The 115,343-nt window shown below is 44.9% G+C and carries 101 protein-coding genes, 1 tRNA gene and 1 pseudogene (1 of these 103 running past the window's edge); 53 read left to right on the top strand and 50 right to left on the bottom strand.

The window, feature by feature from the left end:
• From L9Q40_RS17905 to L9Q40_RS17870, 8 genes are all read left to right on the top strand, one after another.
• Positions 1-181, top strand: partial view of a heme ABC transporter permease gene (locus L9Q40_RS17905; protein WP_014232641.1) — the final stretch only. It extends 563 nt beyond the left edge of the window; only the last 181 of its 744 coding nucleotides appear in the window; its start codon lies off the left edge, out of view; its stop codon occupies positions 179-181.
• Between the two features lie 11 nt (positions 182-192).
• Complete coding sequence (gene ccmD, locus L9Q40_RS17900; protein WP_014232640.1) at positions 193-399, top strand: heme exporter protein CcmD; 207 nt, start codon at positions 193-195, stop codon at positions 397-399.
• Complete coding sequence (gene ccmE / locus L9Q40_RS17895; RefSeq protein WP_014232639.1) at positions 396-881, top strand: cytochrome c maturation protein CcmE; 486 nt, start codon at positions 396-398, stop codon at positions 879-881. Before ccmD ends, ccmE begins: the two co-directional genes overlap by 4 nt.
• Positions 878-2,863: a heme lyase CcmF/NrfE family subunit gene (locus tag L9Q40_RS17890; protein ID WP_014232638.1), complete on the top strand. Its 1,986-nt coding sequence runs from the start codon at positions 878-880 to the stop codon at positions 2,861-2,863. The genes ccmE and L9Q40_RS17890 overlap by 4 nt, the downstream gene beginning before the upstream one ends.
• Positions 2,856-3,410, top strand: coding sequence for a DsbE family thiol:disulfide interchange protein (locus L9Q40_RS17885; protein WP_020334587.1), 555 nt, complete (start codon positions 2,856-2,858; stop codon positions 3,408-3,410). Before L9Q40_RS17890 ends, L9Q40_RS17885 begins: the two co-directional genes overlap by 8 nt.
• Positions 3,407-3,892 carry a cytochrome c-type biogenesis protein gene (locus L9Q40_RS17880; RefSeq protein ID WP_014232636.1) on the top strand — a complete coding sequence of 162 codons (486 nt, stop codon included), beginning with the start codon at positions 3,407-3,409 and terminating at the stop codon, positions 3,890-3,892. Before L9Q40_RS17885 ends, L9Q40_RS17880 begins: the two co-directional genes overlap by 4 nt.
• A complete protein-coding gene (gene ccmI, locus L9Q40_RS17875) occupies positions 3,892-5,106 on the top strand; it encodes a c-type cytochrome biogenesis protein CcmI (protein ID WP_065302725.1) in 1,215 nt (404 codons plus the stop codon). The genes L9Q40_RS17880 and ccmI overlap by 1 nt, the downstream gene beginning before the upstream one ends.
• A gap of 173 nt (positions 5,107-5,279) precedes the next feature.
• Positions 5,280-6,050 (top strand): MlaA family lipoprotein, encoded by a 771-nt coding sequence (locus L9Q40_RS17870; RefSeq protein ID WP_014232634.1) that lies wholly within the window; start codon positions 5,280-5,282, stop codon positions 6,048-6,050.
• A 76-nt stretch (positions 6,051-6,126) separates the two neighbouring features.
• On the opposite strand, the gene L9Q40_RS17865 is transcribed toward L9Q40_RS17870, so the two are convergent.
• From L9Q40_RS17865 to L9Q40_RS17850, 4 genes are all read right to left on the bottom strand, one after another.
• Positions 6,127-7,422, bottom strand: coding sequence for an outer membrane protein transport protein (locus tag L9Q40_RS17865; protein WP_498794116.1), 1,296 nt, complete (start codon positions 7,420-7,422; stop codon positions 6,127-6,129).
• 308 nt (positions 7,423-7,730) lie between these two features.
• Entirely contained in the window at positions 7,731-8,993 is a 1,263-nt protein-coding gene (locus tag L9Q40_RS17860; protein WP_014232632.1) for an outer membrane protein transport protein, read from the bottom strand.
• Between the two features lie 305 nt (positions 8,994-9,298).
• A complete protein-coding gene (locus tag L9Q40_RS17855) occupies positions 9,299-10,027 on the bottom strand; it encodes a DUF3379 domain-containing protein (protein WP_065297199.1) in 729 nt (242 codons plus the stop codon).
• Positions 10,020-10,568, bottom strand: a complete 549-nt coding sequence (locus L9Q40_RS17850) for a sigma-70 family RNA polymerase sigma factor (protein WP_373423024.1) — start codon at positions 10,566-10,568, stop codon at positions 10,020-10,022. Before L9Q40_RS17850 ends, L9Q40_RS17855 begins: the two co-directional genes overlap by 8 nt.
• 771 nt (positions 10,569-11,339) lie before the next feature.
• On the opposite strand from L9Q40_RS17850, the gene fadI reads away from it, so the two are divergent.
• Positions 11,340-12,647, top strand: a complete 1,308-nt coding sequence (fadI, locus tag L9Q40_RS17845; RefSeq protein ID WP_498794115.1) for an acetyl-CoA C-acyltransferase FadI — start codon at positions 11,340-11,342, stop codon at positions 12,645-12,647.
• Positions 12,647-14,758, top strand: coding sequence for a fatty acid oxidation complex subunit alpha FadJ (fadJ, locus tag L9Q40_RS17840; RefSeq protein ID WP_498794114.1), 2,112 nt, complete (start codon positions 12,647-12,649; stop codon positions 14,756-14,758). Before fadI ends, fadJ begins: the two co-directional genes overlap by 1 nt.
• Before the next feature lie 70 nt (positions 14,759-14,828).
• Here fadJ and L9Q40_RS17835 read toward each other — a convergent pair whose 3' ends face one another.
• Both L9Q40_RS17835 and L9Q40_RS17830 read right to left on the bottom strand, forming a co-directional pair.
• A complete protein-coding gene (locus L9Q40_RS17835; RefSeq protein WP_498794113.1) occupies positions 14,829-15,080 on the bottom strand; it encodes a CG2 omega domain protein in 252 nt (83 codons plus the stop codon).
• Positions 15,081-15,203: 123 nt separating this feature from the next.
• On the bottom strand, positions 15,204-17,981 hold the full coding sequence (locus tag L9Q40_RS17830) for an insulinase family protein (RefSeq protein WP_498794111.1): 2,778 nt from the start codon (positions 17,979-17,981) through the stop codon (positions 15,204-15,206).
• Between the two features lie 375 nt (positions 17,982-18,356).
• On the opposite strand from L9Q40_RS17830, the gene sixA reads away from it, so the two are divergent.
• Entirely contained in the window at positions 18,357-18,821 is a 465-nt protein-coding gene (sixA, locus tag L9Q40_RS17825) for a phosphohistidine phosphatase SixA (RefSeq protein WP_014232625.1), read from the top strand.
• An 80-nt stretch (positions 18,822-18,901) separates the two neighbouring features.
• Here the strand turns inward: sixA and smrB are convergent, their stop codons facing one another.
• Positions 18,902-19,432 carry an endonuclease SmrB gene (smrB, locus tag L9Q40_RS17820; RefSeq protein WP_014232624.1) on the bottom strand — a complete coding sequence of 177 codons (531 nt, stop codon included), beginning with the start codon at positions 19,430-19,432 and terminating at the stop codon, positions 18,902-18,904.
• A 62-nt stretch (positions 19,433-19,494) separates the two neighbouring features.
• On the opposite strand from smrB, the gene prmB reads away from it, so the two are divergent.
• Both prmB and aroC read left to right on the top strand, forming a co-directional pair.
• On the top strand, positions 19,495-20,427 hold the full coding sequence (prmB, locus tag L9Q40_RS17815; RefSeq protein WP_014232623.1) for a 50S ribosomal protein L3 N(5)-glutamine methyltransferase: 933 nt from the start codon (positions 19,495-19,497) through the stop codon (positions 20,425-20,427).
• A 190-nt stretch (positions 20,428-20,617) separates the two neighbouring features.
• Complete coding sequence (aroC, locus tag L9Q40_RS17810; RefSeq protein WP_014232622.1) at positions 20,618-21,703, top strand: chorismate synthase; 1,086 nt, start codon at positions 20,618-20,620, stop codon at positions 21,701-21,703.
• A 60-nt stretch (positions 21,704-21,763) separates the two neighbouring features.
• Here aroC and L9Q40_RS17805 read toward each other — a convergent pair whose 3' ends face one another.
• A complete protein-coding gene (locus L9Q40_RS17805; RefSeq protein ID WP_014232621.1) occupies positions 21,764-22,387 on the bottom strand; it encodes a trimeric intracellular cation channel family protein in 624 nt (207 codons plus the stop codon).
• 263 nt (positions 22,388-22,650) lie between these two features.
• Between L9Q40_RS17805 and L9Q40_RS17800 the strand changes: the two genes are divergently transcribed.
• The 3 genes from L9Q40_RS17800 (at position 22,651) to L9Q40_RS17790 (ending at position 24,132) form a co-directional block, all read left to right on the top strand.
• Positions 22,651-23,181 (top strand): elongation factor P hydroxylase, encoded by a 531-nt coding sequence (locus L9Q40_RS17800; protein ID WP_498794109.1) that lies wholly within the window; start codon positions 22,651-22,653, stop codon positions 23,179-23,181.
• A 15-nt stretch (positions 23,182-23,196) separates the two neighbouring features.
• The gene (locus L9Q40_RS17795; protein WP_014232619.1) at positions 23,197-23,460 is read left to right on the top strand and encodes a YfcL family protein; all 264 of its coding nucleotides are present in this window, start codon (positions 23,197-23,199) and stop codon (positions 23,458-23,460) included.
• 147 nt (positions 23,461-23,607) lie between these two features.
• On the top strand, positions 23,608-24,132 hold the full coding sequence (locus tag L9Q40_RS17790) for an NADPH-dependent FMN reductase (protein WP_020334576.1): 525 nt from the start codon (positions 23,608-23,610) through the stop codon (positions 24,130-24,132).
• A 188-nt stretch (positions 24,133-24,320) separates the two neighbouring features.
• Here the strand turns inward: L9Q40_RS17790 and mnmC are convergent, their stop codons facing one another.
• Complete coding sequence (mnmC, locus tag L9Q40_RS17785; protein WP_498794108.1) at positions 24,321-26,339, bottom strand: bifunctional tRNA (5-methylaminomethyl-2-thiouridine)(34)-methyltransferase MnmC2/FAD-dependent 5-carboxymethylaminomethyl-2-thiouridine(34) oxidoreductase MnmC1; 2,019 nt, start codon at positions 26,337-26,339, stop codon at positions 24,321-24,323.
• 129 nt (positions 26,340-26,468) lie between these two features.
• Here mnmC and fabB point away from each other — a divergent pair, with 129 nt between their 5' ends.
• The gene (gene fabB, locus L9Q40_RS17780; protein WP_014232616.1) at positions 26,469-27,680 is read left to right on the top strand and encodes a beta-ketoacyl-ACP synthase I; all 1,212 of its coding nucleotides are present in this window, start codon (positions 26,469-26,471) and stop codon (positions 27,678-27,680) included.
• Positions 27,681-27,910: 230 nt separating this feature from the next.
• Here fabB and L9Q40_RS17775 read toward each other — a convergent pair whose 3' ends face one another.
• On the bottom strand, positions 27,911-29,734 hold the full coding sequence (locus L9Q40_RS17775; RefSeq protein ID WP_498794106.1) for an alpha-L-fucosidase: 1,824 nt from the start codon (positions 29,732-29,734) through the stop codon (positions 27,911-27,913).
• A gap of 331 nt (positions 29,735-30,065) precedes the next feature.
• Between L9Q40_RS17775 and L9Q40_RS17770 the strand changes: the two genes are divergently transcribed.
• Positions 30,066-30,818, top strand: coding sequence for a DeoR/GlpR family DNA-binding transcription regulator (locus tag L9Q40_RS17770; RefSeq protein WP_498794105.1), 753 nt, complete (start codon positions 30,066-30,068; stop codon positions 30,816-30,818).
• 282 nt (positions 30,819-31,100) lie between these two features.
• Positions 31,101-32,420, top strand: coding sequence for an alpha-L-fucosidase (locus tag L9Q40_RS17765; protein ID WP_420659051.1), 1,320 nt, complete (start codon positions 31,101-31,103; stop codon positions 32,418-32,420).
• Between the two features lie 566 nt (positions 32,421-32,986).
• Here the strand turns inward: L9Q40_RS17765 and L9Q40_RS17760 are convergent.
• The 3 genes and pseudogenes from L9Q40_RS17760 to L9Q40_RS17750 all read right to left on the bottom strand — a co-directional run.
• Positions 32,987-33,829 (bottom strand): annotated as a pseudogene (locus L9Q40_RS17760) (IS3 family transposase); the annotation flags it as partial.
• Positions 33,826-34,335 (bottom strand): helix-turn-helix domain-containing protein, encoded by a 510-nt coding sequence (locus tag L9Q40_RS17755; RefSeq protein WP_498791700.1) that lies wholly within the window; start codon positions 34,333-34,335, stop codon positions 33,826-33,828. The pseudogene L9Q40_RS17760 and the gene L9Q40_RS17755, both read right to left, overlap by 4 nt.
• Before the next feature lie 141 nt (positions 34,336-34,476).
• The gene (locus tag L9Q40_RS17750) at positions 34,477-36,399 is read right to left on the bottom strand and encodes an ABC transporter substrate-binding protein (protein ID WP_498794104.1); all 1,923 of its coding nucleotides are present in this window, start codon (positions 36,397-36,399) and stop codon (positions 34,477-34,479) included.
• A 541-nt stretch (positions 36,400-36,940) separates the two neighbouring features.
• Between L9Q40_RS17750 and L9Q40_RS17745 the strand changes: the two genes are divergently transcribed.
• The 9 genes from L9Q40_RS17745 (at position 36,941) to purF (ending at position 49,311) form a co-directional block, all read left to right on the top strand.
• On the top strand, positions 36,941-38,074 hold the full coding sequence (locus L9Q40_RS17745) for a 4-phosphoerythronate dehydrogenase (protein ID WP_020334568.1): 1,134 nt from the start codon (positions 36,941-36,943) through the stop codon (positions 38,072-38,074).
• Positions 38,071-39,084: an aspartate-semialdehyde dehydrogenase gene (locus L9Q40_RS17740; protein WP_498794103.1), complete on the top strand. Its 1,014-nt coding sequence runs from the start codon at positions 38,071-38,073 to the stop codon at positions 39,082-39,084. Before L9Q40_RS17745 ends, L9Q40_RS17740 begins: the two co-directional genes overlap by 4 nt.
• Positions 39,085-39,284: 200 nt before the next feature.
• The gene (locus L9Q40_RS17735; protein ID WP_498794101.1) at positions 39,285-43,244 is read left to right on the top strand and encodes a FimV/HubP family polar landmark protein; all 3,960 of its coding nucleotides are present in this window, start codon (positions 39,285-39,287) and stop codon (positions 43,242-43,244) included.
• A 124-nt stretch (positions 43,245-43,368) separates the two neighbouring features.
• Positions 43,369-44,163: a tRNA pseudouridine(38-40) synthase TruA gene (gene truA, locus L9Q40_RS17730; RefSeq protein WP_498794099.1), complete on the top strand. Its 795-nt coding sequence runs from the start codon at positions 43,369-43,371 to the stop codon at positions 44,161-44,163.
• Positions 44,164-44,358: 195 nt separating this feature from the next.
• Positions 44,359-45,285: an acetyl-CoA carboxylase, carboxyltransferase subunit beta gene (gene accD, locus L9Q40_RS17725; protein ID WP_498794097.1), complete on the top strand. Its 927-nt coding sequence runs from the start codon at positions 44,359-44,361 to the stop codon at positions 45,283-45,285.
• A 45-nt stretch (positions 45,286-45,330) separates the two neighbouring features.
• Complete coding sequence (gene folC / locus L9Q40_RS17720) at positions 45,331-46,593, top strand: bifunctional tetrahydrofolate synthase/dihydrofolate synthase (protein WP_243974211.1); 1,263 nt, start codon at positions 45,331-45,333, stop codon at positions 46,591-46,593.
• A 14-nt stretch (positions 46,594-46,607) separates the two neighbouring features.
• Entirely contained in the window at positions 46,608-47,207 is a 600-nt protein-coding gene (locus L9Q40_RS17715) for an SPOR domain-containing protein (RefSeq protein ID WP_065297185.1), read from the top strand.
• A gap of 61 nt (positions 47,208-47,268) precedes the next feature.
• A complete protein-coding gene (locus tag L9Q40_RS17710) occupies positions 47,269-47,760 on the top strand; it encodes a CvpA family protein (RefSeq protein WP_020334563.1) in 492 nt (163 codons plus the stop codon).
• A gap of 36 nt (positions 47,761-47,796) precedes the next feature.
• Positions 47,797-49,311, top strand: a complete 1,515-nt coding sequence (purF, locus tag L9Q40_RS17705) for an amidophosphoribosyltransferase (protein ID WP_014232604.1) — start codon at positions 47,797-47,799, stop codon at positions 49,309-49,311.
• A gap of 111 nt (positions 49,312-49,422) precedes the next feature.
• On the opposite strand, the gene L9Q40_RS17700 is transcribed toward purF, so the two are convergent.
• Positions 49,423-50,298, bottom strand: coding sequence for a LysR family transcriptional regulator (locus L9Q40_RS17700; protein WP_372377163.1), 876 nt, complete (start codon positions 50,296-50,298; stop codon positions 49,423-49,425).
• A gap of 297 nt (positions 50,299-50,595) precedes the next feature.
• Between L9Q40_RS17700 and L9Q40_RS17695 the strand changes: the two genes are divergently transcribed.
• The 7 genes from L9Q40_RS17695 (at position 50,596) to recR (ending at position 56,533) form a co-directional block, all read left to right on the top strand.
• On the top strand, positions 50,596-51,693 hold the full coding sequence (locus tag L9Q40_RS17695; protein WP_014232601.1) for a response regulator: 1,098 nt from the start codon (positions 50,596-50,598) through the stop codon (positions 51,691-51,693).
• Between the two features lie 230 nt (positions 51,694-51,923).
• Positions 51,924-52,052, top strand: a complete 129-nt coding sequence (locus tag L9Q40_RS17690; RefSeq protein WP_014232600.1) for a hypothetical protein — start codon at positions 51,924-51,926, stop codon at positions 52,050-52,052.
• A gap of 17 nt (positions 52,053-52,069) precedes the next feature.
• A complete protein-coding gene (locus tag L9Q40_RS17685) occupies positions 52,070-52,474 on the top strand; it encodes a YbaN family protein (protein WP_176291970.1) in 405 nt (134 codons plus the stop codon).
• Positions 52,475-52,636: 162 nt separating this feature from the next.
• On the top strand, positions 52,637-53,182 hold the full coding sequence (gene apt / locus L9Q40_RS17680) for an adenine phosphoribosyltransferase (protein WP_014232598.1): 546 nt from the start codon (positions 52,637-52,639) through the stop codon (positions 53,180-53,182).
• An 8-nt stretch (positions 53,183-53,190) separates the two neighbouring features.
• Complete coding sequence (gene dnaX / locus L9Q40_RS17675; protein WP_498794095.1) at positions 53,191-55,326, top strand: DNA polymerase III subunit gamma/tau; 2,136 nt, start codon at positions 53,191-53,193, stop codon at positions 55,324-55,326.
• Positions 55,327-55,570: 244 nt separating this feature from the next.
• On the top strand, positions 55,571-55,900 hold the full coding sequence (locus L9Q40_RS17670) for a YbaB/EbfC family nucleoid-associated protein (protein ID WP_005380618.1): 330 nt from the start codon (positions 55,571-55,573) through the stop codon (positions 55,898-55,900).
• Positions 55,901-55,930: 30 nt separating this feature from the next.
• Entirely contained in the window at positions 55,931-56,533 is a 603-nt protein-coding gene (gene recR, locus L9Q40_RS17665; protein ID WP_498794094.1) for a recombination mediator RecR, read from the top strand.
• A 54-nt stretch (positions 56,534-56,587) separates the two neighbouring features.
• Here the strand turns inward: recR and L9Q40_RS17660 are convergent, their stop codons facing one another.
• The 7 genes from L9Q40_RS17660 to L9Q40_RS17630 all read right to left on the bottom strand — a co-directional run bounded on the left by L9Q40_RS17660 (position 56,588) and on the right by L9Q40_RS17630 (position 62,850).
• The gene (locus L9Q40_RS17660; protein WP_498794093.1) at positions 56,588-57,661 is read right to left on the bottom strand and encodes a PKD domain-containing protein; all 1,074 of its coding nucleotides are present in this window, start codon (positions 57,659-57,661) and stop codon (positions 56,588-56,590) included.
• An 11-nt stretch (positions 57,662-57,672) separates the two neighbouring features.
• Positions 57,673-58,674 (bottom strand): DUF2860 family protein, encoded by a 1,002-nt coding sequence (locus tag L9Q40_RS17655; RefSeq protein WP_498794092.1) that lies wholly within the window; start codon positions 58,672-58,674, stop codon positions 57,673-57,675.
• 102 nt (positions 58,675-58,776) lie between these two features.
• Positions 58,777-60,378, bottom strand: a complete 1,602-nt coding sequence (locus L9Q40_RS17650) for an ATP-binding protein (RefSeq protein WP_498794091.1) — start codon at positions 60,376-60,378, stop codon at positions 58,777-58,779.
• Positions 60,378-61,094 (bottom strand): winged helix-turn-helix domain-containing protein, encoded by a 717-nt coding sequence (locus L9Q40_RS17645; RefSeq protein WP_498794090.1) that lies wholly within the window; start codon positions 61,092-61,094, stop codon positions 60,378-60,380. Before L9Q40_RS17645 ends, L9Q40_RS17650 begins: the two co-directional genes overlap by 1 nt.
• 256 nt (positions 61,095-61,350) lie before the next feature.
• Positions 61,351-62,049 carry an aquaporin Z gene (gene aqpZ, locus L9Q40_RS17640; protein WP_498794089.1) on the bottom strand — a complete coding sequence of 233 codons (699 nt, stop codon included), beginning with the start codon at positions 62,047-62,049 and terminating at the stop codon, positions 61,351-61,353.
• Between the two features lie 179 nt (positions 62,050-62,228).
• Complete coding sequence (locus L9Q40_RS17635) at positions 62,229-62,477, bottom strand: YkgJ family cysteine cluster protein (protein ID WP_014232593.1); 249 nt, start codon at positions 62,475-62,477, stop codon at positions 62,229-62,231.
• Positions 62,478-62,601: 124 nt separating this feature from the next.
• Positions 62,602-62,850, bottom strand: a complete 249-nt coding sequence (locus tag L9Q40_RS17630) for a GlsB/YeaQ/YmgE family stress response membrane protein (RefSeq protein ID WP_014232592.1) — start codon at positions 62,848-62,850, stop codon at positions 62,602-62,604.
• A 185-nt stretch (positions 62,851-63,035) separates the two neighbouring features.
• On the opposite strand from L9Q40_RS17630, the gene L9Q40_RS17625 reads away from it, so the two are divergent.
• Complete coding sequence (locus tag L9Q40_RS17625) at positions 63,036-63,473, top strand: YcgN family cysteine cluster protein (protein ID WP_118119016.1); 438 nt, start codon at positions 63,036-63,038, stop codon at positions 63,471-63,473.
• A gap of 211 nt (positions 63,474-63,684) precedes the next feature.
• Positions 63,685-65,364 carry a mechanosensitive ion channel family protein gene (locus tag L9Q40_RS17620; RefSeq protein WP_498794088.1) on the top strand — a complete coding sequence of 560 codons (1,680 nt, stop codon included), beginning with the start codon at positions 63,685-63,687 and terminating at the stop codon, positions 65,362-65,364.
• 218 nt (positions 65,365-65,582) lie between these two features.
• Here the strand turns inward: L9Q40_RS17620 and L9Q40_RS17615 are convergent, their stop codons facing one another.
• From L9Q40_RS17615 to gap, 6 genes are all read right to left on the bottom strand, one after another.
• Positions 65,583-67,160, bottom strand: a complete 1,578-nt coding sequence (locus tag L9Q40_RS17615) for an alkaline phosphatase (RefSeq protein WP_498794087.1) — start codon at positions 67,158-67,160, stop codon at positions 65,583-65,585.
• Positions 67,161-67,318: 158 nt separating this feature from the next.
• Positions 67,319-67,678, bottom strand: coding sequence for a hypothetical protein (locus L9Q40_RS17610; protein ID WP_498794086.1), 360 nt, complete (start codon positions 67,676-67,678; stop codon positions 67,319-67,321).
• Between the two features lie 242 nt (positions 67,679-67,920).
• Positions 67,921-68,868, bottom strand: a complete 948-nt coding sequence (locus L9Q40_RS17605) for a ChaN family lipoprotein (protein ID WP_498794085.1) — start codon at positions 68,866-68,868, stop codon at positions 67,921-67,923.
• A gap of 94 nt (positions 68,869-68,962) precedes the next feature.
• Positions 68,963-69,787 carry a 23S rRNA (guanine(745)-N(1))-methyltransferase gene (gene rlmA / locus L9Q40_RS17600; protein ID WP_498794084.1) on the bottom strand — a complete coding sequence of 275 codons (825 nt, stop codon included), beginning with the start codon at positions 69,785-69,787 and terminating at the stop codon, positions 68,963-68,965.
• A gap of 206 nt (positions 69,788-69,993) precedes the next feature.
• On the bottom strand, positions 69,994-70,878 hold the full coding sequence (locus L9Q40_RS17595) for a D-hexose-6-phosphate mutarotase (RefSeq protein ID WP_498794083.1): 885 nt from the start codon (positions 70,876-70,878) through the stop codon (positions 69,994-69,996).
• A gap of 136 nt (positions 70,879-71,014) precedes the next feature.
• Positions 71,015-72,010 carry a type I glyceraldehyde-3-phosphate dehydrogenase gene (gene gap / locus L9Q40_RS17590; RefSeq protein ID WP_014232584.1) on the bottom strand — a complete coding sequence of 332 codons (996 nt, stop codon included), beginning with the start codon at positions 72,008-72,010 and terminating at the stop codon, positions 71,015-71,017.
• A 337-nt stretch (positions 72,011-72,347) separates the two neighbouring features.
• Between gap and msrB the strand changes: the two genes are divergently transcribed.
• Entirely contained in the window at positions 72,348-72,758 is a 411-nt protein-coding gene (gene msrB, locus L9Q40_RS17585) for a peptide-methionine (R)-S-oxide reductase MsrB (protein ID WP_041170255.1), read from the top strand.
• Between the two features lie 108 nt (positions 72,759-72,866).
• Here the strand turns inward: msrB and L9Q40_RS17580 are convergent, their stop codons facing one another.
• Positions 72,867-73,688 (bottom strand): DUF2989 domain-containing protein, encoded by an 822-nt coding sequence (locus L9Q40_RS17580; protein WP_014232582.1) that lies wholly within the window; start codon positions 73,686-73,688, stop codon positions 72,867-72,869.
• A gap of 99 nt (positions 73,689-73,787) precedes the next feature.
• Here L9Q40_RS17580 and L9Q40_RS17575 point away from each other — a divergent pair, with 99 nt between their 5' ends.
• A complete protein-coding gene (locus L9Q40_RS17575; RefSeq protein ID WP_014232581.1) occupies positions 73,788-74,072 on the top strand; it encodes a YeaC family protein in 285 nt (94 codons plus the stop codon).
• Between the two features lie 70 nt (positions 74,073-74,142).
• On the opposite strand, the gene ansA is transcribed toward L9Q40_RS17575, so the two are convergent.
• Positions 74,143-75,156 carry an asparaginase gene (gene ansA, locus L9Q40_RS17570; RefSeq protein WP_065297173.1) on the bottom strand — a complete coding sequence of 338 codons (1,014 nt, stop codon included), beginning with the start codon at positions 75,154-75,156 and terminating at the stop codon, positions 74,143-74,145.
• A gap of 112 nt (positions 75,157-75,268) precedes the next feature.
• Entirely contained in the window at positions 75,269-77,119 is a 1,851-nt protein-coding gene (gene sppA / locus L9Q40_RS17565) for a signal peptide peptidase SppA (RefSeq protein WP_498794081.1), read from the bottom strand.
• A 224-nt stretch (positions 77,120-77,343) separates the two neighbouring features.
• Between sppA and L9Q40_RS17560 the strand changes: the two genes are divergently transcribed.
• From L9Q40_RS17560 to L9Q40_RS17550, 3 genes are all read left to right on the top strand, one after another.
• Positions 77,344-79,356 carry a 2,4-dienoyl-CoA reductase FMN-binding domain-containing protein gene (locus tag L9Q40_RS17560; protein ID WP_498794080.1) on the top strand — a complete coding sequence of 671 codons (2,013 nt, stop codon included), beginning with the start codon at positions 77,344-77,346 and terminating at the stop codon, positions 79,354-79,356.
• Between the two features lie 186 nt (positions 79,357-79,542).
• A complete protein-coding gene (locus L9Q40_RS17555; RefSeq protein WP_020334545.1) occupies positions 79,543-80,091 on the top strand; it encodes an NAD(P)H nitroreductase in 549 nt (182 codons plus the stop codon).
• Between the two features lie 100 nt (positions 80,092-80,191).
• On the top strand, positions 80,192-82,156 hold the full coding sequence (locus tag L9Q40_RS17550; protein ID WP_498794079.1) for a DNA topoisomerase III: 1,965 nt from the start codon (positions 80,192-80,194) through the stop codon (positions 82,154-82,156).
• Positions 82,157-82,201: 45 nt separating this feature from the next.
• Here the strand turns inward: L9Q40_RS17550 and L9Q40_RS17545 are convergent, their stop codons facing one another.
• Both L9Q40_RS17545 and L9Q40_RS17540 read right to left on the bottom strand, forming a co-directional pair.
• Complete coding sequence (locus L9Q40_RS17545; protein WP_319554751.1) at positions 82,202-82,408, bottom strand: hypothetical protein; 207 nt, start codon at positions 82,406-82,408, stop codon at positions 82,202-82,204.
• A gap of 140 nt (positions 82,409-82,548) precedes the next feature.
• Positions 82,549-83,238, bottom strand: a complete 690-nt coding sequence (locus L9Q40_RS17540; protein WP_498794077.1) for an SDR family oxidoreductase — start codon at positions 83,236-83,238, stop codon at positions 82,549-82,551.
• Positions 83,239-83,366: 128 nt separating this feature from the next.
• Here L9Q40_RS17540 and L9Q40_RS17535 point away from each other — a divergent pair, with 128 nt between their 5' ends.
• Entirely contained in the window at positions 83,367-84,284 is a 918-nt protein-coding gene (locus L9Q40_RS17535) for a histone deacetylase family protein (RefSeq protein ID WP_498794076.1), read from the top strand.
• Positions 84,285-84,344: 60 nt separating this feature from the next.
• Here the strand turns inward: L9Q40_RS17535 and L9Q40_RS17530 are convergent, their stop codons facing one another.
• From L9Q40_RS17530 to L9Q40_RS17515, 4 genes are all read right to left on the bottom strand, one after another.
• On the bottom strand, positions 84,345-85,070 hold the full coding sequence (locus L9Q40_RS17530; RefSeq protein ID WP_065297684.1) for an amino acid ABC transporter ATP-binding protein: 726 nt from the start codon (positions 85,068-85,070) through the stop codon (positions 84,345-84,347).
• Positions 85,071-85,089: 19 nt separating this feature from the next.
• Positions 85,090-86,034, bottom strand: coding sequence for an amino acid ABC transporter permease (locus L9Q40_RS17525; protein WP_024373041.1), 945 nt, complete (start codon positions 86,032-86,034; stop codon positions 85,090-85,092).
• An 88-nt stretch (positions 86,035-86,122) separates the two neighbouring features.
• Positions 86,123-86,929 (bottom strand): transporter substrate-binding domain-containing protein, encoded by an 807-nt coding sequence (locus tag L9Q40_RS17520; protein WP_014232571.1) that lies wholly within the window; start codon positions 86,927-86,929, stop codon positions 86,123-86,125.
• 180 nt (positions 86,930-87,109) lie between these two features.
• A complete protein-coding gene (locus tag L9Q40_RS17515) occupies positions 87,110-88,357 on the bottom strand; it encodes a trans-sulfuration enzyme family protein (RefSeq protein WP_498794074.1) in 1,248 nt (415 codons plus the stop codon).
• A 188-nt stretch (positions 88,358-88,545) separates the two neighbouring features.
• On the opposite strand from L9Q40_RS17515, the gene L9Q40_RS17510 reads away from it, so the two are divergent.
• Positions 88,546-89,019: an Lrp/AsnC family transcriptional regulator gene (locus L9Q40_RS17510; RefSeq protein ID WP_498794073.1), complete on the top strand. Its 474-nt coding sequence runs from the start codon at positions 88,546-88,548 to the stop codon at positions 89,017-89,019.
• A gap of 59 nt (positions 89,020-89,078) precedes the next feature.
• On the opposite strand, the gene fecE is transcribed toward L9Q40_RS17510, so the two are convergent.
• Genes fecE through L9Q40_RS17495 form a run of 3 tightly spaced genes read right to left on the bottom strand, consistent with a single transcriptional unit; the run spans position 89,079 to position 91,809 of the window.
• The gene (fecE, locus tag L9Q40_RS17505) at positions 89,079-89,843 is read right to left on the bottom strand and encodes a Fe(3+) dicitrate ABC transporter ATP-binding protein FecE (RefSeq protein WP_498794071.1); all 765 of its coding nucleotides are present in this window, start codon (positions 89,841-89,843) and stop codon (positions 89,079-89,081) included.
• Entirely contained in the window at positions 89,843-90,811 is a 969-nt protein-coding gene (locus L9Q40_RS17500; RefSeq protein WP_498794070.1) for a FecCD family ABC transporter permease, read from the bottom strand. Before L9Q40_RS17500 ends, fecE begins: the two co-directional genes overlap by 1 nt.
• On the bottom strand, positions 90,808-91,809 hold the full coding sequence (locus tag L9Q40_RS17495) for a FecCD family ABC transporter permease (RefSeq protein WP_498794069.1): 1,002 nt from the start codon (positions 91,807-91,809) through the stop codon (positions 90,808-90,810). Before L9Q40_RS17495 ends, L9Q40_RS17500 begins: the two co-directional genes overlap by 4 nt.
• Positions 91,810-92,141: 332 nt before the next feature.
• Here L9Q40_RS17495 and L9Q40_RS17490 point away from each other — a divergent pair, with 332 nt between their 5' ends.
• Both L9Q40_RS17490 and L9Q40_RS17485 read left to right on the top strand, forming a co-directional pair.
• Positions 92,142-94,268, top strand: a complete 2,127-nt coding sequence (locus L9Q40_RS17490) for a TonB-dependent siderophore receptor (protein WP_498794068.1) — start codon at positions 92,142-92,144, stop codon at positions 94,266-94,268.
• A complete protein-coding gene (locus tag L9Q40_RS17485) occupies positions 94,268-95,152 on the top strand; it encodes a Fe(3+) dicitrate ABC transporter substrate-binding protein (protein WP_498794067.1) in 885 nt (294 codons plus the stop codon). The genes L9Q40_RS17490 and L9Q40_RS17485 overlap by 1 nt, the downstream gene beginning before the upstream one ends.
• 217 nt (positions 95,153-95,369) lie before the next feature.
• Here the strand turns inward: L9Q40_RS17485 and L9Q40_RS17480 are convergent.
• The 3 genes from L9Q40_RS17480 to L9Q40_RS17470 form a co-directional block, all read right to left on the bottom strand.
• Positions 95,370-95,460, bottom strand: a tRNA-Ser gene (locus tag L9Q40_RS17480).
• 155 nt (positions 95,461-95,615) lie between these two features.
• A complete protein-coding gene (locus tag L9Q40_RS17475) occupies positions 95,616-97,424 on the bottom strand; it encodes a DUF3413 domain-containing protein (protein WP_014232563.1) in 1,809 nt (602 codons plus the stop codon).
• Between the two features lie 22 nt (positions 97,425-97,446).
• Positions 97,447-97,674, bottom strand: a complete 228-nt coding sequence (locus L9Q40_RS17470) for a YejL family protein (RefSeq protein ID WP_014232562.1) — start codon at positions 97,672-97,674, stop codon at positions 97,447-97,449.
• Between the two features lie 85 nt (positions 97,675-97,759).
• Here L9Q40_RS17470 and yejK point away from each other — a divergent pair, with 85 nt between their 5' ends.
• The 3 genes from yejK (at position 97,760) to L9Q40_RS17455 (ending at position 101,535) form a co-directional block, all read left to right on the top strand.
• Entirely contained in the window at positions 97,760-98,758 is a 999-nt protein-coding gene (yejK, locus tag L9Q40_RS17465; protein ID WP_014232561.1) for a nucleoid-associated protein YejK, read from the top strand.
• A 215-nt stretch (positions 98,759-98,973) separates the two neighbouring features.
• On the top strand, positions 98,974-100,263 hold the full coding sequence (locus L9Q40_RS17460) for an Hpt domain-containing protein (protein WP_498794065.1): 1,290 nt from the start codon (positions 98,974-98,976) through the stop codon (positions 100,261-100,263).
• A 108-nt stretch (positions 100,264-100,371) separates the two neighbouring features.
• The gene (locus L9Q40_RS17455) at positions 100,372-101,535 is read left to right on the top strand and encodes a hypothetical protein (RefSeq protein ID WP_020334533.1); all 1,164 of its coding nucleotides are present in this window, start codon (positions 100,372-100,374) and stop codon (positions 101,533-101,535) included.
• A gap of 79 nt (positions 101,536-101,614) precedes the next feature.
• Here the strand turns inward: L9Q40_RS17455 and nhaC are convergent, their stop codons facing one another.
• Positions 101,615-103,048, bottom strand: a complete 1,434-nt coding sequence (nhaC, locus tag L9Q40_RS17450) for a Na+/H+ antiporter NhaC (RefSeq protein ID WP_014232558.1) — start codon at positions 103,046-103,048, stop codon at positions 101,615-101,617.
• A gap of 431 nt (positions 103,049-103,479) precedes the next feature.
• On the opposite strand from nhaC, the gene asd reads away from it, so the two are divergent.
• On the top strand, positions 103,480-104,595 hold the full coding sequence (gene asd, locus L9Q40_RS17445) for an aspartate-semialdehyde dehydrogenase (RefSeq protein WP_014232557.1): 1,116 nt from the start codon (positions 103,480-103,482) through the stop codon (positions 104,593-104,595).
• Positions 104,596-104,628: 33 nt separating this feature from the next.
• Here the strand turns inward: asd and L9Q40_RS17440 are convergent, their stop codons facing one another.
• Entirely contained in the window at positions 104,629-105,501 is an 873-nt protein-coding gene (locus L9Q40_RS17440; protein ID WP_020334532.1) for an ion transporter, read from the bottom strand.
• Between the two features lie 35 nt (positions 105,502-105,536).
• The gene (locus L9Q40_RS17435) at positions 105,537-106,175 is read right to left on the bottom strand and encodes a YchE family NAAT transporter (protein ID WP_014232555.1); all 639 of its coding nucleotides are present in this window, start codon (positions 106,173-106,175) and stop codon (positions 105,537-105,539) included.
• Between the two features lie 702 nt (positions 106,176-106,877).
• Here L9Q40_RS17435 and adhE point away from each other — a divergent pair.
• The gene (gene adhE, locus L9Q40_RS17430) at positions 106,878-109,580 is read left to right on the top strand and encodes a bifunctional acetaldehyde-CoA/alcohol dehydrogenase (protein WP_014232554.1); all 2,703 of its coding nucleotides are present in this window, start codon (positions 106,878-106,880) and stop codon (positions 109,578-109,580) included.
• A 153-nt stretch (positions 109,581-109,733) separates the two neighbouring features.
• On the opposite strand, the gene L9Q40_RS17425 is transcribed toward adhE, so the two are convergent.
• From L9Q40_RS17425 to sodB, 3 genes are all read right to left on the bottom strand, one after another.
• Complete coding sequence (locus L9Q40_RS17425) at positions 109,734-110,417, bottom strand: SDR family oxidoreductase (RefSeq protein WP_498794063.1); 684 nt, start codon at positions 110,415-110,417, stop codon at positions 109,734-109,736.
• A 182-nt stretch (positions 110,418-110,599) separates the two neighbouring features.
• Positions 110,600-111,103, bottom strand: coding sequence for a VC2046/SO_2500 family protein (locus tag L9Q40_RS17420; protein WP_372377134.1), 504 nt, complete (start codon positions 111,101-111,103; stop codon positions 110,600-110,602).
• Positions 111,104-111,257: 154 nt separating this feature from the next.
• Entirely contained in the window at positions 111,258-111,842 is a 585-nt protein-coding gene (gene sodB, locus L9Q40_RS17415) for a superoxide dismutase [Fe] (RefSeq protein WP_014232551.1), read from the bottom strand.
• 283 nt (positions 111,843-112,125) lie between these two features.
• Here sodB and L9Q40_RS17410 point away from each other — a divergent pair, with 283 nt between their 5' ends.
• Positions 112,126-112,461, top strand: a complete 336-nt coding sequence (locus L9Q40_RS17410; RefSeq protein ID WP_014232550.1) for a Grx4 family monothiol glutaredoxin — start codon at positions 112,126-112,128, stop codon at positions 112,459-112,461.
• 76 nt (positions 112,462-112,537) lie between these two features.
• Entirely contained in the window at positions 112,538-113,167 is a 630-nt protein-coding gene (locus L9Q40_RS17405) for a DsbA family protein (RefSeq protein WP_020335679.1), read from the top strand.
• 85 nt (positions 113,168-113,252) lie between these two features.
• Here the strand turns inward: L9Q40_RS17405 and L9Q40_RS17400 are convergent, their stop codons facing one another.
• Both L9Q40_RS17400 and rnt read right to left on the bottom strand, forming a co-directional pair.
• Positions 113,253-114,578 (bottom strand): Na+/H+ antiporter family protein, encoded by a 1,326-nt coding sequence (locus tag L9Q40_RS17400; RefSeq protein ID WP_014232548.1) that lies wholly within the window; start codon positions 114,576-114,578, stop codon positions 113,253-113,255.
• 21 nt (positions 114,579-114,599) lie between these two features.
• Entirely contained in the window at positions 114,600-115,250 is a 651-nt protein-coding gene (gene rnt, locus L9Q40_RS17395) for a ribonuclease T (RefSeq protein ID WP_020335678.1), read from the bottom strand.
• Positions 115,251-115,343 lie beyond the last annotated feature (93 nt).

Raw genomic sequence — 115,343 nt, 5'->3', positions numbered from 1 at the left:
CATCACAAAATTCGAACAACCATCCATCTCAGCTGACATGCTTTGGCCTCTGCTGCTGAATATCTTTGGTTTTGCGTTCTTCTTTGGCGCTGTGACGATGGTGCGTTTCAGAAATGAAATCATCAGCAAAGAGAGTCACCGCCCTTGGGTACGTCAAATTGCAACAGAAAAAACTCAGTGAGGTAGCTAACGATGTATTTTGAATCTCTGAGCGACTTTTTTGCCATGGGTGGCTACGCATCATACGTATGGAGCTCATTTGGCATCACTTTTCTATCGATGCTGATTCTCTTAATCACCAGCCTTCGTCGCGGTGATGCATTATTGAATGAAGTGAAAGCAAAAATAGACCGTCAAGCTCGAATTGACGCAGCGAAGAATATGGAGAACACCTTATGAACCCGAGACGTAAAAAGAGGCTAGGTATTGTACTGGCTATCTTTGTCGGTATTAGTGCCACCATTGGTTTGATGCTTTACGCGCTCAACCAGAATATGGACCTTTTCTACACGCCTACGGAATTGGTCAATGGTAAGCCTGATGGTACTAAACCGGAAGTTGGTCAACGTCTACGTATCGGTGGCATGGTAGTAAACGGCTCAGTTCGTCGTGATCCTGACTCTTTGAAAGTCAGTTTTGACCTACACGATATCGGCCCGAAAGTGACCGTAGTTTATGAGGGTATTCTTCCGGATTTGTTCCGTGAGGGGCAGGGTATTGTTGCACAAGGTGTCTTGCGTGATGCGACCACTATTGAAGCATTTGAAGTACTAGCAAAACACGATGAAGATTATATGCCGCCAGAAATCGCTGCAGCGATGGAAAAGACGCATGAACCAATGAAGTACAGCTCTGAGCAGACACAAGGAAGCGGCCAATGATTGCAGAAATCGGTCACTTTGCCCTCATACTATCGCTTGCGATGGCAGTGCTGCTGAGCATACTGCCACTCTGGGGGGCATCAAATAACAACACCATGCTGATGAACACCGCTCGTCCTCTGTCGTGGTCGATGTTTCTCATGTTGTTGTTCTCGTTCATTATTTTATGTTGGGGCTTTTATACCAACGATTTTACCCTGCAATATGTGGCAAGTAACTCGAACAGCCAGCTACCTTGGTACTACCGTTTAACTGCGGTATGGGGTGCTCACGAAGGCTCACTACTTCTTTGGGTGTTGATTCAGGCAGCTTGGACAGTTGCCGTCGCGACATTCAGCCGCGGTATGCCACAAGAATCTGTCGCGCGCGTACTGGCAGTAATGGGGATGATTTCGGTCGGCTTCCTGATGTTTATTATTTTCACATCAAGCCCATTCCTACGTACCTTGCCGTTCTTCCCGATTGACGGTCGTGACTTGAACCCACTTCTACAAGACCCGGGGCTGATTGTTCACCCTCCGATGCTTTATATGGGGTATGTAGGTTTCTCGGTTGCGTTCTCATTTGCTATTGCTTCTTTGATGACGGGCCGTTTAGATACCGCGTGGGCTCGCTGGTCTCGTCCTTGGACAACGGCAGCGTGGGTATTTCTTACCCTAGGTATCGCGCTAGGTTCATGGTGGGCATATTACGAACTCGGCTGGGGTGGCTGGTGGTTCTGGGATCCAGTAGAAAACGCGTCCTTTATGCCTTGGCTGGCTGGTACCGCACTGATGCACTCTTTGGCCGTCACTGAAAAACGCGGCACCTTTAAAGCGTGGACAGTACTGCTTGCTATCTCCGCATTCTCATTGAGTCTGCTGGGGACGTTCCTGGTGCGTTCAGGTATTTTGGTTTCTGTGCACGCGTTTGCCTCTGACCCGGCTCGTGGCATGTTTATCCTTGCCTTCCTGGTATTTGTTATCGGCGGCTCGCTGCTACTGTTCGCGGTAAAAGGCGCATCGGTTCGTGTTCGTGGTAACTTCGATTTAGTGTCGCGAGAGAATGTATTACTTGGCAACAACGTACTGTTGATCGCAGCACTGGTTGTTGTTTTAGTCGGTACATTGTTACCGCTGGTGCATAAGCAAATTGGTCTTGGTTCTGTCTCAATTGGCGCGCCATTCTTCGACATGCTGTTTGCATGGTTGATGATGCCATTTGCTTTCTTATTGGGTATTGGCCCGCTTATTCGCTGGAAACGAGATCAATTGTCATCAATCGTTAAGCCGATGGTGATCTCTGGCGTGACTGCTCTGGTACTGGCGGCGGTTTGCGTATACCTATTCGCAGATTTCTTCCAAATTATGGCTTACATCGGTTGGGTAATGGCAATTTGGATCATCGTCATGCACGGCTTCGAGCTTCACGAGCGTGCAACTCACCGACATAGCTTCGTCGAAGGCGTAGGTAAGTTGCAGCGCAGTCACTGGGCAATGATGTTAGGTCACATTGGTTTGGCGGTAACCGTTATCGGTATCGCAATGGTGCAGAACTACAGCATCGAGCGTGATGTGCGTTTGGCTCCGGGAGAACACTTCCAAATCCAGGGTTATGACTTCTATTTCTCTGGCTTGCGAGACAAAGATGGCCCTAACTACGATGGTTATATCGCGGATTTTGAAGTTACGCATAACGGTAACTACGTCAATACGCTGCATGCAGAGAAGCGTTTCTACCGTACTGCTAAGTCTATGATGACAGAAGCAGCGATTGATCGTGGCGTAACGCGAGATCTTTACATTGCGATGGGTGAGCGTTTAGAAGACAACCGCTCATGGGCTGTACGTATTTACTACAAACCGTTCGTTCGTTGGATTTGGGCTGGTGCTTTGATCATGGCAATTGGTGGTGGTCTGGCTATTTCAGACAAGCGTTACCGCTTCCGTAAGTCATCTAAGAAGAGTGCTAAGGCAAAGGAGCAGGTCGCACAATATGAATAAGAAAGTCTTGTTTATCCCGTTAGTCGCTTTCATGGTCCTAGCGGGGATCTTTGCAACCCAGTTGATGCGTAACCAAGAGGGTGATGACCCGACAAAACTTGAGTCGGTATTGGTGGGTAAACCTGTACCAGCCTTTCACCTTGAAGATTTGGCTGAGCCGGGTAAAGAATACGATCAATCTATTTTCAAAGGCGAACCTTTACTGCTCAACGTTTGGGCTACCTGGTGTCCAACCTGTTATGCAGAGCATAAGTATCTGAATGAACTGGCTGGTAAAGGTGTCAAGATCATCGGTATGAACTACAAAGATGATCGCACTAAAGCAGTAGGTTGGTTGAATGATTTGGGTAATCCTTACCTGATCAGTTTGTTTGACGGCAGCGGTATGCTTGGCCTGGACCTAGGTGTTTACGGAGCACCGGAAACTTTCATTATCGATGCTAATGGTGTTGTTCGTTATCGCCATGTTGGGGATGTCAATCCACGCAATTGGGCTGATACATTAGAACCGCTTTACAATCAGTTGGTTGAGGAGGCGAAGCTATGAGAAAGGTAATTTTAGCCGTATTTGCAGCGCTGACATTCTCATTAGCGGCTCAAGCTGCTATTGAAGTGTACGAGTTTGACAACCTCAAACAAGAACAGCAGTTCAAAGAACTAAGCCACACTCTGCGCTGCCCTAAATGTCAGAACAACACGATCTCTGATTCTAATGCCGAGCTTGCTCAAGACTTACGCCATAAAGTGTATGAAATGACCAAAGAAGGTAAGTCTAAGGAAGAGATCGTTGATTACATGGTCGCGCGATACGGTAACTTTGTGACTTACAATCCGCCATTCACCATTGCTACGGCTATCTTATGGCTTGGGCCGCTATCTGTCGTACTGGGTGGCTTTGCTCTGATCGTATTACGTAGTCGCAAAATAAAAGCAAAAGTCGTCGCAAATAGTGATGAAAAGTGGGACGAACAAAAAGAAGCTCGCCTCAAAGCATTGCTTGAAGAAGAGAACGACGGAGATAAGAAGTAATGACACTATTTTGGATATCTACTGTTGTTCTTACGCTGATCGCTTGTGCTCTGGTAGCCATGCCGTTACTAAAACAAAAAGCGAACAACGATGAAGTACTACGCGATGAACTTAATAAAGCGTTTTACAAAGATCGTTTATCAGAGCTTCAAGAAGAGACCGAAGAAGGTTTGGTTGAAAGCCAGGAAGACCTGATTTCGGATCTTAAACAATCATTGCTAGATGATATTCCAGGCGATAAAGGGCACAAAGAAACAAAAATTTCTCCTATCGCGGTATTGGTTCCTTCTGTGGTGCTGACTGTTGTCTTAAGTTACGGTTTGTATTACCAATTTGGCGCATCTCAAGAAGTGGTTAGGTGGCAAGAAGTGTCGGCAAACTTACCTGAGTTGTCGAAAAAGCTGATGTCGTCTTCATCTGAACCTCTAAGTGATCAAGAGATGGAAGATTTAACCTTAGCATTGCGTACTCGTCTGCATTATCAACCGGAAGATTCAACCGGTTGGTTGTTGCTGGGACGTATTGCTTTGGCGAATCGTGATGTGACCACTGCTATCGATTCCATGGAAAAGTCGTACAACCTTGAGCCTCAAGACCCGGATATTATGCTGGGGTATGCGCAAGCTCTGATGCTTTCTCAGGAAGAATTGGATCAGAATACCGCACGCTCTCTTTTGGGCCAGTTGGTTCAGCAGGATAGAGTGGATCTGCGTGTCTTCTCGCTGCTAGCGTTCGATGCGTTTGAACGTCAAGACTACCCAGCAGCGATCAAATACTGGGGCGTAATGCAACAGATGATCGGTCCTGAAGATAGCCGCTATGAGATGCTTTCTCGCAGTATTGATAGTGCGCGTAAACAGATGGGTGAAGCGGTTTCTCCGGATAAAAGCGTGGCGGTTACCATCAGCCTTGCTCCTGAAGCTCAGGTCGATCCTAACGGAGTACTTATCGTATCTGTCCACCGTGCTGATGGCTCTCCAATGCCAGTAGCTGCGGCTCGTTACCCGTTAGCATCATTCCCGCGAACAGTGGTACTGGATGATGGCAATGCCATGATGCAAGGTTCAAAGTTGTCTTCATTGGATAAGCTTTTGGTGCGTGTACGCGTTGATTCTGATGGTAACGTGGCAACCCGTGATCATGACTGGCACGGTGAGAGTGGTGTCGTAGAGTTCGGGCAACCTGTTGAAGTTATTATCAATAAGCAATTTTAAAAGTTGCGAGTCATATCCGTATAGTGGTATGGCTCTAAACTATCGAGTAGAATGACAAAGGCCAGCTTATGCTGGCCTTGTTTTTATACTTAAGTGACTTCTAAACTGTATCTGAGTCATGCGTTTTATAGCAAGGTTGCTTAAGTATATTAATAGTCGTTATGGAACATAGAATGTATAACAAGGGTAAATCCATCTTCTTGATGCTGTTAGCAATTGGACTGGTTGGCTGTTCAAGTGCGCCTGAGGAGGCAGCAACAGAAGAAACAAATCAAACGACTTCTGATGCGTACGATCCGTTGGAAGGCTTTAACCGTGCCATGTGGGACATTAACTACGATTACCTAGATCCGTATTTAGTACGTCCGGTGTCATTAGCCTATGTGGAATACACGCCTACACCTATCCGTTATGGTATTGCTAACTTTCTGGCGAACTTAGACGAGCCAGCAAGTATGGTGAACAATCTGCTTATGGGTAATGGTGGTAAAGCCGTCGATCACTTTAATCGATTCTGGCTTAACTCCACATTTGGTCTCCTTGGTCTGGTGGATGTAGCCACCGCCGCGGGAATTACCAAATACGATGAAAAAGTTTTCAGTGATGCCGTCGGTCATTACGGTGTAGGCAACGGGCCTTACTTTATGGTTCCGGGATACGGCCCTTACACGCTGCGTGAAGTCACTGATACAGTAGACAGTATGTATGTCCCTCTGACCTACCTAAACTTCTGGGCAAGCCTTGGTAAATGGGCTTTCGAAGGTATGGAAAAACGTGCGTTGCTTGTTTCTCAGGAAGCGCAGCTGGACAACTCACCAGATCCTTATGTTTTGACTCGTGATATTTATATCCAGCGCCAAAACTTTAAAGCAGAAGTGGAGACTGTCAAAGAAGTCGATGCAGAAGAAGAAGCTTATCTGGACGAATACTTAGACGAATTTTAAACCTCTCAGGTTTAAATAGTAGATACGAAAAAGGCTTAGCAGTTGCTAAGCCTTTTTTCTTCAATGGTGTATTCGATTAGAAACGGTAGTTCGCCTGAAGACCAATCAACCAAACATTACCCGTTGTTTCCCCCAAAAACTGACCACCAACTTGCTCCGCTGTATCGTCAGAATCATAACCGCGTGACTCTGTAATTGAGGCATCTTTCGCGATGATATAAGTGAAACCTGCATCTAAGCTGAAATCTTTTGTCCAGTCGTATGTTGCGCCAATGCTTAGCCAGGTACGATCGGTTTCTGGAATAGTGATAGTACGGTTTTTATCGCTAACGGCTGATGTGTCGTATGCAATACCTGTTCTTAACGCCAGTTGCGGCTGAAGCTGGTAGGTCGCACCTAACGCAAAACGGTAATTGTCTTCCCAGTTTTCAACTTTAACCATGTGCGTACCTGCGGTATCAAGGTGCGCTTCCAGTTTTTCGAATGAGCTCCAGTCAGTCCAGTTAAAACTCGCGTGCAGGGCAAGCTGCTCAGTAATCTGGTGGTAGCTTGCCAGCTCCGCAGTCGCTGGTAGCGTCAGGTACATGTAACCATTGTCGCGGGTTTGTGGCAGTTGGGTACCAAAGCCAAAACCAAGACCTTCAGCATGACCCTGCAACTTCAGTTCTACTTCTGATTTGTATGCGAAGCCGATGCGGTTATTGTCGTTGATCTGCCATGCCGTACCGACTTGCCAACCCCAAGCCGTATCATCACCTTCCATGTACTTCAGCGTAGTATCTTGAGGAAGACCCAATGCATTTGTGGCAGGTGTTGTTGCACCAAAGCTACCTTCACCAAGGATATAGCGAACGCCCCCGCCGATACTTACAGCGTTGTTAATCTTGTAGGCTGCATTCAGGTTGACTTCCATTGTGGTCACGCTGGCTTCATTGCCGAAGTGTGACGCGGCAAAACCAGTACCAAGATCCGTTTCCATACCGTAGTTGGTTCCCAACGCTAAGCCGACAGCGAACTCGTCGTTGTACTGATGCGATAGGTAGAAGTTAGGGATGATTGCATCGTGAGCGAAGTCATCTGAAGACGCTGGAATGTTATTGCCGTAGAAATCGACGTCACCGTCTACATCAAGATTTGGATTCACATAGATAGCACCAACAGATACTTGTGTGCCTTCTAAGTAAGTGAGCATCGCCGGGTTTCGCCATTGTGCACTTGCATTATCTGCCATTGCTGCTTCACCTGCGTATGCGCGGCCTAAGCCTGTCGCAGAGAACTCCGCAAGTTGGAAACCGGCTGCATGAGTCGCGCTTGCTGTGCCCAGCAGACTTAGTGCTACTGTCATAGAAAGAAGGGTCTTGTTGGTTTTCATTTTGTGTTCGCTGAATTATTTAAAACGTGGGCTAAAATTCTAAAGATAGAGCTTTTACTTTAGAAATGAAAATCCGGAAAGGATACGTTTTTAGTATTAAATTCTGATCAATTATCTTATAGAAGATTAAAAGCCTGGCTGTAAAAGAGTTGTGAAAGATATTCAGCGAACAGTTGTGCGTCCTAATATAGGTTTTTAGATACACGTGTTCACTGAAGTCGAGCGTAGAATAACTCGCAGGTAAGAAAAAAGGCTGGAAATCCAGCCTTTTATATAGAAAGTTTTTGCAATAGCGACTAATACGTCAATTAGAAGCTACGGCTGTACTGTAAGCCAACTAGAATCGCGTCTGCGTGAGTTGTTGCACTTACGCCAGTAGACAGCATGCCAGGGATAATAGTCGTGCTCTCGTTAACTTTAATGTCATCACCCATTAGGTATGTGAAACCAAAGTCGATGTTAGCTTTGCTGTCAAGATGGTAAGTAAAACCAGTTGAGAACCACTGACGGTCTGAATCTGGTACAGAAATAGACGTTACATTGTCTTGTGCACTAGTGTCGTACATGTAACCCGCACGCAGTGTCCAGTCATTGTTTAGGAAGTAAGTACCACCAATCGCGTAGTGCCAGCCGTCTTGCCACTGATATTGTTTAGCGTAGCTGCCAGTTAGCATACCTTGATCTAGGTTTTCAAAATCAATCTGGTCAAAGTCTTTCCAGCCAATGTATTGTACGCTGTAGTGTACCGCGAACTTGGTGTCCTTGATTTTATGATAGCCAGAGAACTCAGCCATGTCTGGCAGAGGTAGCGTGATCTTTTGGCCTTCGTCGTCTTTTGCTTCAAATTCTGGGCTGTAGTGGTATGCAAAACCAAAACGGTTATTTTCGTCTAGCTCAAATACGGTACCTACGTTGAAACCTACGGCCCAACCGTCAGCAGAATCAACATCAAGAAGCGTTGCACCACCTAGAGCAGGATTTACAGCAGCAAGAGCAGAGCTCGTTACGCGTTTCATTGTGCCTTTACCGTAAATCACATCTAGGCCAGCACCAAAGCTCCATTGGTCGTTCAGGCGGTAAGAACCCGCCAGACCAAAGTTAGCGCTTTTCACGTCGGTCAGGCCGCCGTATTCAGCCGCTACGTAGCTGTCAGAGAATTCAGTCTTTGTACCGAAGTTAGAGTAGGCATTTACACCCCAGGCAAACTTGTCGTTTACCGGTACAATTAGGTGAATGTTTGGCGCAAGAGCAGTGTCACCTACATCGTCAACGTCTCCAACAGGGATGTTGTTGCCGTTAATGTTGTAAGTGGCATTTTTCACTTCAATAAGTGAAGTAATAGTTTCAAAACCAACAGACAGTTCCATTTTGTCAAACAGCGCCATTGCTGCTGGGTTACGCGCCATTACTGAAGCGTTGTCTGCGATAACTGCATCACCAGCAAAGGCACGGCCAAGGCCAGTCGCTGATTGGGCATTAATTTGGAAACCTGCTGCCATCGTTTGACCTGAGGCAAAAGCTACCGTTACTGCTAAGAGAGTCTTTTTGAACAGACGCTTATTATAAGTCATGTGTTTTTCCTTATTAGATTCGTCTCTTTGGACGATAATTCGAGCTTTTGCTCAGTGGCGCAGATAGTAGTCACAAGAATGTTATTAACAAATCCGACCATTGGATAAAATTTAGGAAAAATTATAAAAATGATGCTAAATGCAGGGAAATGACATCTAAACTGTAATATTTAGAGCTTATACTCTAATGGCGCTGCGGCGGGTTGTAGGCGGTAAACGTTTGCGTCCTACAAATACACAACTGCCGCATAGTGGTCACACTAGGCGGCAGCTAATGGGTTTAACACTAATTATGTTTCAACTTATTACATAGGTTGGATTAGAGGGGTCAGTTTACTGGCGATCACATTGATATCCTCACCTTGTTGACCGACCAAGATCATACTTGCGCTACCTATAGGTTGAACGACGCCACTCATGCCTTCTTTGTTGAAGTCGACAGCTTGCTCACTTGGGATTCTAGTAATGAACATGGTGACTTTACCTTTCAAACCCTGAAAAACCATATGCACGGCATTAGACTCTCCGAATCCACAGTGATTTAAGTAATAAACGTGGTAAGGAAAGTTCTGGTTGAACTTAAAATTCAGCGGAGACATTTTGGCGTTGATGAATGTGCTTGGCACATTTTCATCCAAGTGACGGACAAAAGGCTCTTCGTCTATTACATGTTTGATTGCTGTATCCGCCAATGTAGCATGTGCCGGTGAGACGAGAATATTGCTCCAGTTGACCTGACCAACTAACAAGCCAGCTGTAAATGCTAACGATGCAGCCAAAGCCATTGCCTTCTTAGCAAAAGTAGGGCGGACAACGTTTTGTTCAAGAGAGCTCGAACTTTGGCTGAACAAAATTTTGTCAGCAAGATCTTCAGGCACATCGACATTCATAGCCTGTTTGATTTTTTCATCGAGATCCAAAACGTCTTCAACAAACTTATGGTTAGCACTGTTGTCTGCCAAAGCTTGCAGTATCTCTTCATCCTTCTGTTTTGGATCCGACAAAATACGACGACGAAATTCTAAATCATCCATTTTTTTGTCCTCTCTTTGTATCTTGAGAATCCAACATCTCTTTAAGTTGATTACGAGCACGAAATAGTCGAGTCATCACAGTGTTTTTGTTCAGTTCCAGTATGTCGCCGATCTCTTCTCCACTGAAACCGCCTACGACTTGCAGAAATAAAGGTTCACGATATTCGACGTCTAATTTCATGATCTGTGCCTGAAGCCACTCTTGCTGGTGATGAGGGTCGTCGCTGACCTTTGCATCATTGCCATAGTCATCGATATCAACTAAATCAAATTGTTTGCGTTCGAACCGGCGTGCATTTTCTCGTCTTAATATGGTAATAAGCCAAGACTTTGCCGCTTTTTCGTCCAGCAAGCTATCTAGAGATTTCCATGCGCGAAGACAGGTTTCTTGCACCAAATCTTCGGCTACCGCTTTATCTTTACATAACCAGTAAGCATAGCGATATAAATCACGATGATAGCCCCGAACGAGCGATTCATATTTTCTTTGTTTGTCCATATCAGAGTTGACCGGACTGTTGGAATTTTTCTTTCCAAACATTTTTAACATGGCTGCAAGAGCCCCCATTTGTTATTTAACCAGTACTGTGTGGTCATTCGGATAGACATACAGAGTTTAGCAGTATCAACTGTTTTGTCTCACAGTAGTCAGGTCCAGGTTTCATTATTACGACTCAGATAGAAAACCAGTAGCCATGCATTTATTTGGAAGATTGAAAAAATAGATCGCTTGATAAGCGCTAAATCAATATAAAATTGATCTATTTCAAAAACTCGATCAGTAAAGCGGTTATAGTTACTCCTGTCATCTCGTTAGTCCTTGTGACTAACATGTTGAGCAAGATGACACTTCCTTTTGAAGGCTGACTTTACTTTCTCCTAATCAGGAAACTGATTAATGTTCAATTGGCGTAAGTTAATTGTTTTTATAGATATTCCGACCACACAGTTCTGTGTGGTTTTTTTTTACCTAAATTTCGCTTTCTAACCCAGTTCTTATTCAACTATCTTCATTGTTCATAGTCGGTTAATCGCGCCGTCAGCATAATGTATTTCATATCAATAAAAGCCAAAAGCTAGTATTTATCTAGGCATCCGGTTTGTGATCAATCTTTATTACACTTGGCGAAAAGTTTACTTAAATCGAGATATTAGGTGACTTATAGCCATTGTAACGTTTTAAAATCGCTATTGGTGTTGATTTAGAGTAATTGATCTACTTGCTTCACGTTTATCTAAACGCACCTTTGATAAATTTAACAAGTTGATTACAATGCATCAGGTCAGACCTCTTGTTAATTAAGGAGAAACAATGGGCAAGCAGGAAGTAAAGACGCGTCATGGTGAACGCGTTGCTATTGTCGCGGGGCTTCGAACTCCCTTTGCTCGTCAAAGCACGGAATTTAGCCAAGTGCCAGCAGTCGATTTAGGGAAGATGGTAGTAAGTGAAATGCTTGCTCGAACCGATCTTGATCCGAAATTAATAGAACAAGTGGTATTTGGACAGGTTGTACAAATGCCAGAGGCACCAAATATTGCACGTGAAATCGTATTGGGGACGGGAATGAACGTCCATACCGATGCTTACAGTGTGACTCGCGCATGTGCCACGAGTTTTCAAGCCGCCGTTAATGTTACGGAAAGCATCATGGCAGGCACGATTGATATCGGTATCGCGGGTGGCGCTGACTCTTCATCGGTACTACCGATTGGCGTATCCAAAAAGCTTGCAGCCAACCTGCTGGCTCTCAGCAAGACCAAAACGCTCGGCCAAAAGCTCAATGTGCTTAGAAACCTTAGCTTTAAAGATTTAATGCCAGTTCCTCCTGCGGTTGCTGAGTACTCGACGGGTTTGTCGATGGGGCAAACGGCAGAGCAGATGGCGAAAACGCACGGTATTTCTCGTGCAGAGCAAGATGCTCTAGCACACCGTTCTCATACTCTGGCGTCGCAAGCGTGGAAAGAGGGCAAGATTCAAGGCGAAGTCATGACTGCGTTCCCTGAACCGTATAAAAAGTGGATTTCAGAAGACAATAACGTTCGTCATGACTCAACGTTAGAAGGATACGCAAAACTTCGCCCAGCATTTGACCGTCAATATGGCAGCGTAACCGCAGCAAACAGCACGCCTCTGACTGATGGTGGTGCAACTGTGATGCTCATGCGCGAAGGTAAAGCGAAAGAGCTTGGTATGGAAATCCTTGGCTACATTCGCGGCTACGCATTCTCTGCTATTGGCGTAGAGACCGACATGTTAATGGGTCCTTCTTACGCGACGGCGAAGGTATTGGAAAATACAGGGCTGGAATTGTCGGATCTGACACTGATTGATATGCATGAAGCCTTTGCGGCACAAGCGCTGGCTAACGTGAAAATGTTTGCCTCTGATAAGTTTGCTCAAGAAAACCTTGGCCGTTCAAAAGCCATTGGTGAAATCGACATGGATAAATTCAACGTACTTGGTGGCTCGATTGCTTATGGACATCCGTTTGCAGCAACGGGCGCGCGCATGATGACGCAAACACTGCGCGAGCTAAAACGTCGAGGTGGTGGTATTGCATTGAACACCGCATGTGCGGCGGGTGGTCTTGGTGCAGCAATGATTCTGGAGGTTGAGTAATGAGCGAGCAAAAAGCATTTAGTCTGAAGATTGACGAGCAGAATATCGCTTGGTTGGCAATTGATGTGCCTAATGAAAAGATGAACACGCTACAGGCGGCTTTTGTTGAAGATATGCAGGAAATCTTCGCACAGCTAAAAGACTCAACTGGAGTCAAAGGGATGATCATTCATTCCCTGAAGCCAGATAACTTTGTTGCTGGTGCCGATGTACGCATGCTTGACGCATGTACCACCGCAAGCGAAGCGGAAGCGTTGGCAAAACAAGGACAAGAACTCTTCCAACAATTGTCTGACCTGCCTTATCCGGTCGTTGCTGCTATTCATGGCCCTTGTCTCGGAGGCGGCTTAGAGCTTGCTCTGGCGTGTGACTATCGTGTCTGTACGGAATCCGACATCACTCGTTTAGGTCTGCCAGAAGTACAGTTAGGCTTGCTACCAGGCTCTGGTGGTACACAGCGACTTCCTCGACTAATTGGTCTGTTACCTTCACTTGATTTAATCCTGACGGGTAAACAGCTCCGCGCTAAAAAAGCGAAAAAGCTGGGAGTAGTAGATGACTGTGTACCAGAGACTATTTTGCTTGATGTCGCTAAGCAATTTATCGACAAAGGCAAAAGCAAAGGTAAGAAAAAGCAGTCGACCAAAGAAAAGCTGATGTCGGGCAGCGGGTTAGGGCGAAAGTTTGTATTTGAGCAAGCCGCGAAGAAAACCAACGAAAAAACCCGAGGCAATTATCCTGCTACAGTGGCGATTTTGGAAGTGATCCAGCATGGTTTGGAGAAAGGGTTCATTAAAGGCCAGGAGCTTGAAGCGAAGCGCTTCGGCGAACTGGTTATGAGCTCAGAATCGAAAGCGCTGCGTTCCATCTTCTTTGCTACCACAGAGATGAAGAAAGAACACGGCACGGATGCTAAGCCTGCTGCCGTGAAAAAAGTCGGTGTACTTGGTGGCGGTTTGATGGGCGCTGGCATTAGTCATGTCTCCGTTGCGAAAGCTAAAGTGCCGGTTCGAATTAAAGATGTGAGCAATGACGGTGTCTTAAATGCGCTGAACTACAACTACAAGTTGTTCGACAAGCAACGTAAGCGTCGCATTCTCTCTAAAGCGGATCTCCAAGCAAAAATGATGCAGCTTTCGGGTGGTGTAGACTTCACCAGTTTCAACCAGATCGATGTGGTTATTGAGGCGGTGTTTGAAGACCTTGATTTAAAACAGCAAATGGTCGCGGATATTGAAGCAAACGCGAAGCCAGAGACCATTTTTGCGACCAACACATCGTCACTGCCAATCCATAAAATTGCAGAAAAAGCTGAACGTCCAGAGAATATTGTCGGTCTTCACTATTTCAGCCCGGTAGAGAAAATGCCGCTGGTGGAGGTTATCCCGCATGAAACCACATCAGACGAAACCATTTCTACGGTTGTTGCGTTAGCCAAGAAACAGGGCAAAACGCCAATCGTAGTCAAGGACACAGCTGGCTTCTACGTAAACCGCATTCTTGCACCTTACATGAACGAAGCTGCGCATATCTTGCTGGCAAACGAGCCGATAGAAAAGATAGATAATGCGTTACTGGATTTTGGCTTCCCGGTTGGGCCAATCACACTGCTTGATGAAGTAGGCGTGGATATTGGCGCTAAAATCATGCCGATTCTGGTCAATGAATTGGGCGAGCGTTTCAAAGGTCCGGATGTATTCGATACTTTGCTTAACGACGGTCGTAAAGGCCGTAAGAGTGGCAAAGGCTTTTACACCTACAAAGGTAAGAAGAAAGAAGTCGATAAGTCTGTCTATAAGCTATTGAAACTTGAGCCTGAGTCTAAGCTCAGCGATAACGATATTGCACTGCGCTGTGTGCTGCCAATGTTGAATGAAGCGGTACGCTGTTTAGATGACGGTATTATTCGTTCGCCACGCGATGGTGATATTAGTGCGATTTTCGGTATTGGCTTCCCACCATTCTTGGGTGGTCCTTTCCGTTATATGGATCAGTATGGCTTGAAAGAGCTGGTCGAGAAAATGAATGAATTTGCATCGAAATACGGTGACCGATTTGCACCTTGTGACGGCTTACTCACCCGAGCGGGCGAAGAACGTACGTTTTATTAATACTCAGCGCTGAACAACGTTGAAAACAAAAGGCTTGCACCTCGCAAGCCTTTCCAATAGGTAAAAGAAATTAGTTCTTCTTGTCTTTCTTATCTTTATTGTGGCCTTTACCTGGGTTGCCATCACCATGAACGCTGGAGTTACCCTTTTTGTCCTTATCCCAGTTCTTAGAAGTGCAGTCATCTGATTTCACCGAGATATTGTCACCGCTCAAGCGAACACAGTCTTTACTTAGCTCAAAGTCATCACCTTTCACTGTGATTTCTGCATGAGCTGATGCGAATGGAAGGAGAACTGCTGCAAGTAATAGGAATTTTTTCATAGATGCCTCATGTGCGAGTTGTTATATTTGAATATAAGCCAATTGAAACATAAGTTAATTAGAGCATAAGCTGCATTGACGTTATTTCAAATTTCTGCCAATTTTATCTAAAACAACAGTCTCTTACCCTAATCCACAATCTTTTGGTCTTAGTTGAAACTCTTCAATAGAGCCTACTTCTTGTCCTAGGTGGATACGAGGTTCGTCAGCGTGAGCCTGACCTTGCGAATGCATCACCAATCGATTGGCTGTTCTCGGTTTTAACTCATTGACTACGAAACGAATCATATCTGCGCGAGTCAGTTTTTTCAGTTCCGCCAGCACTTTTTCTCGCTGATTAAATTCAGTGTCCTTGTTACCTATTGCGACCCAAAGGCGTTGAGCTCGACCGCGCAATGTGGTGTCCGGTGTTGCTATCTGATTCCACAAGCCACGTTTACTGGTGTGCCACTGATAATCATTGAGCTCTAAAAGCACCATGTAAAACGCGTTTAAGAATTCATCAATAGAAGTGACGAGCTCAGCAGGCGCGGCGTTTGGCGACTGGACATAAAGAACGATACCCGGGTGGCGGTTAAGTGGCATGTTTCCCGTGCCGACCATATAGCCTAATTGTTGTTTAGTGCGTATTTCGTGAAAGAATGTCGCTGACATCAAATGGTTTGCCAGAGAGTAAAGCGCAATACTGCATGGCTCAATATCCTCACATTGATGATAAATGACGACCGCGGAATCCTGCTGGTCACAGTGCACTTCACGCTGAAAACTGCCGTTTTGACCCAGCATTACCAATGGTCGAAGTGCTTCCTCATAGCGCTGCTCTTTGACTCGCAGTGCATCCTTTAATGTGGTGGCCATGTCATGCGCTTGCTGGCGTTGCCAGTCGCCATAGACAAACATTTCTACATGCAATTCGGCGAGAATCGACTCTACGAACACCGACAACTCATCGACTTCAATTTGCTCCAGTGCTTCAGCAAGCGTCGCAAATGGTGGATTGTTAGGCTGTAATAATCCCGTTAACGAGTTGAACAGTTGCGAAATAGGGCGATCTTGCGCTGAGTTTCGCCAGTTCCTGAGTAGCTGTTGTTTGATTGTGTCAAATCGAGCCTGGCTGAACTCACGAGCGGCAAAGCGGCGCAAAATCATTTCTAATAGCTGGGGAAGTTTTTGGCTAAAGCCGGATAAAGTCAGCGTCACGCCACCTTGGTGGGCATACATGTTGTAGCCCATGCCAGCAATTTCGGCCTGATAAGTTTCTTGTGCGAGTGAGTCGAGAAACATCTCTACGCAGAGACGAGTCTTGACGATGTTTTTAGGTGAAGCGACGGCATGCGAACTGTCTATCGCTACATAGAGCACGCCTTTAGGCACGCGGAATTCATCATCTTGTAAATGCCATAGGCGGAAACCTTCCAAGTCTTCAATTAACTCGGGGAGGGAGTTGCCGTGTTCCAGAGGCATAGGATCAAGGTTGTAGCATATATACGGGTTCTTCTCGGGCAGTACAAATTGCCAACGTGGGTCAATTTGATGGAAGAAACGTTTTTGCTCGCTGGAAAATGGCGTCACTGAGTACGGAGTAAAATACCATTCTGCGGTACGATCGTAGTCTAACCCTTTGGCAATCAGCGTTACTCTTACATTGTCGATGCTCAAGTAATTCAACAAATCACGTTGCAGCGCTTCGTCGTAACCTGCCATTTTGTAATCGCCGTAGATGGTATCTTCCGGCTGATAGTGCTGCATATTGACGACAAGGTGGCTAACAAAATCAAGCGGCCTTGACGGTTCCTGAAAACGAAATGCAGATTCGAGCACTGCCTGTTTCTCCAGGTAGCGCCATTCGTCCATGCCTTCTTGACGAATCAAGGTTAAATATTGGAATACTGCCTGAACGATATCATCGACGTGGTCGAGGCCTGTTGGTGTAAGTGTACAACTCACGGTAAAGTCACGGTAATTGCTGCCGCTTGCACCGCCTCCAGCAGAAAGAGAAGTGATCCATCCCTTACTCTTAAGCTGAATCATTAAGCTGCCTTCCCCTTCATAGCCCAGTAAATGAGCAAAATAGGAGAGGGGTTTTGTGCCGTAATACTCGTCCATTCCCGGCATGGGAAAAGTCAAAATTAACTTGCGAAATTCCTTAATGGGCTCAATCTGGACAAAGATTCCGGTGCTGTTTTCCGTGCCAATAGGTACATCAATCGATTTACCTTTCAATTGATGATTAGGGATGGCCGCGAACATGCGCTCTACCCACGCTTGCTGCTCTTCAAGGGATTGAGGGCCAAACAGCGTTAGCGTCATTAAATCAGCAGAGTATTGAGAATGATGGAACTCGACGATTTCGTCACGAATAGACTTACCATTTCTGTCGCCGAGCGTATCAATATTCCCTACGGAAAACTTTGAAAATGGATGCTCTGGATTGATGACTTCTTTATTAACCTGATACAAACGACGAGAATCGTCATTCAGTTTTAGCTTGTATTCTGAATCGACGGCCTGACGCTCTTTGTCTAATGCTTCCTCGTTAAATAAAGGTGCGGTAAAGAATTGGCTGAAGCGATCTAGCGAGTTTTCAAAGGCATTTGGAGTGACATCGAAAAAGAAACAGGTGTGCTCTGTTCCTGTCCAAGCGTTGTTTGTACCACCATGTTGGCTAATATAGCTTTGAAATTCGCCTACTTTAGGGTATTTTTCCGTACCCAAAAAAAGCATGTGTTCTAAATAGTGCGCTAAACCTTGGCGATCATCAGGATCGTCAAAGTGTCCGACGTTCACTGCTAGAGCGGCTGCAGATTGTTGAGCTGTATCGGAATGAATCATCAATACGCGCAAATCATTACTCAGCGTAATGTAGCGGTATTGATTTGAATCGTTAGGACTTAGGTGCACGATGCGTCTCCAGATTTCGCATTACAGTAATTATGAACCCTGAGTGGGGCAGCGCAAATGTTGCGCGTCGACAAATACTGCTCCCTGCGTTTTTGTTTTTCGTAAGACTACTGCATAGGCCCATCGCTTTTGCGTATGGGTAGGGCTGTTTGAAGGAATGCACTGAGTTCATGGCATAGCCAAAGCGGTGATGAACTGAGTATATTCTTTTTTAATAGATTGTTAAGAAAGTCGCTATCTTTGGCAAGCTAATTGGTATAATGAACAGACAATTATATCAGTATTTATGTTTCGACATTATTAAAATTAGCCCCGAATATCTTATAAAGATAGCAGTCAACCTTTTGGTAGCGTTAGCTATCCATAGGAAATAACATGAAAATATTCATTATGCGTCATGGCGAAGCCGAACACTTTGCGGATTCTGACGCAGCTAGGCAACTGACCCAAAGAGGCAGAGATGAGTCACAAGCTGTCGCCCGAGCGTGCAAAGAACAAGGTTGTGCTCAATTCGACAAAGTACTCGTGAGCCCGTACATCCGTGCTCAACAAACCTGGCAAGAAGTCAGCGAACACTTTTCGGCCCAAAGTATTGAAACGTTTGAAGATATCACGCCTTACGGACAATCTGAATGCGTATACGACTATGCTAATGCCCTCATAGAAGTTGAAAAGCTTGAGTCGTTGCTGTTTGTTTCGCATTTACCGCTAGTCGGATATTTAACGGCAGAGTTTGTGAGAGATATGGCTCCACCAATGTTCCCGACATCCGGATTGGTTTGTGTCGAATACGATCCTCAAACCCAGCAGGGTGAGGTGTTGTGGCATATCACGCCATAAGCGTTGAACCAAATTTAATCAAAAGGCAGGAATATCCTGCCTTTATTATTATGGAAAACAGATTGTTATTGAACGAATTTTTACTTCTCTGGAATCGAGAGAAGGACGAGCAGCGCACCGTCACCCCCAAACTCTAAAGGGGCTTGGTGAAAGGCCATCACATCAGGGTGTTGAGCCAGCCACAGTGGCGATTTTTGTTTGAGGATATGCTTGCCAATCCCGTGCTGAACGCAAGCACAGTGAATTTCGTTCTTTACGCAGTACGCGATCATCGCGCCTAATTCGCGCTTTGCTTCCTGCTGAGTCATACCATGCATGTCGAGGAACACGTCGGGCACATAAACACCACGACGTAGACGTTTTACCTCATAGGTGGAAACGTCGTCACGTGCATAGCGAGTCGGCCCTTCTTCATTGAGAAGAGGGACAAACTCATCAGAAAAGTAAAATTCTGAATCACTCGCTTCACGGTTTGAGCGTTTGATTTCTTTTTGCTTAGTATTTTTTTTTGGTTGCTGGATTATGGTATCCTGTCGCAACTTTTTTACGCCCTGTACTGCTTCCTGAAACAAGGCGAAATCGTCATCGTGTTCGGTGTCTTTTTTGCTCATTAGGTAAACAAATTTATTAATAAATTTTATTAGCAGTATTGTAGCGCTTTTCGGAGGCAATTTTGGATAAGATTTTTGTAGAAGAAGCGGTATCTGAGCTACATACCCTTCAAGATATGATTCGTTGGACGGTCAGCCGCTTTAATGCTGCGAACCTGTTTTACGGTCACGGTACTGATAACGCGTGGGATGAAGCCGTGCAGCTTATCCTGCCAACGTTATACTTGCCGATCGATGTGCCTCCACACGTATTGAGCTCTCGCCTGACAACCAGCGAGCGCATGCGTATTGTTGAGCGTGTAGTAAAACGCATCAACGATCGCACACCTACCGCATACCTGACTAACAAAGCGTGGTTCTGCGGTCTTGAGTTCTTCGTAGATGAGCGTGTACTTGTGCCGCGTTCTCCAATTGGTGAACTGATCCAAGCAGAATTCCAACCTTGGTTAGTGGAAGAGCCAGTTCGTATCATGGATATGTGTACGGGTAGTGGCTGTATTGCGATTGCTTGTGCGCACGCGTTCCCAGAAGCAGAAGTTGATGCTATCGATATCTCGACGGATGCACTGCAAGTGGCTGAGCAAAACGTTCAGGACCACGGCATGGAACAGCAAGTATTCCCAATGCGTTCGGATTTGTTCCGTGACTTACCAAAAGAGAAATACAACCTGATCGTGTCAAATCCACCGTACGTGGACGAAGAAGACATGAACAGCCTGCCAGACGAGTTCACGCATGAGCCAGAGCTTGGCCTGGCTGCGGGTACGGATGGTCTGAAACTGGTTCGCCGTATTTTGGCTAATGCACCGGATTATCTGACAGACAACGGTATCCTGATTTGTGAAGTGGGTAACTCTATGATTCATATGATGGATCAATACCCACAGATTCCATTTACCTGGATTGAATTTGAAAATGGCGGCCACGGTGTATTCATGCTGACTCGTGATCAACTAGTGGAATGTGCAGAAGAGTTCAAACTGTACAAAGACTAATAGCCATACCCATCATTTTCTAAAACACCGAGCCTAGTGCTCGGTGTTTTTTTATGCGGAATTCATCAAGATTAAGTGAATATTTACTCTTTACATCAAAACGTAATAGAGCCACTATGAATCCACGAAGAATTGATAAGCAGTTGCGCCTCGATTTGAGAAGGCGTGGCGACAATAACTTGAGGAAGTAATGGCAGGAAACAGTATCGGACAACATTTCCGAGTGACGACATTCGGGGAAAGTCACGGTATCGCACTGGGATGTATCGTAGACGGGTGCCCGCCGGGGTTAGAAATTACAGAAGCAGATCTGCAAGTCGATCTGGACCGTCGTCGTCCTGGCACATCACGTTACACTACGCAGCGTCGTGAACCGGATGAAGTTAAAATTCTTTCAGGTGTGTTCGAAGGTAAAACAACGGGTACATCAATCGGTCTGTTGATTGAGAACACCGATCAACGCTCGAAAGATTATTCTGAGATCAAAGATAAATTCCGTCCAGGGCACGCAGATTACACTTACCATCAAAAATACGGCATTCGTGATTATCGTGGTGGCGGCCGTTCGTCAGCTCGTGAAACGGCAATGCGTGTTGCGGCAGGTGCGATTGCGAAAAAATACCTGAAGGACGAATTCGGCGTAGAAATCCGCGCTTACCTATCACAAATGGGTGATGTGTCTATCGACAAAGTGGATTGGGATGAAATTGAAAACAACGCATTCTTCTGTCCGGATGTTGATAAAGTTGAAGCGTTTGATCAGCTTATCCGTGACCTGAAAAAAGAAGGCGACTCAATTGGTGCGAAGATTCAGGTTGTCGCAACCAATGTGCCTGTTGGTCTTGGTGAGCCAGTCTTTGATCGTTTAGATGCAGATATTGCGCATGCGCTGATGAGCATTAACGCGGTGAAAGGTGTTGAAGTGGGTGATGGTTTTGATGTCGTCAACCAACGCGGCAGCCAGCACCGTGATACGCTTTCTCCACAAGGTTTTGGCAGTAACCATGCTGGAGGTATTCTTGGTGGTATTTCTACTGGCCAGGATATTGTGGCAAATATTGCGCTTAAGCCAACCTCAAGCATCACGGTTCCGGGTGACACTATCACCAAAGAAGGTGAGCCGACTCAGCTGATCACTAAAGGTCGTCATGACCCATGTGTTGGTATCCGCGCGGTACCTATTGCTGAAGCAATGCTGGCGATTGTTGTGATGGATCACTTGCTTCGTCACCGTGGTCAGAACTTTGGTGTGACGACAGAGACGCCAAAGATTTAACCATTGTTTTGAATACAAAAAAGGTTGCCTTGTTGGCAACCTTTTTTTTGTTTTGCATGTTTAATGAAGTGAGCTTTCGGTTTCCAAATGGAAAGATGGCAAACGCCATTTAAATCGAACCGCTGCCATACGTAACACATAGCCAACCACCAGCGTTACGATAGTGGCCGTGACGTCCGGCACATTAAATTCTAATAATGCTAAGTACAGCCCAGAAGCGATTAAGGCTACGGATGCGTAGAGCTCTTCATGCAGTACTAGCGGAGTCTGACGACAAATCAGGTCACGAAGTAGTCCGCCAAATACGCCAGTCACTAATGCAGACACCATACAGATGCCAGGGTGCAGCCCCATATCCAGTGCGATTTTAGTGCCGATGATACTAAAGACGATCAAGCCTAACGCATCGAGACGAATAAACAGACCTTTTAATTTGATCACCCACTTCGCTAGCCCTGTTGTTAAAATTCCTGCAAGGCAAGTGATGGCGAGAAACTCCGGGTTTTTTACCCAGCCGAGCGGATAGTGCCCTAATAAGATGTCACGCACGGTGCCGCCACCGATGGCAGTGGCACTCGCGACCAACATAACTCCAAACCAGTCCATTTTTCTTCGTCCGGCACTTAACGCACCAGTCATGGCTTCAGCCGTGATACCAATGACATACAACACACTTAGCAGCATAAGGGACACTCAACATCAAATACAACCAGGCTTGAAGCGATGGGAAAGTGCCTCAAACCTATCAATACGCTCTACTCATCTGAGAGCATAAAATATTGCGAGAGTGTAGTGGGAAATGTGATCTGTGACGAATGAGAAATTGTATCGAGAAGTAAGGTTTCAGATTAATCCAGCTAATAACCAAACCTGTTGTGTGGCTTTACGAGCTGGATAAAAACAGCGACAATGCGCAGCGTAAGTCCGTATGAAATACAGAATCGATGATGACCCACGACTATCAAGACCTTATCACCCTATTTAACGACACATTTCTAGAACCTTTTAACACGAAATTAGAGCTGGGTGGAGATGAACCTATCTACCTTCCTGCGGATGAAGAGCAACCTCACCACCGGATTATTTTTGCTCGTGGTTTCTATGCGTCTGCACTTCATGAAATCTCGCATTGGTGTGTAGCTGGCCCTGAGCGTCGTTTATTGGAGGATTTTGGTTATTGGTACGAGCCGGATGGCCGAACGGCTGAGGTTCAGGCTGAGTTTGAGAAAGTAGAAGTTCGCCCTCAGGCATACGAGTGGGTACTGTCTAAAAGTGCTGGCTTCCCTTTTACTGTCAGTTGTGACAATCTACACGGCGATTTTGAACCAGATAGGCTTGGTTTTATGCATAAAGTGCATAACGAAGTGTTAGGTATTCTGGAGGCAGGATTGCCACAACGAGTGAAAATGCTGTCTGAAGCGCTACGCTCTTTTTACCAAACTAAGCCGCTGGAAGCGTCTGACTTTATCGTTAAATAACCTCAGAGATACTCCATGATTATTGAATTTGAAGAAAAACTACTGGAACTGATTGATGCTCGAATTGAAACAGCATCAGATGACGAGCTGTTTGCTGGTGGTTATCTGCGTGGTCACATCTCTTTATCTGCTGCATCGTGTGAAGACGAAGGCATCAATGATATTGAAGAGCTGAAAGCTCGCATCGCCAACAGTTTAGATGAAGCTCGTACAGAGCTAAGTCCATCCGATCGCATTATTGTTAGCGATCTATGGCAAGAGCTACAGGCTCAAGCTTAATTATTCCTACCCCATTTCTAATTGTTTCGAAGTAGACCTACGTACTACTTCGAAAAATTTGAATCTCTCCGTAAAATTTTTGTGGTTGTTGGCAAACTGTTTAACTTTTATTCTGATGGCATAAAGAGTGAACAAAAGGATACAACCATGAAAATTGTCGCATTTGCTGCTTCTACCAGCTCAACATCAATCAACAAAGTACTTGCTACTTACGCAGCCAATCAAGTTGAAGGCGCGCAAGTGAATGTATTGGACCTAAACAACTATCAAGTTCCAATGTTTAGTGAAGATACAGAGAAAGAGATCGGCCAGGCAGAGGGTGCTATCGCCTTCTTAAGAGAGCTAGAACAAGCGGATGCAATCGTGGTTTCTTTTGCTGAACACAACGGTTCTTACGCTGCAGCGTACAAAAACTTGTTTGACTGGGCGACGCGTATTGAACGTAATGTATTCCAAAACAAGCCAGTGGTTTATCTCGCAACCTCTCCAGGCCCTGGTGGCGCACAAAGCGTATTGGCAGCGGCAACAGGTTCTGCTCAGTTCTTTGGTGCAGATGTTAAGGCGTCTGTGTCAGTGCCAAATTTCTACGAGAATTTTGACGTAGAAACCGGTGCAAGTCTAAATGCAGAAATCGCTGAGCAAGTACAACAAGCAGTCGCTCAATTGGCGTAACCCAGCCAGGATTTACTGCCACAGTTATTATTTCTCGGGAATGATACTCGTGTTTAGTGAATGGTAAGAGCCCCCACCTATCTCTAAGCACAGTCATTCCTTTGAGTTTAGTGTGGTCTGGAAGCCTCTAATAACGCATCGTTGTTACAAGCTCCTTGACCACGCTTTTTGTTTCTGCCAAAACTTAACTAAAGTTCAGTAATCGCCTTACCTTTGCGCAGCTTACGAACCCACATCCGACTTGGATGCAATTCAGCTAACACTTCTACAGGCAATGGCAGAGGGTCGCCACAAATTTGTGAAGCCAGCAGTTCTGCCATTAGTGGAGCAGAGCTCAATCCGCGGGACCCCAGTCCTAAAAAGCAGAATAGGTTAGGGAACTGATGAATTGCTTCTACTTCCTCTTCCTTCTGGTTTTGCAAGTTTGCGTATTGTGTTTTAACTGACTCAAAATCACTTACATTACCAATAAATGGCAAGTGGTCGCGACTCACACAGCGAATTCCTTGGCGTGATAAGTTTCCTGTTATGTCGACCTCGTTGGTCCATGTCTGATTTGGCACACACTTGACGAGCTTGTCAGCATTGTCGCGTTGCGCTTCGGCATCAAACTCGTAATCCAAGTGGCTGCGATCGTAACTTGCGCCAATGCAGAGCTGCTTATTCTTTGGGTTAACAGGCGTCATGTAGCCATCGTAGCAAAGCACCGATTTCAGCTTAGACAGCGTTTCTGTCGCTGGTGCGTGGCTGACCTGACCTTTCACTTGACCCATCGGCAGAGCCGCAGTTTGGCTCAACGTTTGGAACTCATGGCCATTGGCAATCACGACAGTAGAATGCTCAAAGGTTTGACCATTCGATGTTAGTGCCCAGCTTTGACTTTCTTCATTCCAAGTGAGCGCGTCGATTTTGTGTTCAAACTTGGCTTCGAAATTGTCATTTTTTTCAAGCTGAGCGATCAGCCCACGGGTTAACTCGGCAGGACAAAGCCAACCACCCAAAGGGTAGTGCACTGAAGGTATATCGATAGGTAAGCCAATGGTTTCGGCTGTTTCTTCTGCCGATAGCTTCTGAATGAGGTCAGGTGTGAAATTGCCTTCTAATATTCTTTCTAGCTTAGCAGCGGATTTTTCATCCCACATTAGTTGAGTTACGCCACACCACTCATGGTCAAAACTGATTTCTTCCGCCGTTTGCTCAATAAACTGACGAGCGAATAAAAAGGCAGGAGCAAACACACGCGACACACCAGTGTGAGGGCCATTAAGTAGTGGATAAACGGCACCTTGTCGGTTACCCGATGCCCCTTCTGCTGGTCGAACATCTTTACAATACAGTGTGACGTTTTTACCACGACGGCTTAATGTTTTTGCCAGGGTTGCGCTTGCTATGCCACCACCAATGATGGCTATTGAGTCAGAATGGCTTGCCGCTGTTCGGTTAAACCAGGGTAAGTGATTGGTGTGGGTTTGACGCTGTTCCATTGCGCCAGCGATCATTTCGCGTTTGGTACCAAAGCCTTTTACTTTGGCCATGGTAAAGCCTGCATCAATCAAGCCACGACGCACAAAGCCTGCAGCAGTAAAGGTCGCGACAGTACAATCTTGCTTGGCCAGTTTTGCCATGCCGTTGAACAGATTCTGATTCCACATCTCTGGGTTTTTACTAGGTGCAAAACCATCCAGGAACCAAGCGTCGATTAAGCCTGATTCACCATAAGGTACTTGTGGCATGCAGTCTTTGATATCACCAAACCACAGGTCGAGGGTGATTGCGCCATCTTCTAACACGATTCGATGGCACTCTGGTACTGCTGCTGGGTAGTGTTTTTGCAGTTTCGCGGCATACTCTGCTAACTCTGGCCACGCTTGATGGGCTTTTACTAGATCCGTTTGACTCAGAGGGTACTTTTCGAAACTGACAAAATGCAGTTCTTTTAATGTTGCCTCAGGGTTTTCACGACGAAACTCGTTAAACCACTGCCATACCGCTAGGAAGTTTAATCCAGTGCCAAATCCGGTTTCACCAATGACAAAGCGTCGTTGGTCAAACTCCTGCCATCTTTCTGGGAGATGATTTTTTTTGAGGAAAACGTAGCGTGTCTCTTCAAGACCGTTTACGTTAGAGAAGTAAACATCATCAAATTGGTCAGAAACTGGCGTACCAGATTCGTTCCAACCCAGTTCTGCGTTTTTTATTGAAGTCATATTGGTCGTAATTTTGTGATTTGGCACGGTAACAATAGGACGATTGTACGAATTTATAGGAAAGCTGACCACTTTTGTTGACTATCTTAGTTATTATCTAGCGGATTTTTGAATTATAGGAATGTCATAATGAAACGAGTCGTAATCACCGGTATGGGTATTGTTTCAAGTATCGGTAACAACGTCGAAGAAGTTCTAGCGTCTCTTAAAGCGGGCAAATCTGGCATCACTGCATCTGAGCAGTTCAAAGAACACGGTCTTCGTTCGCAAGTATGGGGTGATCTGAAAATTAACCCAGCGGAACACATCGACCGTAAACAGATGCGCTTTATGGGTGATGCGGCTGCTTATGCATACCTATCAATGCAGCAGGCAATTGAAGACGCTGGCCTATCTGACGATCAAGTTTCAAACGATCGTACTGGTATTGTTGCTGGTTCTGGTGGTGCTTCTGCGTTAAACCAAACACTAGCGACAGATACGATGCGTGAGAAAGGCGTGAAGCGTATTGGTCCATACATGGTTCCACGTACCATGTCTTCTACTGTTTCTGCGTGTCTTGCTACACCGTTTAAAATTCGCGGTGTGAACTACACAATGAGTTCAGCTTGTGCAACTTCTGCACACTGTATCGGCCACGCTATGGAGCTAATCCAGCTTGGTAAACAAGACATCGTATTTGCGGGTGGTGGTGAAGAGCTAGATTGGTCTCAAACTATGATGTTTGATGCGATGGGCGCACTTTCTACCAAGTACAACGACACTCCAGAAAAAGCATCTCGTACGTACGATGCTGACCGTGACGGTTTCGTTATCTCTGGTGGTGGCGGTATGCTGGTTATCGAAGAACTAGAGCATGCACTAGCACGTGGCGCGAAAATCTACGGTGAGATCGTAGGTTACGGTGCGACTTCTGATGGCTACGACATGGTAGCGCCATCAGGTGAAGGTGCTGTTCGTTGTATGAAGATGGCAATGCAAGGCGTTGACCACATCGATTACATCAACACACACGGTACTTCTACGCCTGTAGGTGATGTGAAAGAGCTAGGCGCGATTCAAGAGCTATTTGGTGAAAACAGCCCTGCAATCTCTGCGACAAAAGCGATGACTGGTCACGCACTAGGTGCGGCTGGTGTTCACGAAGCAATCTACTCGACGCTAATGCTAGACAACAACTTCATTGCTCCAAGCATCAATATTGAAAACTTGGATGAAGCAGCGAAAGGTCTGGATATCGTAACTGAAGCTCGTGATGCTGAGATCGATACGGTAATGTCAAACAGCTTTGGCTTTGGCGGTACTAACGCAACGCTAGTTATCAAAAAATACCAAGGTTAGTCAGTACACCGCTAATCGAAATTGTTGGGGCCTTTCGTCAGACGAAGAAGTGTCCCAACAAACCAGTTTCCAGAGCTTGATCAGTTTAACTGGTCGAACAGACGCAGACTTTATCCCAAGGAGAGCGGGATAAGATCCTTTTGTTCTGGAACTTTGCCCGGCTTAATGCCGGGCTTTTTATTTTGTGTAATAAGAGTCACACCTCACCGAGTTATCAGCAAATTTCAGGCTCACGCCAAGCGGGGGCCCAACTGCAGATATTCAAGATTAATGTAATCCTGACCATATTTCTCAGACTGATCGATAGCCAGCGGCAACTCGCTGATCTCCAGTGTATATTCACCGGCTTGGGGAAAATGCAGCTCGCCCAAGCGACTGTGAATGTTTTTCCACGGTACCTGGGCATCGTTGGCGTCTGTTTTGTCAAGGTTTAGCTCAAACTCCCAAGACTGATCCGCACAACTTATGTGACCGGTTTTACCGTTGTGTACCCATTGAGGGTCTTTATGATGCATGGTTTCCAAAGAAACCAGATCTAAGGCGAACCGGCCCGGGCGCTCAACGTGGAAGGTCCAGCGGTAAGTGAGTTTTTCAGGATCAAAGTGAGCGATATTGAGCGTGTCCAGGCGCACTTTGGCCAGTCGGTCCTGATGGATGATAGGGCTGATGTCCAGCTCACCGTCATACTCCAGCTCGATCACCAGAGGCATCCGATCATAATTGTGCTCGAATTGCAGGTTGAGGGTGCTGGCCGTAATGCCCGTATCCGTATGTGTTTTCTGCAAATAGGAAACATGGCCTTTGATTTGATTATCAAGCAATCGCACCTGTTTGATTCGATTGTTGAGACTATGTAAGCAGATAACGTTTTGCTCTGGCTGACGCTGCACATGCAGATACAGCTTATTGGTGGCTGGTCTATGTGTTACCACGCCCCAGTTGAAGCCGGTTTGAAGCGGGGTAGCTTCTGTATCGATCACCGCTTCCTGATTCACCTGCATCCATTGGCCTATCTCACCAAGTAATCGTACAAGAGGCTGTGGAACGCGCCCGTTATGATCCAGGGTTATATTGAGCAGAAAGTTTCCGCCCCGGCTGACTACGGAACACAGCTGGTTTATCAGATCCTTACTGGATTTGGTATTGTTGTCGTTGCGGCTATAACCCCAGTTGTCATTACTGGTAGCAATGCCTTCCCAGTAATATGGCTTGATATAAAGTGGCTCCATGTAGTTATCATGGCCGGTTTTAATATCCCAATCCAACTGGTACTCACATTCCGGTGCCGTAACTCGGCTGTTAACCACCGCATCAGGCTGTTTTTTCCGGATTAATGCCATCAGTTCGCCGATCCGACGTACGTGGTCAGCTTCTTCTTGTACATCAAAGCCTCCCATATCAAACCACAGCGAGCATAGATCTCCGTACTGCTCAAGCAATTCATTAACCTGAGGCACGCACTTGTTATTCCAGTATTCCTGATAATTGGCTTGGTCTGGGTTGAAATCCCAGTCATTGGGGGCTTTTGACACCGCGTTTTCGTTCTCCCAGTCGATCACATGCGAATAATACAGGCCAAAATCCAAGTCCTTATGACGACAGCTTTGACTGAGTTCCGCGACTGGATCGCGTTGAAACGGTGTGGCGTCTGTGATGTTGAAAGGATGTGATGGGCTGTGATACATGGCAAACCCGTCGTGATGCTTAGCTGTGACCACCATATAATTCATCCCGGCTGATTTGGCCAACGCTGTTACCTGGTCGGCATCAAATTCGCTAGGGTTAAAGTCAGAAGCGTATTCTTTGTAGTCCCGCATAGGAATACGGGCAAAGTGGGGCAGCCATTCGCTAATGATGTCGTAGTATTGTCCCTGATAATACCCGGCCAGATCCCGGTGGCAATAAAGCCCCCAGTGGATAAACATGCCAAAGGTATTTTTTTTCCAGCGGTTCAGTCCCTGCTTACTGACGCCAGTAAAGGCATTGCGATTGTCCAACTGGCTTGTAGCCTGGCTGCTTGTTCCTGTCAGCTCACCTGCTGTGGGCTTGGTCATGATACACCTGTCTAATTTATGAAATGCCTTTTCATAATAATTATTTTGTTTGATTTAATAGAGTCAGGTGCAGTTAGATGCGAGCTTTCTCACGCTAACTTTGGTTTGTTGATGTAAATACGGTCTTACCAAATGCACGTTAATGCCCGTTTCAACCGTTACCATTTTAAATCAGTCATCAACTCATGGTGATCCTTCAACCAAAACGCCCACTTTGCCCGGACTTGCGTGATATTAATCGCACAAACAGTTTGAACGTGTGCTGTGCTTATAATTTTCAACTTAACATCTGCTTTATTGAAATGACGTTTCATTAAGTGGCATTTAGAGAATGAACAACAGACAAAATTACATTGTTGATCAAGTCAGAAAGCAAGGTGAGGTTAAGGTTGAGGAGTTAGCTGACAAGTATGGCGTCTCTGTCGAGACCATACGCCGCGATCTGAATACATTAGCAAAACACAGCCTGTTATGTCGTACTCATGGTGGTGCAGTCAGCCTGCAGACTCGTGACATAGGCCAGACATTCTCCTCACGACAGAAGTTAAACGCACAAGCTAAGCATGTAATGGCAAAGCATGCACAGCACTACCTTATCGAGAGAAGCGTCATTGGAATGGATGCCAGCTCTACCTGTCTGCACGTTGCCCGACAGATGCCCGATATGGCGTGCACTTTGGTAACCAATTCCACTGGCATAATGCAATGTATAGCATCAAAAGAACAGGTGTCAGTCATTGTCACTGGGGGCAGTTTTTCCGTCAAATACTCTGCCTTTCACGGCCCTATTGCCGAACAGGCGTTGTCCCGTCTGAATCTGGATGTGGTTTTACTGTCCTGCAGTGGGGTCGATGAAAACGGAGCCGTTTGGGAGTCTAACGAACTAAATGCCTCCATCAAGCGTCGCATGTTGGGTTGTGCGGCTCAGGTGGTACTGCTTGCCGATACGAGCAAAATAGGCAAAAAGGGGCTGATCAAGATTTGTGATGCCACAGAGATAGATATCTTTATCAGTGACTGCCGAGTAAACAGTAAGTTACGGCAGTGCCTAAAGAAAAACCAGGTTCTGGTTATTGATGGATAAGCTAGCTGACTTAAAACAAACCACAAAACCAGAAATAAGAAGAGATAAAACGAAACGGAAGATATCTCCATTACGTTAAATCCAAGTTGTTGTGTTTCGCCCGCGCCGCTATTTCCACTCTGAACAAGGACATTCCCGCCATTCATTACATGATCGCTGCCAGCTACGGCAACGATATTCCTCGCATACCTTATGCAGCCTTTGGTGCATTAAGTTTAGGTGTTTGTTTTTGCCACGAATAAAACGATATATCGCTATAGAAAAGTAATTAGGTAAATACTTATGGAAAATTTAGTTATAAAAGAAAGAACCGAGCGCACGCAGTGGTACTGTGAGGCGAGATTTGGGATGTTTATTCATTGGGGGCTCTATGCGATTCCAGCAAGAGGTGAGTGGGTAAGAAGCAATGAGCACATGCCAAAAGAGGACTACGATAAATATTTTGATGAGTTTGATGCCAAGGAATACAACCCTAAAGAGTGGGCAAAATTAGCTAAAAAAGCAGGCATGAAATACGCCGTATTAACGGCTAAGCATCATGATGGTTTTTGTCTATATGATTCTAAGTATACTGATTTCAAATCGACTAACACACCTTGTAAAAGAGATTTGGTTCAAGAGTTCTTACAAGCTTTCAGAGATGAAGGTATCAAAGTTGGGTTGTATTTTTCACTTATAGACTGGCGACACCCGGATTATCCACATTTTGGAGATACACATCATCCAATGAGACAGTGTGAAGATTATAAAGGTACGGACCATGATTTTGATAACTACCTAGGGTATATGCACAATCAGATAGAAGAGCTTCTCACCAACTATGGTCATCTAGATATTATGTGGTTTGATTTTTCATATGATGATATGAATGGTGAAAAATGGAAAGCATCAAAACTCATTGAGATGGTGAGAAGGCTTCAGCCTCATGTGGTTATTGACAATCGATTGGAAGGCAGTGGAGAAACGGCTGGTTCAATAAGAACTCTTAATCCAACCCCGTACTCAGGAGATTTCGATTCGCCAGAACAAATGATTCCACCAGAAGGAATAAGAGATGAAGCAGGGAATCATATACCATGGGAAGCTTGCATAACTCTTAATAGGCATTGGGGGTATCATGCACATGACAATCACTATAAGTCAGCTAAGTTGGTTGTGCGTACATTGGTCGAATGTGTCAGTAAAAATGGCAATTTGATTTTAAATGTAGGGCCAGATGCCAAAGGAAGAATCCCGAAGAAGTCCGTAGCGATTTTAGAGGAAGTGGGCGAATGGTTAGCTGACAATGGTGAAAGTATCTATGGGTGTGGCTATGCAGAGCTACCAAAGCCGGAATGGGGACGCTTCACAAGAAAAGGCAATAAGTTATACGCCCATGTGATGGAAGAACAAATTGGTGCGGTATGTTTACCTAATATGGCAAATAAAATTGACCGAATGAGATTGCTTAAAGACGGTTCAGAGATAGAAGAGAGCTTTTTTTGGAACCTGCATGAGTACAATGAAAATGCATTTTTCTTTTTTGATAAGAAAGTAACCGCCGGATATCCATTGCCTGAAGAAAAGGATACCGTTGTTGAAGTTCTACTTAAGCAATCATAGGGTTGCTACTTAATAGCTGGTGGATTTTTATAACAAGGTTATGGGTAAAGCCTTGTTGCCTATTGACTTTATAGGTATAGGTACAAGTTAAACCGTTACCCAGCGCAGTTAATTGTCGTCGGCTTTTGTCGCAAAATATGGGGCGGTGCTCGTTGTAAATCACAATGAGCACCGCCTTTATACTATTTCGCATCGCGATGTGATTGCAGTCTCTTCCAACATCCAACTACCGATCTCTCCTCATAAACGAATCATAGAGTTTTGCTGACCAAAGCGAACTTCGCTTCGGCACTATTCGTTTAGACATTATTCGTTTAGACACTATATTCCCCTGAGCAAGTGGCTGAATGTTTTGCACCTAGTTTCGCTCTTCCCTTATTCTGTTTTGTCTTTTCGGTAATATATAGACCGACTGGCGAGGTGGTTTAATCCTTGATATAACGCGCTGGCAGTTGGTTCAACTCGCATTGGTGAGATGATTAAGCGAGGTGAGTGTAAGTACTTCGAAAAATGTTATAAAAAAATCCCGCGACAATGAAGTGACCCCATAAAGTTGGACATTTCTGTTAAGCGGCTTGCAAGGCCTGATTTCGATACTCTATCGGAGTCAGGCCTTTTAATTTCACTTTAATTCGTTTGGTATTGTAATACTCGATGTATTCGTCAATATGAGCGATCAGGTCATCAGCATCTTCAAAGTGCTGGTTATGGTACATTTCTGTTTTCAGTAAGGCAAAGAAGTTCTCCGCAACTGCATTGTCTAGACAGTTTCCTTTCCGCGACATGCTCTGTGTTAAGCAACTTTCAGATAGCTTTTTCTGATATTTCTTATGCCTATATTGCCACCCTTGATCGCTATGAACGATTGGCTTAGCGCCTTCGCCTAAAGTCGCAACCGCGTCTGTCAACATTTCAGTGACCAGAGGTAGACGCCCATTTTTTGCGACCTTATAAGCCACAACTTCCTGTGTGAACAGATCAACGATTGGTGATAGATAGACTTTCTGCTGTTTAACTTTAAACTCAGTGACATCAGTTACCCACTTCTCATCTGGCTTCGTCGCTTTAAAGTCTCGTTCAAGAACATTGGGGGCCACAGTTCCCACTTCTCCTTTGTAAGAGCGGTACCGTTTGGGTCTGACGGTAGACTTCAAGCCTAGTTGACCCATGAGCCGTTGAACCGTTTTGTGGTTAAGCATAACGCCCTGTCTTCGTAGCTCTAAGTGAATACGACGATACCCATATCTGCCTTTATGCTCATGGTAAATTTGCTCTATTAGACTCTTTTCATCTTGATACTGTTCGGCGTCGTTATTTGGCTTCGCATGATAATAGAAAATACTTCTCGCTAACTTTAAGGCATGCAAAAGGTGTTTTAGTGGATAACAGCTTTTAAGAGCTAGAGCTACGTTCGCTTTTTCTTTGTTCGGCGAGGCTTTTCCTGCTCCAGCTCTTCTAACTTTTTTAGAACGGCATTCTCGGCGCGTAAGTAGGCTAACTCCTCTTTTAGCTCCTCCAGCGTTTTTTCATCATCACTTTTTTGCTGGATAAAAGGGTGCTTACTCATTGGTGATCGTCCTCTACTACGTTCAAGCCCCTGAATGCCATATTGTTTGTACTGTTTAAGCCAAACGGAGAGTGTTCCAGAGGAGGAGAAATTTAATACCGCACTAGTGTGGTTGATAGACCAGCCATTCGTCCACATTTTTTTTAACGCTTGGAGCTTGGTTTGAGCATTTTTAGCGAAATCATGAGGCTTAAATGAATCAGCACCATGAATCTCAAACACTTTTCCCCAGTAACGTATTATGCGTGGTGCAATGGAGTAAGTTTGAGAAAGTTCGTAAGATGAACACTCACCCAGTAAATATTGTTTGGCGACCGCACACTTAAATGCTCGGCTATATTTGGACATAAAGAGACCCCCAATAATTGGTGTCCAACTATTGGGGGTCAGTTCACAATCTAAATTGACACGGGATTTTGAAGCGCTTAGCAGATCGGTTAAGCCCCTATTTTGATTGGTAACTGAACTGCATTAGGCATTGCTGTCTATTTACTTATCGGCTTCCTTCCACAGTTGCGCGGTGCGCATTGGGCCTGGAGAAGCGATGGAATAAGAGTCTGGTACTTGTGTATCGGCATTATGTACGCCATGCTTGATCACCACACCCTCATCCAAAGAGGACACTGTACCGATGGTGTAGAAGTGTTCTTTGGAGATCTGGAGGATTTCTTTCATCAGTTTGTTTTGCTCTTCCTGAGATGCGGTTTCCCCCATTTTGCGATACAGCTCGATTTGCTTTTTCACATGCGCCGGTGGCTCAACTGCTGTTGCATGGTTTTTGTCTGACATCCAGTAGTAGTAACCAATGCCCCAGATAGACGCTGGGTTTTGCACTGCATAAGCGGCGAAAGAGTCCAGTACACCGATACCACCATCGCCTGGAGGTGGCAGTAAATCGAAGTTGTTGTCGAGGCGCTGTGTCTGCATAAATGAACCTTCAACAATGCGGATATCTAAAAATATACCCACTTCTCGCCAGTCATTTTTAACTAACTCAAGGATGTCGGTGCGCTCGCCTACGTGAGATTGATCCATCAAGGCTTCAATACGCAGACGTTCACCAGTTTTATCCAAACGATAGCCTTGTTCGTCACGTTTGTTCAAACCGATAGCGTCCAGCATCTTATTGGCTTTATCTGGGTCATACTTGGTAAATTGCGTTGCGAACTCTTCATCGTAAAAAGCAGAGCCTTCGGCTGGTGCCGCCTGATAAGCCTTTACTACACCTGAGTAAATGGTTTCACTGATCCCATCACGATCGATGGCATGAGACAGAGCAATACGGAAATCTTTATTGCTAAATAGCTCTCGTTTAATCGGATCTCTATGCGTTTGGTTAAGAGGTAAGACTAAAGCGTTCATCCTAGTGCTAGGGCGGAAGTCGTATTTGTAGCCACCTTTTTCTTGATTATCCATCAACATAGGGCGATAGGTGCTCAGGCCGATATGGCGGGTTTGGAAATCAGTCTCACCTGCAGCAGCGCGCAACACCATTTCTTCTTTATTCTCAGAATAGGAGAAATAAATACTATCCAGATAAGGCAGTTGGTTGCCCGCTGTGTCTACCATCCAGTAGTAAGGATTTCGCTCCCATACGGCATACTGTGTTTTTGGACCTGGCGGAACTTTCACTTTCCAGGCGTTAACAGTTGGGCGCTCAGGGTTGGTGTAGTGTTCGAAGAAGTAATGAGCGCGGCACTTGGTCTGGAAGTATTGCTGCCAGCTGTCAAAGCCTGCTTCTTTGGCGTTTGCTTCGGCCTTATTGTTGAACTCTGGCAGGAACTGTTGGCAATAATGTTTAGGGAACTGAACGATGTTGGAGCCGTCGGTGTTTGCAAGCTTACGGATGAACATACCGTCTGGTTTCGACAGAGTGAACTTAATCGTGTTGGTGTTGATCACTTCTGCTTTGGCGTCGCCTACATTACGGGCAAAAAACGGACGGTTACCAGACCAGTCGTCACGGTTCATCAGATCGATATAAAATGCGATATCTTCAGCGGAAAATGGGTGACCGTCAGACCACTTCATGCCTTTTCGCAGGGTGATGGTGTATTCGGTCAAATCTTTGTTGACCGTGTAGCCCGTGGCTACGTTCGGCTCAATACCGGTGTAAGTGCGGTTGAAGTTGAACAGGTTGTCGTATTTAAGCATACGCATACGATGGCCGTTGTCTTTCTGCAGGCCCAGCAGTCGTAACTCTCCACCGTATTGGCCAATAGATTCAATCGGTTCAACCACCAACGGGTTTTCCGGTAGGCGTTTTTCCACTGTAGGCAGCGTTCCGGAGTTAACTAATTCAGCTAATTGTGGCGCTTCATTGTATGTGGCCGCTTGACTGGAAAAGGAGATTGCAAGCGCAACACTTGCTGCAACTTGGGTAACAAAAAGGGGTAGGGCAGTATTTTTCACAGGGCACCTTTATTATTTATTTCACGTCGAAAGAACAGTCACGGGTTATCCGTGTTCGCCAAGGAACGGGTTAGCAACGATGCTTAAACAAACATTCCGAAACGATGTTTCAACTAATTTATTCGAGTCTGATTAATATGTAGTGGAGCGACAGATGTTCTGCGAGTACTCTCTCAAAAAAAGTCAGATAGGCCCATTTGCCATTGCCCATCATTATCTATTTTTGCCCGTTTATCGGGGAGTTAAGTTTATTCGGGCAATGGTAAATAAGACCTCGGGTGGTCAACAGCGACAAACAAATACTCAACCTGATTCCTATAAATGTTGATGATGATGCTCAACCTAGTTAGAGGTATTTGCGAGACTGAAAAGTTTCTATGCAAAAATGTTTTACCGCGTAACTATCCATTGATGAGCTGCGACAAACTTACGCTCTCCTTCGACAGGGGCTGGAAGTCATTTGGGTATATTTCTTGAGATTTCTCGGGAAAAAGGCACAATCACTGCAATTTTTAAAAATGGACCTTAAAACGCTGGCGCTATGAAAATTATTGTTGATGAAAATATGCCGTACGCTGAAGAACTATTCAGCCAAATCGGTGAAGTGATTCTAAAACCGGGCCGTTCACTAACGGCTGATGATCTGATTGATGTTGATGCACTTATGATTCGCTCTGTTACCAAGGTCAATGCGGAGCTGATCAGTAAAGCAAACAAACTTAAATTTGTTGGTACCGCGACTGCAGGTATGGATCATGTTGATCAATCACTTCTAAAAGAAAAAGGTATTTTCTTTACGGCAGCGCCGGGCTGTAACAAAGTTGGTGTTGCAGAGTATGCGTTCAGCGTAATGATGGTATTGGCGCAGCAACAAGGCTTCTCTGTCTTCGATAAAACCGTCGGGATTATCGGCGCTGGGCAGGTTGGCAGCTACTTGGAAAAATGCTTAAAAGGCATGGGCATCAAAGTGCTACTTAACGATCCGTTCAAGCAGGAAGAGGGTGACCCGCGTAGCTTTACGCCGCTTGAAGAGCTGATTGAAACATCAGACATCATCACCGTGCATACGCCAATTACCAAAGCAGGCAAGTACCCAACCCATCATATGTTTGATGAAGCGGTATTAAACGGTCTACGTGCAGATCAAATTCTTATCAATGCAGCGCGAGGTCCAATTGTTGACAACAGCGCATTAAAGCGTCGATTACAGAAAAATGATGGCTTCACTGCGGCTCTGGATGTATTTGAATTTGAGCCAGAGGTTGATATGGAGCTTCTGCCTCTGCTAGCATTCGCCACCCCTCACGTTGCAGGCTATGGTCTGGAAGGGAAAGCTCGCGGTACAACAATGATTTTCAATAGCTACTGTGAGTTCTTAAATAACGAATTACGTGCGCATGCCAGCGATTTATTGCCAACCGCGCCAGTGCCAACCATGATGTTGGACAGAGCATGGGATGAAGCAACACTGCATAACATCACGCAGTTAATCTATGATGTGCGTAAAGATGACGCTCTTTTCCGTCGCGAAATCGGTAAGCCGGGTGCTTTTGACCTGATGCGTAAAAATTACTGGGATCGCCGTGAATACAGCGCTGTCACTCTAATGGGTAATGAATCTTGCAATCTTGCCCCATTAGCAGAACTAGGTTTTCAGATTGAGGTAAGTCAATGAGCCAACAATATAATGTTGCCATTTTAGGCGCGACCGGTGCGGTCGGTGAAACAATTTTAGAAGTGCTTCAAGAACGCAAATTCCCAGTAGGTGAACTGTACCTTTTGGCGAGTGAGCGCAGTGAAGGCAAGACTTACCGCTTTAATGGTAAAACCATACGCGTACAAAACGTAGAAGAGTTTGACTGGTCACAAGCACACATCGGTTTATTCTCTGCTGGTGGCGATCTGTCAGCAAAGTGGGCACCAATTGCCGCTGATGAAGGTGTGATTGTTATCGATAACACGTCACACTTCCGTTACGAGTACGACATTCCATTAGTGGTTCCAGAAGTAAACCCGGAAGCCATTGCAGAGTTCCGTAACCGTAACATCATTGCGAACCCTAACTGCTCTACCATCCAAATGTTGGTAGCACTAAAACCAATCCATGACGCAGTAGGTATTGAGCGCATCAACGTTTCAACTTACCAATCTGTTTCTGGTGCAGGTAAAGCGGGTATTGATGAACTAGCAGGTCAAACAGCCAAGTTGCTTAATGGTCTGCCAGCGGAAACAAAACAGTTTTCACAGCAGATCGCGTTTAACTGTATTCCACAAATCGATCAGATGATGGATAACGGCTACACCAAAGAAGAAATGAAAATGGTGTGGGAAACGCAAAAAATCTTTAACGATCCAAGTATCACGGTAAACCCAACTTGTGTTCGTGTTCCTGTATTCTATGGTCACGCAGAAGCCGTTCACGTTGAAACTCGTTCGCCAATCGATGCGCAAGAAGTGATTAACTTACTTGAGCAAACTGAAGGTGTTGAAGTATTCCACGGCGAAGATTTCCCAACTCAAGTTCGTGATGCGGGCGGCAAGGACCACGTTATGGTTGGTCGAATCCGTAACGATATCAGCCATCACAGCGGCATTAACTTGTGGGTAGTTGCAGACAACGTACGCAAAGGCGCGGCAACGAATGCTGTACAAATTGCAGAAGTGCTTATTCGCGATTACTACTAAGCTCTGAGAGTTATTGAAACTAAGGCCTCGCATCATGCGGGGCTTTTTTTGTTCTATCCGCGAGTAATTGTGTGAGATTAGTACGAATATGGTTAATGTCACACATTTTTTACACCTAAAGCTATAGTTTTGCTTGATATATCCGATATATTTAACTGATCACCATTTCAAATTGTATCAAGCACAAAACTGAGCCTTCTATGCGCCAAATTTATAAGCGTTTGTTAACAACCTTAGTGTTAATAAGCGCGACTCAGACATCGTCAGTGGTTCAAGCCGAAGGAATTCGTCTTGTTGGACCTTCAGGTGAAGTGCAATCGTCTCCTAGCTATGCTGAAGAGATTGAACGAGCATTACCCGCTCCTCCTGCAAATTCTCAGCCTTCTCGTTTTATCGGGCCTACAGGTGAAAATCAGACGTTATGGTCGATCGCGTCTCAAGTGCGGCCATCTCGCAGCGTGACAGTTCAACAAACGTTGCTTGCTATCTATCGAATCAACCCTCAAGCGTTCGAAAATCAAAATATCCACGAACTGATCCCGGGAAGCAGACTGCGTCTTCCTTCCTTGGAGCAAGTGCAAAGTGCGAGCACAGAGCAAGCCGTCGCAATCATGAAGGCGCATGAGGCGAAACTCAAACAGGCTAAGCCTGTCACTAAGCCAAAAGTGGTTAAGCGCGCAGAGCAAGAGCCAACAGCACCGCAAGTCAAGCAAGAACCCGTTTCCCCTCAACCAGTGTCTCCTCAACCAGAGTCGGTTACGCCTGTTAACGCTGAACCGGTTAAGGCCAATGAACCTATTGCTAGCGTTCCGCCAGTCAATACGTCTGCAAAAGGTGAGCAGCAAGTCACTGAGCTAAAAGCGAAACTGCAAGGTTCACAGAGCGAGCTCAGTTCTCTGGAAGAGAAAAACCATCGTTTACGCCTGATGCTTTCCGAAGTACAGAGCGAAGTTCAGACACTGAAAAATGAACTTAACGATGAAGAGCGTATCCGCTCAGAAGTTGAAAAACTGTTGGCAGAAGAGCGCCAGCGTGCTGATGAGCAACAGCGCATGCAGCCAACCGCATTAGACAAATTCTTATCTAATGGCTGGCTTGTTGGACTGGCGGCGCTTATTCCAGGCGCGTTACTTGCGTTCTTAGTCGTCATGCTACTCGGTCGTCGCAGTAAAGAAGAAGAGCCGGCTCCAGCTTCGCAGCAGCAATCTCCAGCGGTTGATCCACTAGCGGCCCCAATTGGTTTGGCTGCAGCGGATGAGCTCGAAGAAGAATTGAATCTGGATGACGATCTCTTCGCCGATGAAGAGAACGAGATTTTATCTGAGCAGGCGAGCACTCCTGAGTTAGAGGATGATGTTTTTGCTGGCCTTGAGGATGAAGAGCTTGATTTCAATCTAGAAGGTGATGATGGCGAAGATCCTTTCGCTGGTATCGGTGACGATGGTGACCTTGACGTCGGCTTTGACGAGTTTGAATCCTCAACGAACGGAATTAAAGTCAATGGTGAAGAGAAAGCACTTGGCCTTGAAGAAATGGAGCGAGCGTTAGACGAGGCCTCGCCGGAACTCGAAGTCCTTGATGAACCAGACTTTGACCTGTCGGAAGGTGAGGGTGAAGAGTTTGAAAAAGAAGATCTCTTCGCAGAACTATTAGCCGACGACACACCGGAAGACGAAGAAGTTAGTGCGCAAATAGACCAAGCGACATTGGACGAATTGTTAGCTGAACTTGATGATACTACTGGTGAGTTGGATGAAGATTCATCAACCGTTTCAGAGCATTCGTTTACTGCCGGTGAAGCATCAGATGATGAAATTGACAACCTTCTGGCTCAGTATGAGCAGTCTGAAGTGCAAACGCCTGCTAGTGGAGTGGAGCCTTCGCTTGATTCCAATGAACAAGAGGGCATGACGAAAACCGAAGAGCTCAGTGCTTCAGAGTTGGATGACAGCCTTTTCGACTTATCCGATAGTAATGACAATATCGATGAGAACAGCACGGACTTATTGGATGAACTTATCGAATTTGATGGCGATGAGGCCGACGACGAATTTGATCCGCTTGACGAACTAGAATCATTGTCAGGCTTTGGCAGTGAGGAATTCGAAGAGCTGGACGCAGACAGTGTCGATTTGCTTGATGAGTTGCTTGATGATGACATTAATCATTCGTTAGAAGATGAGGTCTATAGTGAACTCGATCCGTTTGATGAGCTGATTCGTGAGGATGATGCGCCAGAAAGCGAGCTTAACCAGCGAGAGCAGAGTACTCCTCAAGCAGAAAGTACGCAGGATTTCCCATTAGAAGAAGCCCAAGCGAGTCAAATAGAGCCAGTTCATTCTGCGGAGGATAATCTAGAGCTTGAGTCGGACTTAGATATTGATGCGCTTCTTAATGAGCATCAGCCTGAGCTATTGCAACAGCCTGAGAACCAAGAACCTGAAAAGCAAGCGAGTGAAGCGGCTGTTAGTGATGAATTCTTGGAAGATATTGAGGATATCTCACTCGAATACGATCCTTTGATGCGTGAGTTGGATGAGCTTTTTGAATCAAGTCACGATGACGCAAGTTCTGAAGATCAAGACAACAAAGAGGAGCCTTCTGAGCTGGGCTCGTTGTCTGATGAGCAAGAAGAATCCCTAAATACAGAAGAAAAGGAATCTGAGCCTGAATTTACACCAACGCCGAATGCCGTTGAAAATGAATTTGGCATGCCGCTCGAAGAGGACTGGTTACTGGATGAATCTGAACCAGAGTCCGAAACAAAACAGGAACTAGAGCCTACTGCTACAACGTCCGAAGAGAGTGACGAAGACGAATTTGCTTTTGATGAGTTAGAGCTGCCAGAGTTCAGCGAAGAAGACGCCTTGGCATCCATGGCGGATGAGCCGGAGCTCGCAGAATCGGAAAGTGAACGACCTGCAGCTAGTTCAGAAGCGGACGATGAGTTTGAATTTGATGAGCTAGAACTACCAGAGTTCAGCGAAGAAGACGCCTTGGCTTCAATGGCGGGTGAGCCTGAGTCAGCCGAATCGGAAAGTGAACTACCTGCATCAAGTTCAGAAGCGGACGACGAGTTTGAAATTGATGAGCTAGAGCTGCCAGAATTCAGCGAAGAAGATGCCTTGGCCTCCATGGCGGATGAGCCAGAGTTAGCCGAATCGGAAAGTGAACGACCTGAAGCCGTTTCAGAAGCGGACGATGAGTTTGAATTTGATGAGTTAGAACTACCAGAGTTCAGCGAAGAAGACGCCTTGGCCTCCATGGAGGATGAGCCAGAGTTAGCCGATTCGGAAAGTGAACGACCTGAAGCCGTTTCAGAAGCGGACGACGAGTTTGAAATTGATGAACTAGAACTGCCAGAATTCACAGAAGATGACGCGCTTGCGTCTATGTCTGATAGGACGGCACCAGATTTAGAAGCACCCGTCAGCCCTAAAATTACGCTGAAAGCAGACAACGATCATGATGCACTGTTCGAACTGTTTGCTCAGCAGCAGAATGGCCTAGATGCAGAGCCAGAACCGACTCAAACCACTCAAGAACCAAATATTGCTGGTTTAGCTGAGTCTGATATGGAAAGTCTGTTATCTGAAAAAGGCGAATCTGAAGCTTTTGAAGGCCAGTTAGATCGCGACACGATAGACAGCGCCGGCATGGACTTCGAGACCATGTTTGATATCGGTGACGATTGGGAAGGTTTTAAAACACCGAATGATAATAGCGCGTCGGAAGCTGAGGATGTATCTGAAGATCAGCGAGACATCTGGAACTCAGAAGAGTCTCTGAGCGAACCAGAAATTGCTGAAGAAAACTGGGAGCAGCAAACGGCCCTGGACGACTTTGATCCTAAGAAAAGTCAATTCATGACTATTGATGAGTTGATGGCGCAGGTTGATAACGAGAGTGGAGAGTTTGAAGAACAAGACTTGAAGCTGGATGTCGGGTTAAATGAGTTTCCGGATGTCATTGGTGACATCACTGATGTGGACGTCGATTCCGATGCAGAAGGCGCAGGTAAGCTGGATTTGGCTAAGATATACCTAGAAATGAACGATCCGAAAGGGGCGATCAAACTGCTGGAAGAAGCCATTGTATTCGGTGAAGATGACGTTCGCCGTGAAGCGAAAAACCTCATCGACTCCATCAATGGTCGATAAATCAATAGGGGTGGCGTAAGCCGCCCTTTTTGTCTCTGCAAGCCAAGTCATTCTCGCTGAAACTGGCAACTAGAGGTGAGTTGGGTATATACTTCCCGCCCCATTTTAGAGTTCGAAGGTTAAGATGAGAATCGCATTAGGTATCGAGTATAACGGTACAAACTACTTTGGTTGGCAACGCCAGAGAGACGTAAAAAGCGTCCAGGAAGAGCTGGAAAAAGCATTGTCTATCATTGCAAACCACCCTGTAGAAGTGCAATGTGCAGGTCGTACTGATGCTGGTGTACACGGCACCGGACAAGTTGTTCACTTTGATACCAACGTAGATCGAAAAATGGTGGCTTGGACGATGGGCGCAAATGCGAACATGCCAGGTGATATTGCTGTTCGCTGGGCAAAGGAAGTATCAGACGATTTCCATGCTCGATTCTCAGCAACAGCGCGCCGTTACCGCTACATCATTTTCAATCACGCTTTACGCCCGGGGATCTTAAGTTCGGGTGTCAGTCACTATCATGGTGATCTGGATGAGAAAAAAATGCATCAAGCAGGTCAGTATTTGTTGGGAGAAAATGACTTTTCATCATTTCGAGCAGCTCACTGTCAGTCTCTGAGTCCATGTCGCAACATGATGCACCTGAACGTGACTCGTCATGGTGATTATGTTGTCATTGATATTAAAGCGAACGCCTTTGTTCATCATATGGTGCGCAATATTACAGGCAGCCTGATAAAAGTTGGACGTGGCGAAGAAAATCCTGAATGGATTAAGTGGCTGTTAGAGGCAAAAGACCGCAAACTTGCCGGAGCGACAGCAAAAGCAGAAGGCCTATATTTGGTCGATGTAGATTATCCGCAAGAGTTTGATTTACCACGCGTACCGATCGGCCCGTTATTTTTACCAGATAATTTGAACTAAATTTACAAACTTGCTTCAAAATATCGGTAGCTTACACTGAATGTGTACGGAAACTATGCGCTATTTATGATAACAAAAATAGGTACAACCAGTTTTTTATCTACAGTAGCGGCAAGATATGGTTTAATCCGTCGGTGTTATTTCGAATTACTATCTTTCGCAATGAAGCGGAAGAGTTGAGAGAAAAGGTCTTCCATGAGTTGGCTTGAAAAGATTTTAGAAAAAAGCAATCTTGTAAGTTCACGTAAAGCTTCTATCCCAGAAGGTGTGTGGACGAAATGTACCTCTTGTGAGCAGGTTCTGTACCATGCTGAACTAGAGCGTAACCTAGAAGTATGTCCTAAGTGTAACCATCACATGCGTATGAAAGCGCGTCGTCGTTTGGAAACATTCCTGGACGAAGGAAACCGTGTTGAACTGGGTTCTGATCTTGAGCCTCAAGACAAGCTGAAGTTTAAAGACTCTAAGCGCTACAAAGAGCGTATTTCAGCGGCTCAAAAGAGCAGCGGTGAGAAAGACGCATTGGTTGTAATGCAGGGTGAACTACTAGGCATGCCACTGGTAGCTTGTGCGTTTGAGTTCTCTTTCATGGGTGGCTCAATGGGCTCTGTCGTTGGTGCTCGCTTTGTTAAAGCGGTAGAAGCTGCAATCGAGAACAACTGTGCACTTGTTTGTTTCTCTGCAAGTGGTGGCGCACGTATGCAAGAGGCATTGATATCTCTAATGCAAATGGCAAAAACCAGTGCAGCACTTGAACGTCTGTCTGAAAAAGGTCTGCCGTTCTTCTCAATCCTGACTGACCCAACAATGGGTGGCGTATCAGCAAGTTTGGCAATGTTAGGCGACATCAACATTGGCGAACCTAAAGCGTTGATCGGTTTTGCTGGTCGTCGCGTAATTGAGCAGACGGTACGTGAAGATCTTCCAGAAGGCTTCCAGCGCAGTGAGTTCCTGCTTGACCACGGTGCTATCGATATGATCGTTGATCGTCGTGAAATGCGTCAACGCGTGGGTGGTCTTATCGCTAAGATGACTAACCACAAGTCTCCTTTGGTGGTTTCGGTTAACGAATCTCCAAATGAAGAGCCATATTCTGTACCAGAAGTGGACGAAAAAGGGTAAAGTAACAGCTAACATAAAGCCAAAGAAATTAATGGTTAAAGTTAGATGACCCAAAACTCAATTCCTCAAGCCACATCCTCTTTAGAGATGTGGCTTGATTATTTAGCAAATATTCATTCCTCAGCAATCGACCTTGGCTTAGACCGTGTTCAAGCGGTAGCAAGTAAAGCCAACCTCACAAAACCAGCTCCGACGGTTATCACTGTTGCCGGTACCAATGGTAAAGGCTCAACGTGTGCGTTAATGGAAGCGATTTTATTAGACGCCGGCTATTCAGTAGGTGTTTACAGTTCACCCCACCTGATTCGTTATAACGAGCGTGTACGCATTAATGGCGTAGACGTAGAAGACGCGAAACATTGCCAAGCGTTTGACTTTGTAGAACAGCAGCGTGGTGATATCACGTTAAGTTTGTTTGAATTTGGAACCCTTGCCGCATTACGAATCTTTCAGACAGAAAAAGTAGATGTTGTCCTGCTCGAAGTGGGTTTAGGCGGCCGTTTGGATGCCACCAACGTCGTTGATCACGATGTCTCTGTCATTACCAGCTTAGCTGTTGACCATGTGGATTGGCTTGGTGATGACATCAATGTTATCGGATTTGAAAAAGCGGGCATCTACCGCTCAGGTAAGCCTGCCATCTGTGGTCAGCCTTTACCTCCTGCAACTGTGGCCGCACACGCGGACGATATCGGTGCAGAGTTTTTCCAGGTTGGCATCCAGTTTGACTATAAACTGACCGACAAAGGTTGGAGTTGGACAAGTGGTGCGTTCGATCTTGAAGACTTACCTGTCCCGTCACTGCCGTTGCCAAACGCGGCGACAGCACTTATGGCGCTTGGTGCGTCAGAATTGCAAATCACTGACATAAACCTCGTCAATGGCTTGAATAATGCTCGACTCGCAGGTCGAATGCAGGTGTTACAGAGCGAGCCAGAAATCGTACTTGATGTTGCTCACAATCCACACTCTGCTGAATATTTAGTGGAAAAGGTGAAGCATCAGTATGCGGGTAAGCACATTCATGTTGTGATTGCTATGCTGCACGATAAGGACATAAAAGCTACCGTTGAAGCACTGGCACCTATTGCCACTCAATGGTATCCAGCATCGCTTACAGGCCCTCGTGCTGCGACTGCAGAGGAGTTGTGTCAATACTTACCTCAGGGGCAAGTTCAGTTCCAGACACCCGTAGAAGCGTTTGAAAGTGCTAAAACAAGCGCACAACAAGACGATGTTATTTTGGTGGTTGGTTCTTTCCATACCGTGGGTGAGGTGTTGGAGTATTGGCAAGCAAGTAATAAATAACCAAAGGTAATTTGATGGCAAGTAAATTTCAGAGTCGTTTAGTCGGCACTATCATTCTGGTGGCAGTGGGAGTGATTGTGCTCCCAGATGTACTAGATGGTAAAAAACTTCACTACAAAGAAGAATTTGCCAGCATTCCTATCAAACCTGAGCTTGATAGTGATGTGGAAAACTTCGAAATACTCGAGCCTGTCGAAGATGATATTGCATTGCCTGACTCTCCAGTAGAGGCAGTGGTGCAGGAGTCTGAAGAGCCTCAGGTTGCCGTTTCAAAACCGCAACCTGAACCTGAACCGGTAGCTCAGCAAGAAGAGACTAAACAACCAGAACAAGTTGAAGTCGCTGCTCGTCCGGTTGTTGAGAAAAATCAATATGAAGATTCTGCATGGATCATTCAGTTGATGGCGCTGAAGAATCATGACAATGCGGTCGCGTTAGTTGCCGATTTGCAAAAGCGTGGTTATCAGGCTCACACCAAACAAGAAAATGAATTTACGCGTGTCATTGTTGGCCCAGATGTGTCAAAAAGTAAACTTGAACGACAAGTTCAAGAATTACAAAAAATTACTGGCTCTAAAGGTCAATTGCTTAAATTTAAGCCGTTAAATCCATAAGAAAACGTTTGCGTCAGCATTTTTTCTGTTAAAATGCGCGCCAACTTAAGATGAAGAAAATATGAATTGGTTAGATTTTGTCATTTTAGGGGTGATCGGGTTTTCAGCTTTGATCAGTTTAGTTCGTGGTTTTGCTAAAGAAGCGTTGTCTTTGGTGATTTGGTTTGGAGCGTTTTTTATCTCCAGTAACTACTACACCAAATTGGCGGTATATTTCTCCAATATCGAAGACGACATGTTCCGAAACGGAGCTGCGATAGCGGCATTATTTGTCGCAACACTAATTGTTGGTGCAGTGGTGAATTATGTCATTGGCCAACTGGTACAAAAAACAGGGCTATCAGGTACTGACCGACTTCTTGGTATGGTCTTTGGTGGTTTACGCGGAGTTTTAATTGTTTCTGCGGTACTGTTTTTTATGGATGCGTTTACCGCATTCCCAAGCTCGGATTGGTGGAAAGCGTCACAGTTAGTCCCTGAGTTCAAACGTGTGATCGCTCCCTTCTTTGAGCATTTACAAGCAACGTCAAGTTTTCTTTCTGGCACTATCTAGTAGTGCCAGCTACTGTCGCAAATCGAGGATTAGGACATGTGTGGTATTGTTGGAATCGTGGGCACAACCCCTGTAAACCAGTCTATTTATGACGCGTTAACGGTGTTACAGCATCGTGGCCAAGATGCAGCGGGTATTTGTACCATAGAAAGCAATCGTTTTCGTCTGCGTAAGGCGAACGGTTTAGTCAAGGATGTGTTCGAAGCAAAACATATGCAACGCTTGCAAGGTGAAGTTGGTATCGGTCATGTACGCTACCCAACTGCTGGCAGTTCAAGTGCTTCAGAAGCTCAGCCTTTCTACGTAAACTCTCCTTTCGGTATTACACTTGCCCACAATGGTAACTTAACCAACGCTCACGAAGTTCGCCAAAAGCTGTTTGAAAAAGACCGTCGCCACATCAACACGACGTCAGATTCAGAAGTGTTGCTGAACGTGCTTGCTCACGAAATCGATTCTGTGAAAGGCAATGTAACGACAGAAGACGTCTTCCGCGCGGTGACTAACGTCCATCGTACAATTCGCGGCGCATACGCAGTAACTGCAATGATCATTGGCCACGGTATGATTGCGTTCCGTGACCCGAATGGCATTCGTCCTCTTTGTTTGGGTAAACGCGAAGAAAAGGGTCGTACTGAATACATGGTGGCATCTGAGTCTGTTGCTCTTGATGCAGTAGGTTTTGACTTTGTTCGAGACGTGGCACCAGGTGAAGCGGTTTACGCAACTTTCGATGGTGAGCTATACACTAAACAATGTGCAGATAATCCAAAGCTAAACCCATGTATCTTTGAGTTTGTTTACTTTGCTCGTCCTGACTCATTCATTGATAAAATTTCAGTTTACAGCGCTCGCGTTGAAATGGGTAAAAAGCTAGGTGAACGTATCAGTGAAGACTACGCTGATCTTGATATCGACGTTGTTATCCCAATTCCAGAAACCTCGTGTGATATTGCTCTGCAAATTGCACAAGCTATCGACAAACCATACCGTCAAGGCTTTGTGAAAAACCGCTATGTAGGCCGTACGTTCATCATGCCGGGTCAACAACAGCGTAAGAAGTCTGTACGCCGTAAACTGAATGCGATTCGTTCTGAATTTAAAGACAAGAATGTACTTTTGGTTGATGACTCTATCGTTCGTGGTACGACGTCAGAGCAGATCATTGAGATGGCTCGTGACTCTGGTGCGAAGCGTGTATACATGGTCTCAGCTGCTCCAGAAGTTCGTTTCCCGAACGTTTACGGTATCGACATGCCAAGTGCTACCGAGCTAATCGCTCACGGTCGTGACAACGAGACTATCTGTAAACATATTGGCGCAGATGCATTGATCTACCAAAAGCTTGAGGATTTAGTTCAAGCCGTTGGCCTTGGTAACCAAGACATCACCCAGTTTGATACATCGGTATTTAACGGTGAGTATGTGACGGGTGACATTGATCAGCAGTACCTAGACTTCCTAGATGGCTTGCGTAACGATGATGCAAAAACTCAACGTGAGATTCAGCAAGATTTAGCGAACCTAGAGCTTCATAACGAAGGCGCGTAATTTTCGCTTCCTTATGAACTAAAAAACCAGAGCTAAATGCTCTGGTTTTTTGTTTTAGGTCGCTATCTCTTACTTCAGCGGGGGAGTCTACCCCGCTCTCATGAGAGTGACTTAGTGAATGTTATAAGCAATCACGTAGTCGATGAAGAGGCGTACTTTTTCTGGCAAATGATCTTTATGGTTATAAAGCATATAGATGTCGCGAGGGTTAGCACTCCAGTCTGGCAGAATACGAATTAAGTCACCACGTTCGATGTATTCTTTGACCATAACATTCGGCATCAAAGTGATGCCCAGGCCTTCAGAGCAGGTACTGCGAACCACATTCAGTGCATTAGCCTGAAAGCGAGCTCGATCGGTGTTTACGACCGACTCTCCCTTACTGTTTTTCAGTGTCCACTTGATTAAAGGGTAGCCTTTAAGCAGAGAATGATTCGAAAGCTCCTCAGCATGTTCTGGGGCTGGGTTGGCCGCAAGGTAGACAGGGCTCGCAACTAAAATATCTTTTACCTCGCCCACTTTACGAGCAATCAGGCTGGAGTCACGCTGTGGACCAACACGGAAGATGACATCCCATTCTGTTGGATCGAGTTTATCCGCGTTATTTTCTGTTGTTAGCTCAATGTTTATATCGGGGTACTGCTTCATAAAGCCATTGAACATCGGCATCATCATACGTTTTGTTAGATTGTACGGAGCCGATATTTTGATTCGCCCGGATGCGCCACGACAGTCGTCTGTAATTTCCTCGGCGGTAGAAGTTAGGCTTTGCAGTAGTGGTGAACATTCTTTGTAAAAGCGTTCACCAGCTTCGGTAAGAGAAAGCTTACGAGCATGACGGTTCAGTAGTCGAAGATTAACAGAGTCTTCTAGCGCTTGAATGCGTCGGGTGATGGTCGCAACCGGAATCATAGTTTTTCGCGAAGTTGCTGTATAGCTCCCATTTTCGACAACCAATCGAAATAGGTTTAAATCATCTAATTTCATATTTCCAGACACATTAAGTTACTAATTGACGCTAATTTATAATTAACTTTGCTATGAAAGATTGCTTTAAGTCAACATGTTGCACTATTTGACCACACCAGGCCGCTACGAGCAAACATTGATATAGCTATGCTATTCCAATGAATATTTGTATAAACGCCTTTTTCAGACTACGTTTTATAACGAGGTGAGACCACCTAAGCCTTTAAATGGCGGGGGATTCATCGATAAAAGTACAACAATAATAAAGACTTAATAAAAACTTGTTTTTGACTGACCTATGTGAGGTGTAAAGGTATGTTTAAGGCTCACAGTCATACGGCAATGGTCTCGGCGCAGGAAGCGGTTCATCATAAACTCATTATGTTAGTGGATGATGATGCCATTTTTCGCAATGTAACTAATGCCTATTTAGAAAGTCAGGGTTTTGAGGTAGTAGAAGCTGAAAATGGCTTAGACGCACTTCAACAACTTAGGGAATGCCAACCCGATCTTGTCTTATGTGATTTATCTATGCCGTTGTTGGATGGTATAGAGTTCGTCGAAGAAGTCAGCCTGGAATATCCATCGTTGCCGCTTATAGTGGTGTCTGGCACGGATGAAATGTCAGATGTTGCAAAGGCGTTGCGTTTTGGTATTAAAGACTTTCTTCCCAAACCGATAGGTAACTATAAACATTTAACACAAGCCATCGATAATACGCTTGAGGATTGTGACTGTCATTTTTCTGAACAACGTGACTTTTCAAGTCAATGGTTCAGGGTTGATGATGGTGGAGAAATACCAGATGAACAAGAGCTTCACTGGCATTTAGAGTACTTGCAAGAAAACCCGAATGCGGCAAGAGATTTGCTTCATGCATTATTACCGGATAAGGATGCTTCTCAAGGAGACTGGCGTTGTTCATACCGGCTACTTCAATCGACAGACGTAATGCCGTTGGTATTCGATTATCGTTGGCTGATGAACGGACAATTTGCTTTCTACTTGGTGGACTCTGCTTCCCAAAGTAACAGCGGAGTAGGGACCACTTTACTCATACGCGCATTATTTGATGATTACCTACGCAACTTAAAGAACTTTAGTGCCGATCTTAAAGACATGGTGGGAATCATTGAGAAGGGTATTGAATGCTCGGAATGTGCAGGGCCAATTAATGCTGTGTTTGGTGTTGCAGATTTGGCGTCATCTACGGTCTCGATTTTGCCTGCGGGTTTAGATAGCCAGTGGTCAAATGGTGATTCTAACCAGCATATCGCAGCAGGAAATAGCTTGGGTGGTGGCAGCTTGAAAAACTTCATCACCAGGGACTTACCGTTAAATACCGCTGGGCAGTTGTCTATCGGATGTCTGGGCTCTTCAAGTTTTAGCCTAAATATCACTCGCCACGAATAATTCACTAGATACGAATCTGATAAACGAAAAGCAGCAATGATGCTGCTTTTTTTATATCGTTTTGGAGCCATTCAAACGTATTGATAGATTAATAACCTTACTTTTTGTTTGTGTTTATCACCGCCTGTATAAGGTATAGTCAGCGCCTAAACAATAATGACCCATTTGTGTAACGTGCGCTTAACGTTGCGGCATGGGAGAAGCAAAGTCAAATAGTGAGAAGAAACATCATGGCAGACAAAGAGTTTAAAGAGCCTTATAATATTTTGTACTTTTTAGGTTTCATTGCAGTACTTATGATCCCAACATTACCTGCAACGTTAACCTGGCTGCGTGTATTCAACGGCTACGCGGGCTAACAAACTAGCTATCGTTTCTGGAGTTCACAATTCGTATTAAGCGTTACTTATTCAATATCGTTGGTGGACTCTGCATTTTGCTCGGCATAGCCGGAATTGTCCTTCCTCTACTACCAACTACTCCATTTATCTTGCTCGCCAGTGCGTGTTTTATGCGAGGCAGCCCAGCATTCCATCATTGGTTACATAATCACAATACGTTTGGCCCTATTTTGTATAACTGGAATCAAAATAAAGCCGTCGAGCCTAAAGTAAAACAACGTGGCGCGATTTTTATTGTGATCAGCTTTACGATTTCAATTGTTGTTGTACCTGTCGTTTGGGTGAAAATTGCACTTTTAGGAATGGCAATCGTTTTACTTAGCTGGTTTATGCGGCTACCTGTGATTGAGCCGGTTGCTGACCGAGAAGAAAATCACTAATATTGTAGGGAATAGTGTGCCCGCTCTTCGAGTGGGCGTTTGTATTTTCAGAACCTGTGAGTTTAAGAATATAAGCACATAGTGATGAAAACCTATTGTTCGTTGCCCTCGTGATACTGAGATAGCGAGAGGGTGATGAGCCAATCTAAGTAAATCGGTATTATGACTACAGAAACAATTTCACTGATCAAATCTAGCATCAAAAGCATCCAAGATTACCCAAAACCAGGCATCCTTTTCCGAGACGTGACCAGTCTGCTAGAAGACGCGAAAGCGTATCAGGCGACAATTGGCCTATTGGTTGAACGTTACAAAGCGATGGGATTTACAAAAGTTGTGGGTACAGAAGCGCGCGGCTTCCTATTTGGTGCGCCACTAGCGCTTGAGCTAGGTGTGGGTTTTGTTCCAGTACGTAAGCCAGGAAAACTGCCACGTCCAACGATTGCTCAGTCATATGAGTTAGAGTACGGCATGGATACATTAGAAATCCATACTGACGCGATCGTAGAAGGTGACAAAGTACTTGTTGTCGACGATTTGCTAGCAACTGGCGGTACTATCGAAGCAACAACGAAACTGATTCGCCAATTAGGTGGGGAAGTTGAGCATGCTGCATTCGTTATCAATCTACCTGAAATCGGTGGTGATAAGCGTTTAGAAGCGTTAGGTCTAAATGTGTACAGCATCTGCGATTTCGAAGGACATTAATACATTCAATGAGTTATTTAGCTTTAGCGCGAAAATGGCGTCCTAATAAGTTTGACCAGGTCGTGGGACAGAAACATGTCCTGACGGCATTGGAGAATGCGTTAGCGCAAAATCGCCTCCATCATGCGTACTTGTTTAGTGGTACTCGTGGTGTTGGTAAGACGAGTATCGGCCGTTTGTTCGCCAAAGGGCTGAACTGTGAAACCGGTATTACCGCAACCCCTTGTGGTCAATGTGATACTTGCCGCGAAATCGATGAGGGTCGATTTGTTGACCTGCTAGAAATCGATGCGGCCTCACGTACTAAAGTTGAAGACACTCGTGAACTGTTAGACAACGTTCAATACAAGCCTGCTCGCGGACGCTTTAAGGTGTACCTCATCGATGAAGTACACATGTTGTCGCGTCACTCTTTCAATGCACTGTTGAAAACACTGGAAGAGCCGCCGGAATACGTTAAGTTCTTATTGGCGACAACCGATCCGCAAAAGCTGCCTGTGACGATTTTGTCTCGTTGTCTGCAGTTCCATCTGAAGCCAATCAGTGTTGATGAAATTCACCAACAGCTAGATTATATACTTGAGCAAGAACAGGTCTCAGCAGAACCGAAAGCGTTGGGCATGATCTCTCATGCGGCCGATGGCAGTATGCGTGATGCTCTGAGCCTGACTGATCAAGCGATTGCTCTGGGTAATGGTGCAGTAGAATCTGGCATCGTTAGCCATATGCTAGGCACCATTGATACTGATCAGGCGATTCACTTACTTGATTCGATCAGTAGCAAACAGCCCCAACAAGCGATAGAAAAAATCCAACAATTGGCGTCAAATGGCGTGGAGTGGGATGGCTTATTGCAACAGTTGGCAGCCCAATTACATCGAATCGCCATGTATCAAGCTTTGCCATCTACGTTAGATAAAGCTCAGCCTGATGCAGAAAAAATCGAATTATTAAGTAAAGCGCTCAGCCCACAAGATGTGCAGCTTTATTATCAGGTTGTGATAAAAGGTCGTGAAGACCTCGCGTTGTCACCAAACGGCCGAGTCGGCATGGAAATGATCGTATTGCGCATGATGGCATTTCGTCCGTCAGCAAGTAATAGTGCAAATGTCATTTCTACTGCAACGCAACCGCAATCTGCGCCAATACAGAACGTGAGTCAGCAAAAAGTACAAAAGACTGCAACTCCGCAGACTTCGGTTCAACCACCGCCGTCACCAGTGTCATCACAGCAGCCTGTAAATCAACCAGTGGTCAACAACCAGGCTCCGATGCACGATGGATCTCAGCACCAGCCTGACTATCAACCTGCCGAGTACGAGGCACCGGCGCAATATGACATGGCGCCACCAATGAGTGAGAACCCAGCGGCTCAGAATCAGGAACCGCCTCAACAAGCCTCAGAGCGTGCTCCAGCAACACCTGCTCGTGGTGGGTTAAGTGGCTTGCGCCATCAACTCCGCTCTCAGCGTCAGGGTTTACAACAAAATACCCCGCAGCAAAGTGGTGGTCCAAAAAAGCCTAAAGCGACATCTGCCAAACCAGAGTCGGTTCTTGATCGTGTCGCGCAAAGACACGGCAGTTCCGCGCAGGTGTCGCCAAGCTCAATGCCTCAAACGGAAGAGCCAGTCGTTGAAGAAGCGTATCGCTGGCGTCCGAGCAAACCAGCTGAGACAAAAGTCAATACCAAACTGACACCTACGCAGCTCAAGCAAGCGCTTGAGCATGAAAAAACACCTGAAATGGCGCAAAAGCTGGTCGATGAGTCTCTAGAGCAAAATGAGTGGGCAAAACTCATCAGCCTGATGAACATGCCTAAGCTAGTGGAACAACTTGCGCTAAACTCACATTATAACAAAGAAGGTTCGACGGTTTCTTTGCTGCTGAGAAGTGCTCAGGCACACTTAAATACAGATAGAGCACAAGGCGAATTACTCAACGCTCTCAATACGCTTTTAGGTGAAGATTGCCATTTAACTGTGGAAATTAGTGATGCTGGTGAGACACCGTTAGAATTGCGAGATCGACTCTATCAAGAAAAATTGCAACAAGCTTTGAATAGCCTGGAAAACGATCCAAACGTTCATTTTATCGAACGTCGATTTGCCGCAGAGCTTGTGAAAGATAGTGTGCGCCCTATCTAATAATCGAACGGAGTGGGGTTGAAAACGTTAAGTCATAACCCCATTAATTGATGCAACACCTCATAGCAATCACAGTAAATAAATGAGCAGAAATAGCGCAGGAAAAATACTTGAGGACAAGGCGCAATTTTTCGATAAGTAGTTATTCTACAATGAAAAGTTGCAACGATGTTATCGAGTATTTTAACAAGCTAGAATGACCAGTTATTTACTACGATTGGTATCACAAACCAGAGAGATAAACATGTTTGGTAAAGGCGGTATGGGCAACCTAATGAAGCAAGCCCAGCAAATGCAAGATCGCATGCAAAAGCTTCAAGAAGAAATCGCGAATATGGAAGTAACTGGCGAGTCTGGTGCTGGTCTAGTTAAAGTTACAATTACTGGTAGTCACAGCGTACGTCGTGTTGACATCGATGAAAGCTTGATGGAAGACGACAAAGAAATGCTGGAAGATTTGATTGCGGCTGCATTCAACGATGCGGCTCGTCGCGTTGAAGAAACTCAAAAAGAGAAAATGGCTTCTGTAACTGGCGGTATGCAACTACCACCAGGTATGAAAATGCCATTCTAATCTGCTGAAATTTAATTAAGCGGATTTTCAATGCGTACCAGTCATATGCTGGAACAATTGATGGAGGCCTTACGTTGTCTACCTGGGGTTGGCCCCAAGTCGGCACAGCGTATGGCCTTTCATTTGTTACAGCGAGATAGAAAAGGCGGCTTACAACTCGCCGATGCTCTTAGTCAGGCAATGACGGAAATTGGCCATTGTTCAGAGTGCCGCACTTTTACTGAAGAAGAAGTTTGCCACATTTGTACTAACCCAAAACGCCAGGAAAACGGCCAAATTTGCGTAGTAGAAAGTCCGGCAGACATTGCAGCAGTAGAGGCGACCGGTCAGTACTCTGGACGATACTTTGTTTTGATGGGGCATTTATCTCCGCTTGATGGTATCGGTCCAAGTGACATTGGCTTAGATGTGCTCGATTATCGCCTCCGTCGAGGTGATATTACTGAAGTGATTCTTGCTACCAACCCAACGGTAGAAGGTGAAGCTACGGCACATTACATCGCAGAGCTGTGCAGAGAGCATCAAGTCGAGGCAAGCCGAATTGCACATGGTGTTCCTGTTGGCGGTGAACTTGAACTTGTTGATGGCACCACCTTGTCACACTCACTGTTAGGTCGACACAAGCTTAGCTAATTATCCCTAATGTTCTAAAAAGCGATGCATGCAAGCATCGCTTTTTTATATTGTTTAATCTAAAGTCCAGGTGGACGTTAATGGCAAGCTCGGTTCGAACTCGAATACATCCTCTCCCTTTTGGTGCATTAATAGAAAGTCGAATAGCTGTTGAGCCTGCTTATTGTCATATGGTCCTTGCAGGATAAAACGAGTTTCTTCTAGTTTTGCGCTATTCTGTAAATCAAAACAGTTAGAAACACCTGCGTTATCCCTTAAACAAATTTGGGATGTTTGAGTGGCTAACTCTGCCATTAAGGTCAGCAACAGTTGATCGTTAAAATAACCGCTTAATTTAAAGTCTAAGTAAATCTCTTTGCTTGTTGATAAAGCCGTCAACGCCGCATTGATTTGCGCTTGCAACTCTTGTATCGATAGTGAGGTTAAGTTTTCAAAGGTGATCGTACCTATTCCATTATTGAGCGACCATGCCAATGAATTCACTTTAACATCCGTACTGTGAAGCAAAATATTGTAACGGTGTAACGATACGTGATTGGTATCCAAGTCATTCATCATTTGCGTAATCAAGTCTTGCCATTGTTCATCTGATGATATTTGCTCTGCTTTTACAAGATAGGGTTGATATAAGGCTTGCCATCTGTCTTCAATGAGCGGGTAGCGGTATTGGTCTTGCTCTACTGATTTCCACATTAACTGATAATCGTCGCTGTAGCTTTGACTGTTTCTAGCCTGCGAGACCAGAGTGTTTTCCTGAAGGACAATGTTTACACTATCCGCATTAGAGCGACCACCACTATCTTTTGCATACAGCTTAAACGTATAGGTCCCAGCCGTAGTTGGAGTGAGTAACGTTGCAGTTAGTCTATCAGCGTTGAGTATTGCTAATGGTTCTGGGCCTGACGTTTGTGTCCAGCGAACCTCCTCAATACTGTACAAATTTTTAGGTTTAGTTTTTGCCGACCCACTTAATTTAATCGTGCTTACAGGTAAGGTATAAATCTTATCACTACCAGCATTGACGGTAGGCTTGGTGTACTCTTTTGCATCGTTAACATCAACGTTGCAGCCACCAAGTGCAATCATTGTCACCAAAATAAAGTTTTTTAACAGAGTAGACAGTTTCATTTCTTACGCCTTTAAAATTTATAGCTCACGCCAGTTGAGATAAATAAGTTTTTGCTACTGTAGAATGCAATATCGGAATTTGTAGTTTGGTAGCCCATCATTACGTTTAGGTTTGTATTGGAAAGATTGAAAATCTCTTGATAGCTGTATAATGAAAACAGTCCAAGACTCTGATAGTCCTGCTTTTTATTAAAAAGAGGGTTTGCAGTGTCAAACTCAGCGATACTATTCCGTAATGTTGTCGTAAAGGTATGCTTTGAGGTCGATACCGCGAATGAAACTTGACCACTGAGCTCATGGAAAGTTTTAGCTTTGCCATCGGCATCTCGAAAGCTGTAGTAGAACCCTGGGGCTATCGATAAATAGGGACCTATGTTGAAAAGCACTTCGCTGCCAAACCTGTGATAATCACTGTCTCGATAGAGGAGCGCGCGTTGTGTTTCATTCAATTTTTGCGATAAACCAATCTCATCTTTGTCAACGTCACTTTGCGCAAATGCGTATTTGATTGAGAAGGGGATAGGACTATAAAAATCGAATGCTAATCGCATTCCCGATATCGATTGGTCTGTCGTGCTTCTTGCTATATCTGTGAGATAGGGATCGCGCCAAACCTCATTAAGATTTGGTACGCTGCCAAATAAGGCAACTGTGAAAGCTACGTCATTGTTTAGCTCGTGTGAAAGCCCTAATTCTGCTTGAAAGTTGGCTTCCGCAATTTGTTCCTCGCTATTACCCAGGAAAATCAAAGTGTCGCCAAAGCTGTATTGTAGTCGCCCAAGTATCATAGGTACGATCTGATTTACCTGCTTACCTTTATTAGATAAATCTTTAGTTACTGAGTTGTCATCATGAGTGTTGTGTTGAGACTGGCTTTGGCTAACTCCGGCATGAATGCTCACTACTCCACTGAAACCGCGTGTAGAAGCGGCATCTTGTGAAAAAGCGTTAAATGGCAGTAACGCGACTAACGAGCTATAGAATATGGGGGCTAATTTTGGACTGGCGTACATTGTAATTCCCTTGGAATGTATGATTTATCAAGCAGTTCCAAATCTACATATACGCCATCTATTAATCTTTAGTGATTTATGGACGAATTGTGTCCAATTTGGTCACATATTCTTATCTGGTGAATTTAGCGCTGGCCAAGTTAGTTCGAAAAGAGCTCCACCAAGTTGGGATTGCGAAAGAAGTACGTTGCCCTGATGCCATTTCATCACTTGTTGAACAATGGCTAAACCAAGTCCATGTCCTTTTGCACTGCTGCGCTCGTGATTGTTCAACTGTGCAAATGGCTCAAACACTTTTTCAGTTTGATGAGATGGAATCCCGGCTCCATCATCTTCAACGCTTATGCTGTAAACACTGCCTTCAACACTAAATGAGACCGCTATTTTGGAATAAGTAAAGCGACTGGCGTTGGAGAGCAGGTTTTTAATGGCACGCATTAAACCGGCTTTATCGATAAACAATGACTGTGACCGTAAATTAGGAGAGCAATAAAACCTCACTTCTAAATCCGGATTCTCAAGGCGGAAAAATTCAATTTCTTTAGCGAGTACTTCTGCAAGGTAACATTGACTAAACTGGGTGAAATCAGCTATTCGATTGTAGCGCGCTAGTAGTAGATTTTGATTTATTAAGTGCTCTAAGTCTTCGATACTTGAGTCTATGGTGTTGTGATATTTAGCCTTTTGAGTTTCTGATAGCTCGTTACTTTCAAGCATTTCTAAGGCAAAGCGCAGCCGATATAGTGGGGTTCGCAAATCATGTGCGATAGCGTTGGTTAATTCTCTTTGTGTCGCGATCAAGCTTTCAATATTGTCGGCCATTTTATTGAATGATTCACTAAGTTGGCAGACAACGGACAGCCGACATTCTTTTGCTCGCCTTGACAGTACTCCTTGACCAAAGTCATTGGCTGTAAGTACGAGACATTTAAGATCTTTCCACAAAGGGAAAACCCAAATTACCAACGCACCAGAAATAAGAATGAAAAATATTACCCCCATCGCCGACGTTAGCTTTATATGTGCGCTTTGTGATAGGTTGTCTTGCACGTGAATCCATGACCCTTCTTCTAAGTAAGCAAGTAATTCCACGTGTCCTTCGGGGCTCAGGTAACTCACAATACTGTCGGTGGAGTCGTTAATGGCTTCTATCTCATAAGGGAGCAAGTCACTCTTGCCTTTTAGTCCAATTTGGAAAGGACTCAATTCATTTTTCAAAGCTAAATGTTTTGACCACTCGCTTTTAGGAAGCGTGTGGAGTTGCTCAGAGATTAAATGAAGCAATCCGCTAGTTTGATTGAGAACAGCGAGCTTGGTTGATTCATTGAGAGCAAAATAAATTAAATAGTCACTGTTTCCCACCCGCTTAACCAGCGCCATAGGATCACCAAATAAAAACGTTATATCACCTTGCATGATTGTTTCACTGAGGTTGCCTTCGTGGCGATACTTTTCTATCGATTCTAATTTAAGTGGGTAGGCAAAAAATTTGGCATAAGCCTGTATCGTTACAGGCCATTGGCTTTGAGGTTCCTTCAACAATCTGTTGGTTAAAATGTCAAAATTGTTCGCATAAACTTCTTTATAGAACCGTTCGGAGAATGACTCGTTTAAGTGTTGAATAGGATTACAAGAAGAAGGAAGAACCAAAAGTATAATCGGTATAAAAACAACGAGCCAAAGAATGGAAAATGCACGAATCATTACACACTTCCTTCTATCTCGACACACAATTGATAGCCAATACCTCTAACAGTTTTGATTAGCTCAGGCTCTTGAGGATCATCATGGAGGGTACGTCTTAGACGGGAAATTCGTCTATCAATCGAGCGATCGAGGCCATCGTACTCAAACCCCCTAATCGATTGTGCGATGTCGTCGCGAGAAACGACTTGGCCAGCATTGAGAGCGAGCAAGTTAAGCAGCTCATATTCGGCAGTAGTAAGCTTAATTGGTTGGTTATTGACCATGACGGCGCGATGTTGTTGATTGATTACCAAACGGCCAAAGTGCAAATCATCAGTGAGGCTATTGACGGCATAGCGCTCTTGTCTGCGAAGCAGAGCGCGAATTCTGGATAATAATAATCGGGGTTTTACTTGCTTAATAATATAGTCATCCGCACCGAGCTCGAGGCCCATTACTTGGTCAATGTCGTCGTCTAGTGCGGTTTGCATTAAAATCATGCCATGATATTTGTCTCTAATGGCTCGACATACCTCCATTCCACTTTGACCCGGAAGCATGACATCGAGAATAACTAAGTCTGGCTGCGTGTCTAAAATGATGCCAACAGCACTCTTACCATCAGAAACAATGTTGACCTCGAACTCATGGTTATGTAAGAAATCTCTAATTAAATCAGCGAGTTTAAGATCATCTTCGACCAGGATTATCGAATATAGCTCTGGATTAGGCATGATATTTTGATGCGTTAATGGATGATAGACAAACTATAACTTACCGTCATGATAGCCAGTGTGACTATTTGTGACGGTGGGAGAAAGATGCGACGAGATTTTCAAAATAGTTGATTGCCAGGTGTTTTTTATCAATTACCATTTGTACTGTGTTTTTATTAGGGAAGGTGTTTTAACTACTAACCCTACGGTAGAAGGGGAAGCAACAGCACATAACATCGCGGAATTGTTGTCTTAGCGAGTTGATGTAAAGGGACTAGTAGTTTGAATCTGAAGCCAGTAAGTTTTTATAGATAATCGCACCCACAACACCCCCAATGATTGGCGCAATCCAGAACAGCCATAATTGAGAGATGGCCCAGTCACCGAGATAAATAGCCACAGCGGTACTCCGTGCAGGGTTAACCGAAGTGTTTGTCACAGGAATACTGATTAAATGAATAAGCGAGAGGCACAAGCCGATAGCAATTGGCCCAAACCCTTCCGGTGCTCGTTTGTCTGTTGCGCCCATAATGACAATCAAGAACATCATGGTCATGACGATTTCTGTCACTAAAGCGGCTAACATCGAGTATTGGCCGGGTGAGTGCTCACCGTAACCGTTCGCAGCAAATCCTGAGGCGACAATATCAAAGCCAATTTGACCCGATGCAATCACATAAAGGGTTCCACCCGCGATGATACCGCCAATGACCTGAGCGATGATGTAAGGTAAAACCTCTTTGTTCTCAAAACGACCACCAGCCCAAAGGCCAATTGTCACGGCAGGGTTCAAGTGGCAGCCGGAAATATGGCCAATAGCAAATGCCATGGTGAGAACGGTTAAACCAAATGCCAGAGCCACGCCTAACAGTCCGATGCCGACTTCGGGAAATCCAGCGGCCAATACCGCACTACCACAACCACCCAGCACCAACCAGAACGTACCAAAAGCCTCAGCCAAATATTTATTCATGCAATTTCCTATTTCTTATTCGATAACTTGCTGAACATAGTTGAGAATTGTCAGTTAAGTGTGAGGCAAAACACGAAAAGAAAAGAATAGGAATGGTATGTACGACAGTGTCTCAGAGATGAAACCAAAAGAACGAAGATAGTGCAACGGTGAAGTGGGGAGAAAAGATAGGGTAAGGCCTACGTTAACTGCTCTAATTCAGTAATGTTCGTCAGCGCTTCTTGGTTGGTCTTTCCGCAAACAACCGGACAAGGTTTGAAATCATGGCAGACTTTTGGTCGTTCAGGCTGACCAAATAGCTTACAAAGGTTGTCATCGTTAAGTTGTACGCAACGAACACCCGCGGGCTTACCGTTTGGCATGCCGGGAATCGGTGAAGAGATACTTGGGGCGATACAACACGCGCCACAGCCTAAGCGACAATCCATAATGTAAACCTCTTAAAAATTGAGGTGGCAATTATGGTCATTTTGACGTGGATTGGAAGGGGAACTGCATAAAAAAGTACAAGTAGTGTTGTAATACTTGTACTTTTCTAGACTGGTCGAATGGTCACTTAAGAAAGCGGTTATAGACAAATAAGATCACAAACGCCCCTAAAGTCGCCGTAATAATACTGCCGACGTTGATACCCGTAGCGCCACCTTGCCCCAGAAAACTTCCTAAAAAGCCACCAACAAACGCACCAGCAATCCCCAAAAACATTGTGGCAATCCAGCCACCACCGTCATTACCAGGCATTAACCACTTTGCTAATGCTCCTGCGATCAAACCTAAGATTATCCAAGATATGATGCCCATAAGTGATTCTCCCTCTTATCAATCTTTAAACCAACTTACACTGGTTTAAGGATAGAGCATGCCAACAGAAAATCTCTGATCGTCGTAAACGGATAAATGCGCTTTGATGATAATTGCTGAATACTTGAACTTTTGTGGTGAGAAAGGTATAAATCGCCCCTAATTCCCTTGGCGAGACCGAAAGTATGAGCACTCCATTTTGGCAAAGTAAAACGTTGGAACAGATGACCGAAGAGGAGTGGGAGTCTCTGTGTGATGGCTGTGGTAAGTGCTGCCTTCACAAGCTCATGGATGAAGATTCTGATGACGTGTATTACACCAATGTCGCGTGTAGCTGGTTAAACAGTAAGACATGCTCGTGTAAAGATTATCCTAATCGATTTTCTTCAGGAGAAGAGTGCCTGAAGCTGACGCGCGAAAAAATCCCGGAGTTTAACTGGTTGCCTTTAACTTGCGCTTATCGTCTTTTGGCTCAAAATAAGCCGCTACCCGAATGGCACCCACTGATTACTGGGTCTAAATCAGCGATGCACGCAGCCGGTGAAAGTGTGCGTAATCGTGTTGTTTATGAAATTGATGTTGTTGACTGGGAAGATCACATCATCGAACTACCTAACGAGTAATATTTTGAGCAATATGAGTGTTGCTCAAATTTAAAATTGCTGTTCTAAGAGGTTTGACACACTTTTGCTGTGTGCCTTACCTCACTTTTACATCTAATACCTTCTTTTGACCCGTTCTTGTCTTTACGTGATGTAAAATAAACACAGGTGATGTTCTCGCCTGTTTCCAGCTCTGATCGATTTTGAGATTCCAGTTTTTTACGAGGTAAAAATGACGTTTTGTTTCCCGCAGAAAAATCGCCTGACACCTTGGGTTGCGTTACTTTCTCTTTTCATCGCGATGATGAATCCTTTCTTTGTAAACGCGGCAGAGAAAACAGAAGCGCCTGTTGTATCGCAGGCCGAAGCATCCATCGATAATCTGAACATCGATATTATCGACTTAACGCAGAGTTTAACTCAGACAAACGGTGATGAGCGTGATGCCCTCCAGTTGCAGCTTTTTCAGAAAAACCAACAACTACGCGCTCAGTTGGCAACTGCGATTGAAAAAGAATCTATCCCGCACAAAAAACTGGTTCAATTAGTTAAAACGCAAGAAAAATACACTAACGATGCGACAGCCTATCTGGCATCGAAAACGAAGTCAGTGACAGAGAAACTGAACGCGGCTAAGGATGAGGAAAAGCTGTCGATCATTAATGACTATCGTGAAATTCAGCACTATCTCGACGTGATTTTTGAGGCAAGTTGGCAAAATTTAGTTTGGTTAGAACGACTGGGTGAACAGAATAAGCGTGCTGAAACTAAATTTAAAGAAACGGTAGATAAGCGTATTCGCTTGCTTTCTGCATCCGTGCAGTACTTAAGTCAGCAGAGCGAAATCATTGGCGGACAGATGTCTTCTAGCCCTGAATCCGAAAAAGCCTCGCAGCAATTGAGCCAGATGCTCGTTAAGCACAGGTTGGAGATTGCAACTGAGAGCCTGCGTAACTTGATGTCTATTGGTGACAAGATTGGCATCGAAACTTCTGAGTACAAGCGCCAAATATTTGAAGTCACTGGAAGCATTACTCACGATTTACTTAACAGCAAAGTTGTCTGGTCAATCGTCAGTCACTGGTCAAACTCTGCAGTGGACTGGTTAGCTGGAAATGCACCTCAGCACCTATTTCAACTGTTTATTTTCGTATTAATTTTGGTTATTGCTCGCGCATTAGCGAAAATAACCCGCAAAGTGATGAGTAAAGCGGTTGCGTCTAAAAACTTAAAACTCTCCCACTTGATGCAGGATTTCTTTATTTCGATGTCCGGCAAGTTCGTATGGGTGATTGGTATTATGGTTGGTCTATCGCAGATTGGCCTGAACCTTGCGCCTATCCTGACGGGTTTCGGTATTGCCGGTGTGATCATTGGTTTCGCGTTGCAAGACACCTTGTCTAACTTTGCAGCAGGTATGATGCTTCTGATCTATCGTCCGTTTGATGTTGGCGACTTCGTTTATGCTGGTGGTGTGGATGGTAAAGTAAGTCATATGAGCTTGGTCAATACCACAATTCGCACCTTCGACAACCAGATCATTATTGTACCGAATAGCAAAATCTGGGGTGATGTGATTAAAAATGTAACCCATGAGCGCATTCGTCGTGTGGATATGGTTTTTGGTATTGGCTACGCGGATGACTTGTTGAAAGCCGAATCGGTGCTAACGGATATCATTACTTCTCACCCAGCCGTGCTACGCACACCTGAGCCAAATATTAGAGTGCATACGCTAAATACCTCTTCGGTGGACTTTATTGTTCGTCCTTGGGTGAAAACAGACGATTACTGGGACGTTTACTGGGATGTGACCAAGGAAGTGAAGCTTCGCTTTGACCGTGAAGGCATTTCTATTCCGTTCCCTCAACAGGATGTACATTTGCATATGGTTGAGAAGAAAGACGCTTAATTGCTCCTCCTCTATTTGGAAAAGCACTCACATTGTTGAGTGCTTTTTTGTTTCTATCGGGTAGAGAGGTTCAAGTATTGAGTTGAAGGTGATTAGCCGAAGTATTGCAAAACAATCAGCGGCACAGGTTGGCGTTACCTCAGTTTTCACCCATAAAAAAACGCTCTCGTGGGAGAGCGTCTGAAAAACCACAAAGTGGTAAAGTAAGTGCAAAGTGATTATTTGATTTGCTGCTTGAGGAATTCGCCCAGCTCAGAGTGATGCATGATCTTAGATACAGGGAGAATTTTCTCAGCAGGTCCCCAAGCAAATACATTTACAGGAGTATGCGTGTGGGTACCTGTGCCCCATACCGTGTTTTGGCCAGTCGCATGCTCACGCGCAATCAAGTTTGTGCGGTCATTATATGGGAAGAACGCATCAAAATCGTGAATAGCAGGTACTTGCTCTTGTGCCAGGTAGCTATGACCGTCTACATGATATGGGTTTGGCTTATCTTGCATAATGTGCGCAGCTTGATCTGCCGTGATAGGGAAGTCGCTATTCTCGTTGATGATCTTAGCTAAGTTTTCCGCTGTTCTATCTGCTTCAGGTAATGCTGCGAATTTATCCAACATGCCGTAGTAACTGGTTTTTTGGTTGTACAAGCCATCAAGGATAGAGAAATCACCGAAATTAAAGTTAGGCGCGTAGTCTCTGTTTTTGAACGCTTCGCCGCTGCGCTTCTCTGGTTTTGGCAGATTCGCTGATGAATAGCTAAAGCCAAAAGAGCCAGTTTCATGGTCAGCCGTCACGACGATAAGTGTGTCATCGCGTCCTTTCGCCCATTCGTAAACAGAGTTCACCGCTTCATCAAACTTAATCATTTCGTGAAGCATGGTGCCAGCATCGTTGCTGTGTCCAGCCCAGTCGATTTGTCCGCCTTCAACCATTAGGAAAAAGCCGTCTTCATCTTTGGATAGAACATCCAATGCTTTTACGGTCATCTCTTTAAGAGAAGGCTGTGTGCGTTTTGGATCGTTTTTACTTTGGCTGTACGCGATGCCATCTGCCATGCCTGAGTTAGCAAAAAGACCAAGTAATTTGTCACCTTTTGCTTCAGCCAGCATATCGCGGCTAAATGCCAGGCTATAGCCTTCTTCTTGAGCTTCAGTCAGCAAGTTGCGCTCGTCTTTACGTTTAGATTTAAGAGCAACGTTACCTTTAGTAAGTTTCTCAAGCTGCTTGTAAGTGTCGCCTTTGTCATTCGCTGAACTTGGAATCCAGTGACGAAGACCACCAGAAAGCAGAACATCTACTTCTGTTTCTAGCATGTCGACAGCAATGTCGTTTTCTAAAGAACGGTGAGGTTGATGAGCGGCAAAGGCTGCTGGTGTAGCGTGCGTCATGCGCGTATCAGAAACCAAGCCAGTCGCTTTACCTTTGCTTTTGGCTTTTTCTAAAATGGTTTCAACGTGGTTGCCTTGGCTATCAATACCAATTACTTCTGAAGCGGTTGGGATTCCAGTCGCTAGCATCGTCGCAGAGCAAGCAGAGTCGACTACGATAGCATCTTCAGGGTTAGTCAAAGAAGATCCAATCACACCTTCTTGTGCCAATTTGTAAAGGGCTGTGGTTTCGCCTTTATAAATTGAGTGCGGGGCGTGGTTTGCGTAGGTTTCAAGTAGGCCTACTTGCTGAGGGCCCATGCCATCACCAATCATCAAAATGACGTTTTTGATCTCTGCTGAAAGGGCATTGAAAGAGAGTGTTGAGGCAGCAAGAGCGGTAACTACAGGGTATGCTAAGCGCTTCATTGTATTTTCCTTGTCTATTAAAAGCGCAGGCATTAAAACAATAAATCATGACACTTTTGTGTAAGCCACGAAAGCTTAACCAGATTGTCATTTTCATTGACTAGCAAATTGCCCATCGAGCCAATAGGTCGTGACCGACTGGGCAATGTTTTGGGCCGTTATGCAAGCGCGAGAATAATGCCACCCACACTTAAAGCGGCAGAGAGGTATTGTCCGGCAGAATAGGAGCTGTCTTCCTCTTCCTCGATTTTATCAGGGCGATCCATTCCCAAAGCGCCATGCGTAAATGATTCGACCTTCTCACCAACAGTCTTATTTTCCGATTCCACTTTTTTGCTTTCGTGGTCGATTTCTTGCAGAGCGGCAAGAAGCGCTTTGCCTTCAGGAGAAAGTGTCACTTTGTTCTGTTCCACTTTTATTGGTGACGCGTTGACTTCTCCTGCGGTTTTCTCTGTCGACGACAGAGTGGGCTGCAGATTTGCGTAAGTATTAACTTGATTGCTTCCTACTGGATTCATCGAATACTCCTTGAAAATCGACACTCGCTCATTGAGTGTGGGTAAAAAGCAGTTATGGACTTTATCGGCAACGTTTGGCAATTCTTAAATCGTTTAAATAAAAAACAGGCCTGTTCTTGCCGCCTCTTGTGATTACGTAGAGACCAAAGCAAAAAGCAGACCGATATAGTTCAATTCACGTTCTGGATAGACTGGATTTACCGCAATGAAATGGCGATTTTTGATCTTAACTCGGGCGTAGTTTATTCACACTCAAGGTCAGTATTACGCGTGATCAGGTGACTAAAGGCTTTCATACGATTGCTATCCTTCACATAGCGAACCGGTGGCGCTAACACTTCAAGCTGATAATCCGAACTGTCTGAAGTGATGTCGGTGACTGGGGTTATTACAACAACGTTTAAGCGTGGGTTGCGGTTCAGGATCGATGTAGCTGTGCCTAATCCACCCTCGATATGGAACCTCCCAGCCACATGTACCATTTGAGTTCCCGGATGCTTAGTGAGGTAATCGACAATGGACTCGGCCATGGTCTCGTCCCAGGTCATTTGAGCGGCGTATTGTTTTTCTGTTTGCTCTGGCTTGCCGTGATGCATGGAAGCCATAAACTTGTCTTTGTACTGGCTGTCATCGGTATTGATGTTTGCAGCGACAAAACCACGTTGTTTGCTATCAAGTTTATCTAGGTAGTCGACACCATTAAAGCCAATGCAGCGCACAATTTTTCTTGGCGCGTTAGCCGCAATTACCGCAATATCTGCATGCTTTGCAAACTCGACAAGGGGACGATAGTCACTTTCATAGTTTGGCCAGGCGTTACTTTGCTGGATGAAGGTTTGCTCACCAATCTGGCCATCTAAATACTCGTCTAATACGCTTTGTTTATCGCGACTGAATTGTTCCATTGAAAGGGCAATGGGGCGTTTTCCGCTCGATAATTGTTTCAGAATATCTGTCTGGAAACGGTGGATACCGGCATGAGTGTGCCATTCACCGATCATGATTACGTCGGCTTGCAGTAACTCAGGATTCAGGTCAGTCAGGGACACAGGAGTGCCTGACGGGGTGTGCAACTTGTAATCGTAAAAGCTGATCACGTCAGGGGTATTGGGAGTGGATATCGTTGCTGGTGTTGAGACGCAACCAGTCAACACAATGGGAAACGCAAGACCTAAAATAGAAAAGCGCATAAGAAGCCTCCAAAAATGTCTAAGAGATATTTGTGGAGGCGACAGAATTAAAGTGAACGAGAGCCATGTTCACCTGCGTTGAGCTAGAGCAGTATTAATGCGCGGATTTACGATAGACACGCAACATAAAATCGGCCTCACATTGGAAAAGTGTAGCGGATTTTAGCTCTTCTCGGAGTTCGTCAGTCGCTTTCCAGGCGAATGGTGTCATTTGCAGCAGGTCAAATGCGTCTCCATCTTTTAAGTCCATCACATAGTTAAGTTGTTGTTGTTGCTCGAGTTCGTAGCCATCGATGGTTTCAGGGGTTTCATCGTGGAGACGAACGTTTTGGTAAATTCGTTCACGAAGCTGGTAAAGATGTCTGCCTGCTGGCGTAACGGTAATCACGACACCATTATCTTTGATTACACGCTTGAGCTCTTCTGCTTTACATGGCGCATAGATTCGCAGGATTGCATCCAAAGATTGATCCGCGAATGGAAGTCTATGGCTTGATGCGACACTAAAATGACAATCTGGGTAGCGTTTGGCTGCATAGCGAATGGCTATTTTAGAGATATCTAAACCAAACGTGGCGGCTTGCTCATCTTGGGCTAGCAATGATTTTTGTACCAGATCGGTGTAGTAGCCTTCACCGCAGCCGATATCTAACAGCTGGTGAGTCGTTCCTTTGGTGTACTCAGTGCAAAGGCGGGCGACTTCCTGGCGCATCGGATCGTAATACTTTCCTTCCAGAAAGCGACGACGCGCTTGCATCATTTCCTTGTTATCGCCGGGATCTTTAGAACGCTTATGATGCGCCGGCATCAGGTTCACGTAGCCTTCTTTTGCCATGTCGAATTGATGGTTATTTTCACACTTAAACGTTTTTACGCTTAATGTAAGAGGTTGGTGACATAGAGGGCATTGATAGTTCATGACGATCTCGAGCTGAAAGTAGGGCGACAAATTCTATCAAAAAGCACGACTTTAAGTGAAACAAAACCGTGAAATAGCCGTGGTTAGCGAGTGCTTTTACAGATTTATAACGACCAGAAATAAAATTTTTAATGAGAATAGGCAAGAGAAGGATGAAGTTGAACTGCTAGCAATAAAAAAGCCGGCGTAAACCGGCTGTGATGACGTTATTGTGCGGAAATAACGGTAACCAGTTCGTAGCTTTCACCTGGTTGCAAGGTTTTGCCTTGATCAATGCTGGCAGCATGCACAGCGGATTCGACGCATAGCATGGTTTCGTAACCATTATCAGCCATGTCTCCCATTGACTGAGCTCCTTCGGCCCAAGGGTTCCATAGTACTGCTGAGTTGTGGCCATGGTTTTCTACGCTCAGAGTGCGTTCTAATACAGGGTCTTTGACTAAGATCTGCGCTTCAGGCTGCGTGTACACACGGTCTATGGTGTCGGTCAGTTGCAGGACTTCACCACCTTGACATACCTCGTTGCCTTTCAAGCTGTCGATGTACTCGCCACCCATGCCTGAAGTTTGAGCTTGTAAAACATCGCCAACGTTAAGGTAAGTATGCAGAGCACCAGAGAATGTCCATGCCTCGTCATCGATATTCAGCACTTTCAGTGTCACTTTCAGCTCATCGCCGACTTCTACCAAAAGGCGAGCTTCAAACATATGAGGCCAAATTTGGTGGGTCTCTTCGCTTGGGAACAACGCAAGTTCGACAATCACACCATTTTCATTTTCACGGTGTTCTATCAGTTCCCATTCTGTAGTACGTGCAAAACCATGAGCCGGTGCAGCAATGCGACCAAACCATGGCCAGCACACTGGAATACCACCACGCAAAGCGGCTTTGCCATCGAATACGGCTTTTTCGCTCATCCAAATTAGATCTTCCTGACCTTGTGGTTTGTATGACACCACATGGCCACCGTGCAAAGCGATACCAGCGGTTGCTTTATCGTGAATGATACGAACAACTTTGACCTGATCAATTTCTACTACGGTGACATTGTCAGAAAGGACGGTTAGGGCAGGAAGGGTGTTTAAATCCATCTGATTATTTTCCTATCGCTGGGAGAGGTTGCGAGCGCTTGAAGCCCAAATACACCCCTCAAATTCCAGATACAAAAAAGGCGACTATAAAGCCGCCTCTTTTTCAACTCAGTTAAGAGCTAATCACTGTTTCTAATTACTTAGAGATGTGTGCGATTAGGTCTAGAACTTTGTTTGAGTAACCGATTTCGTTGTCGTACCAAGATACAACTTTAACGAATTTGTCAGTTAGAGCGATACCAGCTTTAGCATCGAATACTGAAGTGCAAACTTCACCGATGAAGTCTTGAGATACTACTGCATCTTCAGTGTAACCTAGAACGCCTTTTAGTTCGCCTTCAGAAGCTTCTTTCATTGCTGCACAGATAGCTTCGTAAGATGCGCCGTTTACTAGGTTAACAGTTAGGTCAACTACAGAAACGTTAGCAGTTGGTACGCGGAAAGCCATACCAGTTAGTTTGCCGTTTACTTCTGGAAGTACAACGCCTACAGCTTTAGCAGCACCAGTTGAAGATGGGATGATGTTCTGAGAAGCACCACGACCACCGCGCCAGTCTTTAGCAGAAGGACCGTCAACAGTTTTTTGAGTTGCTGTTGTAGCGTGAACTGTAGTCATAAGACCAGATTCGATACCGAACTTGTCGTTAAGAACTTTAGCGATAGGTGCTAGACAGTTAGTAGTACAAGAAGCGTTAGAAACGATGTCTTGACCAGCGTAAGTGTCGAAGTTTACGCCGTTAACGAACATTGGAGTTGCGTCTTTAGAAGGACCAGTTAGTACAACTTTTTTCGCGCCAGCAGTGATGTGCTTACGTGCTGTCTCGTCAGTTAGGAAAAGACCAGTTGCTTCAGCAACAACGTCAACACCGATTTCGTCCCATTTTAGGTCTTCAGGGTTGCGCTCTGCAGTTACACGTACAGTTTTGCCGTTAACGATTAGGTTACCGCCTTCAACTTCAACAGTACCGTTGAAACGGCCGTGAGTTGAGTCGTACTTAAGCATGTATGCCATGTAATCTACGTCGATAAGGTCGTTGATACCTACAACTTCGATGTCGTTACGCTCTTGCGCTGCACGGAAAACGAAACGGCCGATACGGCCAAAACCGTTAATACCTACTTTGATAGTCATTATAGTTGCTCCACAACTTAATTTCTGATTAAAGATAACTGGTAGTAAAATTACAGAATCCAGTAAACATCTGCAACAGATAATCGGACTTAACTTGTTTAAAGTCAAAAAAAAGCGACGCTTTTTTTAACAATTCTTCGCAAATGTTCGTTTTTTAAACTTTTTACTGCTTTTACTCTAGCTCAGTTGGCGTAATATAACCTGCGAGATGAGTGCTCGTATCAAATTAATTACACATGGTGTCCTGGTGAGAAAGTATGTGCTACAACTGTTACGAGAATCAAGTTTTTTGCTAAAAAAGTCATTGCGAAAAACAGGAAATAAGGATCTAAAATTAGTGGAACAAAGCGGAGGAAAAGTGACGAAGTCCGATGAATATTGGCGTGAGCGTCTATCTGATGAAGAGTTTCGTGTTTGTAGAGAGCAGGGAACTGAGCCACCGTTCAGTGGTAAGTTATTGCATAATAAGGAAACTGGTATATATAGCTGTACCTGCTGTAATGCCCCTCTTTTTGTCTCTGATAACAAGTACGATTCAGGATGTGGATGGCCGAGTTTTGATGCGCCAGTTAATGACCAAGCGATACGCTATTTAGATGATCTGAGTCACGGAATGGTACGTACTGAAATTCGCTGTGCGACATGTGATAGTCATCTGGGGCACGTTTTTGAAGACGGACCACAAACAACAGGCGAGCGTTACTGTGTTAATTCAGTGTCGTTAATTTTCAACAAATCTGAAGATTAGTAACAAAATTGCAGTTAAGAGTGTTTCATCCTTTCAGAACTGTATCGGTCAACATATAAACACTGAAAACTTGAATGAATAAAAAACTCCCGACTAGCGGGAGTTTTTTTATATATTTTCGGGAATTAAATCGGGGGAATAACTTCCCTCTTCAATATTATTTGCGATCGACTTTGCCAGGTCGTCCAGTTTTTGATATTGGTTTGGATCATTGAAATCGAACATTCTCTGCAGTTGCTTTTCATCTGCTACTGACACACCAAACCTTTTGGCTACCATTGCCCAAAGGTAAGCACGTTTTTTCTCCCCTTGTCCCTGATGAATACTCGCCAATGATTTGAGTATGGCAGGGTTTAGGTTGTCTTCATTTGACAAACTTAACGCATTATTTAACAAGATAAGCGTTTTAGGGGTGTCTCTGTTGACGTAGAAGGTAGCTAAGGCGTACTGCATTTCCGCAGTGTTTAGTGTCGGTGAGCCTTCCATCTGTAAAAATCGGTGCTGAGCCTGTGTGTCTCCGGTCTGTGACCAAAGGAAATATAAGGTCTCTGGCTTTTCCGATACCTTTAACTCGCTAACGATGCGTTCAAGCTCGTCGATGCTGTGCACCAGCGCATTAAAGCGTTGTGCTTTTAGCTCGCTTTGGTCAATCGGAGCGATCTGGGAGGCTAGCTCCAAGCACTTTCTGTATTCAGCGACGACGCTGTATTCTTCTATCTGTTTTTCTTCGCTTGGGTGTTTGAACTGCTCATAACGATGCCAAATTAAGTTGGTACGCGGGATGCGGCATTGTCCATCGTCGATGTTGAGCTTTTCGCAGCGCAGTTCTGGGTTATTTTCACACAGTTGTTCAGTAGATATGTTGCGTTCAAAGCAACCTGTGATGGATAGAGTGGCGAGGCTTGCCAGCAACCAGTATGTTGTTTTCATGGTTTTGCCTGTGATCCGTTACACCAATTCATTTTCGTGTTCTTGACTCCATTTCTTAACCCGCTATGTTCTGAACAGAATGTAATAAGAAGGTACATTATGGACACAGAACAATTATTAAAAGCGATGACACCAGAAGTTTACGATCGCTTGGTATATGCAGTAGAGACGGGAAGATGGCCAGAGGGTACAACACTTTCTAGAGAGCAGCGAGATTCGTGTATGCAAGCTGTGATGTTGTATCAATCAAAACATAATACAGACGCTCAACATATGACCGTTGCTGCCGGTGGTGAAATCAGTTTTAAGTCTAAGCAAGAATTGAAAAAGCAATTCAGTGGTGATGAGAGCGATATCGTTCGAGTAAATCCAAACTTCGATTGATACGTTTAACGCGTAAAAAGCCCAATGTAATCATTGGGCTTTTTAGGTTTTAAGTGCTGAGTATTGAGTTTTACAGGCTCATTTCACCACGTAATACTTGCTGCATTTTGTCTTTTACTTCTTCGTAAGACAGGTTCTGGCTTAGAAGATAATGCAGTTTGGCTAGTGCAGCTTCAGGCGTCATGTCAAATCCACTGATCACTCCAGCATCAGCCAGCGCACAACCCGTAGCGTAACCACCCATGTTAACTTTACCAGCTAAGCACTGCGTTAAGTTCACCACGATAACACCACGTTCAGATGCTTCTTTCAGATGACCAAGCAGTTCTGGATTTTGTGGTGCATTACCTACGCCAAACGTTAGCAGAATCATCGCGTTAACTGGCTGAAGTAACGTGTTGCGAATCACTTCATGAGAAATGCCAGGGTACATGGTGATCACACCAATCGGCTGAGGTGTAATGTTGTGCACTTTAAATTCGCCTTCAGGCTGAGCACCAACTGTCACGCTATTGCTAATCTGAATATTGATTCCCGCTTCCAGCAAAGGAGCAAGGTTTGGCGAAGTGAAGGCATTGAAGCCGTCAGCATGTGATTTCGTGCTGCGGTTACCACGCATTAACTGATTGTTGAAGAACAGCGTTACCTCGTTGATCGGGAAATTAGCCGCGATATGCAGTGCGTTCAGCAGGTTTGCCTGACCATCAGAGCGCAGCTCTGCCAATGGGATTTGAGAACCAGTCACAATAACTGGCTTGCCAAGGTTTTCCAGCATGAAAGACAGAGCCGACGCTGTGTAAGCCATCGTGTCTGTACCATGCAGAATAACGAAACCATCGTACTTATCGTAGTTATCACGAATATCATCAGCAATTTGTTGCCAATCGGCAGGAGTCATGTCTGATGAATCGATCAGCGGATCGTATTCATGGATGGTGTAATCCGGCATCTCTGGACGATGAAATTCTGGCATTGCTGCTAATTGCTTCTCCATAAAGCCAGCGATAGGCACATAACCGTGATCTGACTTTTGCATACCGATGGTGCCACCGGTATAAGCGATATAGATGTGTTTTCTAGTCATCGTTCTATTTACTTTCATGTAGGGGAGCTGTGCGCGGATTATAACGAATTGATGGGTAATAAAAAGGGGCATATCACTAAGATATGCCCCTTTTTTGACTAGTTAAGCACGGCTATTGAACTTGGCAATTCAAACAGAAGGCGTATTGACCTCTTGGGTCATTAAAGCTCTGTAGCACGCTCGCATCCTGTTTAAGCTGCTGAGCTACAGGTTGCAAGCTCTGCGGCAACATGCTTGTGACATCAATACCAAGGGAAACTTTGACGTTATTCATGAATTCGTCGAGGAATATCTCCGCTGGTGAAAGTGGTTCTTCAACCCAGTACAGGTTGTAGTCCGTGATGTTAGCCAGTTTCGCTGCTAAATCGACCGCATCGTCAAAGTCACCCATTTGGTCTACCAAGCCATACGACATCGCATCCTGACCTGTCCATACGCGACCCTGTGCCACGTTATCTACTTCTTCAACAGGCATCCCACGGTTATCGCCGACCAAAGAAATAAAGCGCTGGTAGCCGTGTTCAATTGACATTTGGATAGCTTGCGATGCGCCTTCTGACAGACCAGTTGAAAGCCCGTCACCTGAGAATGGCGACGTACCAACGCCGTCAGTATGGATACCAAGCTTATTGAAACCTTTTTCAAAGGTAGTAATCACACTGAAAATGCCGATAGAACCCGTTAGTGTGGTTGGCTGAGCAACAATTTTATCTGCACTCATTGAAATCCAGTAACCGCCTGAAGCCGCTAAGCTTGACATGGACACCACCACAGGTTTACCTGCTTGCTTTAACGCGGAGACTTCGTTACGAATCACTTCCGATGCAAAGGCGCTGCCACCCGGGCTATTCACACGAAGAACAACCGCTTTAACGTTTTTATCGTTACGTGCCTGACGAAGAAGGCTCGCCACCGTGTCACCGCCTACAGTGCCTCTCGGTTGCTGACCATCCATTATTGCGCCACTCGCAACAACCACTGCAATATCATCTTCAGATGAACTGTAGTCAGGGTGCATCGTTGCTTGGTAGTCGTAATAGCTGATCGCGTTGTAGCTGTCTTTACCGTCGCTACCAAACTCTTTGGCAAACAGGGTACGAATGTCTTGGCGAGTAGCCAGTTCATCCACCAGCCCCAGTTTCAGCGACAGTTTTGCAATATCGCCATTCACAGAGCGCATTTCCGCTAACAATTCGTCCATGGTTGGATTAAGAACTTTGGCATCAATGTTTCGATTGGTTGCCACATCATCGACAAATGCACTCCATAGCTGAGTGATCCAACGTGTCACTGACTCTTCCGCAGCATCGGACATGTCGTCGCGCGTAAATGGTTCTATCGCCGACTTATAAGTACCGACACGGAACACGTGCGTCGACACATCTAATTTTTCTAACAGCGATTTATAGTACATCGAGTAAGCGCTGTAGCCTTTAATCAGTACTCCGCCGTCTGGCCCCAGGTACACTTTGTCGGCGTAGCTAGCGAGGTAATATTGACTTTGATTGTAGAAATCGCTGACCGCATAAATCGGCTTACCAGATGTTTTGAACTCGTTCAGCGCTTTCGCGATATAGCGTAACTTGGTTAAGTTTGTTTCTGGCATCTCACGCAGAGATAAAACTAAACCGGTAATTTTAGGGTCATCTTTGGCGTAGCGGATGGTGTCAACGATATCAAACAATACGTTTTCTTTTGGCATCTCTTTGCCAAGTAGTGAACCTGTAAAGGAGTCCATCGGGTTGGTGTAGCGTCTTTGTTCGACGATGGGGCCAGATAGATTCATCACCAGTGCAGACTCTTTCTCTATCACTGGTCGACCTTCTCCGGTGTAGGTAAACGCAAAGTAAAAAACGGCAAGCATCAGAAGGAACAGCAGATTTGCTAAAGCAAGCCTGACAAAGGTGATGCCTTTCCATATTCCTTTAAATATCAGACCAATAAATTTGAAGAGTTTTTTCATCATGTCTCCATCACGAGATAATCAATTCGTAATTTTACAAATTATGGGTTCTTATCTCTAAGATCTCAAAAGATAACGTGTTTTTAGCTTATCACGCTCCTTCAACAATTGGCATATTTTAACGCTAGATTGATCGGTGTTACAAAAATGTAAACACCTGTTTGATTTTTTGGTTCGCAGAACGTAATGTCACTTCACAAGATAATAAAAATGGATGTTTAGTAATGTCTGCACTGTACCCAAACCTATTAAAACCACTGGATCTCGGTTTCACTCAATTACGTAACAGAGTGCTGATGGGATCAATGCATACCGGCTTAGAAGAAGACAAGGAAGGCTTGCAAAAGCTGGCTGCGTTTTATGAAGAACGCGCGAAAGGTGGCGTTGGTCTGATTGTAACAGGAGGTTTCTCTCCAAACCTTCGTGGCCGACTTCACCCTCTGAGCGCAGAGTTCAGCAAGCCTAAACATGCAGAGGCGCATAAAGTTGTCACTGAAGCCGTTCACAAACACGGCAGTAAAATCGCACTGCAAATCCTGCATGCAGGGCGTTATGCCATGCACCCTTTAGCGCAAAGTGCGTCGGGTATTAAAGCGCCGATTTCTAAGTTTGCTCCAAGTGAAATGAGTGAACGTCAAATCAAGAGCACGATCGAAGATTTTGCGAAAAGTGCCGAGCTGGCTCAGATCGCTGGCTATGACGGTGTAGAGCTGATGGGCTCAGAAGGTTATTTGATTAACCAGTTCCTGTGTAAACGCACCAACATGCGTTACGACGATTGGGGCGGCAGCTATAAAAAACGTATGCGTTTCCCTCTGGAGATCGTTAAAGCGGTACGTGGAGCGGTGGGTGATAAGTTCATCATCATTTTCCGTCTTTCTATGCTGGATCTCGTCGAACAAGGCAGCACGTTTGAAGATGTCATTGAGCTGGCAAAAGCACTTGAAGAATCGGGTGTTACCATCATCAACACCGGTATTGGCTGGCACGAAGCACGCGTTCCGACTATCGCGACACAAGTTCCGCGTGGCGCGTTTACTTGGGTAACCGAGAAAGTGAAGCCGCACGTTTCTGTACCAATCATCACCTGTAACCGAATTAATACCCCAGAAGAAGCAGAGCGTATTCTTTCGTCTGGGCATGCAGATATGGTCTCTATGGCTCGCCCATTCTTGGCAGACCCGTATTTTGTGGCGAAAGCCGAGCAGGAGAAGGCGCAGTTCATCAATACCTGTATTGGCTGTAACCAAGCCTGTCTGGACAACGTATTTAAGGGTAAGCGTGCGAGCTGTTTGGTTAACCCACTAGCGTGTTATGAAACCGAAATCGTTGTTGAGCCAGCACTGAAGAAAAAGAACATCGCCGTAGTAGGTGCGGGTCCTGCTGGTCTTGCATGTGCGACAACATTGGCAGAGCGTGGCCATAAAGTTGACTTGTTCGAGAAGAATGATCGTATTGGTGGACAATTCCGCCTGGCGATGCAGATCCCGGGTAAAGAAGAATTCCGTGAAACCATTCGCTACTTTGCCAACCGCCTTGATGAGACAGGGGTCAACTTGCACCTTTCAACTGAAGCGAACTTCGATTTACTCACCGAGTACGATGAAATCGTGATGGCATCTGGCGTAGAGCCTCGCAAAGTGAAGATTGAAGGTATTGATAACCCAGAGAAAGTTGTGGATTACCAGACCTTGATTCGTGAAAAGACACCGGTTGGTGAGAAAGTTGCAATCGTTGGTGCGGGTGGTATCGGGGTTGATATTGCGACCATGATTACTGAGCCTGTCGATCATACGTTGGATGATTGGCTCCACGAGTGGGGCATTGATAAAGAAATTTCCCAGCCGGGTGGTTTGTATCCTTTCCCTGATTCAGTGAGTGATAAAGAGGTGTGGGTATTACAACGTCGTCAAGGGCAAGTTGGTAAAGGTCCGGGCAAAACAACGGGCTGGATCCATAAACGTACTCTGGAAAAACGTGGAGTTCATCTTCTGGGTGGCGTTTCTTACGAAAAAATTGATGATCGTGGATTACACATTCAGGTTGATGGTAAATCACAAGTGCTGAATGCAGATAAAGTCGTTATCTGTGCGGGTCAGGAGTCGGTTCGACCGTTTGAAGATAAATGGTCTCAGCTAGGTGATAAGCTGCACATTATCGGTGGTGCTGACCACGCTGGTGAGCTGGATGCTGTACGAGCAATCCGTCAGGGTGTGAAGCTCGCAGTGAAGCTATAAAAAGCATTCACAAATACTTATGAAAAGCTGCGCATTATGCGCGGCTTTTTTCGTTTCTGGCCGACTGGAATAGGCATTTTGTGGGTTAGGTATAATCCCCAAAAAACAGGTTGTTATTCAGTGGGCTAGATTGTGCTAAAGTGACCAGCAGATAAAATACAAGTTAGATTCAATAAGGACCAGTTAATGGAAGCTCTCGATCTCTTGCTTAACCGCCGTTCTGTCGGCAAGTTATCCGCGCCAGCACCAGAAGGTAAAGTGTTGGAAAATATCATACGTGCGGGCCTGCGCGCGCCCGACCATGCTGGTTTAACACCTTGGCGCTTTGTGATTTCACAGGGTAAAGGACTAAACAAACTGTCTGATATTTTAGTTAAAGCTGCATTGGCGGATAACAGCGAGGAATCGGTGGTTGAAAAGCTGAAAAATGCCCCATTCCGCGCACCAATGGTTATCACCGTTATTGCAAAAGTGACGCCGCATGAAAAAGTGCCTGCATTGGAACAGTACCTGTCAGCAGGCTGTGCCGTTCAAGCAATGCAAATGGCAGCAGTTGCGCAGGGCTTCCAGGGCTTCTGGCGTTCAGGGCCATGGATGTTCCACCCTGAAGTGCATAAAGCGTTTGGCCTGGAAGGTGAAGATGAAATCGTCGGTTTCCTTTACTTGGGCACCCCAGATGGCACACCAATGAAAGTGCCAGAGCGTGACTTGTCGAAGTTTGTTGAATTTCAATAAATGCTAACCACATTCTTACTGTCTATCTATACAGTTTTTCTTGATTTATTAGGGCTACATTCGATAATGTGGCCCTAATTATTATTACTTTCCCAAGCTTATGTCTCGTCTGTTTATTGCTGAAAAACCAAGTTTAGGCCGCGCGATCGCTGCCGCACTACCGAACCCTCAAAAGAAAGACCAAGGCTTTATTCGCTGTGGTAATGGAGATGTAGTGACTTGGTGTATTGGACACTTGCTGGAACAAGTGGAGCCAGATGCTTATGACGAACGCTACAAAAAATGGAACATGGCGGATTTGCCGATTGTGCCGGAGCAGTGGCAGCTAAGGCCAAGAAAAACTTCTAGTAAGCAATTGACGGTGATTCGCAAATTGTTAAAAGAAGCGACGGAAGTCATTCATGCCGGAGACCCAGACCGTGAAGGTCAACTCTTGGTGGATGAAGTGCTCGATTACTGCAAACTGTCTAAAACTAAGAAGCAAGCAACTCAACGTTTGCTGATTTCAGATTTGAACTTACCAGCAGTAAAACGAGCTTTGAGTTCAATGCGCAGCAACCGTGACTTTATCCCGCTTTCTGTTTCTGCGCTGGCTCGCTCCAGAGCGGATTGGCTCTATGGCATGAATATGTCTCGCGCCTACACCTTGCTAGGGCAGAAAGCCGGCTATCAAGGTGTATTATCGGTCGGGCGAGTGCAAACGCCAGTGCTTGGGTTGGTGGTACGTCGCGATGAAGAAATCGAAAACTTTATCCCTAAAGATTATTTCACCCTACATGCGTTAATCCCATATCAAGATCAAAACGGCGCATTTGATATTCGTGCGAGGTGGAAACCAAGCGAAGCGTGTAAACCTTGGCAAGATGAGGAAGGGCGAGTTCTCAACCGAAAGCTGGTGGAGAATGTTGCTGCTCGTATCAAGAACCAACCCGCCACGGTGAAAGAGTCCGAGCAAAAACAAACCAAGCAATCTGCCCCTTTACCTTATTCTTTGTCTGCATTGCAGATTGATGCGGCAAAACGTTATGGCATGAGTGCCCAGCAAGTTTTGGATACCTGTCAGGCATTGTATGAAAAGCATAAGCTGATCACTTACCCACGTTCGGATTGTCGTTACCTGCCGATGGAGCACTATGCACAAGCGGGTTCAGTCACTTCTGCAATTGCCAACAATGCCAAAGAGCTGCAAAGTGCCGTTCAGGGCGCGGATTTGTCGATTAAATCGAAAGTATGGAACGACAAAAAAGTGGATGCTCACCACGCGATCATTCCTACGCCTAAGCAAGCTAATGTGAATGCGTTATCTGGCAATGAGATGAAGGTGTATCAACTCATTGCCCGTCAATATCTGATGCAGTTTTATCTTGCGGCCATTTACGCTGAAGCGAAGCTGGTATTTGATATTGCTGGAGGCACTTTTATTGCGAAAGGTCGTCAGCTTGTTTCTCCGGGCTGGAAGGCCTTAATGGGCAAAACCGATAAAGAAGACGACGGGATTGATGCCGTGCCACCTTTGGCAGAAGGCACGGTGCTCACTTGCCGGGAGGGGGAAATAAAAGATCGCAAGACTGAGCCGCCAAAACACTTCACCGAAGCGACCCTGTTGCAGGCCATGACGGGGATTGCCCGCTATGTTGCTGATAAAGAATTGAAGAAGATCCTACGTGATACGGATGGCCTTGGAACCGAAGCTACGCGTGCTGGTATTCTCGATACACTCTTTAAGCGTCAGCTTTTGACTCGCCAGGGTAAATCGATTTTAAGCTCACCAGCTGGCCGAGGGTTGGTTCATGCGCTTCCCCAAGATGCGACTTATCCGGATATGACGGCGCACTGGGAATTCCAATTGCAAGGAATGGCTGAGAAAAATCAAGCCTATCAGCCATTTATGCAAGCGTTGGAGCAAAGAATAGATAGCCTGATGGGAGAGGTTAAGTCAGGGCCGGTGCCTGAGTCTTTACGTCACTTACCTAAAGTCGAGCGCCCGGCGTTTAAGCGTAGGAAGCGCAGTTATTCGAAGGGCAGTGGTGCTAAGTCTGGTCCAGCAAAACGTAAGCCATCTTAAAAAACAAAGCGGCACTGAAACTTGCCGCTTTCGTCTTAAACTTTACTACTCAAACAAGCCGCCATTTTTCTCAATAGCACCTCTGACATCATCTTGAGTAAGGACACGCTTACCTAGGTCTTGTTTCACTTGTTTACCCAAATCAACAAGTGCGTCTCGGTTTGCTTGGGTTTGGCGTTTACCCGTGCTTCTTAAGCAATAGTTGAGTTCATGCTCTTCACTAAAATTTACCAGATCTTTATCCGCCGCCATTGTTACTCTCCTTAGTGGTTTGATAACTCCACTAAGTCTGGATTGCATATCATGAAATTCAAGTTTATTAATAAAATGTTTGCATATTGTTTTTCCGGCTTATGAACGACTCACTGCCAAAGCACTTATAGCTACGTGGCCTACCAAGGTAGCTCGGTACCATCGTAATTAATAAATTGGCCTGAATTCTTCTGTGTGCTTTGTTCAATCACGTTAGCAAGCCCTGCGGCCGAGAATTCAGCGTCAATTAATGCATTCGGCCCGCCCATGTCTGTGCGAACCCAGCCGGGATGAAGGGCTAGAACGGTGAACCCTTGGTCGGATAAGTCGTTGCTTAAACTTTTTACGACCGAGTTAAGTGCAGCTTTGGAAGAGCGGTAGATGTAACCACCACCTGAGGTATTCTCGGTCATGCTGCCGACTTTAGAAGAGATGCAGGCGATTTTCTTCATTTGGCCCTGTTGCAGCAATGGATAGAATGTTTCGACTAATTTGAGTGGTGCAATGGTGTTGATTTCAATAACTTTACGCCACTCATCCACATCGGTATTTCCAAACCCATAACCTTTAGGACCGTAGTAACCCGCGTTGTTTATTAACAGGTCGATTGCAGGCAGGTTCTTCGCGAGTTGCTCTACCTGCTTGTAGTTGGTGACATCTAGTTCATGAAGCGTTAAAGAGAAGTGCTGGTCGCTTAAACTGACTAATTCGTCGCTATTCGCTAAGTTCCGAGTAGTCGCATGTACTTGCCAGCCATTGTCGAGATAGAGCTTAGTTAAACTCAGGCCGATACCGCGATTTGCACCAGTAATAAAGACGGTAGAACTCATCTGATTCCCTTATCCCTATTTGTTATCGAGTTATTGTTTTAGCTCTTCAAACCTTAGCAGTGAAATGGCATTTTATTCAATGGTTGAACTTGGTACTATTTCGCTACAATTGTTAAAAAGAACCTTCCATGCTGCCACTTATTTATCACCCGATATATTCAAAACTTGCTTTGCCTGAAGGGCACCGCTATCCGATCATGAAGTATCAATATCTTTATGAAGCAGTGCAAGAAAAGCTAGAGAACGAAAACAGCCTATCGCGCGTACAGTTTTTCGAGCCTACGGCGCTTTCTGTCGCAGAGATTAAGCGAGTGCATGAGGCCGAATATGTGGATTTATTGGTTAGCGGTTCGATGCCGGCGGCTAAAATGCGCCGTATCGGGTTTCCCTGGAGTGAGGCACTGATCACCAGAACACTGACTTCTGCGGCTGGCACGGTTTTGACGGCGGAGAAAGCGCTGGAACACGGCGTGGCTTTGCATTTGAGTGGTGGATATCATCATGCTCACAGAGACTTCGGCAGTGGTTTCTGTCTGTTTAACGATCTTGTGATAGCAGCAAAGCATATGTTGGATCACGACGATGTCGATAAAGTCTTAATCATTGATAGTGACGTACACCACGGTGATGGTACAGCAACGCTCTGCCAAGATGAGCCTGATATTGTCACGCTCTCTTTCCACTGTGATAAAAACTTCCCGGCAAGAAAGCCTGAGTCTGATCTCGATGTCCCTTTAGTTAGGGGCACCGACGACGAAACGTTTTTGATGACGTTTAAAGAAGTGGTGCAAATGGCTCTCAATCTGCATCGTCCTGACATGGTGATTTATGATGCTGGCGTTGATATACACACTGACGACGAGCTTGGGTATTTTGATGTGTCTACGCAAGGCATACTAGAGCGTGATCGCTTTTTGATGCAGTTAATGAAAGAGCGCGGTATTCCAGTTGCGGCGGTTGTCGGTGGCGGTTACCGAAGTAATCATGAAGAACTCGTCCCGATTCATATGAATTTGATTCAGGCTAGTTTGGAAGTTTTTGGCTAAAAAGCACCACAAAAGAAAAAACCGAGCTTTAGAAGCTCGGCTTTCATTTCACAAATACAGTTACAGCACTTTTGCCAAGAACTGCTGCAGACGAGGATGAGTTGGGTCATCAAATACCGCTTGAGGGCTGTCATCCACTAACAATTTACCGTCTTCCATAAACAACACACGGTCGGCCACTTCTCGGGCAAAGCCCATTTCGTGAGTTACGATAACCATGGTCATCCCTTCTTTTGCTAATGACTTTATAACATCCAGTACTTCACCTACCATTTCAGGGTCAAGTGCTGAAGTTGGCTCATCAAAAAGCATCAGATCGGGCTTCATTGCGAGTGCACGGGCAATCGCAACACGCTGTTGCTGACCACCGGATAAATGCGTTGGGTAGTTGTTCATACGATCTTCTAAACCAACACGTTTGATCAACACTTTCGCCTCGCCTTCCACTTCATGTTTCGGGCGCTTAGCCACTTTCAATGGCGCGATCATTACGTTTTCTAACGCGGTCATGTGTGGAAACAGGTTAAAGCTCTGGAATACCATTCCAACGTTTTGACGCAAAACGTTGATGTCGGTGCTTCGCGCATACATGTCGAAACCATCGACAATGATAGTCCCGGTGCTTATCTCTTCTAACTGGTTCAATGTACGTAAGAACGTTGATTTACCTGAACCTGAAGGCCCGATAATCACCACCACTTCACCACGTTTTACCGTCGTTGAAACTGATTTTAAAGCGTGGCAGCCATTAGGGTAATACTTGTCTACATTGTTGGCGTAAACCATATCTTCGCCGTTGTATTCACTAGTCACTGGCTGATAACCTCTTCTCTAAACGTTGAATTGCCCAAGACAGAGTCCCGGTTACTAGTAGGTAAAGTGCCGCGACAGTGAACCACACCTCGAAAGGTGCAAAGCTGCCACTCACAACTTCACGACCCGCTTTAGTTAAGTCGGTAATAGAGATAACTGAAACAAGCGAAGAGTCTTTAATCAGGTTAATAAACTGACCAGCCAAAGGTGGCAGTGTACGCTTTAGGGCTTGTGGCAGAATGATGTAGCGCATTGCTTTTGGGTAGGTCATACCCAGTGAGCGCGCCGCTTCCATTTGGCCTGTAGGAATTGCCTGAATACCTGCACGAACAATTTCTGCAACGTAAGCGCCTGTAAATACAGATAATGCTACTACCCCTGCGGTGAATCGATCAAAATCGAGTACGGTTCCGATAAAGAAATAAACGATAAAAATTTGTACCAGAAGCGGTGTACCGCGAATCAATTCAACATAGGTAACAGCTAAGTTTCTCGCTGTTTGGTTCTTCGCAACCCGCATGAGGCCGAATATCAGGCCAAGTAAGACGGCAAAAATGAGGGAGATAAAGGATATTTTTACCGTCACCCATAAACCGTGAGCAATCGGTCCGAATTTCCATTCGTTAAGCTGGGCAACAGTGTCACCTTGGAATACCAAGTCACCGTTTCCAACTAAAAGTGTTGTGTAATGATCGATGACTTGAGACTGACTAGAGTCATCAAACTCAATCGTTAACTGACCAGCGTTAACCACGGCAGTACCGTCACCGTTTGCTCGGAGCTGTTGCATTTCGGTGTTGACGACATACGGCCAGAGACGATCCCAATGCCAGTTATAGTTAATACTCTTGCCAGAGAAATAGACCGCGCCAATCAGCATGGCCATTATTAGGACATAAATTCCATGTCCTATCCATTTTGAGGATTTAGACTGCATCACTCAGATTCTCTTTTTTCTTATTAATGAACTGGGCAACTTACGCTACCCAGTTGACTTAGTTTTAGTTCGCTAGGCTTAAAGCTAATTATTGAACTTCTTTTAACCAGTCGTCAGACTTGAACCACTTGTCGTACATACGATCGTACGTGCCATCGCCTTTGATTTGACGCAAGTAGTTATTCAAGAAATTTAAGAAGTTAGGGTCATCTTGACGAATCGCCCAACCTAGAGGCTCGTAAGTGAAAGGTTCAGCTAGGTGTCCAACTTTGCCTTTGTTTTGAGCTGCGTAGATCGAGTTGTATGGAAAGTCATAAACGAATGCATCTGCTTTACCGTTAACAACTTGTAGAACTGCATCAACCTCAGTGTCGTAAAGGTCAATTTTTGCGTTGAATAGACGTTTCTTCGCCGCTTCTACACCAGTTGTGCCTAGCTTAGTGGAAATGGTGTATTTTGGATCATTTAGATCTGTGTAGCTGTTAATCTTACCTTCAAGAGCTGGAGATAGGATAATAGACTGACCGATAACGATGTACGGGTCAGCAAAGTTAACTTTCAAGTTACGCTCAGGAGTGATTGTCATACCACCCATGATGATGTCACATTTGCTAGTTTGTAGCGCAGGGATAATGCCATCCCAAGCTGTGTTCACAGGAGTGAATTTAACCCCCATAGAACGAGCCATGTGCTTACCTAAATCGACATCAAAACCAATGAAACGGCCATCTTTGGTTTTCATTTCGAAAGGCATATAGCCAGCATCAAAACATACTTTTAGTTCACCTGAACTAATAACACCTTCTAGGTCAGACTTTGCCATGGCTTGATTAGCACCAAGCAGGGAGCAAGCAAACACAAGTCCAGCTGCTGAAGATTTAATATATTTTTTCATAATATCCCTTATAAAAATTTTGTTATTTTTTTGTTCGTCCAATGACAGATACGATGTTGTATTGAGTGTCACGCAAACGCGAACTTACATCAAAAACGACAAGATAATGCAACACAATCTAGTAACGTTTCAATAACATTCCGAATTTAAAACCAATAAATTGCCATACAAATTCAATTTTCATCTAAGAAGGTGACTCAAGTCCCGAATTAAATCGACCGGAGACTCAAGACCGATTGAAAGCCGCACGACTCCTTTACCCGCGTCGCGGCAAAAGTTCGCTTTTTGTTCCGGGCTAAATCGATAAGTAGACTTGTCCAAATCATCAGTTTTCAACACCACCGCTAAGCTTCGTTGATGTCCAATCGAATATGCGTAATAAAACATCTTCGACTCATGCGCAAATCGTTGCTCAATCAGTTCGATGTCCTCTACTTGGAATGCAATAATGCCGCCAAAAAATGCCATTTGCTGTTTAGCTAGTGAAAATTGTTGGTGTGACTCTAGACCGGGATATAAAACCCTTTGTACATTTGGGTTGTTTTCTAACCAACTCGCAATGGCGTGAGCCGACTCACACAGTGTTTTCATACGTGGATAAATAGTCTCCATTCCCCGCATAATTAACCACGCACTCTGTGGGCTCAAAGATGCACCAAAATAGACGCCAGCAACGCTTCTAAGCTTGCCAATTAAGGCTTTCGAGCCTAAAACGCACCCGCCGAGAACATCGCCATGGCCGTTAATGAATTTGGTTAAAGAGTGAACGACCAAATCTGCTCCAAGATCAAGTGGTCGGGTAATAACCGGTGTTGAAAACGTCGAATCTGCACTCAGTAAGATACCCCGGCTTTTAAGCAATGAAGAGAGCGCTTTTATATCAGAGAGCCTTAATAGAGGGTTACATGGTGTCTCTATGTGCACCAACTTGGTGTTTTCGCGTAGAGCCTTTTGCACATTAGTAGTGCATGTGGTGTCAACTGCTGAAACCTCAATTCCAAATTGAGGCAAAACTTGGGTAGCGAACTCAAAAACGGCGGCGTAGCAAACATCGCTGATAACAAGATGATCTCCCGCTTTCAGTAATGACATGAAGACAGCTGTGATAGCTGCCATACCGCTTGCTGTCGCGAGTCCATCTTCTGCCTGTTCTAAAATAGCCAAACGTTCTTCGAGTAAACGAACCGTTGGGTTTGTCCAACCTGCGTATAGAAAAGGTGCGTCGGCGAGGTCTTGCATACCTTGTGCAGAAAAAGCCCCGTCATTGGGCAAAAAGCTGTGATTTACTGACATTACGATATTCGGTGCGATGGCTTTTGTTTGAGGGTCAGGTTGAATAGCTGCATGAACCGCCAAGGTTTCAGGAGCGAAGTTTTGAGAGTCAATAGACTCTTGAGGCAATCCAAATTTGAAATCATCGTTATGCATTATTGTTTAATCCAGTCGTTGTCATTAGCCATCAGTCTGTTTGGCTGAAATCAGTTTTTAGTTCTACTCGAACGAATGGTTTAATTGTGGATTCCAATTGGTGAGTAAAATCCGCTATTCTTGGCTCGACACGGAAGATTTCCCGCATTTAAACCCCAATAATGCGGAATAACAGAAAGAGGAAAACCATGGGTGACGTTTCCACTCTGGATAGTTTTGATAAAAAGATTCTGGAACTGATGCAAAGCAACTGTCGTTTGGCGAGCGAGGTCATTGCCGAGCAAGTAGGGCTGTCTGCTTCTGCTGTACAGAGAAGATTAAAGCGGCTGCGGGAAGAGGGCGCAATCCAAGCCGAAATCGCTGTCGTTAAATCAGAGCTTTCTACGCACCCAATGACGTTTATTGCGGGTATTGAAATCGAAAGAGATAACTACTCAGTACTCAATAAATTCAAACGCTGGGCAGAGTCTCAACCTTCCATACAGCAGGTGTTTTATGTCACAGGTAATGTCGATTTGATGGTTGTGATTACTGCGGAGAGTGCAAAAAGCTACGACAGGTATATTGAGCAGATTATGGAGCAGTTCCCACAGATTCGCCGCGTCATGACCAACGTGGTACTAGATACACCAAAACAAAGTCTTTACCTGCCTCTTGAGTAGCCTACCTGTAGGGCGGGCCTATAAAGCCCAGAGAATGTCTCTTATCAGGGCTCTATTACTTAGTGGGCAATGCACATCGGGGTATTAGCGACAGGATCCTGAATGACTCGCGCATCGAGTGAAAATACGTCTTTAAGCAGAGTTTCAGTGAAAACGTCATCCGGCGAACCTTGAGCAATCAGCTGGCCTTTTTTGAGTACAACTAAGTGATCACAGTAGCGACATGCCTGATTCAAGTCGTGTAATACAACGATCACCGTTTTTCCTTTGTTGTTCATCTCACGCATGATCTTCATCAGCTCTATCTGGTGCGAAAGGTCCAGGTAGGTCGTGGGTTCATCCAGCATCACAATATTGGTGTCTTGCGCCAGAATCATGGCTATCCAGGCCCTTTGTCTTTGTCCTCCGGATAACGATTCAACCGTTTGTTCCGCCAAGTCATCTACGCCTGTTTCCCGCATTGCACTTGCGACCATGTTGTTGTCATGCTCACCTAATTTACCCCAGTGAGAAAGGTAAGGTGAGCGACCGTATTCTACCAGGCGTTTTACTGAGATTCCCTCTGGCGTTTCTAACACCTGAGGCAATAAAGACATTTCTTGTGCCAGGTGTTTGTCACGGTATGATTTCAATGCCTTTCCATTAAGCAAAACCTCACCTTTGGTTGGCATATTAATTCGAGCTAGTGTTTTTAATAAGGTTGATTTACCACATCCATTTGGACCGATAAGAGCGGTGATTTTGCCTTTAGGCAGCGTGAGATTGAGCGCTTCAATAATGATTTTGTCACCATAAGAAACGTTTAAATTATTTGCAGCTATCATCACCACCCCTTGTAGCGTTGCAGTAAGAAAATAAAGTATGGTGCGCCAATTAAAGACGTTAATACGCCAGCTGGAAGTTCCAAAGGAGGGTGTATTCCCCTTGCTAACGTGTCGGATACCAATACCATTAGTGCGCCAAGTAAGGCAGCGCTTGGCACAAGCAATTTATGATTATGACCAAATAGCATTCTTGCTAAATGCGGAGCCAGTAATCCAACAAAGCTAATCGTGCCACATACCGACACGCTGACGCTGGCAAGAATAACGGCACTAATCAGTGAGAGTAATTTGATGCGCTGCGGTTTAATACCAAGTGAGGTCGCGCTATCTTCTCCCAGCCCCATTACATCCAATCGCCAGGCTAACCAGCAGGAAAACGGAACCATGATAGCAAGCGTTATCCAAATAAAAGGGACTTGCTCCCAGTTTCTTCCCCACAAGCTACCCGTCAACCAAACCATGGCGGTGTTGATCTCTATCGGGTGTACCACCATCAAAAAATCAATAAAGCTGGATAGAAACGCGCTGATCGCGATACCGATTAACGCCAGTCTTGCCGCAGTTGGCTGTATTTTGTAGCTGACGAGCAGAATAATTCCGGCGGCAGCAAAGCCACCGACAAGAGCGGCCAGAGGTAAGTAGTTTGTTGGGGCTTGCGGAAACATCACCAACAAGGTCGTTGCTGCTAACCCTGCGCCGGCACTTATCCCCATTAAATCTGGCGATGCGAGCGGATTTCGGATCACGCCTTGTACCAACATACCGGATAAACCCAGACCAGCTCCAACGCCAATAGCGAGAACGATACGTGGTAAACGATATTGATTGATAGTGAAGTCAAACTCTCCACCGCTGAGTAGGGTCGTAGAGATCTGACTTATAGAAATATCAGACGCTCCCACAATCAGACTTAGAATCGCGATAATCAGGAGTGAAGAAGAGAGCAGAGTGAGTTTTATGTTGTTCATGAAGATTGACTTCTCATGGCTAAAAACACAAAGCAAGGCGTTCCGATAAGGGCTGTAATTACGCCAACCGGAGTTTCGGCAGGAAAAGCAATTGCTCGCGACAAAGTATCAGCCCAAACAATCAATGCAGCACCAAGTAACGCACTCGCTGGAATGAGGGTTACAAAGTCGTTACCGACGAACCTTTTTGCAATATGAGGGACGAGCATACCAACGAAGCCGATTGGCCCAGCGACTGCGACGCTGGAGGCGGTAAGTAAAACGACGGCGAGATAAGTCAGTGCCCTGGTAAGTCTAATATTTATTCCCAGGCTGGTGGCAACGTCTGAACCCAGCGCAAGGAGATTAAGCTGTCTCGCGACAAAAAGAGACACAATCAATCCTAATAAGCTGGTTGGCCATAATGTATTCCATTGTTGCCATTCGACAGAAGAAAGAGAGCCAGCCAACCAACTGATGATGGAGTAAGCTTTATCATCAGCTAGTATTACCGCCGCTCTGGTCACACCGATAAGAAGTGCATTGATAGCTATCCCTGCAAGGACGAGCTTGAGAGGGTGGGGCTTTGCAGAAAAGAAGCCACCCAGTGTCAATACAACTGCTCCGCTGAGAACGCCACCAATCGAAGCTATTAGTACACTAGGCATAGTTTCTAAAAAGGGAACGCCGATACTTGCCAGCGCCATTAAACAGGCTGCGCCTGCATTGATCCCTAAAATGGAAGGGGAAGCGAGAGGGTTTCTGGTCAACCCCTGCATCATTAATCCTGCGACGGCTAGGTTTGCGCCAATCAAAAGGCCAGCCAGAACTCTGGGCATACGAATCGAAGCAATGATTTGTTGCTCCATACTCATAGGATCAAATTCAAACAGATACTGGTATATGTGAGAGACCGATAGCGGAAAACTAGACCAGGCGGTAAGAGAATAACAAGATCCTACAAGTGATAATAAAATCAATGGTATCCAGAGATAAAGAGTGGAGGAAAAAATTCGCATCGATTACTACGTATGAACGCTCAGGCTAAAAATGGTTACAAGCCACAAGGAATAAAAGTTCATCGAGTGTAACCTTTATGATAATCGTAATCAATTGCACTTATTCATTTGCTGACCGCTTGTTTTTATTATGCATTGTGGATTGTGGTAATAATTTCAAGCGGTAGATGACGGCTCTACAAACACAAACAGACTCATTAAGTTAAGTTTAACTTGAATTGATAATGATAATAATTATTATATCCAACTTCATTTTGTATCTAATTATGTACAAATGAAACAAAATAATAATGAATTTATATGCAATAAAGTTAATTTAATTGAGCCGTTTTATGAGATTTGCTGTAAACACAATCACCCAGAGTTTATTAATTACAATGGGGCTTAGCTCCGTTGTTATTGCCGGAGAAAATACTACCGCAGAGGTAGCAAGTGTGGATGAGAGTATGGTGGTTTTTGGCCAGCAAAACTCATACTTGAACCCTAGAGTAACGACCGCAACCAAAACGGATATTGACCCGTTAGACACGCCACAAACGGTTAACGTCATCAATCAGCAGTTCTTGCAGGATATCCGGGCAACGACATTGGATGATGCCTATGGATACACCACGGGTTTAACCCGCTCTAATGTCGATGCCGACGGTTTTACGCTGCGTGGTATGCCAGCCGATCTTAATACCATTCAAGTTAACGGCCTACCGGGTCTTGCCTCTCGATTTGGATCGCCGACAACAGCAAACGTAGAAAGGGTAGAAGTTCTCAAAGGTCCTGCTTCTATCATGTATGGTCAAATCCAGCCCGGTGGTATGGTCAATATTATTACTAAGAAGCCGCAAGATACCGCCTCGTTTAGCTATGATGTGTCGGCGACAACATACGCGACCGGCGTGAGTGATTTCGGCGACGATAACAGGTTTACCGGGACAATTGACGCCACCGGGCCGCTAAATGCAAGCAAAACCTGGATGTATCGCCTGATTATCAGTGGCGAAAACGCAGACTCATACCGTGACGATGTTGACCAGCAGAATTACTACTTATTCCCGACACTGACTTATCGTCCATCGGAATTAACTGAACTCACCTTTGGTCTGGAACTGCAGTCAGAACATCGTGTTGCGGACGACGGGCTGGTGGCATTAAACAACGATATCGACCAGGTTGCATCCATTGATACGCACTACCAGTCGTCTGATGATACCGACGAAGACGAAGGGGTAGTTGCGTTTGCCAGTTATAACACCATGCTGATCAACGGATTCGATTTAACTGTCGATTGGCGTAGTGTGTGGCATGAGGACACACGTGACTTACATGAAACCAGAGATGTGGTTGACTCGACCAGCTTGGTTAAAGTACGCGACCGAGATCAAGTGAATAAGCGTGAATATCACTTCGTCGATGTCCGTACTACCGGTAGCCTTTGGACGGGTGACGTTGAGCATCAGCTCCTTTTTGGTGGAAATATCGGCCTGGAGAAGCGAGATTTCCTGCGTGAAACTTATGCGACCACAACGGTAGATTTTACCAACCCGCAAGACGTAACCGGGCGAGATCAAAGCGCGTATAAAGTGGATCACCGCATAACTGATTACACAAACTATGGTTTATACCTGCAAGATACGGTGTATCTGACTGAAAAATGGACCGTGATGGGTGGACTACGTTACATGCGTCAAGATGTCGATTTCGATTATGTCAGCAAGTCGACGGATGACACTCAATCTACTGATGCCTTCGTTTCTCAGGCAGGTATCGTTTATAAAATTATCGATGGGACTTCTCTGTACACCAGTTATGGCGAAAGCTTCAATCCAAACAGCGTCGAGAAGAAAAATGTCAACGATGATGCTTTCGACCCAGAGGAAGGGCGTCAATACGAAGTCGGGGTGAAAACCGATTTGTTGAGCAACAACAGTAATTTAACCATCGCCTATTTTGATATCGAAAAATCCAATGTAGTAGAGAAAAACAGCAGTGGTGATTACGAATTGCTTGGTGAAGTGCGCAGTAAAGGTGTGGAAACCGAGCTACTGATGAAGCCGCTAGAGAACTGGCAGGTTAAGCTGGGGTATGCGTATGTAGATTCTGAAATTTCAGAGAATCCAGACGCGAGTATTCAAGGGAGCAGAACCCCTATGACGGCCTACCATGATGCTTACTTCTGGACGAAATATAACTTCCCTTACCAAATTGCTGGTGGTGTAGTGGGTACAACCCTTGGGGCCAACTATGAAGGTGCACGATACACCAGTGCGGACCCGTCTGATCGAGTTGAGCTTCCAGCTTACATGACCGTTGATGTCGGTGTTCACTATGAAGTAAAAGACTACCGTCTATCGCTGAATGTGGCTAACCTGCTTGATGAAGAGTATTACGTAGGCGGAACGGACAGCCATCGATTATACCTGGGCGACCCACGCAATGTTACCTTGAGCGTGTCAGGTAAGTTCTAATGGCACTCATGCGCTTACTAACTGTTTTGTTTGTACTGTGCGCTTGCACGGTACAAGCCGCCGCTAGGCCAGAAACTAATGTACCAACAGATTCTGCACCTAAAAGAATAGTCGTGTTGGAGTACTCTTTTGTTGATGCGTTGGCAGTTATTGGCATTTCACCTGTTGGCGTGGCTGACGACAAAGACCCGGCCAGAATAATTCCACAGGTGAGGGATCTCATTGAGCCTTGGACTTCAGTCGGTATGCGTTCCCAGCCAAACTTGGAAGTCATCGCTCAGCTCAAGCCAGATTTAATTATTGCTGACAGCTATCGTCATAAAATTAGTCTTCACGATTTGTCTCAAATCGCTCCGACAATTTTGCTCAAAAGCAGAGGAGAAACCTATCAAGAAGGGCTTGAGTCTGCCTTAGCGATTGGTAAAGCCGTCGGTAAAGAGCAGGAAATGAAAGCACGTTTGGCCAAGCATCGTGAGCTTATGGCGTCTTACAAAGGAAAGTTTAAAACCAGCGGAACGGTACAGTTTGCTAACGTTAATGAAAGGGGCATGTGGATGCATGGCCCTTTGTCTTATACAGGAAGTCTACTAAGTTACCTCGGCCTTCAGCCCGCGCTACCCGATCTCAAACAGAGCCATTTGATGGAGGCGAACCTAGAGGTTTTATTGAAAGTGAACCCAGATTGGCTTTTCTACAGTAAAAGGGCAGGAAATACGGTGTTAGATAACTGGCAGAAAAGCCCGCTTTTTAAACTGTTAAAAATCAATAAAACTGGGCAAGAGATACAGGTGTCACCTGAGCTTTGGTCACTTAACAGAGGCATACTCGCCGCAGAGTCAATTGCTAAAGAGCTGGATACAATAATCGAAAAGACTTCGACTTAGCTGCGAGTGGGGCTGGGGTTGCATCCAACTAGGGATTTAGTACAAATCCCTTTAAAACTGTGGAAACGAAAAAGGCCGCTAACTTCTTAGCGGCCTTTTTACTAAATGTGGCTGAGTGCCGGGGTTGCGCTCAACTAGGGATTTAGAAATCCCGTAAAATTTTCACATAGGCTAAAACGACGAAAGCCTGCAAATTTCTTTGCAGGCTTTCTAAATGTGGCGGAGAGATAGGGATTTGAACCCTAGATACGCTATTAACGTATGCCGGTTTTCAAGACCGGTGCTTTCAACCACTCAGCCATCTCTCCGTTGTTGACGCGAATAATATAAGGCTTTGAAAAGCTTGTAAACCCTAAATCGATCTGTTTGGCTGTTTACTGCTCAATTTTGTGTTGTTTGTTGTTTTAGTAAACAAAAAGCCCTCATTAGAGGGCTATTTTGAATGAAACGCGTAAAAACAGTATTAATTGCTCTTGGTATAAAAGCGCTGTAACTCCGTTAAACCCTGCATTAGGACAGGCATTTTAGGGCTGTCATCACGCAGACGCTTGTAGTCTTTGTCGTACAGCTTGTAGTTACCAAACTTATCGATAACCGTGGTTTGCGTATTGGTGATTAACGCTAATTCTCTTGAGTCTCCGGCCAATATCCAGCGTCGGCGACTTTCATCGAATAAGTTGCGGCCACTACTGTAATCATAAGGGTTCGATGAAACCCCAAGCATGTCTTGAAGCAACGTAACCGAAAGATCCAAGTGGCTGGTGCTATGAGTAAAATCACCTGCTAGTCTGCCTGGCCAATGAATCACCATTGGTACCTGCAGCTGATAACGGCTGTAGTTACTGTTCGCACCCCAACTATTGGTGTTGGTTTCATTGAACTCACTGCCGTGATTTGAAGTGATGATAACCACGGTGTTTGTGAGTAAGTGCGTTTCTTTTAATTCGTTAATAATGCTGGCAACGGTATTATCCGCTGATTTAACCGCAAATTCGTACGCTTTTTTGAATCGTTCGCTGGCTGGCATTTCTTCATCTGTATTTGAAGGAATCGATTCAAAGTTATCAACTGCGGTAACTTCGATGTAGCTAAACCAAGGCTGTTGTGCGTTCTCTACCAGCCATGTGTTCCAATCTGAGATGGACTGTTTGTCAGTGTGCGTTTGTTGTCCGTCTAGTTTCTCAGCCAAGTTCAAGTTTCTGAAAATGATCTCTGAATAAAGGTCATCTTCAAAGCCATTGCCACTGAATAAACCAAAGCTGTAACCCTGTTCTTTCAGGACATCAAGCATGACAGGTGAAGATCCTTGTGCCTGAATGCTTGAAGCGTAGCTGGTAGGCAAACCATAGAACAAACCGAATGCACCATAGGTGTCATTGCTTGAGCTATAGTGGTTGCGGAAATTCTGATTTTCCTGCGCAAACCCATAAAGGTTTGGCATCTCTTGTTCATTTAATGCATCCGCTCTCAAATTATTCACGCTGATCATCAAAACGTTAAGTTTGTTTACGCGGCGATTGAACTCTAATTTTTCAAGCGGGTAGTTAACCAGTTCTACATTACCTTGGTTTTCAGCTAAGCGTTTTAGGTACTCTTCACGATCTAATAAGCCGTGTTTTTCCATAAAGCTTTTCGCTGTCATTGGGTATGAAAGCGGGAAGTTAGCGCGTTGACTGGTAATTGGGTTATAGAAATAAGCATCCGCCCAGATGTACACCAAATGACTGGTCATAAAACTCAAGAAGAACAGTATAGCCAACGGGCGGCCAACGTGTTTATGAGAAAGTTTACGTTGTTTTCGCCACACCCACTCTGAAAGCGCAAGCTGGATCAGGAAGATGAATGGCATCACAACAAACAGGTGTTGCAGATCTGAGCTTAAAACGCTTTTATCATCACTAAATAAAAGCTCCCAAACCACGGGGGTCAGGTGTAAGTTGATCGACTGATAGGCTTGGGTATCGATCAATAAAATAGTCTGACCGACCGTAGCAAATATCACTGCCACCAAGCGGAATAGTTTCCGAGATGGCAGGACAAACGTCAACGGGAATAGAACCAGCAAGTAAAGAGCGAAAACAAGGAAGCCAAAATGGCCAACCCAAGAGATTGCCAGGTAAAACTGACCGAGCAAGGTCTCAGGCCAAGGCGATTGAGTAATATAGCGTGTGCCTATCAACATTGAAGCAACAATGTTGAAGAATGCAAACCAATGTCCCCAACCTACCAGTCGAGATACACGTTCGCCGTATGAGTTTCCGCTGTCTACCATGTATGTGTCTAATTATCCGTTATTAATGTGTTTTTGGTGTTTCTAATGAAGACATCAGTGCCTGAGCAAATTTTTCAGCAATCGCTTTACGTTGTGAAGCGGCAACTCGTTGATTTAAGACATTGGTTGCGATATTTCCGGCAATCATTAGTGTTAACTCAGGTGAAGCTGCATGTTTTTCAAGAACTAACGCGACTTCCGCAAGAATGTTCTCTACTTGTTCGTCAGTATATTTAGATGTAATCGGCATAAAGACTCTAATAATGATAGTAAAAGCGGCTTATGATAACCTACAATGCCCATCAACTAAAACCTTGTAGCAAGATAAAATCACTATGAGCCTTCATCTTTCAAACGTTATTCTGCATCAATTATGCAAAAACGATCAGGACGAACTGGTTGTTAAACTTCGTCCCGCATCACTAGAAAATGATTCGTCGACTGAAAACCTTGTCGCGGAACTTCATCGAGTGTTCCATTCTAAAGCTGGTAAAGGTTTTGGTTCTTTCCAGTCAGACAGCGAATTTCAGTTTTGGCTTCAAGAAATGCGCAAAGGTGAGCGAGATTTTTATGATTTCTCACAAATTAGTGCAAATCGACTGAAAGAAGAGTTAATTAAGTACCCATTCGCAGACGAAGGCATTTTGGTTTTCGCCGAGTATCAGAGCCTTGCGACGGATTATCTGTTCATTGGTATTTTGCCGATGAATCAAAGTCTGAAAGTAACTGAAGGTCTGGACATTAGTGCGACCGACTACTTAGACATTACGAAAATGGATATCGCGGCACGTATTGATTTGTCGAGCTACGATACTGACAAAGAGTCCAACCGTTATCTGTCGTACATTAAAGGTCGGGTAGGGCGTAAAGTAGCAGACTTTTTCCTCGACTTCCTTCAGGCAGATATTGGGTTAGATACAAAGCAACAAAACTTGGTATTGATGCAAGCCGTTGATGATTTTTGTGCTGATTCAAAGTTAGAAAAGCAGGAAGTAAACGAGTACAAAAAACAAGTTTACGACTACTGTAACGAGCAGATTAAATCCGGTGAAGAAGTGCAAGTCTCTGAGCTTTCTGGTGAATTGCCACCTAGTCAGGATGGCACCAGCTTTATGGACTTCACTAAAGAGCAAGGTTACGAACTTGAAGAGTCATTCCCTGGTGATCGTGCAACGGTTCGTAAGTTAACTAAGTATGTTGGAGCGGGCGGTGGTTTAAACATCAGCTTTGACAGCTTACTTCTTGGTGAGCGTATTTTTTATGATCCAGAGACCGATACGTTAACGATCAAAGGAACGCCACCGAACTTAAAAGATCAGTTGAGTCGCAGTTAATCGAAACGACGAGTGACAATTCAAATCAGAGAGCCTTAGGCTCTCTTTTTTTATGTGCGTCAAATATCGCGAATGGTATTTGCCCACAATGAATGAAACCTTTCATTGCGTAGCGTTTTTTCTTGAGCTTACGCCCGTGTCAACACTAAGAACCCTGTATCTTGAAAGATAATGATATATCCTTGTTATTAATGGAAATATGCGAGGGTTAGGTGTTGCAGCAATTAAAGGCAGGTTTAAGACGCTATGTTTGGCTTCTATTCATTTTATGGTGTGTATTAGCGGTTGGCTTTTGGCAGCAATCGAAGCAAACCATTCAAATGCTTTCAACCGTTAATGAGTTGGGAAGTAAAATAGAGGAAGTTCGTAATTTTTTTAATTTCGAACTGACCAATCGTGTGCAGCACGTAGACCCAACGGCTCTGAAACTCCAGCTTGTTTATGCCGTCCGCCTTCAATTAGAGCATGAATCTTCGGGCGGTATATTTCCCCCGGACTTAACCCAGTTATTCTATGCTACGGATCGTTTTCTTGAAAATGCGCATGCTTTTATTGGCAGTGATCATGAATTGGTTTCACTGGCAGAGCAGTTGCGAAGCAGTCGTGCCAGAGGCAATAACTCAGAAAAAGTTCACTCAATGTATTATCGCTTGGGGGCGCTGGTATTAGAGTCAATTTTCAGTGATTCAACCAAAAGTGCAGACACTTACCGCGAGCTCGATTCTCTCTTCATTGAATCGGATTCATTAATTGTCGAAGAGCGCTCGGCGTTTCAACGTCGACTCGCGCAAACCTCAAATGTACTCGCCGCGAACGCGCAAGGACGTTATTTAGCTAAGCAGCTACTCAAACCTGACTTAGCGAATCAGTTAGCAACGACGAATATGACCTTAGAGCGAGCACTCACGCAGCTAATCGTGTTGTTTGGCGGAGTAAGCGGACTATTTTTATGGGTCGTCACCTGGGCTGCCTTCGGCAAAAAAGAGCCTAATAACCTGAACGGAATAAAGGTAACGGATACCAGTGCGGATCTTCTTCAGACAGACAAGCCTGACATTAGCATCGATGAAGGATCATCGAAGAAAAATGAACAACAAGTAACAGTTACCTATTCATCTTCAGAAAAAACGCCTGCGCTGGTTGACGTTCCCTATATTGACATTAACAAGATGCTTGAATCTTTGTCTGGCGACGAAGAAGCCGTTCATATGTTGTTAGAAGTGTTTATTCAGGACCATTCCAACGACGGCGTGAAGTTATGTCAATTGTTGAACGCCGATAAAGAACAAGCTCAAAGAGTCGTACATAGTCTGAAAGGCGTTTCAGGCAGTCTGGGAGCGATGCCTTTAAGTTCCATATCGGGTGATATTGAGCTATTGATTAAAGAAAAACAAAACGTACCGGAAAGTAAGCTCAATAAGTTGAAGGATATATTGGAGCAAACCATACTTTTTGCAAAGCGTGTTCTCAAAAGTGAAAAGATACAAAAAACGCTAACAGATTGATATTACTCTGACTTAAACCGTTAGAGGTTGAGGTATTCAAGGGCGCACTGAACTGTTTCTCAGTTCGCCTTGATTCCTGTTCTACACCAATTTATTAAAGGTAATACCATGTCTGCTCATCGAATATTTTCAATGATGGTTATGTGGGTGGCTATGACAATCTCTGGATGTTCACTTTTATCAGTGAAAATTGATAGCCAAACCGTACCGCTTACCAAGCAAGAGCTCAATATGCGTATATTGACGAGAGAATATGCGTTGCAATATTTTGCTCAGGTAGAGCAAGCTGCTGATTCTTTAGAAGCTAAGTATGACCCCAACGACCAAATTAACCAATCTTACCTCCTATTATGGAAAATAAACGCGGAAGAAGGCTTACAGGCCTCGGCTTATCAGGTCACCCCTATGGCTGGCCTGATTGATACGTGGGTATTCGCGCATCAAGTCGACGAGTTTTTTGCTACAGGAGCAGGCAGCAATCTGTTTGCCACGGATGAAGCCAAAAACGTCTCTGAGCATTTGGCGAATGAAGTCGACAAGCTCGCTCAATCCATATTAAAAAAAGAAGTGTATGACAATACAAAACCGTTTGTGGCTAATTTCGTCAAGCAACATCCCTTTGCTGACCTGAGTATGATCCGAACGCCAGCCTACCGGGCATGGTTGGAATTTTCTCAAATTAGTGAGGAAGAAGCCGTAATGACGTTAGGAACAATGCCAGAAGCGCTAGGGGATGTGTCTGATCGGTTAAGTTTAGCGTCTAAACAAGCACCAAAGATCATGACATGGAAGGCACAATTACTGGCACTAAACAGCTCAGCCAGCATTGAAAAAGTCAACGCGGCGCTAAATAGCCTGCAAGTGACAGCCGATTCGATGAGAGACTTTATCGATAATAACCCAGAATATATGCGCTATTTGGCTGAGCAAATGGCACTTGAACTTCAGCCTCTGGTTGACGATATCGATATGAAAACCGAAGCTCGTCTATCTCAGTTAGGTGAAGAGCGTCAGGCGCTAGAAGAGATGGTGGCAAGAGAACGCCAGGAGATTGCGTTGATTATTACTCATGAAAGAGAAAAATTTGCACAAGACATCGATCGCGTCTCTCAACAGGTTGTCGATTTGGCAATGACAAAATTGATTGAGCTCGTCAGAAGCACCATTATCTATTTCATTCTGTTCATTATCGCGATCTTCTTTGCTCCGCTAGGTCTTGGCTATGTACTGGGAAAGCGGGCATCCGTCAAAGCAAACATAAAAGAAAGCTAGTTTGACTGCATTACCTGAATTCAGCATAAATAAAAAGAGCGCCTTGGCGCTCTTTTGTTTTTGATATCAGTAAACGGTATTAAGCCGTTTGTTGTTGTAATTCCGTTTCTTCTTGTGCGGTAGACTCTGCCACTGGCTCGCACTTATCAACGAACCATCCCATGTAAGAGCTAATGATTGTCACAATGATACAGACAAAGCTAAGCCACATGAACGGTGCGTAAGACAGGGTCGCGACACCTAGGATACTTGCCATGTAGATGCCGTTGTCACTCCAAGGAACCATACCAGAGGTTAAGGTGCCACCGAACTCTGCGTTACGAGATAAGTTTTTGCGTTTGTAACCAAGACGGTCGTAGTTTTTAGCACAGATTTTTGGCGTCAGGATGAGAGACACGTACATTGCTGAACCAAATACGTTACCCATAAATGCGGTACCAATGGTGCTGGTTGCCAATGAACCAGAGCTCTGGACACGTTTTTCAAATAGCTTCGCAATGGTTTCTAACACGCCAACTTTATCCAGCAAGCCACCAAAGCCCAAACCAAATACGATCACCGCGACGGAGCCTAGCATAGACGACATACCGCCTCGGTTTAGGATAGAGTCGATGAAATCAACACCAGACGAAATCGCAAATGGCGCCCACGCTGTATTGAATGCCGTCAGAAAATCTACATCCTGAATCATGACTGCCCAGATGATACCCAGTAACGAGCCAAAGCTGATAACAGGGAAAGAAGGCATACGCATCGCCAGTAGGCCAAGCACTATTATCACTGGTACAAACGAGTAAGGTGTGATGTAGAACTGTTGCTCCATCGCTTTGATCACGGAGTCTACCTGGCTCATATCGACTTGGCCTGCATAGTGAAAGCCAAATGCGGTGAACATGATGCCAGTGATGATGTAGCTGATCAGGGCAATAGGTAACATACCTTTGATATGTTCCATCACTTCGACGTTAGACATAGAAGAAGCAAGGATTACAGAATCAGACAACGGCGACATTTTATCTCCGAAGTAACATCCAGAGAGAACCGCACCCGCTGTAATCGGAGCCGGAACACCAAGACCCTGACCAATTCCCATCATGGCAATACCCGCAGTACCAGCCGCACCCCAAGATGTACCCGTTGCTAATGCTGTTAAAGAACAGATGATCATCGTAGCGAGCAAAAAGATGGATGGATGAATAGCTTGTAGCCCGTAGTAAATGATGGTCGGAACAATGCCACCGGAGATCCAGGTGCCAACAAGTGCACCTACGGCAAGGAGGATTAAAACCGCACCCAAGCCATTAGAAATACCATTTAATGCTGCTTTTTCAAGGTCTTTATACTGATGACCCAGCTTTATGCCCAATAGCATAATAATGAACCAACCAATGTACAGCGCCAGTTGGATTGGAAGATCGAGTTTAGCAGTGAACGAAAATGCCAAAAGAAGGAATAAACCTAACGAGATAAATACCTGAATCAGGTTAGGAAGGCGTGTTGTAACTTGCTTCATACGTGCCTCTGTATATCGTGGAGCAATAGAAGAAGACGCTCCTTGTTGTAATAGCGGCATAACATACAGTAACCAGCATTATATTTCGAATATTTGGTGTTTTATGTTGATCTAGGGCGAGTTAAACGTTTGCATGTGAAGTTATTTTCTAGATATGTTTAATAAAATTGGTGTTAAATGTTTTGTGGTGTGAGAATAATGTGCTTCAAATGTTACAGATAAAAGAGTGGTAAGACCAATGCGGGTAAAAAATAACTTTTCCTACTTATAAATGACGATTCCACGGAGTTCAAATGCTCAAAAATTACTTCTAAAGCAATTTTTCGGTAGAAAACGTTAAAAATTGCGCTCATTTACAAATTAGGGCTTGAGATTTTGCTGCGAAAATTGAACTATGGGAGAAGGTTTTTAATACATGGAGAGTTAAGGCGATGAGAGTTGGTTTAGTTGGTTGGCGCGGTATGGTAGGTTCAGTCCTGATGCAGCGCATGGTTGAAGAAAAAGACTTCGATCTAATCGAACCAGTATTCTACAGTACTTCTCAAATTGGTATTCCTGCTCCTAACTTAGGAAAAGACGCAGGCTTACTACAAGACGCGTTTGATATTGAAAGTTTAAAACAGCTTGATGCGGTGATTACGTGTCAAGGTGGTGGTTATACTGAAAAAGTGTACCCAGCACTTCGTCAAGCTGGTTGGAAAGGTTACTGGATTGATGCTGCTTCTACTCTGCGTATGGCAGAAGATTCAATCATCACACTGGATCCTGTAAACCTGAAGCAAATCCAGCAAGGCATCCACGGTGGCACTAACACGTTTGTTGGTGGTAACTGTACAGTAAGTTTGATGCTAATGGGCCTTGGTGGTCTGTTTGAGAAAGGCTTAGTTGAGTGGACAAGCGCGATGACGTACCAGGCAGCTTCTGGCGCAGGTGCACAAAACATGCGTGAGCTGATCTCTCAAATGGGCGTTATCAATGATTCAGTGAGCTCAGAACTTGCTAACCCAGCAAGCTCGATCCTGGATATCGATAAGAAAGTTGCAGAGACGATGCGCAGCGCTTCTTTCCCAACTGACAAATTTGGTGTGCCACTAGCTGGCTCGCTTATCCCGTGGATCGATGTGAAACGTGATAATGGTCAGAGCAAAGAAGAGTGGAAAGCGGGCGTAGAAGCAAACAAGATTCTTGGTTCTCAAAGCTCACCAGTTCCTATTGATGGTACTTGTGTACGTATCGGTGCGATGCGCTGTCACTCACAAGCATTAACTATCAAACTGAAGCAAAATGTGCCAATGGATGAAATCGAAGAGATCATTGCTACTCACAACGATTGGGTAAAAGTGATTCCAAACGAGCGAGACATCACGGCGCAAGAGCTATCACCAGCAAAAGTTACTGGCACGATGTCTGTACCAGTTGGTCGTTTACGTAAAATGGCGATGGGTGATGACTTCCTGAACGCGTTTACGGTTGGTGACCAATTGCTATGGGGCGCAGCTGAGCCTTTACGTCGTACACTAAGAATTATCCTTCAAGAGAAAGCATAACGTTTCTCTGTTTTTGATGAAAAGAGCTCCTCATTAGGAGCTCTTTTTTTTGCTTTCGCCCCGAACGACACGTTTGTCCGGATCGGCAAGTTCACTACCACAGTGCTTGCAGTAGATGGCGTCTGGATCATGGCCTGCTTGCGAACAGTTTGGGCATTTGACCAATTCTTTATGTGATTGAATTTCTTGGTGCAACTCTGCGGTAAAGATTCCTGTCGGCACGGCGATTATCGAATAACCCAGCAACATCGTTATTGAAGCCAGTGCTTTTCCTAGGTTGGTTTGGGGAACCAAATCACCGTACCCAACCGTGGTAATGGTCACGATGGCCCAGTAAATGCTTTTTGGGATACTGGTAAATCCATTTTCTGGCCCCTCAACGATATATATCAGTGACCCAAATATGGTGACAAGAATGGCAACAGCACTGAAAAATATGAAGATTTTCCTGCGAGCCATGAGCAATGACCGAAGAAGAACATTAGAATCTTGAAGATAGCGTACTAACTTTAAAATTCGGAAAATACGCAACACACGCAGTGCTCTTATCACGCCCATAAATGACGCTGATGGGAAGAATAGCACTAAGTAGGTTGGCAGAATCGCCAGTAAATCAACAATCCCGTAGAAGCTTTTTGCATAAGCGGCAGGTTTAGGTGAGCAATAGAGGCGAAGAAGGTACTCGATGGTAAACAGGCCGGTAAAGGTGTACTCCAGGTACTTTAGCTCCTTTGCCCATTCAGCTTGCACCGCAGGAATAGAGTCGAGGACCAGAACAGCCAGTGAGCTTAATATCGCAATAATTAATACGATATCAAACGTTCGACCAGCCTTGGTATGCGTGCCAAAAATGGTAACGTAGAGTGTATTTTTCAGAGAGTGAGTCTTCATGACAAAGCGATCCATGGTTGAATCGCTCTATCATACAAGCTTATGGAATATCAGGCTAATCCGGGAAATAGGTTACGTAGCCCGTTAGCGATGAACTCAATGCCGAGTGCACCAAGGATCAGGCCCATAATACGGGTGATTACGTTGATCCCTGTTTGGCCTAAAAAGCGAACGATCAATGGAGCAGAGCGGAACAGCAACCATGAGCAAAAACAGAACACCCCAATAGTAATACTAATGCCTACCGTATCTAGCATACTTGGGTAGCGAGCTCCGTAAACAATAGTCGAGCTGATTGCACCCGGTCCCGCCATTAGAGGCATTGCTAAAGGAACAACCCCGATCTGTTCACGACTGACGTATTCAGATTTCTCTTGTTTATTTTGTTTATCCTCACCCAACTTACCACTCATCATTGAGAATGCGATGCTTAGCAGCAGCAATCCGCCAGCAACTCGAAATGAATCCAGAGAAATGCTGAACATGTCCAGCAGGAGCTGACCTGCGAGTAGCGAGATACAAAGGATTATTGCAACGGCAATGTTTGCGGTTGTGGCTGTTTTACTCTTTTCTTCAGGTGTCATGTGGCCTGTCAGAGAGACGAACACTGGCATGATACCAACTGGGTTAACGGCAGCAACCAGACCTAAAAAAAACTGTAAGAAAATAGCGAGCTCAAAAGTTTGCATAGTGCATTCTCATAAACATTCACATAAGTGAAAAATGGAGAGAGTAGGTTATCTAAATCGTTTGAAGTTAAAGACACTCTATTCAGACGATATGACGTTGGACGCTAAATGTAAGTGAAAACACCACCCAGTAGAAATGAAAAAAACTAACGTATTTCCCATACTATTTGTGAGAAAAACTAATTTTTTAAAAATCTGTATCTAAACTGCAAATCAAATGTTGCATGGAGTGCTATTGTTTAACAGTTGTGTTTTACACAAACATTCACAATGGTGCACTTTTGATTAAAAACACAGGGTGATTGCAGAGGGGTGAAGTAATTCTATATACTTTTAGTAGCACATTAAATTAGGCATACATGTAATTCTTATGTCTAAAAATGAAACTTTTTTACAGTCTGGTGTAGTTAATTTAATTTTTTTGTCTGTTTGCTGCTTTTTTGTTCTATGGTTTGTAAGGTCTAAAGTTGTTTATTATCAGTTGGTTATAATTATACCTGTCGCTTATACTACACTTTGGTGGTATTTCGAGGATGAGAACTGATCCAAGTCAATTATTTTCATGCTTTGAAACATTATACTCAGCCATGAAAGCAATTTACTAAGTCGTTTGTTTGTTAAGTGGCTGATAAGCAGCAAAAAGAGATAAGCAATAGCCTTACTAAAAAGTTTTTAATATTTGTTAATTTTAGGAGAATCCCTATGCCTGTAACTAATATGGCTGAACTAGATGCAATGGTTGCCCGCGTTAAGAAAGCGCAAGAAGAGTTCTCTACTTACTCTCAAGAGCAAGTAGACAAAATCTTCCGTGCCGCTTCTCTTGCAGCTAACCAAGCTCGTATCCCTCTAGCGCAGCAAGCGGTTGAAGAATCTGGTATGGGTATTGTTGAAGATAAAGTAATCAAGAACCACTTCGCTTCTGAGTTTATCTACAACAAATACAAAGACGAACAGACTTGTGGCATCCTGGAAGAGGATGACAACCTGGGTACGATGACTATCGCTGAGCCTGTAGGCATCATCTGCGGTATCGTACCAACCACTAACCCAACTTCGACTGCGATCTTCAAATCTCTAATCTCTCTGAAGACTCGTAACGGTATCATCTTCTCGCCACACCCACGTGCGAAAAACTCTACTAACGATGCAGCGAAACTTGTTCTGGATGCAGCAGTAGCAGCGGGTGCGCCAAAAGACATCATCGGTTGGATCGACCAGCCTTCAGTTGAGCTTTCTAACGCTCTTATGAAGCACGATGACATCGCACTTATCCTTGCAACTGGTGGTCCAGGCATGGTTAAAGCGGCTTACTCTTCTGGTAAGCCAGCAATCGGTGTAGGTGCAGGTAACGTTCCAGTTGTTATCGACGAAACGGCTGACATCAAACGTGCAGTGGCTTCTATCCTGATGTCTAAAACATTCGATAACGGCGTAGTGTGTGCTTCTGAGCAGGCTGCAATCGTGGTTGACGAAGTATACGACGAAGTGAAAGAGCGTTTCGCAACGCACAAAGCTTACGTACTAAGCAAAGCTGAAGCAGAGAAAGTTCGTAAAGTGCTGCTTATCGACGGCGCGCTAAACGCGAAAATCGTTGGCCAACCAGCAGCGGCTATCGCTGAAATGGCAGGCGTTAAAGTGCCTGCGGACACGAAAGTGCTTGTTGGTGAAGGTCTGGGTAAAGTTTCTTACGACGACGCATTCGCTCACGAGAAACTGTCTCCAACGCTAGGTCTATTCCGTGCTGACAACTTCGAAGACGCGGTTGCTCAAGCGGTAACAATGGTTGAAATCGGCGGTATCGGCCACACTTCTGGTCTATACACTAACCAAGACGTTAACGCAGACCGCATCCGTTACTTCGGTGACAAGATGAAGACGGCTCGTATCCTAATCAACATCCCGACTACTCACGGTGGTATCGGTGACTTGTACAACTTCAACGTTGCTCCTTCTCTAACGCTAGGTTGTGGTTCATGGGGTGGTAACTCTATCTCTGAGAACGTAGGTCCTAAACACCTAATCAACAAGAAAACTGTTGCGAAGCGAGCTGAAAACATGTTGTGGCACAAACTACCTAAGTCAATCTACTTCCGTCGCGGTAGCCTTCCAATCGCGCTTGGCGACCTAGAAGGTAAGAAACGCGCATTCCTGGTAACTGACCGTTTCCTATTCAACAACGGTTACGCAGATGACGTAGTGAAACTACTGAAAGCACAAGGTATGGAAGTTCAAACGTTCTTCGACGTTGAAGCTGACCCAACGCTATCTGTAGTAGAGAAAGGTGCTGCTCAAATGGCGAGCTACCAACCAGACGTGATCCTAGCGCTAGGTGGTGGTTCACCAATGGATGCTGCGAAAATCATGTGGGTAATGTACGAGCACCCAGAAACGCACTTCGAAGAACTAGCAATGCGCTTTATGGACATCCGTAAACGTATCTACAAGTTCCCTAAAATGGGTCAAAAAGCTGAGCTTGTTTGTATCACAACTACTTCAGGTACTGGCTCAGAAGTTACTCCATTTGCGGTTGTTACTGACGACAAGACTGGCGCTAAATACCCACTAGCGGACTACGAGCTAACTCCTAACATGGCTATCGTTGATGCGAACCTTGTTATGAACATGCCTAAGTCTCTAACTGCATTCGGTGGTTACGACGCGGTAACTCACGCTCTGGAAGCTTACGTATCAGTTCTTGCGAACGAATACTCAGACGGTCAGGCTCTACAAGCACTTAAGATGCTAAAAGAGTACCTACCATCAAGCTACGCGAACGGTGCTAACGACCCAATCGCTCGTGAGAAAGTACACAACGCAGCAACTATCGCTGGTGTGGCGTTTGCGAACGCATTCCTAGGTGTTTGTCACTCAATGGCTCACAAACTGGGTGCTGAGTTCCACGTACCACACGGTTTGGCTAACGCACTGCTTATCTCTAACGTTGTACGTTACAACGCGAACGATAACCCAACTAAGCAAACTGCGTTCTCTCAATACGACCGTCCACAAGCACGTCGTCGTTACGCTGAAGTTGCTGACCACCTAGGCCTAAGCCAAGCTGGTGACCGCACTGCTCAGAAGATTGAACGTCTACTAGCATGGATGGATGAGCTAAAAGCTAACCTAGACATCCCAATGTCTATTCAAGCGGCTGGTGTTGCTGAAGCTGACTTCTTCGCGAAACTGGATGAGCTAGCGGTTGAAGCGTTCGATGACCAATGTACTGGTGCGAACCCTCGCTACCCACTAATCAGCGAGTTGAAAGAAGTTCTGACTGCTTCTTACTACGGTAAAGCTTTCGTTGAAGGTGAAACTTTCGAAGGTACTACTGTAATCAAGAAGAAAGCAGACCAAGAAGCAGCGAAACCTGCTCCTAAAGCTAAAAAAGAAAAAGCAGACGCGTAAGTAAGCGTTGTTTGAACAAGGTTTTCGCTAGCACGAAACCTTAATCGGGAAAAGTTAAAAGCCCCAGTCAAATGACTGGGGCTTTTTTTATCTTCTTTGTTCAACCTTCAAGCGCATTCCCGTATTGATGACGAATCAAACAGATACCATTTTTTAGACTTCGGTAGATACGACTCTACCGCTAAAGTACTCATTCGCGACAATGTACTCAGTGTTACGTACTAGCTCGTCCTGAATCTCCGCCCAATGGATCGCGTCTAAATCTTCTTTGGTATGAGAGACCGATGGGATTACACCACCGACTCTGATATTGAAAGGAGTCAGCTCTTTTGCCCAGCTATGAGTGAACCCAGATACCAACGCAGCCAAACTTTCTACGCCAGTCAGATCTTCGTGGTTATCATGCGAAATCACATTAACAATCACCCCTTTCTTATTCCGGCTACGGAAACGTTCTGCGGAAACCTGACCATAGGTATAAAGAAAACGAGCAGCAGAAGATAGATGGTCGATATATATACTCATTGGCTCTGGCGCCATTAAGCTCGGCATTGGGGAGCTGGTCCAGCAATTGACCACCACATCTGGTGTTGCGCCAAGTTCGGATTCTATTTGGTCAAACAACAAGTTGATCGAAGTTGTGTCGTCACTGCATACGTGCATGGCGAAAACCTTATTGGTAAACGCGCTAATTTGCTCGTAACTTTCCTTAAGCGCGTCAGCATTTTGATCACATAGAATCAACGTGGCGCCGAGATGGGCAAAGTGGCTAGAGCATGTTCTGCCAATGACTGAACCTGCTGATGTGACGAGTATAATTGATTCTTTGATATCCATATAACACCTACACAGTTCCGTATAAACCAGTGGTTTGTGCTATCAGCATGGATTAATTTCAAACGGCTCAGTGTGAAAAGCTTCAAACTAACGCTTTTGGGGGAAGACTATTGTGTGGGAATTAGTAAGTCGTCACATTTCGTATGTGTTACAAGTGTAATCAGGTAGTGAAAAGTTGAATACTAAGCCCGAGTTTGAATTTGGTATTGGCGCTGAGCGGTAACCAGTTGGTTATATAGCCCGGCATCAGCAATAAGAGTCTGATTTCTCGTACCTAAACGACGTCGCTCATGGCCTGATAGGTTATGGTAGACCTCTTCTGGAAGGTCAAACGTGTCTTGGGGCATATAAGTTAGCGCATCTGGCTTGAGGTAGTGGCTAAGCTTTGCGGAAGGTAAGCCTGCATTATGAAACTGTTTTGCTTGTTCTGCAGCGAGTTCATAACTGCTGCTGTCTGAACGCAAATTTTGTGGTTGAGAAAGGCCAAATTGCTGACGTAGAACTTCGTCACTTGCCTTTACTTCGCTGACTTCTTCTACAGGAACCACATCGCGCACATCGTTCGAAAACATAGATAGAATCAAAGCAAAATCGGCACGACGACCTTCGTGTACGGCACTATTAATACCATAACCGAATTGTAGTTCGTTGATAATTGCTGCTTTGTCTAAAGTATGAATTTGCATGATGCTCCTCGTCAGATGCTTTTATAGCGGCATGAAGGAGAAGAACTTTAGAAAAAAGAAGGCACTAAGAAGGTATTGAAGGGGGCTGTAATAAAAAAGCCCGCTGTATTAGCGAGCTTTTGAATAAGACTAAATTGAACTAGGGGGAAGTAAATTACTTCGCTAGGTTCTCTGCTACGAAATCCCAGTTTACAAGAGCCCAGAAGCCGTTCATGTAATCAGGACGTACGTTGCGGTAATCGATGTAGTACGCGTGTTCCCATAGGTCAACAGTTAGAAGTGGAGTTACACCTTCTTCTGTTAGAGGAGTTGCTGCGTTAGAAGTGTTAACGATGTCTAGAGAACCGTCAGCCTTCTTAACTAGCCAAGTCCATGAAGAACCGAAGTTGTTGATTGCTGCATCAGTGAACTTCGCTTTGAATTCTTCGAAAGAACCGAATGCTGCGTTGATTGCATCAGCAACTGCGCCAGTTGGCTCACCGCCCGCGTTTGGAGCTAGACAGTGCCAGTAGAACGTGTGGTTCCAGATTTGAGCAGCGTTGTTGAATACGCCACCAGTAGAAGTCTTGATGATCTCTTCTAGAGTTTTGCCTTCGAACTCAGTACCAGGAATAAGACCGTTTAGCTTAACTACGTAAGTGTTGTGGTGCTTACCGTGGTGGTAATCTAGAGTCTCTGCTGAGATGTGTGGTTCTAGTGCGTCTTTCGCGTAAGGAAGAGCTGGTAGTTCAAATGCCATTACTCGATTCTCCATTGATATGAAAGGGTAACCTTTCGATTGCTTCCAGTGTTTTTATTCGTTCTGAGTCGATACGACTGACTTGCTAGGTATTTTAGCAAGTTTTTACTTTATTAAAACCCCGATATGAAAATATTTTAAGATGTTAGCTGTGACGAAGTGATGAATCTTGCGTCATCAAACAAGCTTAGTTTAAACCATATCAATTATATGGTTTTTATTCTGCCGTTATTGAGTAGAATGTGGCAGATAAACAAAGTTAAAACCTATGAATGAGGAAGCGATGGAAACTATCGACAAAATCAAACAGCAGATTTCAGAAAACTCTATCCTGCTGTACATGAAAGGATCACCGAAACTGCCAAGCTGTGGTTTCTCTTCTCAAGCGTCACAAGCACTAATGGCATGTGGTGAGAAGTTCGCTTACGTAGACATTCTACAAAACCCAGACATCCGTGCTGAGTTACCAAAATACGCGCAATGGCCAACGTTCCCACAACTGTGGATTGAAGGCGAGCTAATTGGTGGTTGTGACATCATCCTGGAAATGTTCCAGAAGGGTGAACTTCAGCCGCTAATCAAAGAAGCTGCAGCACGCGCTGAAGGTGAAGCTGAGTAATTCGTAAATACTCACATTTAGCGATAGAATACGAGGGAGCCGCACTGGCTCCTTTTTTCTTTTTTAAGGTAGTGGAATGAACATAAAGCTTTACTACGTGCATGATCCTATGTGCAGTTGGTGTTGGGGATACAAACCAACCATCGATAAACTGAAGCAGCAACTGCCGGGTGTGATTCAATTTGAGTATGTGGTGGGTGGGCTTGCACCAGATACAAATTTACCAATGCCACCAGAGATGCAACAAAAGCTCGAAGGGATTTGGCAGCAGATTGAGCGTCAGTTAGGAACTAAGTTCAACTACGACTTTTGGAAATTGTGTACGCCAGTAAGAAGTACTTACCAGTCTTGCCGAGCTGTGATTGCTGCGGGTTTTCAGGACAGCTATGAACAGATGTTGGAAGCGATTCAGCATGCTTATTATCTGCGAGCGTTACCACCTCATGAAGAAGCGACGCATTTACAGCTAGCAAAAGAGATTGGCTTGAATGTCCAGCAGTTCAAAAACGATATGGATGGCACCCTGCTAGAGGGCGTATTCCAAGATCAGCTGAGTTTAGCCAGAAGCCTTGGGGTGAACTCTTATCCGAGTTTGGTTCTGCAAATCAACGATGCCTATTTCCCGATTGAAGTTGATTATTTGTCGACGGAAACAACGCTAAAGCTAATTCGCGAACGCATCATCGATAATATGCCTGCACAGTAATGTAGAGTTTAGATAAGAAAAAGCCGCTCATTGAGCGGCTTTTTCGTAACTAAGTGTATCAAAGGATTCTATTAAAGAACGGATACTAAAGCACCATTGCAGCAATCCAACCGAAGATGATCAGTGGGATATTGTAGTGGATAAATGTCGGTACTACGGTTTCCCAAATGTGCTCATGTTGGCCATCGGCATTCAGACCCGATGTTGGACCTAATGTTGAGTCAGAAGCTGGAGAACCTGCGTCACCGAGTGCTGCTGCGGTACCAACTAGCGCAATTGTTGCCATCGGTGAGAAGCCAAACGCTAATGAAAGTGGTACATAAATGGTCGCAATAATTGGGATCGTGGAGAACGATGAGCCAATACCCATAGTTACCAGCAAGCCCACAACCAGCATCAGCAATGCAGCCAGTGGTTTGTTATCGCCGATGCTTGTAGAAAGTGATTGAACCAAGGTTTCTACGCCACCAGTTTGCTTCATTACTGCGGCAAAACCTGCTGCAGCGATCATGATGAAGCCAATCATAGCCATCATGTGAACGCCTTTAGTGAATACGTCGTGCGTTTCTTTCCACGCAATCACACCACCAAAGGTAAAGACCATGAAACCAGCCAGTGCACCAATGATCATTGAACCCGTGTATAACTGAACACTCAACGCAGCAACAATGCCGATCGCAGCGACAAGGATGTGTTGTTTATTGATCACATGATTTGTTTCATGGACAACGGTCAACTCGGTTTCTTCATAGATACGAGGCTTACGGTAGCTGACAAAAATCGCGATCAATAAGCCAAAAATCATACCTGCACCAGGAAGCAACATCGCCGTTGGAACTTGGCTTGCAACAACGTTTTCTAGGCCGTTGTCATGTAAGTTCTTTAATAGGATGTTGTTTAAGAAGATGCCACCAAAACCTACAGGTAATACCATGTATGGCGTGATTAGGCCAAAAGTCAGAACACAGGCAATCAGACGGCGATCCAATTTAAGCTTCGCAAATACGCCCAAAAGAGGTGGAATCAAAATTGGAATAAAGGCGATATGGACAGGAATCACGTTCTGAGAAGACATGGTAACTAAGATCAATGCTACCAATACCGCGTATTTTAAACCGGTCGTTGATGCAGAACTTTCTTTACCATTGATGCGTTTAATCACATCTTTAGCTAACAGATCAGTAATACCAGACTTAGAGATTGCAACGGCAAATGTACCGAGCATCGCGTAACTTAAAGCAATAGTTGCACCGCCACCGAGACCGCTTTCAAAAGCAGCAACGGTATCGCCTAGGCTCATGCCAGCGACAAGACCACCGACAATGGCACTGAACGTGAGGGCGACCACCACGTTTACCCGCATCAACGCTAACACGAGCATGACGCAAACAGAAATAACGACAGGATTCATACTTTTTCCAATATATTGTGTTTACTTATTATTTTCGTCAACAAGCGGCCAACCACCCAGGGCCTTCCATTTGTTAACAATGCCACAGAATAACTCTGCAGTTTTTTGTGTATCGTAAAGTGCCGAATGCGCTTCACGATTGTCGAATTCCATACCCGCCGTTTTACATGCTTTAGCAAGAACGGTTTGGCCGTAAGCAAGACCACTTAGTGCAGCTGTGTCAAAAGTGGCAAACGGATGGAAAGGGACTCGTTTTAGTTTGCAACGTTCGTTCGCTGCGTTAACAAAACCTAGGTCGAAAGCGGCATTATGCGCAACCATGATCGCTCGTGAACAGTCTGCGGCTTTTTGCTCTTTACGGATGAGCTTATAAATTTCTTTTAGTGCTTCTTGTTCAGAAACCGCGCCACGTAGTGGGCTAAAAGGGTCACGAATGCCATTGAATTCTAACGCTTCTTTCTCCAAGTTAGCACCTTCAAATGGCTCAACATGAAAATGAATGGTAGAGGCTGGATGCAGGACACCGTCTTCATCCATGCGAAGGGTAACGGCGCATATTTCTAAAAGTGCATCAGTTTGAGCATTGAAACCCGCGGTCTCAACGTCAACTACCACAGGGAAATAACCACGAAAACGCTTTTTCAGGGTTAGAGCTTCATTTTCTATTGTCATGTTGGCTTATTTTTGTGTGACGAGGGCGGCATTATTACAGATTCTTACGATGAGAAAAACCGCAATATCAGATAAAAATACAATTCTGCTTTT

This window comes from Allocatenococcus thiocycli (genome assembly GCF_921292965.1).
In the GTDB taxonomy this organism is placed as follows: Bacteria; Pseudomonadota; Gammaproteobacteria; order Enterobacterales; family Vibrionaceae; genus Vibrio; species Vibrio natriegens.
The sequence above is the reverse complement of the archived record's forward strand: the minus strand, read 5'-3'. Positions and strand labels throughout refer to the sequence as shown.

Bases quoted from the DNA above. Each gene is read 5' to 3' on its own strand.
- L9Q40_RS17625 (WP_118119016.1), top strand. From the start codon at position 63,036: ATGAGCACTCCATTTTGGCAAAGTAAAACGTTGGAACAGATGACCGAA.
- L9Q40_RS17755 (WP_498791700.1), bottom strand. From the start codon at position 34,335: ATGTCCAAATATAGCCGAGCATTTAAGTGTGCGGTCGCCAAACAATAT.
- L9Q40_RS17500 (WP_498794070.1), bottom strand. From the start codon at position 90,811: ATGAACAACATAAAACTCACTCTGCTCTCTTCTTCACTCCTGATTATC.
- L9Q40_RS17865 (WP_498794116.1), bottom strand. From the start codon at position 7,422: ATGAAAACCAACAAGACCCTTCTTTCTATGACAGTAGCACTAAGTCTG.
- L9Q40_RS17435 (WP_014232555.1), bottom strand. From the start codon at position 106,175: ATGCAAACTTTTGAGCTCGCTATTTTCTTACAGTTTTTTTTAGGTCTG.
- dnaX (WP_498794095.1), top strand. From the start codon at position 53,191: ATGAGTTATTTAGCTTTAGCGCGAAAATGGCGTCCTAATAAGTTTGAC.
- L9Q40_RS17745 (WP_020334568.1), top strand. From the start codon at position 36,941: ATGAAAATTATTGTTGATGAAAATATGCCGTACGCTGAAGAACTATTC.
- L9Q40_RS17610 (WP_498794086.1), bottom strand. From the start codon at position 67,678: ATGAATCCAGTAGGAAGCAATCAAGTTAATACTTACGCAAATCTGCAG.
- ccmE (WP_014232639.1), top strand. From the start codon at position 396: ATGAACCCGAGACGTAAAAAGAGGCTAGGTATTGTACTGGCTATCTTT.
- aqpZ (WP_498794089.1), bottom strand. From the start codon at position 62,049: ATGAATAAATATTTGGCTGAGGCTTTTGGTACGTTCTGGTTGGTGCTG.
- L9Q40_RS17535 (WP_498794076.1), top strand. From the start codon at position 83,367: ATGCTGCCACTTATTTATCACCCGATATATTCAAAACTTGCTTTGCCT.
- L9Q40_RS17765 (WP_420659051.1), top strand. From the start codon at position 31,101: ATGGAAAATTTAGTTATAAAAGAAAGAACCGAGCGCACGCAGTGGTAC.
- L9Q40_RS17485 (WP_498794067.1), top strand. From the start codon at position 94,268: ATGGCACTCATGCGCTTACTAACTGTTTTGTTTGTACTGTGCGCTTGC.
- fadI (WP_498794115.1), top strand. From the start codon at position 11,340: ATGGGCAAGCAGGAAGTAAAGACGCGTCATGGTGAACGCGTTGCTATT.
- L9Q40_RS17405 (WP_020335679.1), top strand. From the start codon at position 112,538: ATGAACATAAAGCTTTACTACGTGCATGATCCTATGTGCAGTTGGTGT.
- L9Q40_RS17620 (WP_498794088.1), top strand. From the start codon at position 63,685: ATGACGTTTTGTTTCCCGCAGAAAAATCGCCTGACACCTTGGGTTGCG.
- L9Q40_RS17650 (WP_498794091.1), bottom strand. From the start codon at position 60,378: ATGATTCGTGCATTTTCCATTCTTTGGCTCGTTGTTTTTATACCGATT.
- L9Q40_RS17495 (WP_498794069.1), bottom strand. From the start codon at position 91,809: ATGCGAATTTTTTCCTCCACTCTTTATCTCTGGATACCATTGATTTTA.
- L9Q40_RS17740 (WP_498794103.1), top strand. From the start codon at position 38,071: ATGAGCCAACAATATAATGTTGCCATTTTAGGCGCGACCGGTGCGGTC.
- L9Q40_RS17655 (WP_498794092.1), bottom strand. From the start codon at position 58,674: ATGTACGCCAGTCCAAAATTAGCCCCCATATTCTATAGCTCGTTAGTC.
- truA (WP_498794099.1), top strand. From the start codon at position 43,369: ATGAGAATCGCATTAGGTATCGAGTATAACGGTACAAACTACTTTGGT.
- L9Q40_RS17700 (WP_372377163.1), bottom strand. From the start codon at position 50,298: ATGAAATTAGATGATTTAAACCTATTTCGATTGGTTGTCGAAAATGGG.
- L9Q40_RS17870 (WP_014232634.1), top strand. From the start codon at position 5,280: ATGTATAACAAGGGTAAATCCATCTTCTTGATGCTGTTAGCAATTGGA.
- L9Q40_RS17635 (WP_014232593.1), bottom strand. From the start codon at position 62,477: ATGGATTGTCGCTTAGGCTGTGGCGCGTGTTGTATCGCCCCAAGTATC.
- fecE (WP_498794071.1), bottom strand. From the start codon at position 89,843: ATGATAGCTGCAAATAATTTAAACGTTTCTTATGGTGACAAAATCATT.
- accD (WP_498794097.1), top strand. From the start codon at position 44,359: ATGAGTTGGCTTGAAAAGATTTTAGAAAAAAGCAATCTTGTAAGTTCA.
- L9Q40_RS17540 (WP_498794077.1), bottom strand. From the start codon at position 83,238: ATGAGTTCTACCGTCTTTATTACTGGTGCAAATCGCGGTATCGGCCTG.
- L9Q40_RS17690 (WP_014232600.1), top strand. From the start codon at position 51,924: ATGGCAGACAAAGAGTTTAAAGAGCCTTATAATATTTTGTACTTTTTA.
- L9Q40_RS17860 (WP_014232632.1), bottom strand. From the start codon at position 8,993: ATGACTTATAATAAGCGTCTGTTCAAAAAGACTCTCTTAGCAGTAACG.
- L9Q40_RS17550 (WP_498794079.1), top strand. From the start codon at position 80,192: ATGTCTCGTCTGTTTATTGCTGAAAAACCAAGTTTAGGCCGCGCGATC.
- L9Q40_RS17660 (WP_498794093.1), bottom strand. From the start codon at position 57,661: ATGAAACTGTCTACTCTGTTAAAAAACTTTATTTTGGTGACAATGATT.
- asd (WP_014232557.1), top strand. From the start codon at position 103,480: ATGAGAGTTGGTTTAGTTGGTTGGCGCGGTATGGTAGGTTCAGTCCTG.
- L9Q40_RS17645 (WP_498794090.1), bottom strand. From the start codon at position 61,094: ATGCCTAATCCAGAGCTATATTCGATAATCCTGGTCGAAGATGATCTT.
- L9Q40_RS17595 (WP_498794083.1), bottom strand. From the start codon at position 70,878: ATGGATTTAAACACCCTTCCTGCCCTAACCGTCCTTTCTGACAATGTC.
- L9Q40_RS17545 (WP_319554751.1), bottom strand. From the start codon at position 82,408: ATGGCGGCGGATAAAGATCTGGTAAATTTTAGTGAAGAGCATGAACTC.
- fabB (WP_014232616.1), top strand. From the start codon at position 26,469: ATGAAACGAGTCGTAATCACCGGTATGGGTATTGTTTCAAGTATCGGT.
- L9Q40_RS17710 (WP_020334563.1), top strand. From the start codon at position 47,269: ATGAATTGGTTAGATTTTGTCATTTTAGGGGTGATCGGGTTTTCAGCT.
- L9Q40_RS17795 (WP_014232619.1), top strand. From the start codon at position 23,197: ATGATTATTGAATTTGAAGAAAAACTACTGGAACTGATTGATGCTCGA.
- L9Q40_RS17525 (WP_024373041.1), bottom strand. From the start codon at position 86,034: ATGCAGTCTAAATCCTCAAAATGGATAGGACATGGAATTTATGTCCTA.
- L9Q40_RS17440 (WP_020334532.1), bottom strand. From the start codon at position 105,501: ATGGATCGCTTTGTCATGAAGACTCACTCTCTGAAAAATACACTCTAC.
- L9Q40_RS17770 (WP_498794105.1), top strand. From the start codon at position 30,066: ATGAACAACAGACAAAATTACATTGTTGATCAAGTCAGAAAGCAAGGT.
- L9Q40_RS17520 (WP_014232571.1), bottom strand. From the start codon at position 86,929: ATGAAAAAATATATTAAATCTTCAGCAGCTGGACTTGTGTTTGCTTGC.
- L9Q40_RS17715 (WP_065297185.1), top strand. From the start codon at position 46,608: ATGGCAAGTAAATTTCAGAGTCGTTTAGTCGGCACTATCATTCTGGTG.
- L9Q40_RS17880 (WP_014232636.1), top strand. From the start codon at position 3,407: ATGAGAAAGGTAATTTTAGCCGTATTTGCAGCGCTGACATTCTCATTA.
- L9Q40_RS17425 (WP_498794063.1), bottom strand. From the start codon at position 110,417: ATGGATATCAAAGAATCAATTATACTCGTCACATCAGCAGGTTCAGTC.
- L9Q40_RS17695 (WP_014232601.1), top strand. From the start codon at position 50,596: ATGTTTAAGGCTCACAGTCATACGGCAATGGTCTCGGCGCAGGAAGCG.
- fadJ (WP_498794114.1), top strand. From the start codon at position 12,647: ATGAGCGAGCAAAAAGCATTTAGTCTGAAGATTGACGAGCAGAATATC.
- L9Q40_RS17475 (WP_014232563.1), bottom strand. From the start codon at position 97,424: ATGGTAGACAGCGGAAACTCATACGGCGAACGTGTATCTCGACTGGTA.
- L9Q40_RS17455 (WP_020334533.1), top strand. From the start codon at position 100,372: ATGTCTGCTCATCGAATATTTTCAATGATGGTTATGTGGGTGGCTATG.
- rnt (WP_020335678.1), bottom strand. From the start codon at position 115,250: ATGACAATAGAAAATGAAGCTCTAACCCTGAAAAAGCGTTTTCGTGGT.
- L9Q40_RS17800 (WP_498794109.1), top strand. From the start codon at position 22,651: ATGACCCACGACTATCAAGACCTTATCACCCTATTTAACGACACATTT.
- gap (WP_014232584.1), bottom strand. From the start codon at position 72,010: ATGACTATCAAAGTAGGTATTAACGGTTTTGGCCGTATCGGCCGTTTC.
- apt (WP_014232598.1), top strand. From the start codon at position 52,637: ATGACTACAGAAACAATTTCACTGATCAAATCTAGCATCAAAAGCATC.
- L9Q40_RS17510 (WP_498794073.1), top strand. From the start codon at position 88,546: ATGGGTGACGTTTCCACTCTGGATAGTTTTGATAAAAAGATTCTGGAA.
- recR (WP_498794094.1), top strand. From the start codon at position 55,931: ATGCGTACCAGTCATATGCTGGAACAATTGATGGAGGCCTTACGTTGT.
- L9Q40_RS17790 (WP_020334576.1), top strand. From the start codon at position 23,608: ATGAAAATTGTCGCATTTGCTGCTTCTACCAGCTCAACATCAATCAAC.
- purF (WP_014232604.1), top strand. From the start codon at position 47,797: ATGTGTGGTATTGTTGGAATCGTGGGCACAACCCCTGTAAACCAGTCT.
- ansA (WP_065297173.1), bottom strand. From the start codon at position 75,156: ATGACTAGAAAACACATCTATATCGCTTATACCGGTGGCACCATCGGT.
- L9Q40_RS17575 (WP_014232581.1), top strand. From the start codon at position 73,788: ATGGACACAGAACAATTATTAAAAGCGATGACACCAGAAGTTTACGAT.
- L9Q40_RS17855 (WP_065297199.1), bottom strand. From the start codon at position 10,027: ATGGATGATTTAGAATTTCGTCGTCGTATTTTGTCGGATCCAAAACAG.
- L9Q40_RS17805 (WP_014232621.1), bottom strand. From the start codon at position 22,387: ATGCTGCTAAGTGTGTTGTATGTCATTGGTATCACGGCTGAAGCCATG.
- L9Q40_RS17885 (WP_020334587.1), top strand. From the start codon at position 2,856: ATGAATAAGAAAGTCTTGTTTATCCCGTTAGTCGCTTTCATGGTCCTA.
- L9Q40_RS17410 (WP_014232550.1), top strand. From the start codon at position 112,126: ATGGAAACTATCGACAAAATCAAACAGCAGATTTCAGAAAACTCTATC.
- L9Q40_RS17555 (WP_020334545.1), top strand. From the start codon at position 79,543: ATGGAAGCTCTCGATCTCTTGCTTAACCGCCGTTCTGTCGGCAAGTTA.
- ccmD (WP_014232640.1), top strand. From the start codon at position 193: ATGTATTTTGAATCTCTGAGCGACTTTTTTGCCATGGGTGGCTACGCA.
- L9Q40_RS17490 (WP_498794068.1), top strand. From the start codon at position 92,142: ATGAGATTTGCTGTAAACACAATCACCCAGAGTTTATTAATTACAATG.
- L9Q40_RS17630 (WP_014232592.1), bottom strand. From the start codon at position 62,850: ATGGGCATCATATCTTGGATAATCTTAGGTTTGATCGCAGGAGCATTA.
- sodB (WP_014232551.1), bottom strand. From the start codon at position 111,842: ATGGCATTTGAACTACCAGCTCTTCCTTACGCGAAAGACGCACTAGAA.
- ccmI (WP_065302725.1), top strand. From the start codon at position 3,892: ATGACACTATTTTGGATATCTACTGTTGTTCTTACGCTGATCGCTTGT.
- sixA (WP_014232625.1), top strand. From the start codon at position 18,357: ATGAAAATATTCATTATGCGTCATGGCGAAGCCGAACACTTTGCGGAT.
- yejK (WP_014232561.1), top strand. From the start codon at position 97,760: ATGAGCCTTCATCTTTCAAACGTTATTCTGCATCAATTATGCAAAAAC.
- mnmC (WP_498794108.1), bottom strand. From the start codon at position 26,339: ATGACTTCAATAAAAAACGCAGAACTGGGTTGGAACGAATCTGGTACG.
- L9Q40_RS17835 (WP_498794113.1), bottom strand. From the start codon at position 15,080: ATGAAAAAATTCCTATTACTTGCAGCAGTTCTCCTTCCATTCGCATCA.
- sppA (WP_498794081.1), bottom strand. From the start codon at position 77,119: ATGAAAAAACTCTTCAAATTTATTGGTCTGATATTTAAAGGAATATGG.
- adhE (WP_014232554.1), top strand. From the start codon at position 106,878: ATGCCTGTAACTAATATGGCTGAACTAGATGCAATGGTTGCCCGCGTT.
- L9Q40_RS17530 (WP_065297684.1), bottom strand. From the start codon at position 85,070: ATGGTTTACGCCAACAATGTAGACAAGTATTACCCTAATGGCTGCCAC.
- L9Q40_RS17515 (WP_498794074.1), bottom strand. From the start codon at position 88,357: ATGCATAACGATGATTTCAAATTTGGATTGCCTCAAGAGTCTATTGAC.
- folC (WP_243974211.1), top strand. From the start codon at position 45,331: ATGACCCAAAACTCAATTCCTCAAGCCACATCCTCTTTAGAGATGTGG.
- nhaC (WP_014232558.1), bottom strand. From the start codon at position 103,048: ATGAAGCAAGTTACAACACGCCTTCCTAACCTGATTCAGGTATTTATC.
- L9Q40_RS17615 (WP_498794087.1), bottom strand. From the start codon at position 67,160: ATGAAGCGCTTAGCATACCCTGTAGTTACCGCTCTTGCTGCCTCAACA.
- L9Q40_RS17560 (WP_498794080.1), top strand. From the start codon at position 77,344: ATGTCTGCACTGTACCCAAACCTATTAAAACCACTGGATCTCGGTTTC.
- aroC (WP_014232622.1), top strand. From the start codon at position 20,618: ATGGCAGGAAACAGTATCGGACAACATTTCCGAGTGACGACATTCGGG.
- L9Q40_RS17890 (WP_014232638.1), top strand. From the start codon at position 878: ATGATTGCAGAAATCGGTCACTTTGCCCTCATACTATCGCTTGCGATG.
- L9Q40_RS17850 (WP_373423024.1), bottom strand. From the start codon at position 10,568: ATGTTTGGAAAGAAAAATTCCAACAGTCCGGTCAACTCTGATATGGAC.
- smrB (WP_014232624.1), bottom strand. From the start codon at position 19,432: ATGAGCAAAAAAGACACCGAACACGATGACGATTTCGCCTTGTTTCAG.
- rlmA (WP_498794084.1), bottom strand. From the start codon at position 69,787: ATGAACTATCAATGCCCTCTATGTCACCAACCTCTTACATTAAGCGTA.
- L9Q40_RS17605 (WP_498794085.1), bottom strand. From the start codon at position 68,868: ATGCGCTTTTCTATTTTAGGTCTTGCGTTTCCCATTGTGTTGACTGGT.
- L9Q40_RS17775 (WP_498794106.1), bottom strand. From the start codon at position 29,734: ATGACCAAGCCCACAGCAGGTGAGCTGACAGGAACAAGCAGCCAGGCT.
- L9Q40_RS17400 (WP_014232548.1), bottom strand. From the start codon at position 114,578: ATGAATCCTGTCGTTATTTCTGTTTGCGTCATGCTCGTGTTAGCGTTG.
- L9Q40_RS17670 (WP_005380618.1), top strand. From the start codon at position 55,571: ATGTTTGGTAAAGGCGGTATGGGCAACCTAATGAAGCAAGCCCAGCAA.
- L9Q40_RS17735 (WP_498794101.1), top strand. From the start codon at position 39,285: ATGCGCCAAATTTATAAGCGTTTGTTAACAACCTTAGTGTTAATAAGC.
- L9Q40_RS17580 (WP_014232582.1), bottom strand. From the start codon at position 73,688: ATGAAAACAACATACTGGTTGCTGGCAAGCCTCGCCACTCTATCCATC.
- L9Q40_RS17420 (WP_372377134.1), bottom strand. From the start codon at position 111,103: ATGCAAATTCATACTTTAGACAAAGCAGCAATTATCAACGAACTACAA.
- L9Q40_RS17470 (WP_014232562.1), bottom strand. From the start codon at position 97,674: ATGCCGATTACATCTAAATATACTGACGAACAAGTAGAGAACATTCTT.